This window comes from Streptomyces sp. NPDC091371 (assembly GCF_040684275.1).
Taxonomy (GTDB): Bacteria; Actinomycetota; Actinomycetes; order Streptomycetales; family Streptomycetaceae; genus Streptomyces.
In genome coordinates this window covers 1-92,058 of sequence record NZ_JBFBFP010000031.1, presented here as the reverse complement: position 1 = coordinate 92,058, position 92,058 = coordinate 1, and the positions used below count along the sequence as shown (strand labels likewise).

Below are 92,058 nucleotides of genomic sequence, written 5' to 3'. Positions count from 1 at the left end.
TCCAGACCGACGACCAGGAACCCGCCACGCACGCCGACGGCATGATGGCGGGCGAGCAGCGGATCTGGGGGCCCCAGCACAGCAGAGGACCGACTGCACGAAGGGGAAGCCATGACAGCGACGACCGACGGCAGCGCGGAGAGCGCTGGCGCTGGCAGCGACACCACTCCGGGCGCCCCGGAACACGGCCCGGCGGGCCCCCCGGGCGGCCCGGCCGGGCCCGGCGGGAGCGGCCCACGGGCCGAGTACGGCTTGCCTGGCGGGGCCGGTCCGGGGCGGCCCACCGCGCAGTCCCGCCCGGCCACCGGGGAGGGGGCCGAGGCGTTGGACGGGAGCATGCGCGCAGCGCGCACGGCCGTCGCGCGGGCGACGCGGCAGCTGCTGGAGCGGCAGGACCCCGCCGGATGGTGGAAGGGCGACCTGGAGACCAACGTCACCATGGACGCAGAGGACCTCCTGCTGCGGGAGTTCCTCGGGATCCGCGGCGCGGCCACCACGCACGCCGCCGCCCTCTTCATCCGCGGCGAGCAGCGCGCGGACGGCACCTGGGCAACCTTCCACGACGGGCCGTCCGAACTCTCCGCCACCATCGAGGCGTACGTCGCCCTCCGCCTCGCGGGCGACGCCCCCGACGCCCCGCACATGGCCCGGGCCTCGGCCTGGATCCGGGCCCACGGCGGGATCGCCGCCGCCCGCGTCTTCACCCGCATCTGGCTCGCCCTGTTCGGCTGGTGGAGCTGGGACCACCTGCCCGAACTCCCGCCCGAGCTGGTGTTCCTGCCGTCCTGGGTGCCCCTGAACATCTACGACTTCGGCTGCTGGGCCCGCCAGACCATCGTGCCGCTCACCGTGGTCTCCGCGATGCGCCCCGTCCGCCCGGCCCCCTTCGCGCTGGACGAGCTGCACACCGACGCCCGCGACCCGTACCCGGCGAAACCGCTCGCCCCGGCCAGGAGCTGGGACGGCGCCTTCCAGCGGATGGACAAGGCCCTGCACGTCTACCGGCGGTTCGCCCCCCGCCGGCTGCGCAAGGCGGCCATGTCCACCGCCGCCCGCTGGATCATCGAGCGCCAGGAGAACGACGGCTGCTGGGGCGGCATCCAGCCCCCGGCCGTGTACTCGGTCATCGCCCTGCACCTGCTCGGCTACGACCTCGGCCACCCGGTGATGCGCGCCGGACTGGATTCCCTGGACCGCTTCGCGGTGTGGCGCGAGGACGGCGCCCGGATGATCGAGGCCTGCCAGTCCCCGGTCTGGGACACCTGCCTCGCCGCGATCGCGCTGGCCGACGCCGGCCTGCGCCCCGACCACCCGGCGCTGGTGAAGGCCGCGGACTGGATGCTCGGCGAGGAGATCGTCCGCAGCGGAGACTGGGCCGTGCGCAGGCCCGGACTGGCCCCCGGGGGCTGGGCGTTCGAGTTCCACAACGACACCTACCCCGACATCGACGACACCGCCGAGGTCGTCCTCGCGCTGCGCCGGATCAAGCACCCGGACCCGGCCCGGGTCGAGGCCGCCATCGCCCGCGGCGTCTCCTGGAACCTCGGCATGCAGTCCAAGAACGGCGCCTGGGCCGCCTTCGACGCCGACAACACCAGCCCCTTCCCGAACCGGCTGCCCTTCTGCGACTTCGGCGAGGTCATCGACCCGCCGTCGGCCGACGTGACCGCGCACGTCGTGGAGATGCTGGCCTTCGAGGGCAAGGCGGGCGATGCCCGCACCCGGCGCGGCATCGCCTGGCTGCTCGCCGAACAGGAGCCGGAAGGCAGCTGGTTCGGCCGCTGGGGCACCAACCACGTGTACGGCACCGGCTCGGTGGTCCCCGCCCTCACCGCGGCCGGCATCGCTCCTTCGCATCCCGCCGTCCGGCGGGCAGTGGGCTGGCTGGAATCCGTACAGAACGAGGACGGCGGTTGGGGTGAGGACCAGCGCTCCTACAAGGACCGCTCCTGGGTCGGGAAGGGCGCCTCCACCGCCTCGCAGACCGCGTGGGCGCTGATGGCCCTGCTGTCGGCCGGCGAACGCGACGGCAAGGCCGTGGAGCGGGGCGTCGACTACCTCGTACGGACGCAGCGGGAGGACGGTTCCTGGGACGAGCCGCATTTCACGGGCACTGGTTTCCCGTGGGACTTCTCCATCAACTACCACCTGTACCGGCAGGTCTTCCCGCTCACCGCACTGGGCCGCTACCTGCACGGAGAACCGTTCACCGCCGTCGGAGAACCCTGATGTCCGCCGCCGGAGCGGACCGGGCCGAGAACCCGGACCCGCTGCTGGTCGCCTGCGCCCTGCGCATCGAGCAGGCCGCACTGCGCAGCGCGGGCCGCGGCGCTCCGCAGGCGTACGAACTCCTGCGCACCGGCATGGGCCCGCGCGCCGCCGAGCGGGCCGTCGGCCGGACCCTCGAGAGACCGGGGATGGAGCGGGCGGCCGTCCTCGCGACCGGGTTCTGCGCCGGGCTGGTCCCCGGCATGCACCCCGGCGACCTGGTCGTCGCCGAGGAGACCCGGGACTCGCAGGGGGTCGTCGCCTGCACGGGTACCGCCCTGCTCGCCGAGGCACTGGCCCGGGCCGCCCCAGGCCGGACCGTGCACACCGGCGCACTGACCGGATCAGACCACGTCGTCCGCGGCCAGGAGCGCGCGCAGCTGCGCGCCACCGGCGCCATCGCGGTCGACATGGAGTCGGCGTCCACCCTGTGGACCGCGACCCGCGGCGACCGCTCCCCGCCAGGAGGAGGGCGTCCGGTTGCGGCCGTCAGGGTGATCGTGGACGCTCCGGAGCATGAGCTCGTCCGTATCGGCACGGTTCGCGGTGGAATATCGGCCTTCCGCGTTCTCCGTGCCGTGCTGCCCGCGTTCTATGACTGGCACCGTTCTTTGCTGCTCCCCAGGAGGTGAGCCAGATGGCCATGCCACTGCGACAGTCCATCAGGGTCGGGACCTATCTTCTCGAACAGAAGCTCCGCAAGCGTGAGAAGTTCCCGCTGATCGTCGAGCTGGAACCGCTCTACGCCTGCAACCTGGCCTGCGAGGGGTGCGGGAAGATCCAGCACCCGGCCGGGGTGCTCAAGCAGCGCATGCCGGTCGCCCAGGCGGTCGGGGCCGTGCTGGAGTCCGGGGCGCCCATGGTGTCCATCGCGGGCGGCGAGCCCTTGATGCACCCGCAGATCCACGAGATCGTCCGACAGTTGGTAGCGAAGCGGAAGTACGTCTTCCTCTGCACGAACGCGATGCTGCTGCGCAAGAAGATCGAGAAGTTCACTCCGTCGCCCTATTTCGCCTTCGCCGTGCACATCGACGGCCTGCGCGAACGCCACGACGAATCGGTGGCCAAGGAAGGGGTCTTCGACGAGGCGGTCGCCGCCATCAAGGAGGCGAAGAGGCGTGGTTTCCGGGTCACCACCAACTCCACCTTCTTCAACACCGACACCCCGCAGACGATCATCGAGGTGCTCAACTACCTCAATGACGACCTGAAGGTGGACGAGATGATGATCTCGCCCGCCTACGCCTACGAAAAGGCCCCCGACCAGGAGCACTTCCTGGGCGTGGAACAGACCCGCGAACTCTTCAAGAAGGCCTTCGCGGGCGGCAACCGCAGGCGCTGGCGGCTCAACCACTCCCCGCTCTTCCTGGACTTCCTGGAAGGAAAGGCCGATTTCCCCTGCACGGCCTGGGCCATTCCGAATTACTCCCTCTTCGGCTGGCAGCGCCCCTGCTATCTGATGAGCGACGGCTACGTGCCCACCTACCGCGAACTGATCGAGGACACCGACTGGAGCAAGTACGGCCGCGGCAAGGACCCGCGCTGCGCCAACTGCATGGCGCACTGCGGCTACGAGCCCACCGCCGTCCTCGCCACCATGGGATCGCTCAAGGAATCCCTCCGGGCGGCCCGCGAGACGGTGAGCGGCAACCGGGACAAGTCGGCATGACGGCGCGGTCGCGAGGGGGGAAGGGCTTCGACCTAGGAGCCCTGCTGGCGGCGCGGGGTTCGGAGCGCTACGAGCTGCACGCCAAGCACCTCAACCACCAGCTGCCCCGCATGCTGCACACCATCGGCTTCGACAAGGTCTACGAGAGGGCCGAGGGCGCCCACTTCTGGGACGCCGAGGGCAACGACTACCTCGACATGCTGGCCGGCTTCGGGGTGATGGGCCTGGGCCGCCACCACCCCGTCGTCCGCCGCGCCCTGCACGACGTCCTCGACGCCCAGCTCGCCGACCTGACCCGCTTCGACTGCCAGCCGCTGCCCGGGCTGCTGGCCGAGAAGCTGCTCTCGTACAGCCCCCACCTGGACCGGGTCTTCTTCGGCAACAGCGGCACCGAGGCGGTGGAGACGGCCCTGAAGTTCGCCCGGTACGCCACCGGGCGCCCCAGGATCCTGTACTGCGACCACGCCTTCCACGGGCTGACCACGGGCTCGCTCTCGGTCAACGGGGAGAGCGGCTTCCGGGACGGCTTCGCGCCGCTGCTCCCCGACACGGGCATCGCGCTAGGGGACCTGGCCGCCCTGGAGCGGGAGCTGCGCAAGGGGGACGTGGCCGCCTTCGTCGTCGAACCGATCCAGGGCAAGGGGGTCCACGCCGCCCCGCCCGGCTTCCTGCTCGCCGCTCAGGAGCTGCTCCACCGGCACAAGGCGCTGCTGATCGCGGACGAGGTGCAGACCGGGCTGGGGCGTACCGGTGACTTCTACGCGTACCAGCATGAGCCGGGCGTGGAGCCGGACCTGGTGTGCGTGGCCAAGGCGCTGTCGGGCGGCTACGTGCCGGTCGGCGCGACCCTCGGCAAGGACTGGATCTTCAAGAAGGTCTACTCCTCGATGGACCGGGTGCTCGTGCACTCCGCGAGCTTCGGCTCCAACGCGCAGGCGATGGCCGCCGGGCTGGCGGTGCTCTCGGTGATGGAGGACGAGGAGGTCGTCGCCCATGCCCGGGCCATGGGCGACCTGCTGCGCGGGCGGCTGGCCGCGCTCGTGGACGAGTACGAACTGCTCCACGAGGTCCGGGGGCGCGGGCTGATGATCGGCATCGAGTTCGGCCGGCCGTCCTCGCTCGGGCTGCGCAGCCGCTGGACGATGCTCCAGGCGGCCCGCAAGGGGCTCTTCGCGCAGATGGTCGTGGTGCCGCTGCTGCAGAAGCACCGGATCCTCACCCAGGTCTCCGGGGACCACCTCGAAGTGATCAAGCTGATCCCGCCGCTGATCGTGGACGAGCGGGACGTCGACCGGTTCGTCGGTGCCTTCCGCGAGGTCATGGACGAGGCGCACGGCGGGTCGGGGCTGATGTGGGAGTTCGGCCGGACCCTGGTGAAGCAGGCGGTCGGCAACCGCTGACCGGCGGGGGAGGGGAGCGCGTCGGGCGCGCCCCCCTCCGGCCGCCGGACGTCAGTCGAGCAGGCGCTCGCGGAGGCGGTCCTGGGTCTCGGGCGCGAGTCCGAGGCCCTGCGAGAGGTACGCGTCCACGCCGCCCCAGATCTCGTCGATGGTGTCGAAGGCCGCGAGCAGGTACTCGGCGCGGGCGTCGAAGAGCGGGGCGAGCAGCTCCATCACTTCGGGGGAGCGGGCCTCGGCGGACTCGTCGCTGCGGCGGACGCGGTAGCGGCGGTGCGGGGCGTTCGACTCCAGGTAGTCCGCGACGATCGCCTCGCGCTCGACGCGCAGCGCGAGCAGCGTGACGGCGATCGACAGGCCGGCCCGGTCCTTCCCGGCCGCGCAGTGCATCAGGGCCGGGACGCTGTCCTCGGCGAGGGCGTGCAGGACGCGGCTGTGCTCGGCGGTGCGGTTCTTGATCATTCCGCGGTAGGAGTTCGCCATCCGGGCCGCGGCCTTCCCGTCGCCCAGGACCGAGCGGAGCTGGTCGAGGTCGCCGTCGCGGACCATCTTCCAGAACTCGCGGCCGTCGGCCGGATCCGAGAGCGGGATGTTGACGTTGCGCACGCCGGGCAGTTCCACGTCCGGGCCCTCCAGCGCGTGGTCGGCGCCGTTGCGGAAGTCGAAGACGGTGTGGAGGCCGAGCGAACCGAGGAACTCTGTATCGGTTTCAGTGGCATGCGCCAGATGTCCGCTTCGGAACAGTCGTCCCGTCCTGACCCTTCGTCCGTCAGAAGTCGGCATTCCGCCCACATCGCGGAAATTGCGCACTCCGGACAACTCCGGCTCCTGTATCTGCTGGGTCAAGGGAACTCCTCCGCTTCACGATGCTGGTTGTGGGTGCTCTGTCCGAATTGCACTACTTGGCGACAACTTGCCATAAGCGGAGGCGAGATCGGGCGCGTCCCCGTGAGCCAGATCATACGGTGACCGTGAGTGCCTGATCGCGAAAGCCGAATGCCCGCGTCGGAGCGGTTGTTGGCGGGCGGGAATGGACGGAGGGTGACCGGAATTCCCCCGGTTTCCCGGTCCTGTGATTCCGTCAGGAAATTCGCGGCTTGTTCGGCGCGGCCCTTTGGGATTACGTTCGCGATCGATCCGGGTGGATCGCCGAATCCTGCCGCTACCCGGAAACCGCACCCGACCAATGACGCGCGGCAGGAGCGGGGGAACCAGGTAAGCCGCCGTCCCGGATCTTTGACCGAGACGGCTTGGGGTGAAGCCGTACATGTTCCGTTCATGTGCGGCCGGACATCTCCAGTCCGAACCCGACAGCTCACCTCGCAGGCGCCGGAGAGGAATTCGCCATGCCTGCAAAGGGTAAGCACCGCCGCCCCAAGTCCCTTTCGATATCGCGCGGTTTCGCCGTCGCCGGCACCGGTGGTGCGGCCCTCGCGCTGCCGCTGCTGGGCGCCGCGGGTGCCCACGCGGCCGGCGCTCCGGCCGCTGCGGCCGCGACGACGACCGCCGCGAACGCCGCGACCACCGTGGCCCCCGCGGCGGCCCCGCAGGCTCCGGTCGCGCTCCAGGGCACGGCGGCCGCCGCGCCGACCGTCTACACGGTCGTGCCGGGCGACTACCTCTCGAAGATCGCCGCCGAGCGCCACCTGGCCGGCGGCTGGGAGCAGCTCTACGCCGACAACCGCGAGGCCGTCGGCAGCAACCCGTCGCTGATCCACCCGGGCCTGAAGCTCACCCTCGGCGGTGCGGGCGAGGCGGCCCCGGCCGAATCCGCCCCGGCCCCCGAGAAGGCCCCGAAGGCCGCTGCGAAGTCCGCTCCGAAGGCCGCTCCCAAGACGGCTCCGAAGGCCGCCGAGCAGGCCCCGCCGGCCCGGCAGGAGTCCGCGGCCGAGGCCCCGGCCGCCAAGCAGGCGGCCTCCGGCTTCGTGGCCCCGCTCGCCGGCAGCGGCGTCTCCACCGCCTACAAGGTCGCGGGCAGCATGTGGTCCTCCGGCTACCACACCGGTGTCGACTTCATCGCGAGCTCCGGCACCACCGTCAGGTCGGTCGGCGCGGGCACCGTCGTCTCCGCGGGCTGGGCCGGCTCGTACGGCAACGAGGTCGTCATCCGGCACGCGGACGGCACCTACTCGCAGTACGCCCACCTCTCCTCGCTGTCCGTCTCCTCCGGCCAGAGCGTCACCGGCGGCCAGACCATCGGCCTCTCCGGTTCCACCGGCAACTCGACCGGCCCGCACCTCCACTTCGAGATCCGCACGGGCCCGTCCTACGGCTCCGACATCGACCCGCTGAGCTACCTCCGCTCGAAGGGCGTCAGCATCTGACGGCAGCCGCCGCCGGAGCACCGACACGCGCGAGGCCGGGACCCGAGGGGGGTCCCGGCCTCACGTGTACGTATTCCTTATCCCCCGGGTGGTAAAGATCACGGCCCGTCAACCCCTCATTACGTTGGCGTAGGTTGGTTACGGGAGTGAAGGATGTTGTCCCGTGGCAGCGACGACGACGAAACCCAAGACCATCGGCTCGTACGCGGCGATCGGGGACAGCTTCACCGAGGGCGTGGGGGACCCGGGACCCGGGGACACTTATCTCGGCTGGGCGGACCGGCTCGCCGTGCTCCTGGCCGACGAGCACCCGGAAGGCGAATTCCGGTACGCGAACCTGGCCGTGCGCGGCAAACTCCTCGACCAGATCGTGGCCGAGCAGGTCCCGCGGGCCAAGGCGCTCGCTCCGGACCTCGTGACCTTCTGCGCGGGCGGCAACGACATCATCCGCCCCGGCACCGACCCGGACGACGTGGCGCAGCGGTTCGAGGCGGCCGTCGCCGACCTCACGCAGGCCGTCGGCCGGGTGGTGATCACCACCGGCTTCGACACCCGGGGCGTACCCGTCCTCAAGCACCTGCGGGGCAAGGTGGCGACGTACAGCGTGCACGTCCGCGCCATCGCCGACCGCTACGACTGCCCGGTGCTGGACCTCTGGTCCCTCAAGTCCGTACAGGACCGCAGGGCGTGGGACACCGACCGGCTGCACCTCTCGCCCGAGGGGCACACCCGGGTCGCGCTGCGCGCCGCGCAGGTGCTCGGGCTGGACGTGCCGGCCGACCCCGACCAGCCATGGCCGCCGGAGCGACCGCGCGGCTCGGTCGACGTGACCCGGGACAACATCCAGTGGGCGCGCGAGCACCTGGCGCCCTGGATCGGCCGCCGGCTGCGCGGGGAGTCCTCCGGGGACCACGTCGAGGCGAAGCGGCCGGACCTGCTGCCGCTGTAGGCGGCACGGGACGACACGCACGGGGGACGCGGAATCCTTCGGGGCCGGTGTGCGTTGGGAAGGTCGTAGACCGACGAACATCCTGACCGCACCGTCCCTGGAGGCGCCTTGACCGGCTCCCGTCCCTTGCGTCCGCGGCTGCGCGCCCTGCGGCCCGAAGCCTTCGGCGCGGACCCCTCCGGCGCCCGGCTGGAGCGCATCCGCCGCTCGCCGAACTTCGCCGACGGCGTCTTCCAGAACCCGGTCGGGGCCCGGAACAGGCCCTCCGGCTCGATGGCGGAGTTCGCCAAGATCTACTTCCACCGGGAACAGCGGATCCGGCGCGCTCCCGCCTCGCCGATCCCGGTCTACCCGACCACGCTCGCGGAGCTGGCGAAGCCGCCGGCGAGCGGGCTGCGCCTGACCTGGATGGGCCACTCCAGCGTGCTCGCGGAGATCGACGGGCGCCGGGTGCTGTTCGACCCGGTCTGGGGAGAGCGCTGCTCGCCCTTCCCGTTCGCCGGGCCCAAGCGGCTGCACCCGGTGCCCGTCCCGCTGGCCTCCCTGGGCGAGGTGGACGTGGTGGTCATCTCGCACGACCACTACGACCACCTCGACCTGCCGACGATCAAGGCTCTGGCCGGCACGGACACGGTCTTCGCGGTCCCGCTGGGCGTCGGCGCGCACCTGGAGCACTGGGGCGTCCCGGCCGACCGGCTGCGCGAGCTGGACTGGAACGAGACCACCAAGATCGCGGGCCTGTCCCTGACCGCGACCCCCGCCCGCCACTTCTGCGGCCGCGGCCTGCGCAACCAGCAGCACACCCTGTGGGCGTCCTGGGTCGTCACGGGCGACGAGCACCGGATCTACCACAGCGGGGACACGGGCTACTTCCCCGGCTTCAAGGAGATCGGCGCCGAGCACGGCCCCTTCGACGCCACGATGATCCAGATCGGCGCGTACTCGGAGTACTGGCCCGACATCCACATGACTCCGGAGGAGGGCCTGCGCGCCCACCTCGACCTCCAGGGCGGCGTCCCGCACGGCGTGATGCTCCCGATCCACTGGGGCACCTTCAACCTCTCGCTCCATCCTTGGGCGGAGCCGGGCGAGTGGACGGTCGACGCCGCGGAGGATGCCGACCAGCCGATCGCGCTCCCGCACCCCGGCGAACCCTTCGAGCCTGCCGGAACGCTGCCCGCGGAACCCTGGTGGCGCCCGATCGCGCGCCCGATCGCTCACCCGTGGCGTCGCCCCAAGCCGGTGGAACTCGCACCGGACGAGCCCCGGGCCGGGGACCTGGACCTCGCCGGCGAGCGGTGACGGCGGCCTCCGCGAACGGATCGTCCCCGGTTGTCGTGCGCACGCGGATCGCGCGCACGACGACCGGCACGGCCGGAGATCATGCGGAGCGCGACGGCGCGTCCAATCGGTGATCGTGGCGTCCGGGACACCCGGGTGCGTGGCGGGTACGGACCCGCTGCGGGTGCGGGAAGAATTTCGCGAGCCTGCGGTGACGGCGCCGATCACCTGGTGGTCGCCCGCCGTGTCTCCGCGTCACGCTGGGTGGGGCGACGGAGTCGGGCGGGGAATCGTGTGCTCGTAGCATCGCGGCAGGGGGCCGGATGTCCGTGCGCGGGCCGTCCCGCACCGCTCGAGGGGAACCGTGCCTCTCGCGAAGGCTCTGCACATCGCCGCCGCTGGGGACGTCTTCGTCCACCGTGACGACCCGGCCCTCTACGTACTGCGTGCCGGCGCGCCGAACGTGATGGCGTCGACCCGGCGACCGAACGGCCGACGCCCACCACCCGAGTCGACCACCTCGTGGCTTTTACGGCCTGCACTCGATCAGCAGGACGACGCGGCCACTGGGACTGAGCGACGCCACGCTTCTGGCCTCCTTCGAACGGCACCTCTACCGGCTCATGGAGGCCGGGCTGAAGCAGGAGCTGGGCAGTCGCCGCCTGGAGGGGCTCCCGCTGTGCCTGGCCGGCGGATGCGCGCTGACCATCAAGTGGAATGCGTGGCTGCGGAGTTCGGGCCTCTTCCCGGACGTGTGGGTGCCGCCGTTCCCCAACGACGCCGGATCGGCCATCGGTGCCGCCGCCGCGTCGATCGTCCGCCATGGGGGACCGGCCGCCCTGGACTGGTCGGTGTTCAGCGGCCCCGCCCTGGAACCAGGCGACACCGCCCCCGCGCACTGGGAGTCCCGGCCCTGCACCGTCGAGGAACTCGCCCGTCTGCTCCACACCACCCGCGAGCCCGTGGTCGTCCTGTCCGGCCGGGCCGAACTAGGGCCGCGCGCCCTCGGACACCGCAGCATCATCGCCCCCGCCGACGGACGGGACATGCGGGAGAGGCTCAACGAGATCATGGGCCGGGAGTGGTACCGGCCCGTGGCCCCCATCTGCCTGGAGGACCGGGCCGCCGACGTGTTCACGCCCGGAACGCGGGACCCGTACATGATCTTCGAGCACCGGGTACGGCCCGAATGGCGCGACCGCGTTCCCGCCGTCGTACACGCCGACGACAGCGCCCGGCTGCAGACGGTCGGCCCCGAACATCCCCTGATGTACCAGCTCTTGACCGAGTACGAGGCTCTGTCCGGACTGCCCGTGCTGTGCAACACCAGCGCCAACCTCTCCGGCAGCGGCTTCTTCCCCGACGCGGCGTCCGCGATGAAATGGGAAGGCACGAACTACGTGTGGAGCGAAGGCACACTGCACTGGAACAGCAGCGCCGTACCGGCCACGCCATGAGTCGTCCGGACACCGACGGGCCCGCCGGCCACGTGGCGGAGTCCTGGCCCGAGCTGCTCAACAGGCTGCGGGGCGACACCGACCCCGTGCTGTAGAGGGCCGCGGCGACCCGGCTGCGCGCCCAACCGGACACCGCGGCCGGGCTGGGAGCCCGTCCCGTCAGCCTGGCCCTTCTTTCGACGGCCACGACCGACTTCTACGCCGAACTGCTCCCGGTGGCCGCGCTCGCCGTCGGCATCGACCTCACCGTGCACCGTGTTCCGTACGGATCGGTCGAGCAAGAGCTGCTCGCGCCCGCCTCGGCCCTGCGCGCCGCCCGCCCCGACTACGTCTCACTCGCCGGCACACCGGCCGACCTGGCCCCGGCCGAGCCCGGTGGTGACCCGGAGGAGGCCGTCCACACCCTGGTGCGGCGGTGGACGGCCTGCTGGGACCACATCAGGGGCAATCTCGGCAGCAGGGTCCTCCAGCACACCTTCACCGCCCCCGACGACGACCCGTACGCCAACGCCGGCTGCCGCGTACCGGGCGCCCCGGAGTGGCTGACCGCCGAGGTCAACCGCGAACTCGTGCGCCGTGCCGGGGACGACGTCCTCATCCTGGACTCCGCACGCCTGGCCGCCAGGACCGGGCGGGACTCCTGGTTCGACCCCCGCGCCTGGGCCATGGTGCGGATGCCCGTCTCCGCCGGGGCACTGCCCGTTCTGGCCGCCGCCACCGCGGGGGTGCTCGCCGCGGACCTGGGGGCTGACCCGGCGCTGCATCGTCGTCGACCTCGACAACACCCTGTGGGGCGGTGTCCTGGGCGAACTCGGGCACACCGGGGTCGTGCTCGGCGAGGCCGGGACGGGGGAGTACTTCCGGCGCTTCCAGGATTACCTCCTCGCCCTGCGCCGCCTCGCGGTGGCCGGCAAGAACGACTCCCAACTCGTCGACGAGGCGTTCTCCCGGGTGCCCGGCATGTGCCTGCGACGCGAGGATTTCGCGGCCGTGGTCGCCGACTGGCGGCCCAAGTCGCAGCAGATCCGGCAGATCGCCGCGCACCTGCGCCTCGGGCTGTCCTCCGTGGCGTTCGTGGACGACAACCCCGCCGAATGCGCAGAGGTGCTCGCCGCCCTGCCCGAGGTCGACGTCATCGCCCTGCCGCCCCATCCGGCCCAGTACGTCCGAGCCCTCACCGACCGGCCCACTCTCACGGCGGCACCGCCGAACGCGGCGGACCGCCGGCGCGCGGCCTCGTACGAGGCACTCGCCCGCGCCGAGGCCATGCGGGACCCGGCCGCCACGCTGGAGGAGTTCCTGGACTCCCTCGACATGTCCGCGACCGTGGCCCCGGCGACCCCCGACGACCTGCCCCGCCTGTCACAACTCGTGCAGAAGACGAACCAGTTCACCCTCACCACCCGCCGGTACACGCCCGGCCAGCCGGCCGATCTCTCCCGCGACCCGGGATACCGGCTGCTCACCCTGCGCCTGCGCGACCGGTTCGCCGATCACGGCCTCGTGGGCCTGCTCGTCCTGCGGCTCGACGACGAGACGGCCGAGATCGACTCGCTGCTGCTCTCCTGCCGGGTCATCCGACGGACCGCCGACTGCCGGCCATCGCCTCCCGCATGGCACGCGAAGCCGGCTGCACCCGGCTCATCGGCAGCCACCGGCCCACCCCGCGCAACGCCATGACCGCCGACCTGTACCCGCAGCTGGGCTTCCGGCCCGCCCAGGCCGGCGCGCCGGAAGCCCGGCAGAACGGGGACGGCCACTGCATCCGCTACGTCCTCGACCTCACCACCGGCCCCGTGCCCGACACCCCGCACATCCGCGAAACCCTCCTCGTAAGGCCATGATGAACACCACCGATCCGGACGACACGCCCGACCGCGCCATCCTCCAGGCGTTCGCCGAAACCGTGGGCACACAGGCCCCGCGGGGTCTGCAGACCACCCCGGCCGACATCGCCGCCTGGGACTCGCTCGCACAGGTCCACCTGGTCACGGCCATCGAGGCACGCCTGTCGGTCACCCTGCCCGACGAAGCCCTCACCACCCGCACGACCCTCGGGGACCTGGCCGCGCAGGCGCACCGGGCCCTGGGCGGCAGCCTGGCGCGCTGACCGAACCACCGGCCCTACGGAGATGAAGCTGGCCTCTGCCGACGCGGCGGCCTTCGCCGGGGCGAGCGGCGACCACAACCCGCTGCACCTGGACGCCTCAGCCGGCAGGATGCTCGGCCGCCCTTGACCGGCTGACCGCCACCTTTCACCGACCCGTGCCCCTCGACACCACGGCCGACCTCGGCGCCGAGCTCGGCACCGACCTCACTGACAACGCCTCCACCGTACGGTTCAGCGTCCGGTGCGAGGGAGCCCTCGCACTGACCGCCGAGGCCCGGTACCTGCCCGACGCCATACCGCCCTCCCGGGGCGACGGACAGCCGCCTTGCCTGCCCACCGGCCCGCCGCTCCGCCACACCCTCTCCGCTCTCCCGGGCCTTGCGTGGCAGGAGCCGTATCACCCCGGTCTCCCGGCTCTGCGCCGGCTGTCCCACCGACTGGGCACCGCCGCCCTCACCCGCCGGTCCGGTCAGCCGCCTCCGGGTCGCTTCGACCGACCCCCGAACCGGGGCGGTCCGCGTACACGGCAGCCACGGCCCCGACGGGGCACCCGGCGTGGGCGCGGTCCTCGACGCCTTCCTGCTCCCGCCGGTATCGCCGCCCACCCGCACCTCCGTCGCCCGCCACATGGCGCCCGGCCGCACGCTCGCCACCCAGGGCGCCACCGCCTGGATCGCGTACCATCGCAGCGAGAGCCATGTCACCGGCCTGGTAAGCGAGTTCGGACCGGACCGGATCAGGCCCCTGCGGTGCGACGCCGCCGACCCGCACGCCCTCGGACGGGCCGTCGAGCCACTGCGCGCCCGCGGCGGAATCGACGGGTTGGCACTCCTGGCGACGCCGCCGCTGCGGAGCCTGCCCCTCCACCCCGACGCGACCTCGGCGCACCTCGACTTCATCCGCGACAGCCTGGCCTTGGTCCTGGCCCCGCTGAGCGTTGCGGGTCCGCTCCTGGCCGAACGCCGCGGCCGGCTCGTCGCGGCCTCCTCCACCGCCGTCGCGGAACCGGTTCCGCACTGGCCCCACTATCTCGCCGCCAAGGCGGCCCTGGAGGCCCTCACCACCGACTTCGCCCGCGTACACGGACTCCCGGCACTCGTGCTCCGGGCGCCGAAGATGCGTACCGACCTGGTCAACGGCCCCACCGCCGGCATCGGGGCCACCCCGACCGAACACGTGGCCGCCGCCGTCGTCCGATGGGCCGTCAACGCTCCCAGACCCGGTGCCACCGTCGTCGCCCCACCCCAGGCCCGGTGAGGGCACCGTCGCCGCCGCGGAGGCCGTGGGTTCGTAGGCGCGCACGTCAGGCGACCGGGGCCTTCTCCCCGGCCCGGGCAGGTGTCCGCTGGGCGCTCTGGAGGCGCTGCGCCCAGCGGACGGCCGCGGGTGCGGCCAGTCCGGCCAGGGCGAACAGGGCGCCCACGACGTACCACCCGGGGCGGCCCCAGGTGATGCACAGCGAGATGAGGAGGGCCGGTCCGACCGCCTCGGCCAGCCCGGCGCCGAGCCCGAAGACGCCGAGGTACTGGCCGGTCGCGTGCTCCGGGGCGAGGGCGAAGGACACCTCGAAGCCCGCGGCGGAGTGCCACAGCTCGCCCACCGTGTGGATGACCACCGCCGCGACCAGCAGTGTCGCCGCGGCCCAGGCCGGGATCCCCGCGGACAGCGAGATCAGCGAGCAGGAGACGAGGAAGGCCACGCCCGACCGGCGGTAGGCGCGGGCGCCGGCCGCGGGGGAATCGACGTCGCGGCCCGCCCGGACCTGGAGCGCGATGACGATGAGGGTGTTCGCGAGCATGGTGCCCGAGATGAGCCAGGGCGGGGCGGTGGTGGCCGCGACGATCCACAGCGGAATGGCCACGGTGAGCACCTTGAACTGGACGGCCATGATCCCGTCGAGGGCGGTGATCAGCAGGTAGGGGCGGTCCCGCAGGGCGATCCAGCGGGGGCCGTGGACGGCGGGTGCGGGACTGACCGGGGGCAGGAAGCCGATGACGGCCGCGGAGGCCGCGAACAGGACCGCGTTGCCGGCGACCATGGTCTCGTAGGCGGACCGGCTGCCCACCTGGACGGCCCAGCCCGCCAGTAGGGCCCCGAGGGAGATGCCGATGTTGGAGACCGCCCGGAGGTAGCCCCGGAACTCCTGCGGCCGGTCACCGCCGTAGTGCCTGATGAGCGGGCTGCGAGCGGCCAGTCCGGCCGCTTTCGCGCCGGTGGCCGCGGACACCGCGAAGACGAACGGCCAGAAGGCGTCCGCCAGGAGGAAGGCCGCCGTCGCCAGCGCCTGGACGACGAGGGTGGCCACGTAGACACCGCGGGCCCCGAACCGGTCCGCGAGATGGCCGACGCCTATGCCCACGGCCAGCGAAACCAATCCGGCGATCGCGAGCCCGGCCCCTACCTGAGCCACCGGCAGGCGGACCGACTGCGTGAAGTACAGCACCCCGGCGGTCAGGAAGAGGCCGCTGCCGACGGTGTAGACGAAGTTCGAGGCGGCGAGGATGCGTTGGGGTCCGGTGTCCGGAATCAGCTGGGGCATGGTGGGGCTCCGCGTCCTGGGCAGTCGGTAACGGTCGATGGAGCCTACTGCACCTTACTTGCAATAGCACTTGTTTGGCGATAGCTGGTGAATCTCCCTACGGGGCTGCCGAGTTGGATGGCATCGGTGTCCGGATGTCGCGACGACTCGGGTCCCCGAAGCCCGACCGGATCGGCGCCGCGTGCGGCTTCCTCGGTGGGGCGGCGGCCCGTCGGACGCTCGCGGCGTCCGCCGCGGGCGCACTCCCCCCGGCCTGCGGGCGTACGCGCTCCCGGCGCATTCGGGCTGCCGTACGAGCGCTCCACCGGGAGCGGGAAGCACCCCCGCGAAGTTCCCCAACTGGCCGTCCGGGGCGGGACGGTGCGGTCTAGCGTGGGTATCCGGTGATCAACACCGGGCCCCGGGAACGCCGGCGGCCGGGCCCCACGTACCGAGGACGCAGATGTCCGGACCCCGCGCAGCCCGCCACGCCCCGTCGAGACACGCCGCCATCGGTCCCGGCCGGCAGATACGGCCCCAGCTGATCCGCGCCGCCGTGCTGCCCACGCTCGCCGCCGGGCTCAGCGGGACCGCCGCGGTGATCTTCACCCTGCAGCTCGGCGGGGGAGCGGGGGAGCGGGACGCCCGGCTGTGGCCGGTGCTCACCGGCTGCGCCCTGCTGGTGTTCGGCGCCCTCGCGGCGGCGCTGCTCGGGGCCCAGCGGGCCGCCAAGGCCGTCCGGGACCGGTGCGAGGCGCTGCGCCGCTCCAGCGTGCGCGGCCGCCAGGAGCTGCGCACCGCCGCCGAGCGGCTGGAGCGGGGCGAGACCCCACCGCGTCCGGTCCGCGGTGCCGGCCCGACGGGGCCTGGGCTCGGTGTGGACGCCGCGGGGATCGACGAGTTCTGGCTGCTCTCGCAGGAGCTGCGGGGGGCCCGCGAGCAGGCGCACGCGGCGCTCGTACGGCTGGCCGGACCGGCGGCGCCGTCGGACAGCGAGCGCAAGGTGGAGGTCTTCGTCAACCTCGCGCGCCGGCTTCAGTCCCTCGTGCACCGCGAGATCTCGCTGCTGGACGACCTGGAGGACACGGTCGAGGACCCGGAGCTCCTCAGGGAGCTCTTCCATGTCGACCACCTCGCCACCCGCATCCGCCGCCACGCCGAGAACCTCGCCGTGCTCGGGGGTGCCGCGTCGCGCCGCCAGTGGACGCGGCCGATCGACCTGAGCGAGGTGCTGCGGTCCTCCGTCGCGGAGGTCGAGCAGTACACCCGGGTCAAGGTGGTGCCCCCGGCGGGCGGCAGCGTGCGCGGCCACGCCGTCGCGGACGTGGTGCACCTGCTGGCCGAACTGGTCGAGAACGCCACGGTGTTCTCCGCCCCCGACACCGATGTGGTGGTGCGTGCCGAACGGGTCACCGCCGGGATCGCGGTCGAGGTGGAGGACCGGGGGCTGGGCATGCCGGCCGAGGAACAGCACCGGATGAACGCGCTGCTCGGCGATCCCGACCAGATCAGCGTCCGGCACCTCCTCGCCGACGGGCGGATCGGCCTGTACGTGGTGTCGGCGCTGGCCCGCCGGCACGGGATCGCCGTCGAGCTGAAGTCGAACATCTACGGCGGCGTGCTCGCGGTGCTGGTGCTGCCGCAGGAACTGCTGGGCGCGGCCGCCGCGGCCCCGGAGACGGCCCCGCCGCCCCGCCTGGAACCAGCCCGCCTGCCGACCCCGTCCTGGCCTTCCCCGCACCCGGACCCCACCGCACCCCCTGCGGGGAGGCCCGCCCCGAGCCGCGTAACGGCGGGCGGCCGTGCCGCTGCCGCTGCCGCTGCCCCGGGGCAGGGGCTCGGCCCGGTCTCGAGGCTCGGCTACGGCTCCGCCCCGACCCCATCGCCCGGCCCCGGCCCCGGCCCCGACCCCGTGCCTGGCGTCGGCCTGGTGCCCGGCCTCGGCTCCGGCCCGGTGCCTGGCGTCGGCCCGGTGCCCGGCTCCGGCCCGGTGCCCGGTGCGGGCCTGGTACCCGGGCAGGCGCCCTCGCCCGGACCTGCCCCCGAGGCAGGCTCGCCGTCGGGATCCGCGGCCGTGTCCATGCCCGGCCGTGGCCCCGTGCCGGGGGCTGGGCCCGTGGCGGGCTCGCCGTCCGGATCCGCGCCGGTGTTCGGCGGTGGCCCCGTGTCCGAGCCCGGCCCGCTGGTGGGTCCCGCGTCCGAGTGCGAGCCCGAGCCGGGCTCGTCGTCCGGCTCCGCGTCCGCGTGCGGCGGTGGCCCCGTGTCCGAGCGCGGCCCGGTGGCGGCGCCCGCGTCCGAGTTCGAGCCCGAGCCGGGCTCCAGGGCCGTGCCGGGCCCCGGGTCCGTACTGGGCGCCGAGCCCACGCCGGGTCCCGGGTCCGTGCCGGGTCCCGGGTCTACGCGGGGTCCCGGGTCTGTGCCGGGCTCCGGGTCCACGCCGAGGCCAGGGGCTGTGCCGGGTCCCGGGTCCGTACTGGGCGCCGAGCCCACGCCGGATCCTCGGTCTGTGCCGGGCCTCGGGGCCGTGTCGGGCTCCGGGCCTGTGCCGGGTTCCGGGATCGGGGCGGGTTCCGCGGCAGGGGGTGGGGTGCGGGAGGGGGGTGCGTCGCTGCCCTCGCCCCGGAGCGAGGCTTCGGCCGACCCTGCCGGGAGCCGGGCCCTCGGTGCGGCGGCGGCGCCGCGCCCGACACGGTCCGGGGCTGCTGGAGCCGAGGCTTCGGCAGCGCTCCCGCCACTGCCCGTCCGGCGTGTGGGCGGAACCACGCCCGTACCAGGGGCCGCGGGCGCGGACCTGGCCGAACCCGTGCTCGGAAGCCGGTCCGGCGCCGCCCTTCCACCCGCCCCCGCCCCCGGGACGCTGATCCGCACCGGGCCCGAGGCCGCGGCCGGTCCCGGCGGCGGGAGCCGGCCCGTGCTGTCCGCCGGGCGTGCCGCAGGCGAGCGGCCCGAGTTGCCCCGGCGGCGGGCGCAGCAGCACCTGGCACCCCAGCTGCGCGAGGCCCCCGCGCCCCGACGCCCGGCCGACGACGCCGAGCAGCCCGTGCACGACCCCGGCCTGATGGCCGCCTTCCAGCGCGGCTTCGGCCTCGCGCAGTCCACCCCCACCCCTACCCCCACCCCTCACCTCGGCAAGGAGCGCACCCCATGAGCGGCGAAGTGGCGACCAAGACCGGCAGCCGGCTCTCGGACCTCGACTGGCTGCTCAGCGGCCTGGTGCAGCGCGTGCCGTACACGCGCAGTGCCGTACTGCTCACCGCCGACGGGCTCGTGACCTGCGTACACGGCCTGGACGCGGACAGTGCCGACCACCTGGCGGCCCTCGCGTCCGGGCTGTACTCCCTCGGCCGCAGCGCCGGCTCCCGTTTCGGGGACGGCGCGGAGGTGCGGCAGGTCGTGGTCGAGCTCGACACCGCGCTCGTCTTCGTCTCTGCCGCCGGCTCCGGCACCTGCCTGGCCGTGCTCGCCGACCGGGAGGCCGACGCCGGCGTACTCGGCTACGAGATGGCGATGCTGGTCAAGAGCGTACGACCGTACCTGGCGGCCCCGCCGCGGCGGCCCGCCGCCGACCCGGAGCGATGAGGGCCCGTACGAGGGGGGAGCACGGACACGGAACCTCGTACCGGGACACACCCTGGCTCGACGACACGGCGGGCCGGGTGATGCGCCCGTACACCGCCAGCGGCGGCCGCACCCGGCCGGGCGTCGCGCTCGACCTGCTGTCCCTGGTGACCGCGACCGGCGTCCGGCCGCGCGTCCCCCTCGGGGCCGAGCACACCCTCGCGCTCCGGTGCTGCGCCGGCGCCGCGGCGGTCACGGTCGCCGAGGTGGCCGGGCAGCTGCGGCTGCCGGCGGCGGTGGTGAAGGTACTGCTGGCCGACCTGGTGGAGCACGGGGCCGTCACGGCGCAGGCCCCCCGCTTCCCCGCCACTGCCCCCGCCCCTGCCCCTACGACCCCCGTCCCCTTCCCGGGCGGCGACGCGTTCGCCGCCGCCGACCAGAAACTGCTCCGGGCGGTGCTCGATGGACTGCGCAAACGACTGTGACGCCCCCGCGGCGGTGCCCGCGACCCTGAAGATCCTGGTCGCGGGCGGGTTCGGCGCGGGCAAGACCACCTTCGTGAGCGCGGTCAGCGAGATCGAGCCGCTGAGCACGGAGGAGCTGCTCAGCGACCTGGGCGCGGCCGACGACCCGCTCTACGGCGTCGAGGCCAAGTCCACCACCACCGTCGCCCTCGACTTCGGCCGGATCACCCTCGACGACCAGCACGTCCTCTACCTCTTCGGCACGCCCGGCCAGCACCGCTTCTGGTTCCTGTGGGAGGAGATGTGCGCGGGCGCACTCGGGGCGGTGGTGCTCGCCGACACCCGCCGGCTCGCCGACTGCTTCCCCGCCGTGGACTTCTTCGAGCGGCGCGGGATCGCCTTCGTCCTCGCCGTGAACGAGTTCGACGAGGGCCACCGCTACGCGCCCGACGAGGTCCGCGAGGCGGTGGGGCTCGGGCCCGAGGTGCCCGTCGTACGGTGCGACGCGCGCCTGACCAGCTCCGGGACGGGAACGCTCGCCGCCCTCGTCCGCCACCTGCTGTGCCTGTCCAACGAATCGGGGGAACCGCCATGACCTACTACGAATCGACCGGACACCTGCTGCTCACGCCCGTGGACCGGGAGGCGCCCGCGCGCGTCGTCCGGCTGCGCGAGCTGGGCCTGGGGGAGCGGACGGACCCCGAACTGGACGCCTTCGCGCGCCGCGTGGCCGACGCCCTCGACGCCCCGTACGCGGGGGTCAACTTCATCGGCGAGGAACGGCAGTTCTTCGCCGGCCTGCACCATGCCGCAGACGCCCCGGCGAGCGGCTACCCGGCGCGGGTCCTGCCCCGCGACCACGGCTACTGCCCGCACGTGGTGGTCCGCAGGCGGGCGCTGGTGCTGGAGGACGTACGCGACTTCGCGCGCTTCGCGGGCAACGCCGTCGTGGACGAGAGCGGGGTCCGCTCGTACGCGGGAGCGCCCCTGATCGACCGGCGGGGGATCGTCCTGGGCACCGTCTGCGCGGTGGACGTGGTCCCCCGGCGCTGGGGCACGGAGGGCCTGGCCACGGCGAAGGCCCTCGCCGCGGATCTGGTGGGGCTGCTGCACGAGCGGGAGGACCGCAGGGCGTGAGCCCGCTCCGGCACGCGACTGTCGGCGGCGGGGTCTACCGTCGGGGGGACGAGGCCCGCCGCCGGAGAGGAGACCCGGGATGGCCACGACCGCCCAGGACGTCCGTACGATCGCGCTGTCGCTCCCGGACAGCAGCGAAAAGCTCGCCTGGGGCATGCCGACCTTCCGGGTGAGCGGCAAGATCTTCGTGTCGCTGGCCGACGACGACACGTCGATCGGGGTGAAGTGCCCGAAGGAGGACCGGGCGGAGCTGATCGCGGCGGAGCCGGAGAAGTTCTTCCTCCGCGAAGGCCACGACGACAACTACGCCTGGCTCCGAGTCCGCCTGGCGGCCGTGCGGGACGCGGCCGAGCTGCGGGCCATCCTGACCGACTCCTGGCTCCAGACAGCCCCCAAACGCCTGGCCGCCGCCCACCCGGAACTCCTCCCCGACGGCAGCGGCTGACCGCGCGGACGAAACCTGCGCGCGACCACCCCACGAAGTGCGGTATTGTTCTCCTGCGCCTGCAACCGGGGGAAACCCCAGGTCAGCGGGCATCGGGACGTGGCGCAGCTTGGTAGCGCACTTGACTGGGGGTCAAGGGGTCGCAGGTTCAAATCCTGTCGTCCCGACCATGCTTTTAGCAGGTCGGAGGCCGTTCTCTCATCCGTGAGAGGACGGCCTTTCGTGCGTCCGGAGCCGTGGTGGTCGCAATGTGGTCGCACGTCCGGTCTGCGGCCGGGAGGCCGCAGCGCTGAAGGCAGGCGGTACGGGGTAGCGGAGCCGGCGGACAACCTCACCGAGCCGGTGGATGTGGTCGCGTGGTGGTCGCAGCCACGCCTTATGGCCTGTTTCATGACTGGCCTTCTCGGCTTCGGTGAGGGTGTGGTCGATGGTGTCGACGGCTTCGCGGGCTGCCTGGCGGGTGAGGTGGCTGTAGATGTTCGCGGTCGTCGACAGGGTGGAGTGCCGCAGCGTTTTGGAGACGACGGTCAGGGGCACGCCGGCGGTGATGGTGATCGTGGCGGCCAGGTGCCGCAGGTCGTGGACCGTGATCCGAGGAACGCCTGCTTCTTTGGACAGTTGATGGAGCCGGTCGAGGACGTGGTGCGGTCCGAGGGGCCGGCCGTCGGGTCGGCAGAAGACGAGTCCGGTGAACGGGTCGTCAGGATCACCCCTGGTACGGGGCGTCGTTCGAGCGTGGTGCCGGAGGGCGGTGGCGACGCGGGGTGAGATGGCGACCCAGCCGCGGCTCGAGCGGGTCTTCGGGGTGGTGATGACGAGGCGGTTGTTGTTGATGGCGGAGAGGGTGCAGCGCACGTAGAGGACACCTTCTGTCAGGTGGACGTCGTTCCAGTGGAGGCCGAGGGCTTCCCCTTTGCGCATGCCGGTGCCGATGAGGAACTCGAACAGGTCGGCCATCTCGGGATCGGCCTGGTGGCAGTGGGCGAGGAAGCGGGCGGCCTCCTCGGCTGTCCAGATGCGTCGCTCCGGTGCCGGTGGGCGGCGCAGGACCGGGGGACTGGCGGGGTTGTGGGGGAGGCGGTGTTGGCGGACGGCGTCGCCGAGGGCGCTGGAGAGGGTGGCCAGGGAGCGATAGAGGGTGGTGCGGCCTCGGCCGGCGGTGACCTGGCGGGTGACGTAGGCGGAGATGTGGCGGTGGGCGAGCTGGTCGAGCTTGAGGGTGCCGAAGGCGGGGATGAGGTCGTTGCGGACGTAGTCGCGGTAGCGGGCCATGGTGGTGGGCTTCAGCACGAGTGCCTTCGCCTCCAGCCATTGGCTGAGGTAGGCGGCGACGGTCTGGTTGGGGTCGGCGTTGTATCCGCCGGCCTCTCCCTCGAGGAAGCGGCCCAGGGCCTGCTCGGCGGTGTCCTGGGTGGCGAATCCGCCCCGGCGCACCGTGGTGCGGCGGCGGTCAGGGGTGGGGACGTCAATGGCGAAGCTCCAGGTGCCGTGCTCGCTGTCGGTGACCAGGTGGGGGCAGTGGGCACCGAGCTGGTGGTGCTGGGCGTTCCTGCAGCCGCAGCGGCGGTAGACACGGCCGCGGCCGACGCTGGTACGCATGGGGATCGCCTCCGGGAGGCGGAGGGAAGGGGGGTACCTCCAGCCTGCGACCACAGGCGACCACCACGCCTCTCACGAGCCCGTGACCAGTAGGTTTCCCTTGTTACCGTGCCAAGGACCCGGGCTCCGGAAACCTCAGTGGATTCTTCGTCTCCTGAGGACAAGGAGATCTACACCGGTCTGCCCTCGGTCGTTTCGATCAGAGCGTAGTAGTACGTCTTCGCTACCCATCGACCCTCCAGGCCGTTGACCCTGTGGCCGCAACGAAGCCGAAGGCCCCGTCCGTTCATGGGTAGCGCACCCGTTCCGGCTCTCCGGCCCACGGCACGGTCCAAGGAGACGCGGTGCACCCGAACGAGCGCGTCACGCACCACACGTGCCGCACCGCCGGTTGGCCCATCCTCTGATCGTTTCTAATTCGTTCTTAGCAGCCCGGTCAGCTCAATCGGCTGGAGTGCTGCTCCAGCGTCTGGGTGAGGATGCTCCGGCGTGTGGCGTGGTGACGGCCGGGCAGATTTGGGCGGAGATCTACATCGTTTCGGGCCCTTGAGGCCTTACCGCAGACCGGGTCGCGTTGATCTGGCCGGTCGTCATCACTCAGCCATTGTTCACTCGTTGGTGTTTGTGGTGCGAGCCCGTCGCACGGTGACCTCTCGATCTGTCCGAGCCCGTCGAGCTCCCGCAGTGGACCGAGGCCCGCGCGGTGCGCTGGTGTCACGAACAGCTAGTGAGGTGGCGGTCCGGTCCTCGTGGCCGAGGCCTGGAATTAGAACGCTGCGTGGCCCGCATGCGCTCGTGACCAGCGCAAACATCGAGCCTTCCGGGGAGGGACCCTTTGATCTACTGCGGAATCGACTGGGCCGAGAACCATCACGACGTGGTGCTGATCGACGAGTCCGGCCAGCTGCTGGCCAAGCGACGCGTCACCGACGACCCGGCTGGCTACCAGGTGCTGCTGGACCTGCTCGCCGAGCATGAAGACACCCGGGACGCCCTCATCCCGGTTGCGATCGAGACCAACCGCGGGTTACTCGTGGCCGTCCTCCGGGCAGGCGACCGGCAGGTTTACGCGATCAACCCGCTGGCCGCCGCCCGGTATCGCGACCGCCACTCCGTCTCCAGGAAGAAGTCCGATCTCGGCGACGCCCTCGTCCTGGCGAACATCCTCCGTACCGACATCCATGCCCACCGGCCCCTGCCGGACGACTCCGACCAGGCCCGCGCCGTCGCCGTCCTCGCCCGCGCCCAGCAGGACGCCACGTGGAATCGCCAGCAGGTCGGCAACCAGCTCCGCTCCCTGCTCCGCGAGTACTACCCTGCCGCTCTGGCCGCTGTCGTGCACTGGAAGAACGGCCTGTGCCGGCCGGAGGCCCTCGCCCTGCTCAAGGCGGCGCCGACTCCTGCCGACGCTGCCCGCCTGACCCGCCCCCAGATCGCCGCCGCCCTCCGGCGTGCTGGCCGCCAGCGGGGAATCGAGGCCGAGACCGAGCGGCTCCGGGAGATCTTCCGAGCCGAGTGGGCTCACCATCCGCCGCTCGTGGAGAAGGCCCTGGGCAGGCAGATGCTTGCACTCCTCGCACAGCTGGAAGCCGCCTGCACCGCCGTAGACGACCTCGCCCAGGCCGTGGAGGAGGCCTTCCTCCAACACAAGGACGCGGAGATCATCCTGAGCTTCCCGGGACTCGGGACCCAGCTCGGAGCCCGCGTGCTCGCCGAGATCGGCGACGACCGGAACCGGTTCGCCGATGCCCGCGGGCTGAAAGCCTACGCTGGGTCGTCGCCCATCACCCGGGCCTCCGGCAAGAAGTGCAACATCACCCGCCGCCGCATCAAGAACGACCGGCTCAACCACGCCGGCTATCTCTGGGCCTTCTCGGCCCTTCGCGCCTCACCCGGAGCCATGGCCCGCTACCGCCACCGCCGCGACGAACGCGGCGACTGGCACGCCTCCGCCCTGCGCAACGTCTTCAACAGCCTGATCGGCCAACTCCACCATTGCCTCCAGCAGCGCGAACTGTTCGATGAACAAGCGGCCTTCTCATCCACCGTGGTGCAGGCCCCGCTGGCGGCGTGAGGCGCTGATCAGCTGACACGAGGTGCCCCTTTGGCGAGGGCGAGGTGGGTACGCCGTGCGGGTGGTCGCCAAATGAACGCGTCTGCGATCTCGGCGCTAAATGGGTGCGCCTGCCAGTGGCTGGTGATGTCATGCCACTGCGCGATGACGGCGTTGAGTTCGGAACCCACCCCCATCCGGTTGTAGTCGATGACGAACTCGTAGACGTGACCCCCGTCTGACAGAACGACACCGGCCTCCGTGTGGGCCCCGTCAGGAAAGAGGTAGACGAGGACGGTGGTGGAGACGATCAGCCCGCGTTCGGCAAGCAGACTTCGTAGGCGTACCCAGAGGTTGTACGGGCTCGTCCGCATCAGCTGAGTGCAGTTCACGTAGCTCGCTGGTTGGCAGAGGCCCGCCGCGTGTTCGGGGAGCAAGGAGGCCAGCGGTCTCCAGACCTCATACGACTCTGCCGGGATCAGTGCGTTACGGCGTACCTGTCCGATTGCGGTCCCAGGACAGAACGCCGCGGTGTCCTGGAAGGACGCTGCCGCCGCCCGTGGCCGGGACTGCCTGCTGTGATGAGACGACTCGTGTCGGAGCCGGCCAGGGGGCCTACGAGGCATGGGCCTTTCGAATGGTCATGTCTCGCATTTTGCCATGTCCACAACCTCTTTCGCGAAGCCCACGCCCGCTGTGCAGCGTCAACTTGACGCCTGGCTTCGTGAGGTGTCTGCGGTGAAAGCCGAGCCTCAGCCGGGTGAGTTGCGCTCCCGGGGCCTGTCCGCGGGGCTCTCGGCACCGCTACAACCCACGCGTGGCGCGGTGAGCGCCGGTCGCATCACCGTCAGTTTCGCGCGCCACCGTGTCCGGCGGCGCGCCCGTTCGTGTTCGGAGGCACACCATGAGCAATCCCGCTCGTATGGCATCGAGTACCAGGACGTCCTCGCTCCGCCGCCGCTACCTCGCCTGGGCGGCGGGCGCTGTCCTTGCATCTGCGCTCCTCGGCCTGGCGCCGATGGCGCCGCCCGCGTACGCCTTCACCGGTGGGAACCACGAGCGGATCACGCGCGAGGCGCTCGACGGCTTCGACCTGGTGTCGCTGGACTTGCTCGCCAACGCCAAGAGCGGTGCGATCGTCGCCGATGACCAGGGCGCCTACTTCGACCTGGGGCCCATGCACTGCGACAACGCCGACTTCCTCCAGAGCCCCCCGGGCGCCGCGCCCTACCCGCGTACCCGCGAGCAAGCCACCGACGAGCTCCTGGCGTGCGTCGGGAGCTCCGTCGCCCGGTTCAAAAGGGCCCTGTCCCTCGCCGACGGTCTCGTTGACCCGGACGGCCGCGTCAGGCCCAACCAGGTCGACCTGTTCGCGCCGTGTGACTTCGACGACAGCGACGAGGGCACGGCCAAGTGCAACGTGCTCGAACACCTCGGCCGGGGATGGCATCCCATCGAGGACTTCTACTCGCACAGCAACTACGCCGACGAACACGACCAGACCCGGCCCGTCGGCGTGACCAACCCCGTTGGGTTGCGCCGCACCGTCGTGGCCCCCTTCTTCGACATCCGCCGCTACAGCACCCTGGGGACGAACGCCTGGCGGGCCCAGGTGGCCCGCTTGATCCCGAGGGATCTGACCACTGGCTGCTACAAGGACTTCCAGTCCGACTACACCCTGGCCGACTGCACTGGGCGTGTCATGCACGACGGAACCCTGGCCAAGGACGCCGCGGGCTCACCGCGGTCCCTCATCGGTGACAACTTCAACAAGGCGCGCACGCTGGCCACACGTGACATCGCACGCCAGTGGGAGTCGTTCCGGGCCGCACTTCTCGAACGGTACGCGGACAACAACCGGGGCTCCGTCATGGTGTGCGCGATCATGAACGACAACCCTGTCGCGGCCTGCTGAGCTTGTCGACCCCTCTCAGCCCCCACCTCCGTCGGTGGGGTGGGGGTTGACGGCTCACCGTCGGCCCGTTGCTGAAAGGTTCCAGCAATTCGCCCTTGAATAAGCCATGTTGGTGGACGCCTGTGGCACGCCGGGCAGACTACTGGGCCGTGCGGGTGGTCATGTCCATTGCAGGAACGATCAAGCTCCGGGTGATCCTTCTTCGCGCCGGACGGGTGTGGAACGTTGACAGCGGCAAGCCCCCAGCGCGACCACGACACTCAGGAGGTGTTCGGCAGATGGTGACCGCACCAGTGCTCTGGAACAACAACAAGGCGTACCTGTTCGACGGCGGGAACTACTACCGCTACGACGTCACCAAGGACAAGGTCGACCCCGGCTACCCGGCGCGAATCGCCGGCAACTGGACGGGCCTGTTCCCCTCCCGCGTCGACGCCGGCGTGGTGTGGAACAACGGCAAGGCGTACTTCTTCCGCGGCACCGAGTACGTCCGCTTCGACATGGCGGCCGACAAGGTCGACGAGGGCTACCCGAAGAAGATTGCCACCCACTGGAAGGGCCTGTTCCCCTCCCACATCGACGCCGCCGTGATGTGGAACAACGGCAAGGCTTACTTCTTCCGCGGTTCCGAGTACGTCCGTTACGACATCGCGGCGGACAAGGTCGACGAGGGCTACCCGAAGCCGATCGCCGGCAACTGGCCCGGCCTGTGGGACTCGGACCTCGACGGCGGCGTGGTGTGGAACAACGGCAAGGCGTACTTCTTCCGCGGTTCCGAGTACGTCCGTTACGACATCGCGGCGGACAAGGTCGACGAGGGCTACCCGAAGCCGATCGCCGCCAACTGGCCCGGCCTTCCCTAAGCGAGGCTCCAGCGCGGGCACGGGCCGCCCAGTCCCCTTCTTTTTCGTGCTGAAGGAAGCCGCACAGGGGAATCGTCGACGCTGCCATCAAGACCGCCGGGAAGAACCCGCGACACCGCATACGCGGTGTGCATCCGCGACGACGGCTGACGAGCCCCCGCACCCGGCAACGCTGCGGGGGCCGGGTATCGGCAACGCCAGCCGGTGGCCGTGGCCGACGGAAACCCGTCGGCCACGGCCACCGGCTGCAGATGGCCTCGTGTTCGGCCAGGCGGGTGGTCCTCCCCGCCGCAGAAACGATCACGTCCCCGAGGGATCGGGAATCCAGTGGTCGGCTGGGGTGCGCAGCGGCCGATGGGGCCACTCGCGGCTGTTGTCGCCGCCCGGGGCCTGCCGGTGCCCGAGCTCACCTCGAAGGGGTTCGCCTGTGGAGACCAGCCGACGAGAAGTACTGCGGACCGGGGCGGCCGTCGTGGCCGCCGGAAGCCTGATCGGGCTCGGCGGTGGGGGCGCGGCCGCCGCCCGTCCTCTCTTCGCGGGCGACGGTGTCGAGCCGGCCGCGTGGCGTGAACTGAGGCGGAGCCTCAGTGCGGGCGCCGGTCTCTACCGCCCGGGGGGTGCGGAGTACGCAGCACGGGCGACTCCCGACAATCAACGTTACGCATCCGTCCGCCCGGCCGGTGTCCTCGCCTGCGCGACCGAGGGCGACGTGGCAACCGCGATCCGGTGGTGCGCCAAGCACGGCGTGCCCTTCGCGCCTCGCTCCGGGGGGCACAACTACGCGGGCTACTCCACCACTCCCGGACTGGTGATCAGTCTGCGCGCGCTGAAGGAGGTGGTTCCACAAGGGCAGCGGCTGCGTCTGGGGGGCGGCGGCACGAACTCGGACGTGTACGCGGCCCGTGCGGCCAACCTGTACTTCCCCGGTGGGCGTTGCCCGGAAGTGGGCGTCGCCGGGCTGACCCTCGGCGGCGGGCTCGGGTTCAACGACCGTAAATGGGGTCTGACCTGCGACCGGCTCACCGAGACCCGGGTCGTGCTTGCCGACGGGACGCTGGTACGCGCGGCCGACGACGAGAACGCCGACCTGTTCTGGGCCTGCCGGGGCGGAGCCGGCGGCAACTTCGGCATCAACACCGGCTTCGTCTTCGACGCCGTGTCCGTCGCCCGGCTGCGCGCCACCGTCTTCGACCTGACGTTCGCACTGGACGCGGGCGTCCAGGTGATGGAAGAACTGCGGCACATCCTCGACGCGGACCGCGACAACGACTTCGACGTCCGGGTCGGCTTCAAGCACGCCGGCGACGGCACCACCACGCTCTGGCTCCTCGGGCAGCGGCTCGGCGATGAGAACGCCCTGCGACGCCTGTTCACCCCCCTTCTGCAGCTGCGGCCGACGCGGACCTTCATCGAGGAACGCGGATTCTGGCACGCGCAGGACTACCTCATGGAACCCCTCGGAGCGAAGGAGGCCTACGCCTCCAAGTCCCTCGTCCCCGACGAGTGGCCCACCCCCGACTCGGTGGCCGCCATCGCCGACTGGACACGCGGCTGGCAGCCCGGACCCGGACGGGCCACCGGCTACGTGACCCTGTTCGCCATGGGCGGCGACAGCGCCGCGCCCCGTCCGGACGAGACGGCCTACCCGCACCGCGGCGCGACCTTCGTGATCGACATCGGCACCCACTGGAAGCCCGGCACTCCGCCCGGCGAGGTACGCGCCCTCCTGGAACAGACGCGCACCGCCCATCACATGCTCCGCCGCCGCCTGTCCACCAGCGCGGCCTACGTCAACTTCCCCGACCCGGACCTGCACGACTGGCAGCACGCCTATTACGGCCGCAACTACGACCGCCTGGTCGCCGTCAAGCGACGCTACGACCCCGCCGGTCTGTTCCGCTACCAGCAAGCCGTCGGCCGTCCCCGCGTCTGAGGCTGCCGGCCCCGCCGAATGGAGGGTGCCGTCCGGGAAGCCCCTCAGCCGTATGCGGTTCACCCGCACACGGCCGGGGGCTTCCCGGGGCTCACCTTGTTTGCGAGGCCGCCACCGCCCGGACGGCGGGCATTCGGGCGACGGCGAAACGATCAGGCGGGTGATTCCTCCGACTCCCTCCTTGATGTCACCTCGCGTGCTGCGATCATTCCCCACCGTGGTGACGTGGGCTGTCTGGGGCTGCCCACGCTGACAGGAGGGCCTGGCTTCCATGCATGGTGACTTCCCACGGCTCAGGCGGACGTTTTCCCTGTGGTGCGGCATCGGTGCCGTGCTCGGAGGTTCGCTCGGCCCGGCCGCTCAGAGCGCGCACGCGCTCAACGCGGAACTCCGAGAACGCGCCGCGGCATGTGCGGCCCCGGGGCCGATCGCCCATGCCTCCGCCGGCCTCGACTTCGGTGGCAAGGAGCTCAGTACGGCGAGTGCCGGCCGCACGGCGGTCGCCATCACGGCCGCGCTGACCGCCGGGCCTCTCCCCGCCGGGGCCCGGGTGGCGGGGAACCGGGTACTGCTCCCCGACGGCCAGGGGTCTTTCACGGTCGGCGTGGAGCCCGCACGGATGCCGGGCACGCTTGCCTACGCGCCGGTGGCGACCGCGCACTTTCTCGGGCCGAGCGCGGCCGTGGTGCGGGTCTCCGACCGGGCGACGGTCGATCTGATCCGGCTGGCGGTCGCCGCCCGGCTCACGGAGGTGGCGGCGATCGTCTCCGACAGGTCGCAGAACCGGCGGCTCGACGTCACGAGCGGACTGAACGAGGGTGTGCTCACCACCGCCGACAGCACCGGCCGCATCCCGCTCAGTCCCAGGGACCTCGGCCGGATCACAGTCCTGAAGATCCTCGGCGACCAACTCCCCACCGCCACGGCCCGGGTGAAGTCGGCCGCGCTCGGTTCCGCCGTCGCGATGGGCCTGCTCGACGAGGAACCGGCCCGCCCCGTGCATCGTATGGAAGGCAACGCGCCGCCGGCCGGCGTGGCGGCCGCGACGGCGCGGGCCGCCTCCGTCCGCGCGCTGTCGCCCGGTTCCGCCGCCGCTCTCGACAAGGTGCTCGAGCTGGCCCGACAGGCCGGCTCACAGGCGGCCCTGAAGGACATTCGCGCCGAACGGGACTGCGAGCGCCGTGTCCTGCGCGAACAAGCCGACGGCGTGATCGCCCAGCGGACGGCCGCGGACGCCGAGCTGACGAAATCCCTGAACGCGCGTGATGCGCAGCTGCCGGTCATCCCTCACGTGATTGTCGGCGGCGGATGGGCGGCCACGATCGACTACCTCACGCTGCCCCCGGTCACCAGCGCCGGCGCCGATGTGCCGCCCGTCCTGACGGTGGCCGCGGGCTACGGAGTGGTCAACGGTCTCGGGGACTTCCGCCTCACCCAGCCCGCGATGGACAACGAGCTGCCGGGTGCCCCCTTCCAGCCCGGTGACTTCGCCGAGGACCGCAACGACTTCGTGATGTCCACCGCCTTCGGGCGGGCGGTCGGTGTGGCCCGGGCCCTGGCCGGGATGCCCACGTACCAGGCGAACGTCACCGGCATCGAAGCTCGGCCGGACGGGACGGCCGCGGCCAACTGGCCTGCCGAAGCCAAGTACCGCCTGACGACCGGCGGCCGGCGGACGCTGTACGCGCGCTCGCTGGACCTGGCCACCGGTCTCGGCCCGCCCAGGATCCCGCAGGCGGCCGGCGAGCAGCTGGCCGGTCGGACCTTCATCGATCCGGGTACGGGCTACCAAGTGGCATTCGGCCCGGCCGGTGACACGCGGGTCCTCGATCCCCAGGGCGAGCCGTACACCGGGCAGTTGCCCGTGAACGCAAGCTGGCTGCTCGGCGTGCAGAACGTCGAGGGCACGCCGAAGAGGCTGTACGAGCCCTTCCTGCTCGACCCCCAGGGCCGGCCCACCGAACGCCGCGTGATCGATACGGAGTCCCGCTACTCGGTTGATCCGCAAACCCGTACGGTCTATGCCCCGGACGGGGCGGCCGTCGACCCGGAGACTCTGGATCCGGACCTGCGAGCCCGGCTCGGCTTCCGGCCCGAGGGCTACCGTGACCCCAGGTTCGTCACCGACCCGGACTCCTCGTACTCGGTCCACCCGATGACCGGCGGCGTCATCCTGACCGCGAGCGGTGAGCCCGTCGACCGCACCACCCTCCCGCCGCAGACGCTGAGCCGCCTCGACGGCCTCGCCCGGGCACACCGGGTCCAGTACGGCGGCCAGAACACCAGCGCCGACTACCGTCCGGACGACGACCTGCTCGTGGTCGGCGGCGGCGCGGGGGGCGCCTCCGAAGTCGAACAGGCCCACTACGTCACCCGTCAGGTCACCTGGGGCGCCCGCCCGGCGAAACTCGCCGCCGACTACCCGAAGGGCCCGGAAGGCGCCCTGGACCCCAAGGGGCTGCGCGCCGAATGGGATTCGGCCACCCCGGCCCGCAAGGCGGAGATCCAGAGGGACCTCACCTTCGTCAGCGGCGGCTTCAACCGGCGCAACACCCTGCCGTCGATCGGGGCCTTCTCCCTGCCGGTCTGGGAGCCGACCCTTCGTACGACCGACCTGCCCGTCACCATCCGGTACACCACCACCGGCCGCTTCGGCACGACCGATCTCCAGGGCCGCCCCTCCACCTTCAGCCGTATCGTCTACACCATCGGCCAGGAGGCCGACTACCCCGGCGGCGCAGCCGCACTGCTGGGCTCCGGCACCCGGCTGGTCGCCGTGCTCGGACCGGACGGCACGGAGGTCAACGGCCTCAGCGACGCGCCGGGCACGCTGCGGGTCCTGGGCGCGGCCAGTGTCACTCGCGGCGTTCTGCGGCTCACCGGTGCGGACCAGCCCGTACTGACCGACAAGATCAAGGCACAGGCGGACGTCCTGCCGCCGGACGCCCGAACGATCGACCCCAGCATCCGCTACCACGCCGGGCGGATCGCGGAGATGAACCGCGCCTTCCGGCAATGAGCGATATGGAACGGTGGTGGAGCCAGGATGTTCCGCCACCGTTCCGGTCGGCGCCGACACGACTGCGCGGGCCGCTGCCTGGACGCCGCCTGCGGCGCCGGCCGAACGCGTCGCTGACGGACGGTGTGGACCGCGTGGTCGTGGTTCTCCAGCTGGCGCCAGGACCAGTTGGGCACCAGGGCCTCTCAGGCGTTCCGACAACGCGGCGCGGTGCCGTAGCCGGCGTCGTGCGCCCGCCGGGGATTACGGACAGCCCTTGGCCGTCTTCAGTGGTCGGCCGCGACGCACACGGCGTAGACGGTGAATTCGGGGTAGTTCTCCACGCTGGGTCCCCGGAAGTCGACGTTGAATGAGACGGTCCAACCGGTTCCGCCATCGCTGGGACGGCTGGTGTTGACTCGGTCGGCCGGCCCGGGGGCGGTCGCGTCGGCGCGGTTGTAGTCCGGCAGCTCGAAGCCGCCTCCGGTGACGATGTACCCGGAGGGAGCTTTGGCCTCCAGGATCAGCGGGGCGTGGGTGTTGGTCAGGTCACCATACTGATCGCCTGCGGGTCGCCCTTTCACCGTGACGACTTGGTGCTTGAGGCCGGAGGCGTTCTTGCCGCCGAGGGCGGCGTGGCCGGCGTCACGGACCTGGCCTGCCGTCTTCGCGGCGCCGTCGAGGATTCCCATGATGTGCTCCTTGGATGCGGTTCCACAGGATTGCGGATCGACCGTAGAGGCCGCTGTACGCCCCACTGCCTCATCTGGATCGGCACGCCTGGGGGATCACTCAGCCGGGTGTGTCCAAGCGAGGTGGCGCATGATGGCTCCAGCACGCGACGAGCCAAGCCAGGCAAGGCACGCCGTGTCGCCGCCAGGCTTCACCACGTCGGGCGCAGGACCTGTGGGGGATCCCCACCCGGCGGTGTCGTCATTTGTGATGCTCCCGGCAAGGGCCGAGGTGTGTTCGCACAGGGGAGTTCGGTGTCGGCGAACCGGTCCTCCGTGGCCTGCCCGAGCGCGCGCTGATCCCCGGTGATCAACGTCCCGAAAGCTCCATATCCCATGGTCCTGGGCTCATGAAGAACGCCGGAATGTCCCCGAAGACGGCCGCCAAGCTAGGGGTGTGCTCCGGCGAGCACTTCACCCTCAGGCACTCCAACTGACATGGATGCCGATGTCGGCCCTGACCGGCAATGCCCGGCTCTGGGAGCCCCGCCCCTTGCCGTTCCGCCTGTTCGACGACAACACCACCGGACCCGGAGCAGTGGAACCCGGAGCCCACCCGATGCGATAACGGTCATAACGCTGACTGCGGACCGGGACTGGGAAGCGCAAAAACGTTGAGTCTGAACCGGGCTCACCGACACGTTCGGGTGTGCTTGCCTCGTTGGTTCAATTCATGCTGATACTGGCCGACGTGACCGAGAACAGCGCTGCGGCGCCCGCCGATCCGTTCGAGAGTAAGTTCGTCACCGGAACCTCCGGGGATATTATCGTGGCATCCAGAGGAAAAGGCGGCAAATATACCGAGCACCTTCGAGTGAAGGTTTCGAAGAATGCCAGGAAGCCCAAGCACACATGCACTGACGTGCGCTTCCACAACAACACGCAGGCGGTGGTGATGTGCGGCGACAGCAAGGCTGTCGTCGATCTCGGAACGCCGGGGTCCGCCGACACCCTCGGTTCCTCGCGGCTGCGCTGGCACATGGGGGAACACGGCAACAACGAGCATGCGGTCGAGCTGATTCCCGGCCCGTACATGGTGTCCGCCTCCAGCGGCGGCAGGGGCTACGGGCTCGAAGTCCGCAAACTCCACGCTGACGGGAGCGCCACGCTCGTACAGACATGCTCCCTCGCCTCCGGTCACGCGCTGAAGTGGGACAGGAAGCGAAACCTGCTGTGGGCGTTGGGATCGAGCGTGTTCCCGCAGACTTGGGAGTACCGGGACCCGAAGGAAAAGCTGGACCCCTACTGGACCTGCGAGGAGTCGGAGCACGTCTACGGGGTGTTGTGTGCCTACCCCCTGCGCGAGGGGCACGAGCGACCCCTCGGCCACCCCATGGTCTTCCCGCTCCCGGACTCGCAGGAACTGCCCGAGTCCGAAAACCCGAAGCATGGCAACTACGGCTGGCGGGAGGGCCCTCACGACTTCGCCCCGCTCCCGCGTCAGGACAAGTTCCTGGTGTCCACCGACATGCATTCCTTCGTCTTCGACATCGGCGAGGCGATGCGGTTGGGAGCGTCGTCCAAGGCGGAGATGAAGAAACTCTTCGTCCCGGCTGAGCAGAGCCTGCTCGAAGGATTCAAGTCACCGATGGAGTTCGACGAATTCAAGGCCGTCAGCATCCATTCCAATGGGGATGTCCTGATCTGTCAGGCGAGGATGGTGCCGCCGGGCCTCGAAACGGCGCAGGTGGAGACGGAGTACACGCCCGACTACGTCTCGTCCTGGCTCACCGTCTTCCGGCCGAGCACGAAAGAGCACTACTACCTGAAGCCGCCGGCGTACACGTATAAGGCGCGCTGGCACGAGGAGCCCGCCGGCTGGGAAGGGATCACGCTCCCGTCGTAGTGAGGGCGTGCAGCCTCCGCGGGCACCTGAGGACAACCGCGGGTGACGCACCCAGCCTCCCGGCCAGTGCCTCTTCTGCGGTCAGCCGCTTTTCTCGAGGATGAGGTACAGGCTGATGCAGACCACAGCCATCAGCAGGATCACGAAAGGGTAGCCGCCCGCCCGCTGGAGTCCGGCATGTCCTCGAAGTTCATGTCGTAGATGGTTCCCACCAGTGTCGGTGCAATCAGGATGGCGGCCCAGCCGGAGGAGGAGCACGAGCCGTGACAGGTGCGGCCGGAACACGTGACACCCAGCAGAGCCAGGATCAACCCCTCGAGGACCTGGGGTCCGGCGACGGGACCGGTCCGACGGTCAACAGCTATGACGAGTGGTCACCCCTCAAGGAGGTCGTACTCGGCTCGGGTCTGAACCACGACGCGCACGAACTCGACTTCTCCTTCCGTCTGTTCTTCCATGACGAGGCGCACGGGGCCTTCTACAGCCCCGCCTACGGAGCGCCGGGCGCGGTCAGCGTCCGCCGGGAGGTGAAGAAGAGATACGTGGAGGAGCTGAACGAGGACATCGAGGGCATGGCCGACGCCCTGCGGCAGGGCGGTGTCACGGTGCGCCGGCCCATGCCACTGACGGCGGCCGGGTCGGTGCGGACGCCCGCCTGGGAGGCCGGAGTGATGCCCGCGCTGAACGTCCGTGACCAGACGCTCGTCCTGGGCGGGGAGATCATCGAGACCCCGCCCCAGGTCCGTGCCCGCTACTTCGAATCGCACCATCTCAAGCCGCTGTTCTACGAGTACTTCCAGCGCGGCGCGAGATGGACGGTGATGCCGCGCCCGGTGATGACGGACCGCTCCTTCGACACCTCGTACGTCAGCGGCTCGACCACCGCGTCCATGCAGTACATCGCCGACCCGCATCCTTCGCAGCTGGACGTCGGCACAGAGATGATGATCGATGCCGCGCAGTGCGTGCGGTTCGGACAGGACGTCCTGGTCAACGTCTCCACGCAGAACCATCAACTGGGCTTCGACTGGCTGCAGCGGCACACCGCCGACCGCTTCCGGCTGCACCGCGTGTACCGGCTCGCCGACAACCACCTCGACAGCATCGTGCTGGCCCTGCGGCCCGGTGTCCTGCTGGTGCGCGACCCCTCGTTCGTCCCCCGGCTGCCGGAGCCGCTTCGCCGCTGGAAGATCATTTTCCCGCCGAAGCCGGACCTGAACTCCTTCCCCGACTACGAGGCCGACGACCTCGTCCTGACCAGCCCGTTCATCGACCTCAACGTGCTCTCGCTCTCCCCGGACACCGTCATGGTCAACGCGCTCTGCCCGGAACTGATCCGCACGTTGGAGAAGCACGGCTTCACCGTGGTGCCGGTCCGTCACCGCCACCGCCGACTGTTCGGCGGAGGCTTCCACTGCTTCACCCTGGACACCGTTCGCGAGGGGTCCGGTCCCGAGAACTACTTCGATTGACGGGTGGGGGTGGGCGACAACGGTGAACCCGAGCCCGAGGCTGTGCGATTGGCGCGGCCCTTCGCGGCCTGCGGGCCAACCAAGAACGCTTCATCTCGCAGGGGGTGCACAGCCGCCCCGTCAGCTCGGCGCCGCCGGACGGCCCCCCGGAGCGCGGCCTGCCGGGCGGCCCGGCCGTTCTGGAGGGGGAGTCGGAACGGCCCGGGTGGGGGAGCGGAGCGGCCCCGGCCCAACGGGCCGTGAATCCCGGGCCCCGTGAAACGGGAAGCGAAGCGCAGGGCCCCGGCGGGGGCCGGCCCTTTGCTCGGCGAAGGCGAGCACCACCAAGTGCAGTGCGCGGCGCCGCTCGTGTGTACGTCCCGAGCCGGGTGCGGGGAGGCGGGGAAGGGGCCGGCGGTGTGGGTGTTAGAAGCGGCCGAACGAGTGGGCGGCGGGGTGGCCGGGCTCGACGCCGGTGTAGAAGGCCTCGATTGACGTGATGACGGCGTTGACGGAGATGGTGCCGTCGGCGGCGGTGAGGTGGGGGCTGGTCTTCTTCACGGCGTCTTCGGTTGCTCCGAGCGCGGTCATCATGCGGTGGTATTCGTCGGCGTTGAGCTTGCCGTCGCTGTCCGTGTCGGCTGCCTCGGCGATGGCTTCGTACCAGGGCTGGGCGGTCTGCGTGAAGCCATCCGCAGTTCCGAGCATCGACTCGGTGACCGCCCGCTGGAATTCCTGGGGTGTGATCTGGGAGTCGCTGTTGACGTCCGCGGCTTCGGCCAGGTTGTTCCAGTAGCGCTCGGCGCCGTGGGAGAGCTTCTTTCCCTCGGGGGATTCGGGCGTGAGCCCGAATCGGTTCAGGACGTCTCCTGACATCTTTTCGAAGTCCGCCTTGCTGATGACGCCGTCGCGGTCGTGGTCGATGCTGTTGAAGCGCGTGGTCATCTTGCGCTGGAAGAAGTCCTTGTCCACCTTTGCGGCCTTTCCCGGTCGGATCGCGATCACGGATCGGTGATCATTCTTTCCGCTGTCACCGCGGCGCTTGGTCAGGACGGGCCGGAGTCGGGGGTGAACGCGCGAAGGACAGGTTGACGCTGTACCAGGTGTCAGGGGGCGGGCTTCGCACCTTCGGCTGTCGTTGACTGGCCGACGGCGGTGCCCGCCGCCGGTTGACCGGCGGCCTCACGCCCGGACCGGCGGGCCGGCCGACGGTCCGGGCGTGGACGTGCTGCCGGATCCCGGTCATGGGGCTGACCCTCGACCGCCCCATCGCCCTCCAGCCCGAAATCCTCACCGCCGTCTCGAGGCCACGCCGGCCCACATCGCCCACCTCAACACCTGCTGTCGGGGTACTTGCCAAAGTGCCCACAGAGGTACGGATGCCCTGTGCTCGCTGCCTGGTGGTGCGGCTGGTGGCTTGAGGGCGGTGGGTGTGGGGGAGGCTTCCGTGACACTTCGGGGTGAAGGGGCTGGTGGGGTGGGGCGGATGGTTGTGGACGTGGTGGTGGCGGGCAACGGGGTGCTCGGGTGGTCGGTTGCGGTGGAGCTGGCGCGCCGTTGCCCGGGTTTGCGGGTGGTGGTGGTCGGCCCGGTCGCCAGGCCCGGCTCGGCAACGGTCGCGGCCGGTGCGATGCTCAACTGCTTCGCGGAAGTCACGGACACGACTTCCGGTCATCCGGTGTCGCGGGCGAAGTTCGCGCTGGCCCGGGCCGCTCTGGACGCCTGGCCCGACTGGCTCGAAGCCGTACGTGACGGGGAGGGGCCGGCGCCCCGGTTGGTGTCGCCGGGCACGTTCGTCGTCCTGGGCGCGCAGGCCACCCCCACAGCCGTACGCAACTTCGACGCGGTCCAGGCGGCGCTGAAGGAGCACGGGGAGCCGCATCAGGAAGTGCAGCCCGAAGACATCCCGGGCCTGCGCCCTGTGCCCCACGAACGACCGGTCCGTGCCCTCTACCTGGAACGCGAGGGCGCCGTCGACGCCCGCGCCGTCCTCACCGCCCTGGAACGCCGCGGCCGCCGCCTGGGCGTCACCTTCGTCGACGGCCACGCATCCCGGCTACTGACGGCCAACGGCCACGTCACCGGGATGCGTCTCGCCGACGGCAGCCAGATCTCCGCAGGCGCTGTCGTGGTGGCCGCCGGAGCCGCCTCCCAGACCCTCCTGGACCAGGCCCTCCCGCACCGAACCCCGCCGCTGCTGCACGGCACGGGCTGCGCGGTGACGACCCTGCGCCATGCCGGTCCCGGTTTCGACCGGGTGATCCGCACCCCCACCCGTTCCGGGGCGTGCGGCATGCACCTGGTCCCGCTGGGCGGCGGAATCGAGTACCTCGGCGCGACGAACATCGTCTGCTTCGACCCGCCCGAGGGCCCCCGCCTGGGTGTCACCCAGTTCCTGCTGCGGTTCGCCACCGACCAGTTCGACACCCGCCTGGCGATGTCGGCCGTCCGGAACTGGCACTACGCCCACCGCCCCGTCCCCCTGGACCGCTTCCCCCTCCTGGGCCCCACCCACCTCGACAGCCTCCACGTCGCCACGGGCACCTACCGCGACGGCTTCCACAGCTCACCCGTCATCGCCCGCCACCTCACCGACCAGATCCTGGGCCCCGCCGTCCAGCCCGAACTCCTGGCCCCCTTCGCGCCGGAGCGGGCCCCGGTCGAGACGATGACGGTCGAGGAGTCGGTAGACCTGTTCGTGGCCGACGCCGTCGAGACAGCCACCGAATACGGGATGCGGCTGCCCTACTTCCTCGACACCGACCCCATCGCCGCCCAGGCACGTGCCGAAGCCCACCAGGCCCTCCAACGCCTCGACCGCCCGATCGCGCTCCAGCCCGAGATCCTCACCGCTATCCGCGAGGCCACGCCCGCCCACATCGCCCACCTCAACAGCTACCTCCGCACCACGGCCCCAGTGGTGTAGGAGCGGTGTCGCCCTGGCGTGGCTGTCGGCCATCGGCACCAGGTCCCCTGCCCGTGGGCCTCACGATCGAAGGGTTCCCTTCGACGTGCTACGACCGCACTCAGGAGACCAACATCCTCGTCAAGGCCCGGTACAGCTCGCCGCTCGGCACCGGGCTCACCCCCTTCACCGACCGCCTCGAAGGACACTTCAGCCGCAGACAGTGACGGCCTCCGGGATGCTGCTTCATCACCGGCGGCTACCAGGCCGCTGCCTGGGTGCCGGAGTGCTCATTGCGCACCGCACCGGGGCGGGCTGGAACGGCCGGAGCCGTGGAAGAGAAGGGCACAACGTGTCCCGCCGAAGGGTCTCGGCGCGGCTGGCGCCTTGGTGTGGTCCGGAACGGCCTCTCCGGCCTGTGGGCTGGAGTGTTCACTCCACTGTGACGTGGGCCAGGGCCCAGGAGGTGTGGTCGAAGGAGGTGCGGTTGTTGGCGTCCTCGACCACGAGGCGCAGGACGCGTACCCCGCGGACGTCCAGGTCGACGCGGACCGGGCCGGTGGCCGCGGTCAGTGTTGGGGTGGTGAGCAGCAGGCGGTCGTCGCCGTAGACCTTGGCGCGGGTGGCACCGGCGCTGCTCTGCTTGGCGGAGAAGTCGTCGATGCCGACCAGCGAGGTGAACCGGGTGGCGGCGGCGCCGAGGTGGTAGGCGATGTCGCTGGGCGCGTGGACGCCCAGGCCCTTGGGGTACGTCGTACCGCCGAAGGAGATCGGCGGGCCGTCGCCGACGGCGTTCTTGCCGTTGGAGGCGTCGCGCTCGACCGGCCCCCAGCCGTTGGCGGCGCTGATCCAGGTGAGGTCGGAGAGGTACGAGTCGCGGACGGGGGCGGCCGGCGGCGTCGGGACGGTGTCCGTCGCCGGATAGCGGACCGGCCCGGACGGCGTGTCGGCGGTGCCTTCCGCGGTGAGCGCCCACGCGGTCGCCGGAGCGGCGTCGGCGGGCGGGACCACCTGCCAGGAGGCGGTGAGGCGGCCGCCCGCGGCGAGCTGTTCCGCCGTGGCCGGGGAGGCGGGGGCCACGGTCCAGCCGGCGGGGGCGCGCAGGACGAGCGAGGCGTTGGTCCAGGGCCGCGCGGAGCCGTTGTCCAGCGTGGCGGTCACGGTGAACGCCTCACCGGGGACAGCCAGCCTGGGCAGGGTCAGCCGCGTGCCGAACGGTGTGCGGGGATAGGTGTCCTTCCAGGAGGAGCGCATCAGCGCGACGAGTTCGGCGGCCTTCGCCGGGTGCTTGTCGATGACGTTGCGGGTCTCGCCGGGATCGGTGGCCAAGTCGTACAGCTCCACCTGCCACTTGTCGTCGGGGAGGCTGTGGTCCCGCTCGGGGGCGAAGCGAACTGCCTTCCAGTTGTCCCGGCGGACTGCCTCGGCCAGCCACGTGGCACGTTTGTTGTCCTGTGCGTTGGCTCGGCTGGTGACGCCCCACTCGTCGCGGAACCAGTACAGGTGTCCGTGGCGGGCCGAGTCGGTGCTGCCGGCGAGGAGGGGAGCGGCGGACAGGCCGTCCACGCCGGTGGGGGAGGGGGCGCCGCCGAGCTCGGCCAGGGTGGGGAGCACGTCGGTCAGCGGGGTCGGACGGTCGCTGGTGCCCTGCCTGACCCGGCCGGGGCCCCAGGCGATGAGCGGGACCCGTACGCCGCCCTCGTAGAGGTTGCGCTTGTAACCGCGCAGCGGGCCGTTGGCGTCGAACAGGTCGGGGTTGACCCCTCCCTCCTCGTGGGGGCCGTTGTCGCTGGTGACGAGGACGACGGTGTCCTGCTCCAGCCCGCGGGCGCGGAGCCGGTCGACCACCTTGCCGACGAGCGCGTCGAAGTAGCTGACCTGGGCCGCGTGCCCCTTGTTCGCGGCCGTCCAGCCGCGATCGTCGTACGCGCTGGTGTCGGGTACGTCGCTGGGCGCGTGCGGCACGTTCGGGGTGAGCAGCAGCAGGAACGGCTCGTCGGCGTGGGCGTCGATGAACTCCAGGGCGCGCTGCTCCAGCAGGTCCGGGGCGTACACGGCCTTCGCGCCGCCGGCGTTGGCGGCGATGGGTTCTTTGGCATCGTTGTGCCACAGGTACTCGGGGTAGTACTCGTGGGCGTGGCCGTGCGTGATGTAGCCGTAGAACTCCTCGAACCCGCGGGCGGCCGGATGGCTGTCCTGGCCGGCGGCCTCCGGCCCGAACCCCCACTTGCCGATCACGGCGGTCCGGTAGCCGCGGGCCCGGAGCACCTGGGCGAAGGTGGTGTCGGCGGCGGTGAGCGAACCCTGGCCCCCGGAGGAGGGGTTGGCACGCACGGTGGAGTGGCCGGTGTGCAGTCCGGTCAGCAGGGAGCAGCGGGAGGGTGCGCAGACGGCGGCGGTGGAGTATGCGTCGGTGAAGCGCAGTCCCTCGGCGGCGAGCCGGTCCAGGCGGGGTGTGGTGATCAGCTTCTGGCCGTAGGCGCCGAGTTCGCCGTAGCCGAGGTCGTCGGCAAGGACGACGACGACGTTCGGCGGCCTGCCGACCGGGCCGTCCCCCGTCTCCGGGACCGCCACCGAGGCCGCTGCCTGCTCCGACCCGGCGACGGTGGTAGTGGCGGCGGTCAGGCCGAGCACGGCGGACGAGCCGGCCAGGAAGGTACGGCGGCTGGGCATGGGTGACTGCTCCTCGATGGCGGCTGCGGGTGTTCAGCCGATCATGGGTCGGCGAACCAAACCTGTTCCATGCACAGGGCATGAAGAACATGTGTCGGCGCCCTGCGCCGCGGAGCCGTTTCCTTCGCTCGCCCTGGCGCACTCGTCGTCGAGCCGGACGTCCGCCACCGTCCCCGTGCCCCGCTGGTGTCCCACGAGTACCGACGATGAACGCCCTATTGAGACGTCCGGGCGAGCCCCGGTTGTTGCCGCTGCATGGCGACCTCATGGCAGTCGTGCGGCCTCCCGTCCGGGCGGCCCGGAAGTGCCTAACATCCCCGGCACGGCCTGGCCCCCATGGACCCCGTAGGCCCTGCCCGTTCCGACCTAGCCAAGGACCAGTTCCGCCATGAGCGTTTCCCCCACCCTCAGCGTCGGCGAAGCGAAGGCCCGCCTGCCCCAGCTGACCGTCGTTGACGTCCGGACCCCCGGCGAATTCACCTCCGGTCATCTGCCGGACTCCGTCAACGTCCCCCTCGACCGGATCGAGCGGAGCCTGCCCGAGCTCCGGCAGGCCGCCGAGCGGGGCGCCCTGTTGCTGGTGTGCGCCTCCGGAGCCCGCTCCGGGAAGGCCGCGGCGGCCCTCGCCGCGCACGGGGTCCCCGCTGCCAGCCTCACCGGCGGCACCAGCGCCTGGACGGCCGCCGGCCATGGCCTTCATTCCCCGGACGGCCCGGCCCGGGCCGTGTGGGGGATGGAACGCCAGGTCCGCTTCACCGCGGGCGCCGTCGTGCTGCTCGGCCTGCTCCTCGGGCTGTTCGTGCACCCGGTCTTCCAGCTGCTGTCCGCGGCGATCGCCGCGGGCTTGGTGTTCTCCGCGCTCACCGACACCTGCGGTATGGCGGTGGTCCTCGGCCGGCTGCCGTTCAACCGCCGCGGCAGTGAGGCCCGCCCGTGACCGAGCCGACCGGTACCCCGAACCGCCGTGACCCCTACGAGGGGTTCGCGGGCCACGTGGGCCGCACCTTCGCCGAGTCCGAACCCGCCTGGCCGCCGCGGCGCACGCTCGGCGGCGGCGCCCCGAACATCGTCGTGGTCCTCGTCGACGACATGGGCTACAGCGACATCGGCCCCTTCGGCGCCGAGATCGCCACTCCCGTGCTCGACGGGCTGGCCGCGGACGGCCTGCGGCTGGCCAACTACCACACCATGCCGCTGTGCTCCCCCGCCCGAGCGGCCCTGCTCACGGGCCTCAACCCGCACCGCGTCGGGTACTCGACGGTCGCCAACTCCGACCCCGGATTCCCCGGTTACGGTATGGAGATCGGCCAGGACGTCCCAACCCTTGCCGAGGTGCTGCACGACGCGGGATACGCCACCTACGCGGTCGGCAAATGGCACCTGACCCGCGACTCCGCCTCCAACGCCGCCGACGACCGGCGCAACTGGCCGCTGCAGAAGGGCTTCGACCGGTACTACGGCGTGCTGGAGGGCCTGACCAGCCTGTTCCACCCCCACCAACTGGTCCGCGACAACAGCCCACTCGACATCGACGAACTGCCCGACGGCTACTACTACACCGACGACATCACTGACGAGGCCATCGCCATGGTGAAGTCGCTGCGCGCGCACGACCCCGACAAGCCGTTCTTCCTCTACCTCGCGCACAACGCCGTCCACGGTCCGCTCCAGGCCAAGCCCGAGGACATCGAGCGGCAGCGCGGACGCTACGACGGCGGCTGGGACACGCTGCGCGGCACCCGCTTCGCCCGCCAGATCGCCGACGGCCTGTTCCCCGCGGGCACCGCCCTCCCGGACCGCAACTCCGAGGCCGGCCACGACGTCCCGCCCTGGGACGGGCTCACGCCCGATCAGCAGCACCGCTACGCCCGCTACATGGAGGTGTACGCGGCGATGGTCGACAACATCGACCAGAACCTCGGGCGGCTCACCGACACCCTGCGCGCCCTCGGCGAACTCGACAACACCATCGTGCTGTTCACCTCCGACAACGGCGGCACCGGCGAGGGCGGGGCGGAGGGCACCCGCAGCTACTTCAGCCGCTTCGTCCACCAGCCCGTCCCCGACGACTGGGACCCGGACGTGGCGCGGGACACCGAGCTCATCGGCGGCCCGCGGAGCCTGGTGCACTACCCGCGCGGCTGGGGAATGGCCTCCAACACCCCGTTCCGGCTGTACAAGGGCCAGACCTACGCGGGCGGGGTGCGCGTCCCGTTCGTCATCTCCTGGCCGGACGGGCTGCGGCGCGGCGGTGACGACCCCGGCATCCGCCACCAGTACCAGTACGTCACCGACGTCACCCCCACCCTCCTGGACCTGGTGGGCGTACGGCGGCCCGAGCAGTGGCGTTCGCGCCCCGCGCAGGAACCGGACGGGGTCAGCTTCACCCCGGTGCTGCGCGACGCCCGGACCCCGGGCGCGCACACCGAGCAGTACTGCGAGATGTCCGGGAACCGCAGCTACTACCGGGACGGCTGGAAGCTGGTCACCCTGCACCGGCCGGGCGCCCCGTACGACGACGGCGAATGGGCGCTGTACGACCTGACGACCGACCCGACCGAGACCACCGACGTCGCCGCCGACCACCCGGAGGTGGTGAAGGAGCTGGCCGCGGCCTGGGAAGCGGCGGCCTGGCGCAACGGCGTCTTCCCCCTCTCCGACGGCAGCGGGGCGCTCGCCCGGCGCCATCCCGCCGAGGAGCGGTTCCACCGCCCCCTCACGCTCCTGCCGGGCACCCCGGAGCTGGAGCGCTACCGGTCCTCCCGGCTGATCTCCTTCCGCTCCTTCGACGTCACTGTCGAGCTCGACGAGCACGGCGCCGGTGACCAGGGCGTGCTGGTGTCCCACGGTGACCAGGGCGGCGGCTACAGCCTGTACGTCGAAGACGGGCGGCTGCGCTTCGCCTACAACGAGTACGGCAGGCTGCACGAGGCCGACGCCGGTCCGCTGCCCGTCGGACGACGGACCGTCACCCTGTCGGCCACCGCATTGGAGGGCCTGCGCTGGGAGTTCCGGCTGCTGGTCGACGGAGTGCAGACGGGGCGACTGGCCGGCAGCGTGCACCAGCTCATCGGGATGGCCCCGCTCCAGGGCATCAGCGTGGGAGTGGACCGCAAGTCGCCGGTCTCCTGGCCGGTGTACGAGCGCCACCGGGGCTTCCGCTACACCGGCGGCCTGCGATCCGTGACGTACACGCCCGGCGCGCAGGCGCCGTACGCCCCGGAACTGGTGGCCCGCGCGCTGCGCGAGGCGGCCGCCGCATTCGAATGAACTGCTGTGCATTGTGTCCGGCGGAGGCGTTGTGTGTCCCGCCCGTGAATTCGCCGGTACAGCCGGCCCGATACCCGTTCCCGGAATTCCGAATATGACCGAGCCTGCGGGAGTGTCCTTGACCGAATCGATTCTCCTGACCGCGCCGTCCGGCCCTTCCGGACGGTCCGGTCCGCCCGCTCCGGCAGAGCGGGTGCTGCCGCTGCGGCGGCCCGGGCGGTGGGTCGCCACCCTCGTCGTGCTGGTGCTGGCCTCCCAGGCCGCGCACGGGCTGCTGACCAACCCCTTCTACCAGTGGGACCGGTTCGCGTACTGGGTCACCCGGCCGGTGATCCTGGACGGTCTGCTCGTCACACTCCAGGTGGCCGCGTACAGCGCGGTCCTGGGGCTGCTGGGCGGCATCCTGCTGGCCCTCGGCAGGCTGTCGGCCAGCCCGGTACTGCGGACGGTGAGCTGGACGTACATCTGGCTGCTGCGCTCCGTGCCGCTGATCGTCGTCCTGCTCTTCCTCTACAACCTCAGCGCCCTGTACCCCACGCTGAGCCTCGGGGTGCCGTTCGGTCCGGCCCTCGTCACCTTCGACGAGTCGAAGCTGGCCACCGACATGGCCGTGGCGGTCGTGGGACTGAGCCTGGTCGAAGCGGCGTACGCCGCGGAGGTGGTCCGGGCCGGGCTGCTTTCCGTGGACCATGGCCAGCACGAGGCCGCCGCCGCGCTCGGACTGCCCAAGCGCTACCAGTTCGCCCGGATCGTGTTCCCGCAGGCCCTGCGCTCCATCGTGCCCAGCTACGTCAACCAGCTGATCGGGCTCGTCAAGGCCACCTCGCTGGTGTTCTACGTGTCACTGCTGGACCTGTTCGGCTCGGTGCAGAGCCTGGGCGCCACCTACCCCGGGGACGTGGTGCCGCTGCTGCTGGTCGCCACCGCCTGGTACGTGGTCCTGACCAGCGTCGTGTCCGTCGTGCAGTTCTACGTCGAGCGGTACTACGCGCGCGGGGCACTGCGGACCATGCCGCCCACCCCCCTGCAGCGGGCCCGGGCGGGCCTGCGCGAGCTGCGGGCACACTTCCGGAAGGAGACCGCGCGATGACCACCACCGCCACGACGGGTCCGCCCGCCGCCATCGAGGTGCACGACGTGCACAAGTGGTACGGCGACCGGCGGGTCCTCGACGGGGTGAGCCTGAACGTCCCGCCGGGCACGGTCACCGCGGTGATCGGCCGCTCCGGCTCCGGCAAGTCGACCCTGCTGCGGGTCGTCAACCACCTGGAGAAGCCAGAGGCCGGTCAGGTCAGCGTGGGCGGCGAGCTGGTCGGCGTACGGAGGCACGGGACACGGCTCAAGGAGCTGAGCGAACGCGCGATCCTCGCCCAGCGCGCGCGGATCGGCTTCGTCTTCCAGAACTTCAACCTCTTCCCCCACCTCACCGTGCTCGACAACGTGGCCGCGGCGCCGGTGGCGACCGGACGGCTGCCCAGGCCGGAGGCCCGTGCGCTCGCCCGTGAGCTGCTGGAACGGGTCGGTCTCGGCAGCCGGGCCGACGCCTACCCGCGGCAGCTCTCGGGCGGGCAGCAGCAGCGGGTGGCCATCGCCCGCGCGCTCGCGCTGCGGCCTGGCGTCATCCTCTTCGACGAGCCGACCTCCGCGCTCGACCCGGAACTGGTCGGCGAGGTGCTGGCCGTCATCAAGGACCTGGCCGGTGGCGGGACCACCCTTCTGATCGTCACGCACGAGATCGGCTTCGCCCGCGAAGTCGCCGACGAGATCGTCTTCCTGGACGACGGCCGGATCGTCGAGCAGGGCCCGCCCGAGCAGGTCCTGGACAACCCGGTCCACCCCCGGACCCGGGAGTACCTGAGCAAAGTGCTCTGACCGCGTACCCCGCCCCGTACCCCCTAACCCGCGAGTCGAAGGAACGTCACCCATGCACCGCCTGAAGCCATTCCGCAGAGCCCTCGCCACCGCGGCCGCCGCCGCGACTCTCGTCGCCGGGCTCACTGCCTGCGGCGGCAAGAGCGCAGCCACCGGAGCCGGCGGGAGCGGTGCCCCGGCGGGCACCGCCACGGTCACCGTCGGCGCCCTGTCCAACGGCGCCGCGCAGCAGACCGACCTCACCGTCCCGGTGGAGGAGTCCCTCCGGGCGAAACTGCCCGAGGCCGTCCGTGATCGGGGGGAACTGGTCATCGGGGTGGGCGCGCTGCCCGCCGGGTTCCCGCCGCTGGCGTACGTCGGCACCGACCAGAAGACCCTGACCGGCGCGGAGCCGGACCTCGGACGGCTGGTGGCCGCAACGCTCGGGCTGAAGCCGGTGGTGAAGAACTCCACCTGGGAGAACCTGTTCGTCGGCATCGACAGCGGCAAGGTCGAGGTGGGCTTCACCAACGTCACCGTCACCGAGGAGCGGAAGAAGAAGTACGAGTTCGCCTCGTACCGGCAGGACAACCTGGCCTTCGAGGTACTGAAGGACAACCCCTGGAACTTCGGGGGTGACTACCGCAACCTCGCGGGCAAGACGGTCGCGGTTGCCCGGGGCACCAACCAGGAGAAGATCCTCCTGGAGTGGCAGGCGAGACTGCGGTCCGAGGGCAAGGACATCGACGTCAAGTACTTCCCGGACAGCAACAGCACCTACCTGGCGCTCAGCGGCAAGAAGATCGACATCACCTTCGTGCCGAACCCGTCCAGCGCCTATCACATCACCCAGACGGCCAACAGCGGCACGCCGACCCGGAACGCGGGTCAGTTCTCCGGCGCGGGGGAGACCCTCCAGGGGCTGATCGCGGCGACAGCCAAGAAGGACAGCGGGCTGGCCGAGCCCGTCGCGGCCACGATCAACCACCTGATCCAGAACGGGCAGTACGCGAAGCTGCTGGCGGCCTGGAACCTGTCCGAGGAGGCCGTGAAGACCTCCGAGGTCAATCCGCCCGGCCTGCCCCTGACCAACTCCTGAGCCACCGATGCCACCCCATGTCCTGGACAATCCCGCCTGGGCCTCGCTCTCCGGTCCGCACGCCCCGTTCGCCGTGCCGGCTCCGGACGGCGGCCGCGCCGCCCGCTACCGCGACGACGTCTCCCCCTTCGCCGCCCTCGCCGACCCCGGAGACCCCCGCTCCTGGCATGATTTGCAGGCCCTGACCGGTCCCGGGCAGGTCGTCGGGCTCACCGGCCTGCTGGACCCGCCCGACGGCTGGGAGACCGTGGGCTCGGTCCCGGGCGTACAACTCGTCGACACCGGACTGCGCGCCGAACCGGCGCCCGAGGCGGTGCGCCTCGGCCCGGCCGACGTACCGGAGATGCTCGACCTCGTCGCCCTCGCCCAGCCGGGCCCGTTCCTGCCCCGGACCGTGGAACTGGGCAGGTACCTCGGGATCCGCCACGAGGGCCGGCTGATCGCGATGGCGGGGGAGCGGCTTCGGCCACCCGGCTGGACGGAGATCAGCGCGGTGTGCACCCACCCCGGCCACCGGGACCGGGGGCTGGCGACCCGGCTGGTGCGCGCGGTGGCCGCGGGCATACGGGAACGCGGAGAGGTGCCGTTCCTGCACACTGGGGCGTCCAACACCGCGGCGATCCGGCTGTACGAGTCGATCGGCTTCACGCTGCGCAGGCGGCCGCTGTTCCTCGCGGTCCGGACACCGGGCAACAAGGCTGCCAAATTCCCTTAATACTGCGGTCATTGTGCCGCTGTTCCGTACGCCGTAGCTTTTTTTCGAGCCGGTCCGGAAGATTTCCCGGACCCGTTTTCCCTACTACCCCTTCTTTTCCTTCCTTCACCACGGTCGATCAGAAAGGCGTTGTTCGACGTGTCCGAACTGCACCTCGCCGTCGCGCTCGACGGCGCCGGCTGGCACCCGGCTGCCTGGCGGGAGCCGGGCGCCCGGCCCGCTGAACTGTTCACGGCCCGGTACTGGGCCGACGTCGTCGCCGAGGCGGAGGCCGGGCTGCTGGACTTCGTCACCTTCGAGGACGGTCTGGCCCTCCAGTCGTCCGCGGCGGCGGAACCCGACGCGCGCACGGACCGGGTGCGCGGGCGGCTGGACGCGGTGCTGACCGCCGCCCGGATCGCGCCGCTGACCCGGCACATCGGTCTGGTCCCGAGCGTGACGGCCACGCACACCGAGCCCTTCCACATCTCGAAGGCGATCGCCACGCTCGACTACGTCAGCCGGGGCCGGGCGGGCCTGCACGTACAGACCTCCGGACTGCCGTACGAGGCACGGCACTTCGGGCGCCGCGAGTTCCCCGCGCCGGTGGGCGAGCTGGCCGAGGAGGCCGCCGACCACGTGGAGGTGGTGCGCCGGCTGTGGGACAGCTGGGAGGACGACGCGGAGATCCGGGACGTGGCCACCGGCCGGTTCGTCGACCGCGACAAGCTGCACTACATCAACTTCGAGGGACCGCACTTCAGCGTCCGGGGGCCGTCGATCACCCCGCGTCCGCCGCAGGGACAGCCCCTTGTCACGGCCTCGGCCGGCACGGTGGCCCCCCGCGCCGCCCTGGTCGACCTCGTGTACGTCACCCCGCGCGACCTGGACGAGGCACGGGCCGCGGCCGCCGTGCTGCCCCCGCCACCCGGCCTTCGGCACGTCTTCGCCGACCTCACCGTGTTCCTGGACGAGGACGGCCCGGCGGCCGCCGCCCGCCGCGACCGGCTCGACCGGGTCGCAGGCGCCCCGGCCCCCACCGACGCCGCCACGTTCAGCGGGACCCCCGCCGAGCTCGCGGACCTGCTTCAGGAGTGGCGGGAGACGGGCCTGACCGGTTTCCGGCTGCGTCCCGGCGTCATGGCCCACGACCTGCCCGCCATCACCCGCCGGCTGGTGCCCGAGCTCCAGCGGCGCGGCGTGTTCCGCAGTACGTACGAGGCGTCCTCGCTGCGCGGTCTGCTGGGTCTGGAACGCCCCGCCAACCGCTACGCCGCCGCAGCCCTCACGGCCTGACCTCGGATCCGGAACCGGAAGGACACCATGAGCACCAAGCCGCTCAAGCAGATCCATCTTGCGGCCCACTTCCCCGGGGTCAACAACACCACGGTGTGGAGCGACCCCGCGGCCGGCAGCCACATCGAGTTCGACTCCTTCGTCCGCTTCGCGCAGACCGCCGAACGCGCCAAGTTCGACTTCCTCTTCCTCGCCGAAGGGCTCCGCCTGCGCGAACAAGGCGGGAAGATATACGACTTGGATGTGGTCGGGAGGCCGGACACCTTCACCGTGCTCGCCGCGCTGGCTGCCGTCACCGAGCACCTCGGCCTGACCGGCACCATCAACTCCACCTTCAACGAGCCCTACGAAGTGGCCCGCCAGTTCGCCTCGCTGGACCACCTCTCCGAGGGCCGGGCCGCCTGGAACGTGGTCACCTCCTGGGACGCCTTCACCGGGGAGAACTTCCGGCGCGGCGGATTCCTGCCCCGCGAGGACCGCTACACCCGGGCCCGGGAGTTCCTGGCCACCGCGACCGAGCTGTTCGACTCCTGGGACGGCACCCAGGTCACCGCCGACCCCGTCTCCGGCACCTTCCTGCGCGACGCACGCGCCGGGGCCTTCGCCCACCAGGGCCGCCACTTCGACATCGAGGGCCGCTTCAACGTGCCGCGCGGCCCCCAGGGCCGCCCGGTGGTCTTCCAGGCCGGCGACTCCGACGAAGGCCGCGAGTTCGCCGCCGCATCCGCCGACGCCATCTTCGGCCGGTACGCGACCCTGGAGGAAGGCCGGGAGTTCTACGCCGACGTCAAGGGACGCCTGCCCCGGTACGGCCGCCGCCCGGAGGAGTTGCTGATCCTGCCGGCCGCCACCTTCGCCCTGGCCGACACCGACGCCCAGGCCCGCGAACTCGCCCACGAGGTAAGGCGCTCCCAGGTCAGCGGGGCCACCGCGATCAAGTACCTGGAACACGTCTGGAACCGCGACCTGTCCGGCTACGACCCGGACGGACCGCTCCCGGACGTCGACCCCGACCCCGGCGAGAACACCATCGCCCTCGGCCGCGCGAGCGTACGGCAGTTCCGCGACCCGTTGGCCACCGCGCGTCAGTGGCGCGAGCTCGCCGAGGCCAAGAACCTCTCCATCCGCGAGCTGGTGATCGCCACCACCGCCAAGCAGACCTTCGTCGGCTCTCCCGCGACCGTCGCCGAGTCCATCAACAGCCTGGTGCAGGCGGACGCCGCCGACGGCTTCATCCTGGTCCCGCACATCACCCCCGACGGACTGGAGGGCTTCGCCGACACCGTCGTCCCCCTCCTTCAGGAACGCGGCGTCTTCCGCAGCGAGTACACCGGCACCACCCTGCGCGACCACCTCGGACTCGACGTGCCGGCGGTCCGGCCGGCCGGCGAGCGGCAGGCCACGGCCTCGTGAAGTTCCTGGCCATCACGCTGATCGTGCACGCCCCGGACCCGGTTACGGGCCGGCTGACCCCCGTCCGCAAGCGGTTCCGCGAGGTCGTCGACAGCGCGCTGGCGGCGGAGGAGCTCGGCTTCGACGGTTTCGGGGTCGGGGAGCGGCACGAGCGGCCGTTCCTGTCGTCCTCGCCGCCGGTGGTGCTCTCCCACATCGCCGCGCTGACCCGCCGGATCCGGCTCTTCACCGCCGTCACCACGCTGAGCCTGCTCGACCCCGTCCGGGCGTACGAGGACTACGCGACGCTGGACCACCTGTCCGGCGGTCGGCTGGAGCTGATGATCGGCAAGGGCAACGGCACGGCCCAGCGGGAGCTGTTCCACGTCACGCCCGAGGACCAGTGGGAGCGCAACAGCGAGGGTTACGAGCTGCTGCGGCGGCTCTGGCGCGAGGACCGGGTGACGGCGGAGCCCCGGTTCCGGCCGGCGCTGAAGGACGCCGAGGTGCTGCCCCGCCCCGGTGGGCTGCCCCCGCGGGTGTGGCACGGCAGCGCGACCAGCCGGGAGTCCGTGGACCTCGCCGCCCGCTACGGAGATCCGCTGTTCTCCGCGAACGTAACCCATCCGATCGGCCCGTACGCCGAGCTGATCCGCCACTACCGGGAGCGCTGGGAGCACTACGGGCACGACCCGACGCTCGCCGTGGTGGGCGCGGGTACGGCCGGCTTCCACGCGGCCCGCACCTCGCAGCAGGCGGTGGCGGCGTACCGGCCGGCCTTCGAGCAGTACCTCGCCTTCCACAAACACGCCGGCGTGGAACCGGTGTTCCCGCACCTGGACGACTTCGTGGAGCGCAGCTCCGCGCTGATCGGCAGCCCCCAGCAGATCGTCGAGAAGGTGCACCGCTACCACGAGCAGTTCGGCCACACCGTCCTGCACCTGCAGGCCGAGCCGGGCGGTCTCCCGCCGGCCGCCCACCGCGCCTCGCTGGAGCTGTTCCAGTCCGAGATCGCGCCGGTGCTGCGCCGCGAGATCCCCGATCCCCCCTTCGCCGATCTGTAAGGAGACCTGGCCATGTCCGGCATCCCGCTCGGGGTCCTCGACCTCATCCCGATCCCCTCCGGCTCCACCGCCGCCGACGCCCTGCACAACAGCATCGATCTGGCCCGGCAGACGGAACAACTCGGCTACGCACGCTACTGGTTCGCCGAGCACCACCTCAATCCCGGTGTCGCCGGGACCTCCCCGGCAGTGGTGCTGGCCCTGACCGCCTCCGCCACCTCCACGATCCGGATCGGCTCCGGGGCCGTACAGCTCGGCCATCGCACGGCGCTGTCCACGGTCGAGGAGTTCGGCCTGATCGACGCCCTGCACCCGGGCCGCCTCGACCTGGGCCTGGGCCGCTCGGCGGGCCGGCCTCCGCAGCGGGCCGGGGAGGCGGAGCCCTTCGTCGGACACACCCCGAACGGGCTGCGCATCCCGGAGCGCTTCTCCTTCGCGCACTTGTCGGGCCATCCCCGGTTCGTGCTCCAGCAGAAGCTGCTGAACCTGCCCGGTGCCCAGCCGCAGGACTACGGCGAGCAGGTCGACGACGTCCTCGCGCTGCTGCGCGGCGAGTACCGGTCCGGCGAGGGCATCGAGGCGCACGTCGTCCCCGGCGAGGGGGCCGACGTACAGGTGTGGATCCTGGGCAGCAGCGGCGGCCAGAGTGCCGAGACGGCCGGCCGCAACGGCCTGCGGTTCGCCGCGAACTACCACGTCAGCCCGGCGAGCGTGCTGGAGGCGGCCGAGGGCTACCGGGCCGCGTTCAAACCCTCCGCCGAACTGGACCGCCCGTACGTCACCGTGTCCGCCGACGTGGTCGTGGCCGAGGACGACGCCACGGCCCGCGAACTGGCCGCCGGATACGCGCCCTGGGTACGCAGCATCCGCACGGCCGAAGGCGCCATCCCCTTCCCGTCCCCGGGAGAGGCACGGGCGCTGACAGGCACCTGGACGGACGCTGACCGGAAGGTGGTGGCCGACCGGGTGGAGACGCAGTTCGTCGGCTCGCCGCGGACCGTCGCCGATCACCTCGAACGGCTCCAGGAGGCCACTCGCGCCGACGAGCTGCTGATCACCACGATCACGCACGACCACGCCGACAGGGTCCGCTCCTACCGTCTCCTGGCCGAGGAATGGCGCCGCCGCTGACGTGCCCGCCGGGCCGTGCGGGGCGCCGGCTTGCCTGCGTCGTCACCACGATTTCAGATCGGCAGCGCGAGTGCTGGGCGTCACATGCGGGATGGGGGCAGCCCGCTTTGAGGGACCGGCCAGAGGTTTGGCAGGCATGCGCGGTGGCACTCAATCCGTGTCGACACCCCCGAGCGGCCGCCCGGGGTGACGGCTGGTTGGGGACCAGTTGGGGACCAGCGCCACTGCCCGCTGGGGGTCAAGGGGTCGCAGGTTCAAATCCTGTCGTCCCGACCATGCTTTTAGCAGGTCGGAGGCCGTTCTCTCATCCATGAGAGGACGGCCTTTCGTGCGTCCGGAGCCATGGTGGTCGCAGCCACGCCGTGCGGCCCGTTTGATGGCTGGCCTTTTCGGCTCCGGTGAGGGTGTGGTCGATGGTGTTGACGGCTTCGCGGGCTGCCTGCTGGGTGAGTGGCTGTGGAGGTTGGCGGCCGTCGACAGGGTGGAGTGCCGCAGGGTCTTGGAGACGACGGTGAGCGGCACGTCGGCGGTGATGGTGATGGTGGCGGCCAGGTGACGCAGGTCGTGCACCGTGATCCTGGGGACATCAGCTCGCCGCCGGCCGCGGCGAGTTACTTCACCACAGACCTCACCCGTACAGCTGTGCAGAACCGTTTCCGTCCCGCCTCGTTGAAACCGGCAGGGTGCGGCCGGGTGGCGAGGTGGATCCGGCATGCGGTGTGGAGGGTGTTCTCGGGGGTGCCGCTGGGACTGCTGGCGGACAGGAGGGCGTCTGATCGAGGGCGGCCCGGCTCGCCCGGCCGCGCCCGGGACGGGACGGCGGGGGATGTGGCATCAGCGGCCAGGCGTCGGGCCGTGCTTCGAGGAATGCGAGGGCCCTGGCCGCGAACGCTTCGTGGAACTGGAAGATTCCGCCGTGTCCGGCGTCCGGGTAGAGGGGGACGAGTTTGCCCCGGGGCAGCCGCGCGGCGAGGTCGAGTGTGTTCTCGCTCGGCACCATCCGGTCGCTCTCGCCGTTGGCCACCAGGACTGGCTGGCGGATGCGGGACAGGTCGGCCGACGGCTGGAGGCCCCACCGGTGGATGGCCTTCAGCTGGGCGCGGAACGACCTCAGCGAGATGGCTTTGTCGCGGTGGTCCGTGCGCTCCTTCAGCCGTTCCAGGAAGGCGCGCGCTTCCCTTCGGCCGTGTTCAGTGTCGGTGAAGAAGAGGAACTGCTTGGCGTCCTTGCGGGTCAGGAAGCCCTTCAGGATGTCCCGGAGGGTGAGTGCGGTGACCTTGTCGATGCCCGGGCCTCCGGCGGGGCCTGTGCCCGCGAGGATGACCCTGCGCACCAGCTGCGGTTCCTCGGCTGCGATGACCTGGGCGATGAAGCCGCCCAGCGACAGGCCGAGCAGGTCGACCTGCTCGAAGCCCAAGGCTCGGATGAACAGCACCGCATCGCGGGCCATCGCTTCAATGGTGTCGGGGGTGGAACCGCCCGACGCGCCGACTCCGCGGTTGTCGAAGGTGATCACCCGACGCCGGGCGGCGAGTCCGTCGATGACGCGGGGGTCCCAGTCGTCCAGGACCGCGGTGAGGTGGTGGAGCATGATCAGCGGTACGCCGTCTCCTTCCGGGCCGAGCTGCCGGTAGACGAAGTCGACGCCGCGCACGGACACCGAAAGGGTCGGCACGTCCTTGTACGACGACGGGGCGGGCGTGGGGGAACTGCGCGGTGCGCTCATGATCGGTTCCTGGGGGTGCGGAAGGCAGGGGTGGCGGGAGGCGGGATCCTCTCGCTACACGGGGCCTGTCGGTGGTGTGGCGAGTGCCGGCCCTCACGCCATCGCGATGACGACCTTGCCGGCCTTGGCGCGGCCCTTCTCGGCGTACTCCATGGCTTCGCGGGTCTGGTCGAAGGGGAAGACGCGGTCGACGACGGGGCGGATTGCTCCGGCGTCGACGAGCCGGGTGAGTTCGCGCAGCTGCTCGCCGCCGGCCTTCATGAACAGGAAGGAGTAGGTCACGCCCTGGCGCTTCGCGTGGCGCCGGGTCTTCCAGCTCAGCGCGTTCATCGCCTGCCGCAGGACCAGGCTCGCGCCCAGTTCGCGGGCGAAGTCCGCGTCGGGAGGCCCAGCGATGCTGATGACCTTCCCGCCTGGCTTGAGGACCCGCAGGGACTTCTCCAGGGTCTCGCCGCCGAGGGTGTCCAGGACGACGTCATAGCCGTCCAGGACCTCCTCGAAGTCCTGTGTCCGGTAGTCGATGACGACGTCCGCGCCGAGTTCCTTGACCAGGGCGGCGTTGGCCGCGCCGGCGGTGGTGGCCACGTGCGCGCCCAGATGCCTGGCCAGCTGGATGGCGATGGTGCCCACTCCGCCGGAACCCGCGTGGATCAGGACCTTCTGGCCCGGCTGGATCTGCGCCCTCTCGACCAGCGCCTGCCATGAGGTGAGGGCTACCAGGGGAAGGGAGGCGGCCTCCGCCATGGTGAGGGTGGCCGGCTTGTGGGCCAGGTCGTTCTGGTGGACGGCGATGAGTTCGGCAAAGGTGCCGATGCGGTCCTTGTCGGGCCGGGCGTAGACCTCGTCACCCACCGCGAACCGGGTGACGGCCGAGCCGACCTGGACCACCACTCCGGCGAGGTCGTTGCCCAGCACGAGAGGGAGGCGGTACGGGAGGATCATCCTGAAGGCACCGTCGCGGATCTTGAAGTCCAGCGGGTTGACGCTCGCCGCATGGATCTTGACCAGCACGTCGTCGGCGCCCGGCTCCGGATCGGGCATCTCGGCGGCGCGCACCGCGGACTGGTCACCGTACTTCTCGATCAAGTAGGTCTTCATCGCCGTCTCCCTGTCTCGTCCGCACAGGGACGGGATCTCCGCTCGCTTCGGCTGCCCCGGTACGAGATGCTTTCTGGCATTCACTGCTGGTTCATGACGCCCCACGCCGATGCGGCGGGCGCGCCTCACGCTGCGTTCGGCGATGCGGCCAGGCTCCGCTTCACGTGCCGGGTGGTCTCGTCGGCGAGGATCTCGTGCAGTCCTCGCTCGATGCCGGACAGGGCCTGGGCGGCGACCTCGGCGGGGTCGGTCTTCTGGTCGGCGGGAACGCCGACGGCCATGTCGGTGTCCATGTATCCGACGTGCAGTGCCGTGATGGTGATGCGGCGGGGCGCCAGTTCCTCTCGGGTCGCGCCGGTCAGCGCCCATGCCGCGGCCTTCGCCGCGGCGTAGGCGCCGAGGTCGGCCGGGTGCAGCCAGGACAGGACCGACAGCACGTTGAGCACGCCGCCGCCGCCGTTGGACTCGATGACCGGGGCGAAAGCCCGCGTCACGGCGAGCGGGCCGAAGAAGTTCACCTCCATCTCCAGGCGCACCACGTCCGGGCTGCCGGCGATCAACGGCGTTCCGGTGGAGATGCCGGCATTGTTGACCAGCAGCGTCGCGTCGGAGGCGGTGTGAGCCGCGGCCCGGATCGACTCCGCGTCCGTCACGTCGAGCCGCAGCGGGATGACGCCCGGAAGGTCCACCGTTTCGGGGCGACGGGCCGCCGCGTACACCTTGGCCCCGCGTTCCACGAGCTGGGCGGCCAGATGCCGCCCGAGCCCCCGGTTGGCGCCGGTGACCACTGCTACCGCGTCCTTCAGTTCCATGCCCACTCCCAGCGCCACGGCCGCCGTCAAGCGGCCCACACAAATTAGATTACTACTGCAATCTAAACACTGATCTAAGATAGATGCCAGTCGACATCCAATCGGGAGGTGGCCGATGGGCCGCGTATCGCAGGCACAGGCGGAGGAGAACCGTCGGCGGGTCGTTGAAACCGCGTCCCGACTGTTCCGGGAACAGGGGACCCACGTAAGCGTCGCCGACCTCATGAAGGCGGCCGGTATGACCCACGGCGGCTTCTACAAGCAGTTCGCCTCCAAGGAGGCACTCATCGACGAAGCCACCGCCCACGCGTTCGGCGAACTCGCCCAGCACCACAGGGACGGGCTCGATCAGTACGCTGGGCAGCGCGACGCCGCCCAGCGGGCGCTGATCGACACCTACCTCTCCGCCGAGCACCGCGACAGCGCGGCAGACGGGTGCCCCGCCGCCGCACTCGCCACCGACATGGCCCGCGACGGCGGAGAAAGCGAGGCCCGCCGCGTCTACACCCAGGGAGTGGGCGACTTCGCCGACTGGCTCGACACCAAGGACCAGGACGGCATAACCCGGTTGTGCACCATGCTCGGCGCACTCGTCCTGTCCCGGGCCACCAAAGGCTCCCCGCTCTCCGAGGAGATCCTCACCACCGCACGCGAGGCACTGACGGCCACCAACTGACCGGAACCACCGTGCAGGGCGGCACGCCGTAGGCAGGGTGCGCTTCTTCGCACCCTGCCGTCATCCACTGCGCCACGAGCAAGGACGTGATCGGCGGACGGCGGACGGCGGACGGCGGTGGGCTGGTCGTCGTGTTGCGGATCCGATGCGGGCCCGCAGGATTGGTCTTGGGAATCAGGTTGGCGGCTCGTCGAGTCCCCAGCCCCTGGGTTCCAAGGCCATCGCGATCGACCAAACCGAGTGGGTCGGCCTGGCTCTCAACGAGAGTGGAAGGGAGCCACGACATGCCGGAAGCCACATCGGCGCTGCAGTACGAGACGTTGTGCATGCGTCGGTCGGGTCTGACCCGCGACCTGCCGCTGGGCACCCCGGAAGAGCTCCAGTGGGTGGTCAACACCGCGACGCTGATCTTCGGTGAGCGTGACGCTGCGCTGGTCGACACGTTCCTCACCGTCGAACAGAACCAGCAGCTCGTCGACTGGGTGAAGGCGCACGACCGCAACCTGGCCTACGTCTACATCACGCACGGCCACGGCGACCACGGCTTCGGCGTGAAGCAGCTCCTTGAGGCCTTTCCCGAGGCCAAGGCGGTCTCGACCGCCGCAGCCGTGGCCAAGGCGAGGTTCGAGGGCACGCCGCCCTACGTCGATACCTTCTGGACCTCGCGCTTTCCCGGACAGGTCCCGCTGCCGCAGGTCTTCCCGGAAGTCCTGGACGGCGACACCTTCACCCTCGAAGGCCACGAGCTGCGGGCAGTCGAGACCGGCTTCACCGACTGCGAGGGCAGCACCGCACTGTGGGTGCCGGATCTCCGGCTCGTCGTGGCCGGCGACGTCGCCTACAACGGCATCCACCAGTACATGGGCGAGACCACCACCACGTCACGCGAGGAGTGGATGCGCGCCACCGACACCCTTGCCGCACTCGACCCCGCCTACGTCGTCGCCGGCCACAAGAACCCCGACCTGCCCGACGACCCGAAGATCCTGGCCGAGACCAAGAAGTACCTGGCGGACTTCAACCGGCTCGACGCCGAGACGAAGACCGCGGCCGAACTGTACGAGGCGATGCGCGCCCTGTACCCGACCCGAGCCAACCCGGGCTCGCTCTGGGGCGGGGCAAAGCGGGCCAAGGCGCCATCGCAGTAGCGTCACGCCCGGCCAACCGCAGCGACCGCTCGAACAGCGCTCAGACTCGCCAACCAGGACGTAAGCAAGTTCAGCCTGCGTTACGAGGGCAACGTCCCCCAGCTCGTCATCAGCGGTGGACCCATCTTCCCGTCCCTTCTCGCTGCCGTGGATGAGACGGGCAAGATCGTCGCGTCGCACAGGGCAGGGCAGGCTGGCCTCGCACCCCGTTTACGGAGTGTGGAAGGCGAGGACGACGTTGTGGCCGCCGAACCCGAAGGAGTTGCTGAGCGCTGCGGTCACGCGCTGCTCTGCTGCGGTGCGGATGACGAGGTTGAGGTCGACGCCCGGGTCCGGGTTCTCGAGGTTGGCGGTGGGCGGGATCAGTGAGTGCTGGATGCTCAGCACAGTCAGGGCCGCTTCGACGGCGCCGCTGGCGCCGAGGGAGTGGCCCAGGACGCCCTTGGTCGAGGACACCGCAGGACTGTGGGGCAGGACCGCGCGCAGGCTGTGGGCTTCGACGGCGTCGTTGAGGCGGGTCGACGTGCCGTGAGCGTTGACGTAGCCGATGTCGCTGCTATTCAGTCCCGCGTCGGTGAGGGCGGAGTGCATGGCCGCTTTGATGCCGCGGCCCTCTGGGTGGGGTGTGGTGGGGTGGTAGGCGTCGGTCGTGGATCCGCAGCCGGCCAGCAGGGCCCGGGGCCGGTGCCCGCGGGCCGCCGTGTCTTCGGCGCGTTCGAGGACGAGGATGGCCGCGGCCTCGCCGAGGACGAATCCGTCGCGGGCCGCATCGAAAGGACGGGACGCGGCTGCGGGATCGTCACAGCGACCGGAGAGCGCCCCGAGCTGGGCGAGACCGGTCATGACCAGCGGCGTGTTGCAGGCTTCGGTGCCGCCGGTGATGACGACATCGCACTGGCGTGAGGTGAGCAGGTCGCGTGCGATGACGATGGCGGTGGCGCCGGAGGCGCAGGCGGTCCCGGTGGCCAGGCTCGGCCCCCGGGCGCAGGTGGCAAGGGCGACCTCCCCGGCGGGGGTGCTGGGACCGATCATCGGCAGCAGCAAGGGTGAGACCCGACGGGGCCCGAATTCGTGCAGACGCCTGCCCTGGGTTTCCCACGTGTGTGACGCGCCTACGCCGCAGCCGATGACGACTCCCACACGAGCACCGTCCCACACGGTGGGGTCAAGGCCGGCGTCATGCAGGGCTTCCTTGGCGGCGATGACGGCCAGCTGGCTGGAGCGGTCCAGGCGGTGCGCAGTACGGCGGCCCAGGACGTCGGCGGCGTCGAAGTGGGGCAGGGAGCAGCAGAAGTCGACGGGCAGACCGGCCAGCTGGTCGCTGGTGGCGGCCGTCGACTTACCGTCCAGGACTCCTTCCCAGGTGGCCTCCACGCCGATCCCGGCAGGAGTGAGCATGCCGAGCCCGGTGACGGCGATGGCGGGGCCGCTCACCACACACCTCCGTCGTGTGCGGCCAGACAGGGTAGGGCGATGGGGGCGGCGGTTCCGGGGGTTTGGCGTGTCACGGTCTATGCCTGCTGCGGCTGGGCGGCGTGCGTGAGTTGTGCTGCGGCCTGGGCCAGGGTGGTGTCCAGGGTCATGCCGTCGGCGCGGGCGTCGGCTTCTTCCGCTGCCATGACGGCCAGCTCGGTCAGGGACAGCGAGTCCATGTCCAGCTGGCGGAAGGTGGTCTGCGCCGTGACGTGCGAGGTGTCGATGCCGATCTCGAACAGCATCGCAACGAGCCTGTCGAACATACGGGTTGTCTCCATTGGCGGAAGGAAAGGTGGTACCGAGGGGTCAGCAGTGGTGGCCTTCGTGAGGATCGCCAGGTGCTCTGCTGGATCAGGGGCCCGCGGGGTTCAGCGAGGCAGGGTGTCCGATGAGATGCCATCAGTTCCGGACTCGTGGGCGGGTGTGCCATCGGCCTGGGGGACCGGGGCCGGTGTCGGCGGGGCTTGGCCGGCGCCGTGTGCGGCGGTATGGCCGGTGATGTGGGTGGAAAGCGCCTCGATAGTGGGGTGACGTCTCATGTCGGCGAGGGGCAGGGCCACTCCGTACCTTGCTTCCAGGTCGGCTGTGATGATCACCTCTTCCATCGAGGTGACGCCGAGTGCGTCCAGCGGCGTGTCCGGGTCGATGTCCTGCGGCGCCACTTCCAGGAGGGCGGCGATGTGCCCTGTCAGCCATTGACGGATCTCCACGGGTGAGGGGGACTGGCTCATGTGACCTCATTCCCGATCTCGTTCCCGCGCGGCGGGGTGTCTGTGGTGCTCACGGTGGCGAGGTAGTGGCGACGGCAGTCACCGCGCCGGAGTTTGCCGCTGGTGGTACGCGGCAGGGTGCCCCGTCTGGCGGCGACCACGTCGTGGGGGCGTACGCCGTGGCGTTCGGCGACCGCCGTCTGGACCCGGCGGCGCAGGCCGATGTCCTCGGCGGCGTCCGCGCCGGCGGCGAGTTCGACCACGACGATCAGACGGTCGCCTTCGGCATCGGTGCCCGGCACGGCGAAAGCGGCCACGCCGCCGGGTACGGCTTCGCCGATGGCCCGACGGACGGTGTCCTCGATATCGCTCGGGGCGTGGTTGGCGCCGTGGATGATGACGACGTCCTTCAGCCTGCCGAGTACGAACACCTCGCCCCCGTGCAGGAACCCGAGGTCGCCGGTGCGCAGCCAGCCGGGCCGGCTGCCGTGCGCGGTCTTGAGGGTGCGGTCGAACAACTCGGCGGAGCGCGCAGGCTGGCGCCAGTAGCCTGCCGCGATGTTGGGGCCGCGTAGCCAGAGTTCTCCGACCTGTCCCGGTTCACGCTCGACTCCGGTCTCCGGGTCGGCTACCCGTACCTCCTGCGCAACGGGCCGGCCGCAGCCCACCACCGTCGTCACGCGCTTCGAAGGTTGCCCCTCCACGCGGTCGTCCACGACGCGGACGCGGCCGGCTGAGAGCGCCTCGCTGTCCAGAGCCAGTTCAGTCCATCGCTGCCCCAGGCGGTTGCAGGCCACCAGCACGGTCGCCTCCGCCAGGCCGTAGCTGGGCTTGACCGCGTCACCGGCCAGACCGCAGGCCGCGAAGGCCTCGCTGAAGCGCCGCAGCGTGCCGGCACGCACGGGCTCGGCCCCGTTCGTCAGCACTCGGACACAGCTCAGGTCCAAGTCCAGCCCGGCGGGATCGGGAACCTTCCGTACGCACAGGTCGTAGGCGAAGTTCGGACCGCCACTGAAGTGAGCGCGGTGCGCATCCAGGAGCCGCAGCCACCGAACGGGCCGCTGGATGAACGCGAGCGGCGACATCAGCGCGAGATGTGCCCCGGCGAGCATCGGGGCGAGGACCCCGATCGACAGGCCCATGTCGTGAAAGAGCGGCAGCCAGCTCGCGATGGGGGTCTCGGCGGCCAAGCCGCACCCGTCGATGACCTGCCGGGTACTGGCGACCAGGTTGGCGTGTGTGATGACCGCCCCGGCGGGCCGCCCGGTGGAACCAGAGGTGTACTGCAGATACGCCGGCTCTTCCGGCCCAGCCCGGTACCCCGACCACCCGGCCGCCCACCCCGGGTCGGTCTCTTCCACCAGCCACACGGGAACCCGGCCGCCGGCCAGCTCCCGGCACGCGGCCGCGGCCGGTCCGACGGTGAGCAGGCACACCGGGTCCGCGTCGGCGAGCACGGCCGCCAGCTGGTTCTGGCGCCGGGGGTCCTCCGGCGGGAACAGCGGCACCGCCGTCATCCCGGCGTACAGACACGCAAGGAGTCCGAGGCCGTACTCGTTGCCCTGCGGGCACAGGACGGCGACTCGCGAGCCCCGGGGAAAGCCGGCTTCGAGGGCGGCCGCCAGCGCACGGGCCCGCACATCCACCTGGCCGAACGTCAGGTTCTGCCACAGGCCGCCCTCGTCGCGTCCGTAGCTGCCGAAGCTGAGCGCCGCACGGTCCCTCAGGCGAGCCGCGTGACCGTTCAGCACCGCGGGAAGCGGAGTCCAGCCGCCCTCCGGAACCGGGCGCGTGGAGCCGGCCCCACGGGCCACCGTCGAGGCGGGTCCCGTACGGGAGAGGTCAGGCATACCAACACGCCCCTTTGCACCGTGTCGCCGAGTTGTCCGTGGAAGAGTCGGCTGCCCTTCTCCCGGTGGAGCGGAGCTCGGCTCGTACCTCCCGCCTCTGCCACAAGAGCCGAGATGCCGGGCTGCGACCCGGCGGTGGGAGGGGAAAGGTTCGGCAAGCTGACCGCACAGCCGGGATTCCGCCGAAGCCGAGCAGTGGCGCGCTGCTGCAATCGGGTGAGGCTTTCCCCTGATCGGGTGGCCCCCCGAAAGGGTGGGCAGCCGTTCACCCGAGTACGCGCAGGTGCGCTGCCCCTCTCGGTGGCACCGACCGGCCGATGTCCACCCAGAAGCGCATCCATAGCGCGCCAGGGATCGTTCCATCGAAGGCACGCCCGACCCTCTGAGCACACGTCCACGAGCGGAGCACGAGTGAAAGCGCCCACCCGCACCGGCCCCAGCGCCGACGCGCAACACCACGACCGCACGCTCAGCACCGTCGCAGCCCCCGGGCCGACCGACTTGGCAGCGAATGCCTCACCCCCTGGGAAAGTCGGCCCCGCGGGCGCAGAGTGCAGCCCTCACCAGGACCGCGCCATGCTCGAGTGGTCACGCCGGCGTCCCGATGACGGCCTCGTCCTTGGCGTCATACTGAGGCTGCGAGGCCCCAAGCCCACCGCCGAGCAGGTCGCCGCGCTCGTCACAGCCCGTCTGCCACACCTGCCCGTGCTCGCGGAGTGCCTGGACGGCCCGGTCGGCGCAGAGGTCTGGCGTCCGGACCGTGCCTTCGACGCCCGCCGGCACGTCCACGTCCTCGGCCAGGCGGCCGACCTGACCCGCTCGGCGCAGATGCTGGCCAATCAGCCGTTGCGGGAGGACCGGCCGCGCTGGGGGCTGTGGATCGGGGACAGCGAACGCGAGGGCGAGTACCTGCTGGGCTACCGCGTCCACCATGCCGCCCAGGACGGAGTCGCGGCCGCGCACACCATCAGGCGCCTGTTCGACGCCCGCGCCCAGGCCGTCCCGCCCAGTGGAGCACCCGAGAACGCCGGTCAGGCGGCCACTGCGCTCTCCGGCACTCAGAGCCGCCTGCTGGCCACGGCAGATGTGCCCATGGAGGCGATGCGTGCCATCAGCCGCGGCACGGGCGCCTCCATCAACGACATCTACCTCGCCGCCCTGGCCGGAGCCCTGCGTGCCTGGCTGCCACCCGCCGACCGTGACCAGCCGGCCCCCGTACGGGTCCCCTTCAGCGTGCGCCTGCGTGATGAGCGCCAGGACCGGGGCAATCGGCTGGGATACACGCGCTTGCTCCTGCCGGTCGACGAGCCGATGCCTGCACACAGGCTGACGCGAGTGGTCCAGCGAACGGCCGACTGGCCACGGGAACGAACCCGAAGGCTCCTGGACCGCATGCCGCACCACCTGCTGTGGAAGCACATCGCAGCCTCCCTCACCCCCGGCGACTCCCTCGCCAGCGCCACCCTCCTCAGCATCCCCACGCCACTCGCCTTCAGCGGTTCACCCGTCATCGGCGGCATCGCCACGCCCCCGCTGGCCGCCGGGCACCTCTTCTCCAGCGTCCTGTTCCTGCACCGGACCGCGGCCACCATCTCCTTCACCGCACAACAGCAGCACCAGCACGTACGCGACCTGCCACGCCTGTGGCGAAGCGCGGTCGCCGAACTGGCCGCAGCCACCTGCCCCTGACACCCCCCACTCCGGCAGCGCAGATTCGCCGGGTACTCAGCCACGACCCGAGGAGCCTCGTGCACCCCTCACGCTCCACCGTCCTGCTCACCGGATCCACGGGAGTGATCGGCACGAGCCTCCTCCCCGCCCTCGCCGCACGACACGACGTCACCGCACTCGTTCGCAATCGAAAGCCTGACGGTCCCGCCGCATGTGTGGAAGGCGACCTCACCGCCGAAGGCCTGGGCATGAGCACCAGCGAACGCCGGGAACTGGCAGCGGAGATCGACATCATCGTGCACTGCGCCGGCCTCACGGGCATGGCCCCGCCCGACCCCACCGCGTTCGACACCGTCAACGTCGAAGGCACGCGCAGCATCCTGCACCTCGCCGAAGAGGCACGCGTACCCGTCCTGCTGCTCTCCTCCGCCGCAGCCGCCTTCCAGGTCCCCGGCGAGGACCTGACCGCCCGCTGCATGCGGGCCTACAGCAGCTCGAAGCGCCGAGCGGAAGAACTGGCCGCCCACTGCAGCCAGCCCGTCGCCGTCGTCCGCCCGGCCCTCCTGTTCGCCGCACGCAACGCCACCACCGCACCACTCCACCAGTTCCCCCACGCACTGATCGCCGCCCTCCTGCAGGGCCGCGCGGGCGGCCTGCCCGTCAACCCCGACCACTGGTGCGACGTCCTGCCCATCGAACTCCTCGTCGACTACCTCACGGCCCTGACGGATGCCCTGCTCCGCGGTGACAGCAGCGCAGCCACCCTTCACTGGGTCACCGCCGGCCAGGCTCGCCTGACGGCCGCCGATATGGAACGCGCCTGCCTGGACTACCTCACCGAAACGGGACGGCCCCCCACCGGACCGCTCCTCGCCCCGCCCGTGGCTTCGCGGCCGCGCAGCCACGGGATGGCCCGCATCGCACAACTCGGCTTCCAGCCCCCTGAACATCCCGCACTTCCCTGTCATCTGGACCGCCTGCTGCCTGGGCAGCTGACGCGTCAAAATGCCCTCGAAGCTCTGGCCCGCAGTGTGCGCCTATGCGCTGCATAGATGCATGGGGGAGGCCCGGCAGACGGGAAGTGGGACCACCCGTGCCGATGCCACCGGCCCCCCGGCCCGGCGACGCACGCGTACGAGTGATCACGAGCGATCCCGCGGTTCCAACTCGGGAACCACTCGTTACCGGGGGCGTGAAGATCTTCAATTCCAAGAAGCGCGTGATCGTCCTCGCTCTCGCCGCCACGTCGCTGCTCGGCATCGCCGCCGTCCAGGCCGGCGCCATCGGCGCTGACCTCCCCCTGCGCGGCAGCGGCACCTTCTGTCTCTCGCCGAACGCGGAGCACACCCTGGCAGTCCAGAATGTGACACTTGAAGCGATCGCCCCCGCCACGAGCACCGGCAGGTGCGTCACGCTGCCCGGTGCCGGCAACCTCTCTCCCGACCTCTCCGGCGGCGAGATGCCCCTCCAGGGAGGCATGCGCTTCACCGGATCCGAACACCGACTCGATGTGACCAACCTCCACATCCACATCAAGATCGGCGAAGGGTCCACCAGCGCGGACGTCGCCCAGGACGGCGCACCGGCGACGCACGTCGACTTCTTCCACTACCCGGTCTCGCTCGACCGGGTTTCCTTCACGCCGACCACCGTGGACACCACGAACATCCCGCTCAAGCTCTCCGCCCCTGGCGCAGCAGCCTTCACCAGCGCCTTCGGTACGGGCACGACCGCATCCCACGACCCGCTCTTCCTCTTCGACGGACACGCCCAGGTCACCAATCCTCTAGGAGGCTTCCCCAAGCCGTAGCGACGCTCCGGCTCGAGGGTCCCCTGGCACCCGTCTGTGACGGCGGCGGGTGGGCTTGAGGCTCAGGGGGCGCCGCTTGGGGACCAGTTGGGGACCAGCGCCCATGTCGATGGGCGCACAGCACGTACGGATGTGCGCGCTGCTGGGGGTCAAGGGGTCGCAGGTTCAAATCCTGTCGTCCCGACCAGCGTTTACGCAGGTCGGAGACCGTTTTCTCATCCATGAGAGAACGGTCTTTCGTGCGTCCGGAGCCATGGTGGTCGCAATGTGGTCGCACGTCCATTCTGTGGCCGGTCGACCGATGCGCTGAACCCGGCAACGGCGGGGGAGCGGAGTCGGCGGAGGGCTTCGCGGAGCCGGTGGATGTGGTCGCGTGGTGGTCGCAGCCACTCCGTGCGGCCCGAGTTGTTGCTGGCCTTCTCCGCTCCGGTGAGGGTGTGGTCGACGGCTTCGCGGGCTGCCTGCTGGGTGAGGTGGGCGTAGAGGTTGGCGGTCGTCGACAGGGTGGAGTGCCGCAGGGTCTTGGAGACGACGGTGAGCGGCACGCCGGCGGTCATGGTGATCGTGGCGGCCAGGTGACGCAGGTCGTGCACCGTGATTCGGGGTACGCCGGCTTCGGCGGAGAGCCGGCGGAGCCGGTCGAGGGCCTGGTGGGGGCCGAGCGGTCGGCCGTCGGGTCGGCAGAAGACGAGTCCGGCGAACGGATCGTCAGGATCGCTGCGTGTTTGAAGCATTTCCTGGAACGTGCCCGGACGAGGGAGGGAAACTGACTCCGCGCGGGCGGTGAACGTCGCCGGGCCCGGAGGCCGAGCAGGAGAAGCAGCGGGTGGTGCGGAGCAGAGCCAATTCTGCGAAACGAGATGCGACATCCGCAGTGGCACTTGTCCGCGCGAGCGGCCCATTGGGGAACCCGCCTTCGGTGCCCCTCCGCGTGCGTACGGCGTCCGACCTGCGCCGGTGCCGGCCGCCGGTCGGCCGGCCTTCGGTCGTCAGGCGTCGTTGCGTTTGAGTGCGAAGTAGCCGCCGGCCAGGGAGGCCGCGGCCCACAGCGCCATGATGCCGAGCCCCGTCCACGGGCCGTACGGCGGGCCCTCGGCCTGCTGCACCACCTGCATGACGGTCGTGCCGGCCTGGTCGGGGAAGAAGTAGCCGACCTTCTTGGTCGCGGGCACGAAGTTGAAGATCGGCGCGATCATGAAGAAGTAGGCCATGAGGACGCTGAGGGAGAGCACCGCCTTGCGCAGCATCGTGGCGACGCCGACTGCGAACAGCAGCATGAGCGCCAGGTAGACCCCGGCGCCGGTGACCGCCCGCAGCACGCCGGGGTCGCCGAGGGAGGCGCCGTGGTCACCGAGGAGCGCCTGGCCGACGAAGAACGTCGCGAGGCTGGTGGCCATGCCCACGGCCAGGCCTGGTACGGCGGCGGCCGCGGCCTTGGCGCAGTACAGCAGGCCGCGCTGCGGCACGGCGGCGAGCGTGGTGCGGATCATCCCCGTGCCGTACTCGCTGGTGACCACCAGGACGCCGAAGGTGATCATCGCGAGCTGACCGAGGCCCATGCCGATGAAGCTGGTCATCACCGGGTCGAAGGCGGCCTGCTCTGCGGCGCCGAGGGTGTCGAACTCGCCGCCCAGGATGACGCTCAGCATCGCACCGAGGCCGATGGTCGAGAAGAACGCCGCCGTCAGCGTCCACTTCGACGAGCTGATGGTGCGGATCTTCGTCCACTCCGCCCAGAGGACGGCGGTCGTTGCGGTCATGGTCATGACTCCCTCCCGGCTCGGGAGCGGACCAGGGCCGGAACCTCCACCGTGCCGCCGGCCTGGTATTCGAGCGATCCCGCGGTGAGCCGCATGAACGCCTCCTCCAGCGAGGCGCGTTGCGAGCCGATCTCGAGCAGCGCGATCCGGTGGGCGGCGGCGAGTTCGGCGAGCGCCTCGGCGTTGCCGTCCTGGATCTCGAAGGCCCCGTCCCCGGTGAGGACCGGCGTGATCCCCTCGTCGGCGAGGACGTCGAGCAGCCGCTCCGGCTGGGTGGTGCGCAGCCGTACGACGGAACGTGAGTTGTCCTCGATGAAGTCCGCCGTGGACGTGTCGGCCAGCAGCCGACCGCGGCCGATGACGATCAGGTGGTCGGCCGTCAACGCCATCTCGCTCATGAGGTGGCTGGAGACGAAGACCGTACGGCCCTGGGCCGCCAGTTGCTTCATCAGATTCCGGATCCAGAGAATGCCCTCGGGGTCGAGTCCGTTGACGGGCTCGTCGAGCACGAGCGTCTCGGGGTCACCGAGCAGCGCGGCGGCGATGCCGAGCCGCTGACCCATACCGAGCGAGAAGGCACCCGCGCGCTGGTGCGCCACGTCGGCGAGTCCGACTGTCTCCAAGATCTCTCCGACCCTGCGGTCCGGGATCCTGTTGGACCGCGCCAGCCACAGCAGGTGGTGGTAGGCGGTGCGGGCGGGGTGCAGGGCCTTCGCGTCCAGCAGCGCGCCGATCTGCTTCATCGGCTCGCGCAGATCGCCGTATCGCTTCCCGCCGATGCTGACGCTGCCACCGGTCGGCCGGTCCAGGTCCAGCATCATGCGCATGGTCGTCGTCTTGCCCGCACCGTTCGGGCCGAGGAAGCCGGTCACCGCGCCGGGGCGCACGGTGAACGTCAGGTGGTCGACTGCGGTTTTGTCCCCGTACCGCTTGGTAAGCCCACGTAACTGGATCACACGACGCACGATAGGTCGCACGCATGCTGCGAATGAGAGGTATGTGACGTTTAGTCAGCGATCCTTCCTGGATGACAGGGGGTCAGATGAGGGGGTCCCTCGCGGACTCCCCTTCTCAGCAGGGGGCTCACAAGGGTTTGTGACGCTACTTCAGCAGCATGTGGTGTGTGTGATGCCCGCACTCTTGGGCCTGAGGTCGGTCCCCAAGTACCTTGCGAAGGGACGGTGTCTCCGCCCAGGATCTCGACGTTTGCCTTGAATGCCTTCAGTGGGTGGCTGATGCGGAGGCGGTCGAGAAGTTGTGCCCGATGCGGGCCTGAGGCGGCGCACGATGCGTTCGGCGTTCGTATCGGTGCTTTGTCGGTGGCTACTTGCTCCCGCAGAGCCAGGCAATTTGGTTGTGGCGCACGATGCGTACGCCTATGGTGAAAAGTAGGCAAGGGGCTCGGGATGGAACCTGGGCTACCGCCGATCTCTTCGAGGCATGGAGCGTCGGAACGCGCCCTCGCCACCGCCTCTCCTCACATTCTTCCGTGACCATCGAGCCACCATCGGCTCGCTGGTCGAAAGGCGCTCTCGTGACAATCTATTCCCAGCATGCAAACCGTGGGAAGACGCAAATCCTGGCCACCTACCGGGGATCAGGTGGGGTGGTGTCGTCGACTGTGACGAGCCTTGGTGACCCCGCTCTCGCAGTACCGATCGTCGATGCGCTCAATCGGATCTCCGCCCTCGCCACCGTGCCCGTGAGCGTCCACGATCTTCGCGGCCGTCGTGTGGATTCGTATCCCGGGGAGCATCTTGCGGCGCTGACGGACCGGGCTTCGCGCGCCAATCTTCTGAGTGGTGCGCACAGTTTGTGGTACGAGTACGCCTGTCTGCAGCTCCACGAGGCGCTGGCCGACTTGGACGAGGCCTTGGTGGCGGTGCCCGAGCCGATCCGGATCGCGATCAACGCGGAACTGGAGACGGAAGCGGGAGAGTTGCGCGCGGCACTCGCCGAGTACTCAGAGGGAGACCCGGTACCTGAGTCGGAGAACCGGCGTCACTGGGACTTCGGCCAGCCATTCGTGACGTATGACGGTGGAATGGACGTGCTGAGCCGTGAAGTGCGTGAGCAGCTGGATCGGCTCGAAGAGGGGATTGCCCCCGGGGAACGCGAGAAGGCCGTGACGGACCTACGTGTGCTGGTCACCGCCTATTCAAGGTGCTCTGGCACGCAGGTTGGGCTGGAACACGCATACCTCGAGATCTTCGCCGAGCCGTACAGTTCGGACGGCTACTACATGTCGGTGCATGCGCCGAAGCCTGGCGACGACGGCGCCGATTCCTGGGACATTGAGATCGGCCGCTGGGAGGCCGATGATCCCAACGAGGAATACAGCAGCGCGACGGGCAGCACGGTACTTCGCTGCGTGCTTCCCGAGTCGCCGACGGCTGATGAGATCGCCGATCTGCTGGATCAGGTCGAGGAACAGCCGGAACTACTCGCCAAGTGGGCCGAAACGCGTGTCGGAGCGGCGCTCGAGGGGACGAAATTCGTGGTCACCGAGGGGTATGACGACTGAGCTTCGCCCCCTTCACTCCACCCCGCCAATCTCCGGCGCCTTCACGTGAGTGGGCCGGCGCCGGAGATTGGGTCGGGTAGTTCTCGGGCTTGGCGTCTGTCGAAGACGCGGAGGCGGTGGTGCTCGACCTCGTCTTTGATCTGCTTCATGTCCCAGCCGAGTGGGTCCGTGATCAGTGGGATGACGGTGACAGCGACGTCGGCGCCGCCGTCCCGAAGGCGGGCCGCCCGGCGGCCGCGGTCAGCGCAGGGATTTCCAGAAGCCGTACTCGTGGTCCTTGGCGAAGTCCGCGGGTTGGATGCCGCCGGGTCCTGAGGCGAGAGACTGAGCGTTCGGTGCCGTCGCGGTGGTGGGCTTCCAGTCCGCCTTGCCCGTACGGGCGAAGCGGGTCCAGATGTGGATCATCCCGTTGGACAGGCCCTGTTGTGCCGGGGTGAGCGGCTCGTAGGTGTCGAGTTCGAAGAGGTAGGGAAGTTCAAACGTGTGCGCGGCGCCCACGTCGAAGCCCGGCTTCTGGTACTGCGCATCCGAATACCAGGGAACCTCGCTGTCCGCGAACTCGTAGGTGTACGTGGGCACGTGGCGGGACAGCGCCCGGCCGGTGTCGACGGAGTGCCGGGCCCAGTTGCCGTCTGTCAGGGCCGCTCCGAGGGCGAGGGCCGGTGAGTTGCCGTACGCGCTGATGGGGTAGTGGGCGGCGACGACGGGCGCTTGCCTCTTGAAGATGTCCTCCATGTGGAAGTCGTAGTCGACCTGGTCGATCTGCGCGGCCGGGTCCTGGGTCATGGCCTTCTTCTGCAGCTCGAAGCCGTAGACCCGGCCCCGCTCCTCGTGGCGGTTGACGCCCTGCAACACCGGGACCTTGTTGAACTGTCCGGTGGCAAAGGCCTCCTGGGGGGTGCGAGGTAGCAACGCGCCGCCGTAGACGGGCCCGTACTCGGGGCCGGTGCCGAAGCCGTTCACCAGACGGTCAAGGGGGGTGGTACTCCAGTCCTCCCGAGGGGGCTCCTTCTTGAGGTTGTTGACAGTGGTCTCGCCCTCCTTCAGGGCGTCCGCGCGGTCTCGCCGGCCCATGTCGGCCGTGCACGGGGCGCTCTGCAGGATGACCCGGTCGAAGAGGCCGGCCGACGACGGGGCGACCATGTGGGCGCAGGTGCTGTAGCCGCCGGCTGACTGGCCGAAGAGCGTGACGTTGTCCGGGTCACCGCCAAAGGCGGCGGCGTTGCGCTGCACCCAGCGCAGGGCCGCCTGCTGATCGAGGAAGCCGTAGTTGCCCGACTCGCCTCGCTTCTCCAGGTCCGGGTGGGCCAGGTAGCCCAAGGCGGCGAGCCGGTAGTTGACGGTTACCACGACGACATCGCCCTGGGCGGCGAGCCGCTGGGCATTGTGCATGGCGCCGGAGCCGGCCGTGTGGTCGCCGCCGTGCAGGTACACCATCACGGGCCGCGGCTTGCCGGCGGCCTTGCGCGGAGTGGTGACGTTGACGAAGAGGCAGTCCTCGTCGTCGGACCGGGACCCGACCGGCGGGACGGAACCGGTCTGGGGGCAGGCGGCGCCCGGCTCGGTGGCATTCCGCACGCCGCGCCACCTCTTGGCGGGCGCGGTGGGCGCCCAGCGGAGCTCGCCGGTGGGCGGAGCGGCGTAGGGGATGCCCTGGAAGCTGCGCACGGTGTCGGTCACCGTGCCTCGTACGACGCCCTTGTCGGTCCGTACCAACGAGGGGTTGCCGTGGTCCGCCGCACCGGCTGGAGTGGCGATGGTCAGGGCGCCGACGGCGAGGGAGCCGGCGATGGCTGCGTGTGCTGTCCGCTTCAACATGTAGACAACCGTATGAACTTGGCAATCTCCCGCGCAGCCGGGCAGCCACCGGCTGGGGGTGGGGCTATCCCCACCTCCAGCCTCCGAACCGAAATGCGCCGTCCCCCAACGCCGGTTCGGCAAGCGGTTCATCCCGAAGGGCCCGGCGATTGACCCCCATCCGCGCCGCGGGAGCAGGAGCCTGGTGTGCTGTTCGCCGAGGGTTGGCTGGCCTGGGTGGGCCTACGTCGGGCGCTCGCCGGGGGCCCTGCGGCGGAGGCGGCATTCGCCGGAGAAGACGGTCGCGAGGTGGTCGCCGAGGGCGGCGAGGGCTGCGGCGGGCGGCACCCCAGCGGGGTCGGCGTAGAGATGGGCGGTGAGGCCCTCGGTGTACGCGGCGATACGTACTGCCTCCCGCGCCGAGTCGGTCTCCGGGGCGACCTCGCCGCACTCCTTGGCATTGGTGAGCGCTTGTGCGAGAAGGGCCCGCGTGCGGTTCAGGGCCGCAATCTTGACCTCGCTGAGCCGGGGGTCGTCGGCCGCGCGGCCGGTGAAGGCGAGCGTGACCCGCCATTCCTGTCGGCGCTCGTCGTCCAGCGGCATGCTCTCCGACAGTGCGTCGAGGACGATGTGCTCGATGCGTGTGCCGATGGATTCGGAGCGCGCGACCAGGGCGGCCACCCGGTGCTCGATCCGCTCCAGGACGTGGCTGTAGGTGAACAGCAGCATCTCGTCCTTGTTGCGGAAGTAGTGCTGGACGAGCCCGACCGAAATCCCCGCCTCCGCAGCGGTCTTGGCGACGGTCACACCGTTCAGGCCCTCGGCGGCGATGAGCCGCCGCACCGCGGCGGCGACTTGGTGGCGGCGTTCGTCATGGTCGGCAACACGAGGCATGGCTTAACCATACAGCTGTACGGTAATGTCATAACCGTACGTGCGTATGGTTATGGAGGTGGGGGCGTGCGACGTCTGAGCGTGGTGGGTCTGGTGACCCTGTTATTCCTGGCAGTTGCACGACCCGCCAGTGCGGCCGACCGGGCCCAGGGCGACTTCGCCCGGGTCGATGCGTACGTACAGGAGCAGAGGGAGCGCACGCGCGCGCCAGGTCTGGCGTACGCCGTCATCAGTGGCGAACAGGTGGTGCATCAGCGCACGTGGGGACAGGACGGGAACGGGACACCTGTCACGCCACGGACCCCGTTTCTCATCGGCTCGGTGTCCAAGCCGGTCACCGCCATGGCTGTCATGCGGCTGGCCGAGGAAGGCAGGATCGCCCTGGACGGGACGGTGCGTGAGCGCCTGCCCTGGTTCACGCCCTCGGGTGACGGCGGCGAGCGCATCACCGTGCGCCAACTGCTCACCCACACCAGCGGGATCTCCGAGCGAGAGGGCTACCTCCGATCCGACCGCTACGACAATGAGCCCGGCGGCATCATGCGGCTGGCGCGCAGTCTGGCCGATGTCCGGCTGAACGCGCACCCGGGCGAGCGGCACGAGTACAGCGACGCCAACTACATGCTGCTCGCCGCCGTGGTCGAGCAGGTCACCGGGCGGCCCTTCGGCGACCACCTGCGCGATTCCGTCCTCCAACCGCTGGGCATGAGCGGAGCGATCACCGACGCCCGGACCGCAGAGAACGCGGGCCTCGCCCCCGGCCACCGCTACTTCTTCGGCCGACCGCAGGCATACGCCCCGCCCTTCGACACCTCCGGCGTGCCGTACGGATACCTCGGCGTGAACCTGGAGGACCTGAGCCGCTTCGCCATCGCCCAACTCGGCGGCCCGCAGACCGTGCTGTCCCAGGACGGGATCCGTCAGATGCATACGGGGACCGTGCCCGTGCGCGACGCCCACCGGTACGGGCTCGGCTGGCGCGACGACGCCTTCGACGACCTGGGCGTGCGCACCGTCTGGCACGCCGGAGCGACCCCCGGGTACCACAGCATTCTGATCCTCGCGCCTGAGAAGAAGCTCGCGGTGGTCGTGGAGCAGAACATCTACGGCACCCAGAACGACGAGCTGCTGGGCGCCACAGCCTTCGGGGCACTGCGCCTCCTGCTCGGCGCCGAGGCGCAACCAGCTGATGAGGACCCGCTGTTCGCCCGCATACTGACCGTGCTGGCCGCCGTCACCGCACTGCTGGGGGCAGGGGTCGTCTGGTCCTTGTTCCGCCTGGCCCGGCCGCCAAGCGTACAGAGGAAGGCGAGCAGGCGCCGAGCTCTGGCGGGAGGCGTATCCGCGGTGGTGGCCTGTCTGCTGCTGGCCGCCACGGCCTATGCGGTGTTTCCGGGCCAGGTCGCGACGGACCTGCGCCAGGTCCTCCTCTTCGCGCCCGACGCGGGGCGGCTGATCATCGCGGTATCGGCACTCGCACTCGCCCTCGCGGTGCTTCGTGCCGCGGTCACCGTCCGTTCGATGAGTCACCGCACGAGGTAGGCGCTCAGGGAGCCGGCGCCGCTTGTGTACCTGTCGGCAGTAGGCGATGATCTGGGCTTTCCGTCGGGTGGGGGGGCGATGTCGGTGACCTTGTTGATCACCATGTGTGTGCTGGTCGGGCTGTTGGTTTTCGGGATGTCGTTGGGTGTCTACGTTCACTCCAGCCCGCTGTTGAAGCGGGGCGTGCGAACCTCGGCCGTCTGCGTGAACGTGGGCCAGGTCGCGGCGGGTTCGATGCTGCTGCTGGAGTACACGCCCCCGGGCGGTCCCGCGAGGCAGTACACCGTGGGCCCCTTCGTGTTCCCGCCCGTGAGGGTCGGGGGCCGTCTCGAGGTGATCTACGATCCGAAGCGGCCTCAGGAGGTGAGCCTCCCGGATCGTCTTCCCAAGAGCACGCGCGGGCTGGTCATCAGCATGGCCGTCTCCGGCGCGGTGCTCGCGGCGTGCGCGGTGCGGATCGTGGTCGCTGTGCGAGGCTGAGCCCGAAGGCGAGACAGGCCGATGGCCGGCACCCCTGCGGGTGCCGGCCATCGCGCTGCTCGGTCCGGGTCAGGCGTCCGGGTCGTGGGCGGCGCCGACGAGTTCTTCGAGTACGTCTTCCATGCTGACGAAGCCGATGACGGTGCCCTTGTTGCCGGTGACTGCGGCCAGGTGGGTTCCGGCCGTGCGCATGGCGGTCATGGTGTCGTCGAGCGGTGTGTCGAGTGCGACCTTGGTGATCGGGTGCAGAGCGCTGCGCGGGAACGGAGCCGTGCGGTCGGCGGCGCTGAGGGCGTCCTTGATGTGGAGGTAACCCAGGATCTCGTCGCCGGGGCCGGTGACCGGGAGGCGGGAGAAGCGGTGGGTGGCGGCCGCGCGTTCCAGGCCCTGGGGGGTGATGTCGTGCGGGACGGTGACGACCCGGTCGAGAGGGGTCATGACGTCGCCGACCGGGCGAGTGCCGAGTTCGAGGGCGTCCTGGAGGCGTTCGCCGTCCTCGGGGGCGAGGAGTCCGGCGGCGCTGGAGTCCTTGATCAGGCGGGCGAGTTCATCGTCGGTGAAGACGGATCCGACCTCGTCCTTCGGTTCCACCTTCAGCAGTCGCAGCAGGGCGTTGGCGAAGGCGTTGATGCCGAAGACGAAGGGGCGCAGGCCGCGCGTGAGGGCCACCAGGGGCGGTCCGAGGAGCAGTGCGGTCTTCGCGGGTGCGGCGAGTGCGATGTTCTTCGGGACCATCTCACCGACGAGCATGTGCAGGTACGTGGCCAGGGTGAGCGCGATGACGAACGCGATCGGGTGGATCAGTGCCTCGGGCACACCGAGGGCCTGGAACGGGGGTTCCAGCAGGTGGGCGATGGCGGGTTCGGCGACCGCGCCCAGAACGAGGGAGGAGACGGTGATGCCGAGCTGGGCGGTGGCCATCATCGCCGAGATGTGCTGAAGGCCCCACAGGGTGGTCTTCGCCCGCCTGTCTCCCTTCAGCGCGGCCGGTTCGATCTGGCTGCGCCGTACGGAGATCAGGGCGAACTCGGCGCCGACGAAGAAGGCGTTGGTGATCAGGGTGAGGGCGCCGATCAGCAGCTGGATCGCGGTCATCGGCCCTGCTCCTCATCGGTGGTGGCGGAACCGGCCGGGGCGGTGATCGAGACCCGGTCGGCGCGGTGGTGCTCTATGTCGAGCACGGACAGCTCCCAGCCATGGATGGTGAGCGTGTCGCCCTCGACGGGGATGCGTTCGAGGCGGGTGGCGATCAGGCCGGCGAGGGTCTCGTACGGGCCCTCGGGGGCGGACAGGCCGATCTCCTCCAGCTCGTCGAGGCGGACGCTTCCGTCGGCCTCCCACACGTGGCGGCCGTCCTGGTCGGGCGCCTGGATGAGGTCGGGGACCTCCATCGGGTCGTGCTCGTCGCGGACCTCACCGACGACCTCTTCGACGATGTCCTCGACGGTCGCGACGCCCGCGGTGCCGCCGTACTCGTCGATGACCACGGCCATGGTGCGGGCCTTGCGCAGCCGTCCGAGGAGGGTGTCCACGGGCAGCGAGTGCGGCACGAGCAGGGGCTCCGTGATCAGGCTGGTCACCGGAGTGCCGTCGCGCTTGTCCTCCTCCAGAGCGAGCACGTCGCGGATGTGGAGGGTGCCGATCACGTTGTCCAGGGTGTCCCGGTAGACCGGGAAGCGGGAGATTCCGGTTGCCAGGGTCAGGTTCGCGGCATCGGCGGCGGTGGCGTGGGCTTCCAGGGCCCGGACGTCCACGCGCGGGGTCATGACGTTCTCCGCGGACAGCTCGGCCAGGTGCAGGGTCTTGACGAACAGCTCGGCCGAGTCGGCCTCGATAGCGCCTTCACGGGCGGAGTGCTGAACGAGCGCGACCAGCTCCTCCGGGGTCCGGGCGGAGGCCAGCTCCTCTGCGGGCTCCAGGCCGAAGCGGCGCACGAGACGGTTCGCCGTATTGTTCAGGTGCCGGATCAGCGGCGCGAACGCGGCCGTGAAGGCGCGCTGCGGGCCTGCGACGACCTTCGCGACGGACAGGGGGTGGGAGATCGCCCAGTTCTTCGGAACCAGTTCGCCGACCACCATCAGCACGACCGTCGACAGGGCCACGCCCAGCACGGTCGCCGTGGTGGAAACGGCCCCGGCGGGCAGGCCGACGGCCTCCAGCGGGCCGCGTAGCAGCGCGGAGACGGACGGCTCGGCGAGCATGCCGATCACCAGCGAGGTCACCGTGATGCCCAGCTGGGCACCGGACAGCTGGAAGGTCAGCCGCTTGGCGGCCTTCAGGGCGCCCTCGGCGCCCCGCTCACCGGCCTTGGCGGCGCGTTCGAGCTCGCTGCGCTCGACTGTGGTGAGAGAGAACTCGGCGGCGACGAACACTGCACACGCCAGCGTCAGAGCCAGCGCGAGAAGCAGCAGCAGGACTTCGGTCACCGTGCCACCCCCACTCCCGGCTCAAGAATCTGCGGGCAAGGCGTGGCACGGCTCGTACTGGGAGGTTCACCCATTGCGGGTCTGCTGCTCCTTCTTCAATCGGTGGACCGTGGGGGTCCGGCGGTGGGATGCCTGGTGGGGACGTGTTCCCCGGAGCCATGGTAAAGGACACGCAAAGGCTTCAGCCAGGGCGATTTTGGGGCCCGGCCGTCTCCTTGCCCGGTCGGGCCGGCCTCTGGCCGGCCCGCTGACACGTCCGGCACATGACTGATCCCGCCCGGGGAGATCCCCCTCGCGGGCCGGACGTCGTCAGACGGGCACGTTGACCAGGATGCAGAGGGCGCAGGCCGCGACGGGGATCAGCGCCACAGCCGCGACCAGCAGCGTACGGAAGGCAAAGCCGACGGTGAGCGGCCGGCTGGCGCGCTCGGGGCGCTCGGGGTCGTAGCTGAGCTCGACCTGGCTGCCGACCGCCTGGCAGGAGAAGAACCAGATGGAGACGACCGACTGGACGTCCCGCATCTTCTGTCCGTCGACCGTGGTGAACGCCAGCTTGGAGATGATCCAGAGGGGGCCGCCCTTGTCCAAGTGCTGCACGCCCCCGGTCACCGTGCCGACAACACCGATCCCACGTTTGCGCAGCAGCCACAACGAGCGGACGCGCCGACCCATCCGCCACAGCATGAATCCGCCGACCAGACCGAGGACGCCTCCCACACCCAAGGAGAAGGCGGCCGTGCCGCCCTTGCGCGGGCTGAGCTGACCGAGCGCCACCAGTGGCACCGCATACAACACGAGCAGCAAGGCGATCGCCACCGCTTGTCGCCCGCGCGCACCCAGCTGAGACGACTGCCGGGTCTCCATCTCCACCTGTACCAGCGCATGCCCGTCCGCCGCGGGTTCGATCGCGGCGAGGACGGCTGTCAGCTGCCCGAGGAACGCCTTTGCGGCATGGGCATTGGGCGTCTGCAACTCCAAGGCCGAGCCCAGGCCGTGCCGGGCCGAGCCCGGCACGCCGCTGATCTCGATCCGCACCGCCCCACTGGCCGTCAGCGCCGCGGACCCGATCGCCCGCACGGGCAGGGTCCACGCCGTCCGGCCTCGGACGATGCGCAGACGTGCCCCGTCGAAGCGGGCCGTGGTCCCGCCGCCCGCCACCACGGTCTCCGGCGCTGCGGATATCGCTCGTCCATTCGGCATGCGGCGGATGATACGCAGGGGTGAGCCGGAGGCCTTGCACGAGTTGATGCGGCCCTCGCCAGTTGGCCTCAAATCCGCCTGGTCAATGGCTGTTGGACGAGGAGGTCCCCGTGGCGTGCGGTTCTTTCCCCGAGCCGGACGGACCGACGATCGCGATTCCCCTGTGACTGAGCTCTGCGGGCAGCGGACACGGTCCCGCTGTCCGCGATGTCGGCACCCCGACCGCCTTTCCGCCAGATGCTCGCGTCCGTGTCGCCGAAGCCGTTCTGGTGCTGATCGCCATCGAGCACCAGAGCTCGCGCGACGCCCGTCATGTGGCCTGGGCCGCTAGTGCTCCCGCTTGCGTGAATTCGTAGTGCCGAGGCGGTCGTTGACGCTGAGGACGTAGTCCTCCCAGCGTGGCATGCCGTGGTGGGCGGCGCGGGTGTGGATGTGGTCGGTGACCTGGCGGACGTACGGCGGGGGCATGGCCCGGTGGTGGGTGTACGAGGCCGCCAGGCGTTGGTGGAGGTGGGGTGGGAGATGGGCGGCGGACTGCGCGAGGAACCAGTCGCGGGCGCCGGGGCTGATGCGCATGACGTCGGGGTAGACGGTGACGGCTCCGGCATCGGCGCAGGCGTCGACGAGAGCGTCGAGCGCGGCGGGGTGATCGGCGGCGTGCGGGATGACGGGGGCTATGAGGACGCCTGCGGGAACCCCGGCGGCGCGGAGGGCGGCGATCGTGGCCAGCCGGGCGCGCGGGGGTGCCGTGCCGGGTTCGAAGGCGCGCCAGACGCGGTCGTCCAGGGATCCGAGTGAGGTCATGACCAGGACGTTCGCTGCGCGGGCGGCTTCCGCGTAGAGGGGGATGTCGCGGCGGAGCAAGGCGCTCTTGGTGGTCGTGGTGAAGTTGACCCGGTGATCGGCGAGGACGCGCAGGATGCCGGGCATGAGGCGGTAGTGGCCTTCGCCGCGCTGGTAGCAGTCGGTGGAGGTGCCGACCATGACCCAGTCGTGGCCGGTCTTGCCGCCGCGCAGTTCACGCCGCAGGACGCCGGTGGCGTTGGTCTTGACGATGATCTGGGTGTTGAAGCCGGTGCCGGGGTCGAGGCCGAGGCGGGTGTGGCCGTCGCGGGCGAAGCAGTAGGTGCAGGCGTGCGTGCAGCCGCGGTAGGGGTTGAGGGTCCAGGCCATGCCGCCGGGGCGGGCGCCGGGGAGCTTGTTGAGGAGGGTGCGGGCCCGCTGTTCGTGGAAGGTGACCCCCTGGAATCCGGGCGCGGGGAGGGTCGGTGGGGCGATTTCGGCCGTGTCGAAGAGGGCCGGGGTGTCCCAGTGCCCGTTCACCGGTCGGATTCCGGCCGCTCGGCGGTGGCGGCGGCGCGCAGCACGCGTTCGCCGAGTGTGCGCAGGTACGGGCCGAGATCGGGCGGGTCGAGTACGTCGAAGTCGTGGCCCAGAACGGCGACACGGTAGGCCAGGTATTCGAGGGAGTCCGCGCCGGTGAGCAGCCGGCAGGTGTGGTCGTCGACCGGTTCGACGATGCCGAGGCCGGCCGGGACTCGGTCGGCGATCTGGTCGGCGGGGGCGTGGATGAGGAGCAGGGCGCGTCGGCCTTCGGTGCCGGTGAGGGTTTGGGCGACCCAGGTCGCTGCGTCGACGCCGCCCGGCAGTTCGCGGTGCGGGACGCGGGAGCCCGTACGGAAGGGGTCGGCGAGGCGGTCGAGGCGGAAGGTGCGCCAGTCGGCGCGGTCGGTGTCGTAGGCGACGAGGTACCAGCGGCGTCCGGCGGCAACGAGCTGGTGCGGCTCGACCAGGCGGCGGGTCTCGGCTCCGCTTCCCGCTCGGTAGGTGAAACGGAGCTTCTCGTGGGCGACGCAGGCCGCGGCGATGAGTGCGAGGTGTTCGGCGTCGGCTGTGGGACCGCTCTGGGGGACGGCGACGGCGGCCTCCTGGAGGACCGTGATCCGGCGGCGCAGCCTGGAGGGCAGCACCTGTTCCAGCTTGGCCAGGGCGCGTACGGAGGTCTCCTCGATACCGGTGACCGAGCCCGCGGCAGCGGTGCGCAGGCCGATGGCGATGGCGACGGCTTCGTCGTCGTCCAGGAGGAGGGGCGGCATGGCGGTGCCGGCGGTGAGGCGGTAGCCGCCGGTGTTGCCCTGGGTGGCGTGGACGGGGTAGCCGAGCTCGCGCAGCCGGTCGATGTCGCGGCGGATGGTGCGCGGGCTGACGCCGAGGCGGTCGGCGAGTTCGTGGCCCGGCCACTCGCGGGGGGACTGGAGCAGGGAGAGGAGCTGGAGGAGACGGGCGGGGGTGTCGCTCATGGGCGGGAGCATCCCAGGCCAATAGGACACGTCCCGTCCTATTGGCCGACCTGGGCGCGGCTCGAAGGCAGCACGCAGGCATCCGTCCCAATAGGTCATGGTTTGACCTATTGGGTTCCTATGGTCGTTTTCGGCGGCAGGGAAAGCCCCTGCCCCATCCCCACCAAGGAGCCCTTCATGTCCGAGCAGATCCAGCTCTTCACCCCGATGATCTACTGCGACGGCGCCCTGGAGGCGATCGCCTTCTACGAGGACGTCTTCGGCGCCAAGGAGATCACCGACCGGCGCATGCTCGCCTCCCATGTCGTGCCCGGTGCCGAGAACGACCCGGAGCTGAGCCGCACCGTCGTCTACGCCAAGTTGCAGTTCTCCGACGGGAGCGCGCTCAACGTCGCCGACCACTGGGGCGATCCGAGTGCCCGTAGCGGCTCGGTGACCGGCAACAACATCCACATCGGCACCCAGCACGCCAGCCCCGCCACCCAGCGCAAGGCATTCGAGAAGCTCGCCACCGAGGGCACCGTTCACGAGGCACTCGAGCCCAAGCCCTGGGGCGCGGTCTACGGAATCGTCCAGGACAAGTACGGCGTGATCTGGGAGATGAACTGCTACGCGGGCTGACCCGACCCGACGTTCCGGCCCCCGCCACGGCACACGCGCCCTGGCCCATGGGCGCCATCCGGCAGGACGACCGCGGCGGGGAGGTCGTCAACCTCTCGGTCACGGCCCGGACGGCAACCCGGACGGGCTGGTATTCGCCCGGCTCATGGACCCCAGGGGCAATCGCTTCGGTCTCTTCTCCATGCCTGCCCAGCCACCCGTATCCGCGTAAAGCAAAGTGAAGAGGGGGTGCCCGGCCGTAGAGGCCGGGCACCCCCTCTTCGTGGGCTGCGTCGTCTCACATACCCAAATCCTCTCGTAGGGCCTGGGCCGTGTGGGACGCCTGTTCCTTCACCAGCTGCTCCGGCGTACCGGTGAACAGGACCTGGCCGCCGTGCCGGCCGCCCTCCGGGCCCATGTCGACGACCCAGTCGGCTCGCTTGACGATGTCGAGGTTGTGCTCGATGACGATGACGGTGTTGCCGTCGTCGACGAGCCGGTCCAGCAGGCGCTGGAGGGTGGCGATGTCGGCCATGTGGAGGCCGGTGGTGGGTTCGTCCATCACGTAGATGCTGCTGCGGCTGCCCAGGTGCCCGGCGAGCTTGAGCCGCTGGCGCTCGCCGCCGGACAGCGTCGACAGGGGCTGTCCGAGCGTGAGGTATCCGAGGCCGACCTCCACCAGTGTGGCCAGCGGCTTCCGCACCGCCGCCTCTCCCTTGGCGGTGAAGAAGGCACAGGCTTCTTCGGCGGTGAGAGCGAGGACCTCGGTGACGGTCTTCCCGCGCAGGGTGTGAGAGAGGGCTTCGGCGCTGTACCGGGAGCCCCGGCAGGTCTCGCAGGTGGTGGTCGCGGGGTCCGCGAAGGCCATGTCCGTGGTGATGGTGCCCTTCCCCGTGCAGGCGGGGCAGGCCCCTGTGGAGTTGAAGCTGAACAGGCCGGCGCTCACGCCATTGGCCTGGGCGAAGAGCTTGCGGACGGTGTCCATGATCCCGACCCAGGTGGCGGGGGTGGAACGGGAGTTCGCGCCGATGGCGCTCTGGTCGATGAAGACGGCCTCGGGGTGCTGGGCTGCGAACACCTCGGAGATCAGGCTGGACTTGCCTGAGCCGGCGACACCGGTCACGGCGGTGAGTACGCCTGCGGGCACATCCACGGAGACGTTCCTGAGGTTGTGCAGGCTCGCGCCGCGTACCTTCAGCTGCCCGGCAGGGGTGCGGACGTCGGTCTTCAGCTCGACTGCGGAGGTGAGGTGGCGGCCGGTGAGGGTGCCGCTCTTGCGGAGCCGGTCGACGGTGCCCTGGAACACCACCTGCCCGCCGTGGGTACCGGCGCCCGGGCCCATGTCGATGACGTGGTCGGCGTCGTTGATGACGTCCCGGTCGTGTTCCACGATGAGGAGGGTGTTGCCCTGGTCGCGCAGCTGGGTCAGCAGTCGGCCCACGCGCCCGACATCGCGCGGGTGCAGGCCGGTGGAGGGCTCGTCGAAGATGTACGTCATCCCGGTCAGGCTGGAGCCGAGGTTCCGTACGATCTTCAGCCGCTGGCCCTCGCCACCGGACAGGGAGCCGGTCTCGCGGCCGAGGTGCAGGTAGCCCAGCCCGATGTCCTCGATCCGCCGCAGGCCCTGGACGGCGGCCTGCGCGATCGGTGTGCCGAGGGGGTGTGCCACCTTCTCCAGGACTTCGATCAGGTCGGTGATCTCCATGGCCATGTGGTCGGCGATGGAGAGTCCGTCGATCCTCGTCTTCAGCGCCGCCTCGCTCAGGCGGGCTCCGCGGCACGCCGGGCACTCGCCCTCGATGGTGAAGCGGTTCACGGCCTCCCGCGTCCGCTTCGAGAGCGTGGACAGATCTCGGTTCAGGTACAGGCGGTTGAACCGGTCGACCAGGCCCTCGTAGGTGACGTTCTGCGTGCCCATCCGGGTCGCGAGCTCGATCTTCACGCCCTCGCCGCCGCTGCCGCCGTGCAGCAGGGTCTCCCACTCGGCCTTCGTGTACCGCTTCAGGGGCTTGTCGTTGTCGAACAGGCCCGAGCGCGTGTAGAGGGTCCACTGCACGCCGCCCACGTTGAACAGCGGGAACAGCAGCGCCCCGGAGTTCAGGGACCGGTCCTTGTCGAAGAAGCGGTCCAGGTCGAGCTGGACCGTGCGGCCCAGGCCCTGGCAGGTGGGGCAGGCACCGGCCGGATCGTTGAACGAGTAGGCCGTCGACATGCCGGCCGAAGGCTCCCCGGCGCGGGAGAACAGCAGCCGGATCAGGGAAGCGATGTCTGTCACCGTGCCGACGGTGGAGCGGGAGCCGCCGCCGAGCGGTCGCTGGTCGACCACGATGGCCGGCGACAGGTCCTCGATCGCGTCCGCCTCCGGCTTCTCGTACTTCGGCAGCCGGTTGCGTACGAAGGTGGGGAAGGTCTCGTTCAGCTGCCGCTGGGACTCCACCGCGATGGTGTCGAACACCACCGACGACTTCCCCGAGCCGGACACACCCGTGAACACGGTGATCACGCCCTTGGGGATGCGCAGCGAGATGTCCTTGAGGTTGTGCACCCGGGCCCCGGTGATCACGATCTCGTCGTGCGGGTTCTTCTTGCCGGTCATGGCCGTACTCCTGGTCCTCTGGTCCTCAGCGAGCGGTCAGCCGCTGGTGGATGTCCAGGGCCAGGCGCAGCGTGTCCGTGGCAGCCCTCGGCGTGAGCAGGGCGTCCTTCGTGCCGGTGGTCAGGCAGTCCAGGACGTGACCGATCGCGGCGGCGTAGTTGTCGGCCGGGGCCAGGGCTATGTCCCGCTGCCCGGCGGGGGTGTACTCGCTCAGACGCACGGCCGGGCCGGCCGGGTCGTACGGGGTCTCGTGGAGCTGCAGTACCCCGCCGGTGAAGGCCGCCTCGAAGCCGTGGGTGACGCCGTAGGAGGCGGGCACCATCGAGGACGCGGTGAACTCCACCAGAGTGTCGTCGTAACCGAGGATGGCCTCGGCGGCGGCACGATCCGGCCCGGCGCTGACGCCTCGGGTCTCGATGGTGCCGGGCAGGCCGAGGGCGGCGACGATGTAGTCGAGGTCTGAGAGCATGACCTCCAGTGCCAGCTGCTCCAGCCCCAGGTTCACCGGGCCCCAGATCGGACCGGCCTTGCGGTACGTGCGCAGGGTCTTCAGCTCGCCGAGCGAGCCGTCGGCGATGACCGAGTGCAGGTGCCGGACGGCGGGGTGGACCCGCATGAACATGTCGATGAACACCTGCTTCGCGCTCGCCTCCGCCGCGCGGCAGATCTCCTCCGCCTCCGCGACGCTCGGAGCGATCGGCAGCTCGCACAGCACGTGCTTGTCGGCCGCCAGCGCCCGCAGGACGTGCTCCTTGTGCAGGGCGGTCGGCAGGCACACGTCCACCAGGTCCACCTCGGGGTCGGAGTAGATGTCCCCGAGGTCCGTGGTCGTGGCGAAGCCGAACTTCTCTGCGAACACCGCGAGCTTCTCGGGGGTGCGGCCGAACACGACGACCTCGGTGTCGGGGCGCGCGGCATAGACGCCGGCGTGGGCGATGGCGAATCCGGTACCGAGCAGTCCGATTTTCATGACAGCTCATCTCCTGAGGGGTCCGTGCGGGAGTCTTGCGGTTCATCCCGTCGATGACTTCCACGCTAGAAGCGGTTTAGGACACGACTCGTCCTTAATTGCGCGCATAGTGGAAACATGACGAGCGACATGCCCGCCCGGATGCTCCGCCTGCTGTCCCTGATGCAGACCCGCCGCGAATGGCCAGGTCAGGAGCTCGCAGACCGCCTCAAGGTCACCCTTCGCACGGTGCGCCGCGACATCGACCGGCTGCGCGAGCTCGGCTACCCCGTCGAAGGCACCACAGGGCCCACCGGCGGCTACCGCCTCACCTCCGGCACCGATATGCCCCCACTCCTCCTCGACGACGAGGAGGCCATCGCCATCGCGGTAGCCCTGCGCACCGCGGCCTCCGGCGTCACCGGCATCGGCGAAACCGCGCTACGCGCCCTGGCCAAACTCGAACAGGTCCTCCCCGCCCGCCTGCGCACCCAGGTCAGCGCCCTCCAGCAGGCGACCGCGGCGCCCGTCACCTACGGCGGTGAGGAGGGCGGACCCCAGGCCGACCCCGCGGTGCTCACCATCCTGGCCACCGCTTGCCGCGACCACGAGATCGTCACCTTCGACTACACCACGCGCCACGGAACCCCCAGCTCTCGCCGTGTGGAACCCCACAGCCTCGTCCCCGCCGCGGGCCGCTGGTACCTCGTCGCCCACGACACCCGCGCGGACGACTGGCGGATCTACCGCCTCGACCGCATGACCGGTCCCGCCCCCACGGGCCACCGGGTCCCCGCGCGCACCTTGCCGGCCCCCGACCCGGCCGCGTTCGTCGCTGCCAAGATCGCCACCGCACCGGCCCGCTACCGGGCCGCCGCCACCGTGCACGCGCCCGCCGTCGCGATCCTCGCCCGAACCCAGGGACTGCCCGAACGTGTCGTCCCGATCGACGACGCCACGTGCACCGTCGACCTCTCCGGCGGCTCCCTCCCCCGCATCGCCCAGCTCATCGCAGCATTGGACGCCGACTACACCCTTGACGCCGACCCCGAGGTCGTCAGATACCTGCGCACCGCAGCCGAACGGACCTTGCGCCGCACCCAGCCAGTCGGCGATTCCCGGGCAGTGCCCGGCCGTGCCGATGCCAGCGGATAACTCCAGTACAGGTATGAGTACGTGGCCAACAGGCCCGAAACTGGCCGCCGGCCTGTTGCAGACGACGGAGCACGCAGCTGCCGTGGTGCGCCTCGTCGTGGACCTCTACGGGACTCCCCACGTCAAGGCAGGAGAGTGGGGTGCGTCACATCTGAGGTGCGTCCAGCCAGCTTTGAGGAGCTGGCCCGGAGCTTCGGCAGGCATGTGCGATGCACGCCAAATCCGTGGCGGCGACCCCGACCGGGTGCCCGGCGACGCCTCGAGGTGACGGCTGGTTGGGGACCAGTTGGGGACCAGTGCCACTGCCCGCAGGTGCACGAGGCGCGCATTCACTCACATTACTCGCCCTCAAATCGCCCTGTATGTCAGGATTTTGACCCCGGCCCATCGATCTGGGGGTCAAGGGGTCGCAGGTTCAAATCCTGTCGTCCCGACTTTGCTTTATGCAGGTCGGAGGCCGTTCTCTCGCTCATGGGGGGACGGCCTTCCGTGCGTCAGGGGCCATGGTGGTCGCAATGTGGTCGCACGTTCGGTTTGCGGCCGGGAGGCCGAGGCGCTGAAGGCCGGCGGCGCGGGGGAGTGCTCCGCGGCCGTCGGGGTCGGCCCCCAATGGCGTGACCAGCCCCGGGCAGCCCCGACGGCGCGGGATCACGTCGGCGTCCATGCCGAGTTCCGGGTCGTGGCTGTGTGGCGGCTGCTGCCAGGCCTGTGCGCCAGGAGGGTCAGCGTCGCGGCCACGATGACGACGTTCTTGACGATGTACTGGCCTTCCATGGGTTTGACTGCGGTGGCCTTCCGGGCGAGTTGAGGGACGAGGGCCAGCGGTGCGGCGGCGCCCGCCATGTGGGCGAGCAGCACCGCGACCGGGACTGAGCCCGGCGAAGAGCTTGGGCCATCCGAAGCAGAGGAACACCGCGCACAACTCGGCGTCGGCGGCCGCGTTCAGGCCGCGCTCCTCGCGCAGCGCGCGGGTCTCCTGGACACCGGACCGGAGAACGGCAAGTGACCTCGCGGTCCGTTCTCGCCCCGGTCATCGACGCGGCACTCGTCGCCTTGGCCGTGCTCGACGCCTGGCACAACCTCGACACCACCTCCCCGGCCGTCATCGCGCTCGCCGTCCTCGCCTGCGCCGCCCTGCTGCTGCGTTGCAGCCATCCGCCGGCGGCGTTTCTGCTGACCCTCCTGGGGAGCTTCCTCCTCGACATCTCGGTGGCCCCGCTCGTCACGCTGTACGCCGTGGCCGAACGGTCCCGCAAGCGCCTGCTGCTTGCTGGGTGCGCCCTCGCGTTCGCTGTCGCCGCGGCCAGCCCCTGGCCGCGCGACCGGTCCGGGTGGCTCGACCCCACATGGGCCTGGCGCTGCGACTGGCCGAGATCGACGAGGTCCGCGAGCACGAGCGGCAGCTCCACGCGCATGCCGTGCTCGCCCGCGAACGCGCGCAGCTCGCCCGGGAGATGCACGACGTCGTCTCGCACCAGGTCAGTCTTATCGCGGTACGTGCCGGGGCCTCAACTTCCGCCGGGCATCAGCACTCCCGCTCAGCGCACCGTCTACCGCACCGTGCAGGAGGCGCTGACCAACGCGCGAAAGCACGTGCCCGGCTCCACCGCGACCGTACGGCTGTGGCAGGACGGCGAAGCGTATGGCGTCACCGTCACCAACTCCCCGCCCACATGTACGGCCCTGCCCCTGCCGGGTTCCGGGCGCGGACTGATCGGGCTGCGTGAACGCGCCGAACTCCTGCACGGGACCTTCGAATCCGGCCCCGTGCAGGGCGGCGGCTACCACGTCACGCTCCGCGTCCCGCACCTTGCCCCGGAGCGGAGGCCCCGGCCGCCGGGCTGATGCCACCGCCCGGGAACCGGTGGCGCACGGATCGCGGGCCGCCCGGCGGGCGTTCGTCGGTCAGTGAGATGTCCAGGCCTCGGTTGCGGAAGGCCAGTTCCCTGAGGTGCTCCTCCAGCACGGCGAACGAGCATTCCGCCGTCCCGAAGATGTCGACGTCGGGCCGGAACGTGAAGGTGGTTCCGCTTCCGGTCGCCGGGCCCTCGGCGACGGGTGGGGTGATCGCGACGCCGCGGGCGTACTCCTGGACCCAGCGGACGCCCTCGCGTCGCACCTCGGCCGTCAGGCGGCTCGACAGGGCGTTGGTGACGCAGGGGCCGACGCCGCAGAGGCTCAGCGACACGGTGTGGGGGCCGTTGCGCGCCGCGCCGGCGTGTATCTGGGTCAGCAGGGCCTCGAGGGTGGGGTCGTCTGCGGCTGCGGCGTTCTCGACGGGGATGCCCGGCCCGTCGTCGGCGACGCGCACGCCGCCGTCGGGGGTGAGCGTGATGCCGAGGGAGGTGGCCCGGCCGGCCAGGATCTCGTTCACCGCCCGTTCCGCGACCTCGAACACCATCTGGTGCAGGCCGCGTTCATCCGTCGAGCCGATGTACATTCCGGGCCGCCTGCGGATGGCTTCCCACCCTTCCAGTACCTCGATCTGGCTGGCGTCGTACGCGTAGGCCTCGTCAGTCACGAAGTCCCCCTCCGATGGTGTCCAGCAGAGCCCCCTCAGCCTAGGCGAATTGCCTGAAAGCGCCAGGTCAGGGCTGGTTCGTCGAGGGTGGGAGCGGGCGGGTGGGCGCCTGCCCGGAGGGGGCGGCCCAGGGAGTCGAGGGGTGGGCCCGGCGGGGCGTCGGGGGGCCGCCGGGGTCGTGTGCGGGGCCGTTCCGGGCTCCGCCGAGGTCCCCGATTGCGGTGCGTCGGACGCCTGCCGCGGCTGCGCGGCTCGCGTTCGGCGAGGGGCGGGCTTGTGCGTGTGGCATCTGCTAGGGGAATTTGGAAGCAGGACTGTAAATGCTGGTATAAATGACTGCTAAAGTCCGTATCTGCGGCCGCATGGGTGACCCCCGGTGCGGGAACGCGTGGGCTTTGCCGTCCCCGGTCAGCCGGGTTGAGCGCCCACTGCCGAGAGGGTCGGGGAGCCACTTCCACGCCTCCGCCCGGACACCGGGCCCAGTCGCACCGACGGCGATCGGCCCCCTCCCGTGTCGACCATCAGAAGGATGGAATCCGATGACAAGAACACCGCTGCGGCTGCCCGCCCTGGGAAGGGCGCTGGTCCTGGGTGCGGCGCCGGCCGTGGCGACGCCCGGGACGGCGTACGCCAACACCGTGGGCGTCACCGTCAAGACCCCCGGGCGAAGGTAACGGCGGGCGGCCCGGCGTCAGGCTCTCAGCGGAGGTCGGGCGCCGTGATCGACGCCAGGTGGTCCACCACCGTGTGGAGACTGCCCGTGCGCTCGTGGACCGCGCGCTGGCGGTCCGCGCCGGTGCCGTGCCTGCGCACGCCGTCGAGGAGCCGCTCGACTTCGGCGAGGTCGCCCGTCGCCTCCAGGCCCGGCGCGGCCCGCCCCAGCAGGCGGGAGGTCAGGCGGTGGGCGGGGACGGTGTCCCCGGTGAACGGGTCGAGGCCCTCGCCGTGCCGGCCGTAGCGGGCGGCGAACAGGTGCGCCGCCCGGAGCCGGCCGGTCGGGACGTTCGGCGGCGGCCGGTCCTCGGTCGCGGACTCGGCCATCAGCGCCGTGCACAGCCCCCGCGTCAGCAGGGCGAGAAGGACGGTCGTGTCCAGATCGGCGTTGGAGTCCGCGATCCGGATCTCCAGGGTCGGCACGTGCTCGGACGGGCGGGCGAACCAGTAGATCATCGCCCGGTCCAGCAGGATCCCCGAGCTCACCAGGCCGTCCGCGGTCCGCTCGTAACCGAGGGGATCGAGGACCGGCGCGGGCCCTGCCGTCGGCCAGCGTCCGAACTCCACCGAGCGCCAGCCGGCGAACCCGCTCTCCAGCCCGCCGGCGAAGGGCGAGTTCACGGCGAGGGCCTGGAGCGCGGGGAGGTAGGGGCGCAGCCGGTTGGCGAGGTCCAGGACCTGGGGGCGGTCCAGCGTGCCGATGTGCACGTGGCAGCCGCACACCGGGCCGAGCCGGCCGTCCACCACCGCGCGGTAGTACCTGGCCATGCGCCGGTAGCGCGGGTCGTCGCTGACGGGGATGGGGTCGGCCGGCGGGATCACGGCCGTGCCCGAGCCCACCAGCAGGCACCCCGCGTCCCGCGCCGCCAGGCCGGCCGTCTGCCGCAGGGCGGCCAGCTGATCGCGCAGGTCGGCACGGGACGCGGTGGGCTGCGTACAGACCTCGAGCTGGCAGCTGTAGAACTCCGACTGCGCCTGCGGCCCGATCAGGGCGGCGGCCGCCTCGATCACCCGCGGCGCGCGCGGCACCGGGGCCCCGGTGCGCGGGTCCACGAGGAAGAACTCCTCCTCGACCCCCATGGTCAGTGCGCCGGGGGTGTTCCCAACGTACGACGGGGGACCGGTCGGAGCGGGCTCACCCGATCCCCGGTTCCCGTGCCGTCGCCGTCCGGACCCCGTCATGCCGGGCGTCTGCCCCCACCGGCCGCCGCCATGCCCGACCCCGGCCGCGGCGGCGGCGGGGCGCCCGGGGGGGGGCGCGCCGGGGGCGGCGGGGACCCCA

Annotated in this window: 80 protein-coding genes, 1 tRNA gene, 3 pseudogenes and 1 riboswitch; of the genes and pseudogenes, 54 read left to right on the top strand and 30 right to left on the bottom strand. The window is 70.8% G+C overall.

The annotated features are described in order from the left end of the window. Window positions 1-252: 252 nt before the first annotated feature. From shc to AB0O21_RS27875, 4 genes are read left to right on the top strand one after another with little or no spacing between them, the layout of a single operon-like run. The gene (gene shc, locus AB0O21_RS27890; protein ID WP_365175394.1) at window positions 253-2,229 is read left to right on the top strand and encodes a squalene--hopene cyclase; all 1,977 of its coding nucleotides are present in this window, start codon (window positions 253-255) and stop codon (window positions 2,227-2,229) included. Beyond that, entirely contained in the window at window positions 2,229-2,900 is a 672-nt protein-coding gene (locus tag AB0O21_RS27885; protein ID WP_365175384.1) for a 1-hydroxy-2-methyl-2-butenyl 4-diphosphate reductase, read from the top strand. Before shc ends, AB0O21_RS27885 begins: the two co-directional genes overlap by 1 nt. Window positions 2,901-2,905: 5 nt before the next feature. Beyond that, entirely contained in the window at window positions 2,906-3,937 is a 1,032-nt protein-coding gene (gene hpnH, locus AB0O21_RS27880) for an adenosyl-hopene transferase HpnH (RefSeq protein ID WP_365175382.1), read from the top strand. Continuing rightward, on the top strand, window positions 3,934-5,337 hold the full coding sequence (locus AB0O21_RS27875; RefSeq protein ID WP_365175380.1) for an aspartate aminotransferase family protein: 1,404 nt from the start codon (window positions 3,934-3,936) through the stop codon (window positions 5,335-5,337). Before hpnH ends, AB0O21_RS27875 begins: the two co-directional genes overlap by 4 nt. Before the next feature lie 51 nt (window positions 5,338-5,388). Here the strand turns inward: AB0O21_RS27875 and AB0O21_RS27870 are convergent, their stop codons facing one another. Continuing rightward, entirely contained in the window at window positions 5,389-6,180 is a 792-nt protein-coding gene (locus tag AB0O21_RS27870) for a tyrosine-protein phosphatase (protein ID WP_365175378.1), read from the bottom strand. Between the two features lie 291 nt (window positions 6,181-6,471). Then, a riboswitch (cyclic di-AMP (ydaO/yuaA leader) is annotated at window positions 6,472-6,676 on the top strand. A 4-nt stretch (window positions 6,677-6,680) separates the two neighbouring features. On the opposite strand from AB0O21_RS27870, the gene AB0O21_RS27865 reads away from it, so the two are divergent. The 10 genes and pseudogenes from AB0O21_RS27865 (at window position 6,681) to AB0O21_RS27820 (ending at window position 14,712) form a co-directional block, all read left to right on the top strand. Continuing rightward, window positions 6,681-7,658: a LysM peptidoglycan-binding domain-containing M23 family metallopeptidase gene (locus AB0O21_RS27865; protein WP_365175376.1), complete on the top strand. Its 978-nt coding sequence runs from the start codon at window positions 6,681-6,683 to the stop codon at window positions 7,656-7,658. Window positions 7,659-7,821: 163 nt separating this feature from the next. Continuing rightward, window positions 7,822-8,607 carry an SGNH/GDSL hydrolase family protein gene (locus tag AB0O21_RS27860; RefSeq protein WP_365175374.1) on the top strand — a complete coding sequence of 262 codons (786 nt, stop codon included), beginning with the start codon at window positions 7,822-7,824 and terminating at the stop codon, window positions 8,605-8,607. A gap of 108 nt (window positions 8,608-8,715) precedes the next feature. Beyond that, window positions 8,716-9,909: an MBL fold metallo-hydrolase gene (locus AB0O21_RS27855; RefSeq protein WP_365175372.1), complete on the top strand. Its 1,194-nt coding sequence runs from the start codon at window positions 8,716-8,718 to the stop codon at window positions 9,907-9,909. Between the two features lie 515 nt (window positions 9,910-10,424). After that, complete coding sequence (locus AB0O21_RS27850; RefSeq protein WP_365175392.1) at window positions 10,425-11,345, top strand: carbamoyltransferase C-terminal domain-containing protein; 921 nt, start codon at window positions 10,425-10,427, stop codon at window positions 11,343-11,345. A 113-nt stretch (window positions 11,346-11,458) separates the two neighbouring features. Beyond that, window positions 11,459-12,064, top strand: a pseudogene (locus tag AB0O21_RS27845) (hypothetical protein); the annotation flags it as partial. Window positions 12,065-12,092: 28 nt separating this feature from the next. Continuing rightward, window positions 12,093-13,025 (top strand): HAD-IIIC family phosphatase, encoded by a 933-nt coding sequence (locus AB0O21_RS27840; RefSeq protein ID WP_365175390.1) that lies wholly within the window; start codon window positions 12,093-12,095, stop codon window positions 13,023-13,025. Further along, on the top strand, window positions 13,022-13,189 hold the full coding sequence (locus AB0O21_RS27835; RefSeq protein WP_365175370.1) for a hypothetical protein: 168 nt from the start codon (window positions 13,022-13,024) through the stop codon (window positions 13,187-13,189). Before AB0O21_RS27840 ends, AB0O21_RS27835 begins: the two co-directional genes overlap by 4 nt. After that, window positions 13,186-13,455 (top strand): acyl carrier protein, encoded by a 270-nt coding sequence (locus AB0O21_RS27830; protein WP_365175368.1) that lies wholly within the window; start codon window positions 13,186-13,188, stop codon window positions 13,453-13,455. Before AB0O21_RS27835 ends, AB0O21_RS27830 begins: the two co-directional genes overlap by 4 nt. A gap of 22 nt (window positions 13,456-13,477) precedes the next feature. Then, complete coding sequence (locus AB0O21_RS27825; protein WP_365175366.1) at window positions 13,478-13,582, top strand: MaoC/PaaZ C-terminal domain-containing protein; 105 nt, start codon at window positions 13,478-13,480, stop codon at window positions 13,580-13,582. A 428-nt stretch (window positions 13,583-14,010) separates the two neighbouring features. Further along, complete coding sequence (locus tag AB0O21_RS27820; RefSeq protein ID WP_365175365.1) at window positions 14,011-14,712, top strand: SDR family oxidoreductase; 702 nt, start codon at window positions 14,011-14,013, stop codon at window positions 14,710-14,712. 46 nt (window positions 14,713-14,758) lie between these two features. Here the strand turns inward: AB0O21_RS27820 and AB0O21_RS27815 are convergent, their stop codons facing one another. Next, on the bottom strand, window positions 14,759-15,994 hold the full coding sequence (locus tag AB0O21_RS27815) for an MFS transporter (protein WP_365175364.1): 1,236 nt from the start codon (window positions 15,992-15,994) through the stop codon (window positions 14,759-14,761). Between the two features lie 442 nt (window positions 15,995-16,436). Between AB0O21_RS27815 and AB0O21_RS27810 the strand changes: the two genes are divergently transcribed. The 7 genes from AB0O21_RS27810 (at window position 16,437) to AB0O21_RS27780 (ending at window position 21,747) form a co-directional block, all read left to right on the top strand. Next, window positions 16,437-19,121 carry an ATP-binding protein gene (locus AB0O21_RS27810; protein WP_365175363.1) on the top strand — a complete coding sequence of 895 codons (2,685 nt, stop codon included), beginning with the start codon at window positions 16,437-16,439 and terminating at the stop codon, window positions 19,119-19,121. After that, the gene (locus AB0O21_RS27805) at window positions 19,118-19,552 is read left to right on the top strand and encodes a roadblock/LC7 domain-containing protein (protein WP_365175361.1); all 435 of its coding nucleotides are present in this window, start codon (window positions 19,118-19,120) and stop codon (window positions 19,550-19,552) included. The genes AB0O21_RS27810 and AB0O21_RS27805 overlap by 4 nt, the downstream gene beginning before the upstream one ends. After that, window positions 19,549-20,016 (top strand): DUF742 domain-containing protein, encoded by a 468-nt coding sequence (locus AB0O21_RS27800; RefSeq protein WP_365175359.1) that lies wholly within the window; start codon window positions 19,549-19,551, stop codon window positions 20,014-20,016. Before AB0O21_RS27805 ends, AB0O21_RS27800 begins: the two co-directional genes overlap by 4 nt. Next, window positions 19,994-20,590, top strand: a complete 597-nt coding sequence (locus AB0O21_RS27795) for an ATP/GTP-binding protein (RefSeq protein ID WP_365175357.1) — start codon at window positions 19,994-19,996, stop codon at window positions 20,588-20,590. Before AB0O21_RS27800 ends, AB0O21_RS27795 begins: the two co-directional genes overlap by 23 nt. After that, window positions 20,587-21,132, top strand: a complete 546-nt coding sequence (locus tag AB0O21_RS27790) for a GAF domain-containing protein (RefSeq protein WP_365175355.1) — start codon at window positions 20,587-20,589, stop codon at window positions 21,130-21,132. The genes AB0O21_RS27795 and AB0O21_RS27790 overlap by 4 nt, the downstream gene beginning before the upstream one ends. Window positions 21,133-21,211: 79 nt before the next feature. After that, complete coding sequence (locus AB0O21_RS27785) at window positions 21,212-21,577, top strand: MmcQ/YjbR family DNA-binding protein (RefSeq protein ID WP_365175353.1); 366 nt, start codon at window positions 21,212-21,214, stop codon at window positions 21,575-21,577. 93 nt (window positions 21,578-21,670) lie between these two features. Then, a tRNA-Pro gene (locus AB0O21_RS27780) sits at window positions 21,671-21,747 on the top strand. 28 nt (window positions 21,748-21,775) lie between these two features. Here AB0O21_RS27780 and AB0O21_RS27775 read toward each other — a convergent pair. Continuing rightward, complete coding sequence (locus AB0O21_RS27775) at window positions 21,776-23,176, bottom strand: site-specific integrase (protein ID WP_365175351.1); 1,401 nt, start codon at window positions 23,174-23,176, stop codon at window positions 21,776-21,778. Window positions 23,177-24,011: 835 nt separating this feature from the next. Between AB0O21_RS27775 and AB0O21_RS27770 the strand changes: the two genes are divergently transcribed. Further along, window positions 24,012-25,250, top strand: coding sequence for an IS110 family transposase (locus AB0O21_RS27770; protein ID WP_365175349.1), 1,239 nt, complete (start codon window positions 24,012-24,014; stop codon window positions 25,248-25,250). Window positions 25,251-25,258: 8 nt separating this feature from the next. Here the strand turns inward: AB0O21_RS27770 and AB0O21_RS27765 are convergent, their stop codons facing one another. Next, a complete protein-coding gene (locus AB0O21_RS27765) occupies window positions 25,259-25,621 on the bottom strand; it encodes a hypothetical protein (RefSeq protein WP_365175347.1) in 363 nt (120 codons plus the stop codon). Between the two features lie 530 nt (window positions 25,622-26,151). Between AB0O21_RS27765 and AB0O21_RS27760 the strand changes: the two genes are divergently transcribed. The 4 genes from AB0O21_RS27760 (at window position 26,152) to AB0O21_RS27745 (ending at window position 32,959) form a co-directional block, all read left to right on the top strand. Then, window positions 26,152-27,144, top strand: coding sequence for a hypothetical protein (locus AB0O21_RS27760; protein ID WP_365175345.1), 993 nt, complete (start codon window positions 26,152-26,154; stop codon window positions 27,142-27,144). Window positions 27,145-27,422: 278 nt separating this feature from the next. Further along, window positions 27,423-28,007 carry a hemopexin repeat-containing protein gene (locus AB0O21_RS27755; RefSeq protein ID WP_365175343.1) on the top strand — a complete coding sequence of 195 codons (585 nt, stop codon included), beginning with the start codon at window positions 27,423-27,425 and terminating at the stop codon, window positions 28,005-28,007. Window positions 28,008-28,434: 427 nt separating this feature from the next. After that, a complete protein-coding gene (locus AB0O21_RS27750) occupies window positions 28,435-29,940 on the top strand; it encodes an FAD-binding oxidoreductase (protein WP_365175341.1) in 1,506 nt (501 codons plus the stop codon). A gap of 331 nt (window positions 29,941-30,271) precedes the next feature. Next, window positions 30,272-32,959, top strand: a complete 2,688-nt coding sequence (locus AB0O21_RS27745; RefSeq protein WP_365175339.1) for a hypothetical protein — start codon at window positions 30,272-30,274, stop codon at window positions 32,957-32,959. Window positions 32,960-33,225: 266 nt separating this feature from the next. Here the strand turns inward: AB0O21_RS27745 and AB0O21_RS27740 are convergent, their stop codons facing one another. Then, a complete protein-coding gene (locus tag AB0O21_RS27740; RefSeq protein WP_365175337.1) occupies window positions 33,226-33,630 on the bottom strand; it encodes a hypothetical protein in 405 nt (134 codons plus the stop codon). A 712-nt stretch (window positions 33,631-34,342) separates the two neighbouring features. Between AB0O21_RS27740 and AB0O21_RS27735 the strand changes: the two genes are divergently transcribed. Further along, window positions 34,343-35,515 (top strand): hypothetical protein, encoded by a 1,173-nt coding sequence (locus tag AB0O21_RS27735; RefSeq protein ID WP_365175335.1) that lies wholly within the window; start codon window positions 34,343-34,345, stop codon window positions 35,513-35,515. 81 nt (window positions 35,516-35,596) lie between these two features. On the opposite strand, the pseudogene AB0O21_RS27730 reads toward AB0O21_RS27735, so the two are convergent. Next, a pseudogene (locus tag AB0O21_RS27730) lies at window positions 35,597-35,763 on the bottom strand (CorA family divalent cation transporter); the annotation flags it as partial. A 15-nt stretch (window positions 35,764-35,778) separates the two neighbouring features. Here AB0O21_RS27730 and AB0O21_RS27725 point away from each other — a divergent pair. Then, window positions 35,779-36,987 (top strand): glycine amidinotransferase, encoded by a 1,209-nt coding sequence (locus AB0O21_RS27725; protein ID WP_365175333.1) that lies wholly within the window; start codon window positions 35,779-35,781, stop codon window positions 36,985-36,987. 405 nt (window positions 36,988-37,392) lie between these two features. Here the strand turns inward: AB0O21_RS27725 and AB0O21_RS27720 are convergent, their stop codons facing one another. Continuing rightward, window positions 37,393-37,971, bottom strand: coding sequence for an EF-hand domain-containing protein (locus AB0O21_RS27720; RefSeq protein WP_365175331.1), 579 nt, complete (start codon window positions 37,969-37,971; stop codon window positions 37,393-37,395). A 481-nt stretch (window positions 37,972-38,452) separates the two neighbouring features. Between AB0O21_RS27720 and AB0O21_RS27715 the strand changes: the two genes are divergently transcribed. Together AB0O21_RS27715 and AB0O21_RS27710 are read left to right on the top strand one after the other, a co-directional pair. Further along, complete coding sequence (locus tag AB0O21_RS27715; RefSeq protein ID WP_365175329.1) at window positions 38,453-39,892, top strand: FAD-dependent oxidoreductase; 1,440 nt, start codon at window positions 38,453-38,455, stop codon at window positions 39,890-39,892. Window positions 39,893-39,945: 53 nt separating this feature from the next. After that, window positions 39,946-40,098, top strand: coding sequence for a hypothetical protein (locus AB0O21_RS27710; protein ID WP_365175327.1), 153 nt, complete (start codon window positions 39,946-39,948; stop codon window positions 40,096-40,098). A 205-nt stretch (window positions 40,099-40,303) separates the two neighbouring features. Here AB0O21_RS27710 and AB0O21_RS27705 read toward each other — a convergent pair whose 3' ends face one another. Next, complete coding sequence (locus tag AB0O21_RS27705; protein WP_365175325.1) at window positions 40,304-42,544, bottom strand: sulfatase-like hydrolase/transferase; 2,241 nt, start codon at window positions 42,542-42,544, stop codon at window positions 40,304-40,306. Window positions 42,545-42,932: 388 nt separating this feature from the next. On the opposite strand from AB0O21_RS27705, the gene AB0O21_RS27700 reads away from it, so the two are divergent. The 11 genes from AB0O21_RS27700 (at window position 42,933) to AB0O21_RS27650 (ending at window position 54,897) form a co-directional block, all read left to right on the top strand. After that, window positions 42,933-43,481: a rhodanese-like domain-containing protein gene (locus tag AB0O21_RS27700; RefSeq protein ID WP_365175323.1), complete on the top strand. Its 549-nt coding sequence runs from the start codon at window positions 42,933-42,935 to the stop codon at window positions 43,479-43,481. Further along, window positions 43,478-45,814: an arylsulfatase gene (locus AB0O21_RS27695; RefSeq protein WP_365175321.1), complete on the top strand. Its 2,337-nt coding sequence runs from the start codon at window positions 43,478-43,480 to the stop codon at window positions 45,812-45,814. The genes AB0O21_RS27700 and AB0O21_RS27695 overlap by 4 nt, the downstream gene beginning before the upstream one ends. A gap of 94 nt (window positions 45,815-45,908) precedes the next feature. After that, a complete protein-coding gene (locus AB0O21_RS27690) occupies window positions 45,909-46,904 on the top strand; it encodes an amino acid ABC transporter permease (protein ID WP_365175319.1) in 996 nt (331 codons plus the stop codon). Further along, a complete protein-coding gene (locus AB0O21_RS27685) occupies window positions 46,901-47,686 on the top strand; it encodes an amino acid ABC transporter ATP-binding protein (protein WP_365175317.1) in 786 nt (261 codons plus the stop codon). Before AB0O21_RS27690 ends, AB0O21_RS27685 begins: the two co-directional genes overlap by 4 nt. A gap of 52 nt (window positions 47,687-47,738) precedes the next feature. Continuing rightward, window positions 47,739-48,764, top strand: coding sequence for an ABC transporter substrate-binding protein (locus AB0O21_RS27680; RefSeq protein ID WP_365175315.1), 1,026 nt, complete (start codon window positions 47,739-47,741; stop codon window positions 48,762-48,764). Window positions 48,765-48,771: 7 nt separating this feature from the next. Then, complete coding sequence (locus AB0O21_RS27675; protein ID WP_365175313.1) at window positions 48,772-49,479, top strand: GNAT family N-acetyltransferase; 708 nt, start codon at window positions 48,772-48,774, stop codon at window positions 49,477-49,479. A 129-nt stretch (window positions 49,480-49,608) separates the two neighbouring features. Next, window positions 49,609-50,754 (top strand): LLM class flavin-dependent oxidoreductase, encoded by a 1,146-nt coding sequence (locus AB0O21_RS27670; RefSeq protein WP_365175311.1) that lies wholly within the window; start codon window positions 49,609-49,611, stop codon window positions 50,752-50,754. Window positions 50,755-50,781: 27 nt separating this feature from the next. Then, on the top strand, window positions 50,782-52,167 hold the full coding sequence (locus AB0O21_RS27665; RefSeq protein ID WP_365175309.1) for an NtaA/DmoA family FMN-dependent monooxygenase: 1,386 nt from the start codon (window positions 50,782-50,784) through the stop codon (window positions 52,165-52,167). After that, window positions 52,164-53,210 (top strand): LLM class flavin-dependent oxidoreductase, encoded by a 1,047-nt coding sequence (locus AB0O21_RS27660; protein ID WP_365175307.1) that lies wholly within the window; start codon window positions 52,164-52,166, stop codon window positions 53,208-53,210. The genes AB0O21_RS27665 and AB0O21_RS27660 overlap by 4 nt, the downstream gene beginning before the upstream one ends. 12 nt (window positions 53,211-53,222) lie before the next feature. Next, window positions 53,223-54,341: an LLM class flavin-dependent oxidoreductase gene (locus AB0O21_RS27655; RefSeq protein ID WP_365175305.1), complete on the top strand. Its 1,119-nt coding sequence runs from the start codon at window positions 53,223-53,225 to the stop codon at window positions 54,339-54,341. A 406-nt stretch (window positions 54,342-54,747) separates the two neighbouring features. Beyond that, window positions 54,748-54,897 carry a hypothetical protein gene (locus AB0O21_RS27650; protein WP_365175304.1) on the top strand — a complete coding sequence of 50 codons (150 nt, stop codon included), beginning with the start codon at window positions 54,748-54,750 and terminating at the stop codon, window positions 54,895-54,897. 72 nt (window positions 54,898-54,969) lie between these two features. Here AB0O21_RS27650 and AB0O21_RS27645 read toward each other — a convergent pair whose 3' ends face one another. From AB0O21_RS27645 to AB0O21_RS27635, 3 genes are all read right to left on the bottom strand, one after another. After that, entirely contained in the window at window positions 54,970-56,067 is a 1,098-nt protein-coding gene (locus AB0O21_RS27645) for an alpha/beta hydrolase (RefSeq protein WP_365175302.1), read from the bottom strand. 93 nt (window positions 56,068-56,160) lie between these two features. After that, complete coding sequence (locus tag AB0O21_RS27640; RefSeq protein ID WP_365175300.1) at window positions 56,161-57,165, bottom strand: NADP-dependent oxidoreductase; 1,005 nt, start codon at window positions 57,163-57,165, stop codon at window positions 56,161-56,163. Between the two features lie 125 nt (window positions 57,166-57,290). Then, window positions 57,291-57,977 carry an SDR family oxidoreductase gene (locus AB0O21_RS27635; protein ID WP_365175388.1) on the bottom strand — a complete coding sequence of 229 codons (687 nt, stop codon included), beginning with the start codon at window positions 57,975-57,977 and terminating at the stop codon, window positions 57,291-57,293. A 115-nt stretch (window positions 57,978-58,092) separates the two neighbouring features. On the opposite strand from AB0O21_RS27635, the gene AB0O21_RS27630 reads away from it, so the two are divergent. Then, entirely contained in the window at window positions 58,093-58,653 is a 561-nt protein-coding gene (locus AB0O21_RS27630; RefSeq protein WP_365175298.1) for a TetR/AcrR family transcriptional regulator, read from the top strand. Between the two features lie 284 nt (window positions 58,654-58,937). Continuing rightward, window positions 58,938-59,801, top strand: coding sequence for an MBL fold metallo-hydrolase (locus tag AB0O21_RS27625; RefSeq protein WP_365175296.1), 864 nt, complete (start codon window positions 58,938-58,940; stop codon window positions 59,799-59,801). 210 nt (window positions 59,802-60,011) lie between these two features. Here the strand turns inward: AB0O21_RS27625 and AB0O21_RS27620 are convergent, their stop codons facing one another. The 4 genes from AB0O21_RS27620 to AB0O21_RS27605 all read right to left on the bottom strand — a co-directional run bounded on the left by AB0O21_RS27620 (window position 60,012) and on the right by AB0O21_RS27605 (window position 63,837). Continuing rightward, window positions 60,012-61,235, bottom strand: coding sequence for a beta-ketoacyl-[acyl-carrier-protein] synthase family protein (locus AB0O21_RS27620; RefSeq protein WP_365175294.1), 1,224 nt, complete (start codon window positions 61,233-61,235; stop codon window positions 60,012-60,014). A 77-nt stretch (window positions 61,236-61,312) separates the two neighbouring features. Further along, entirely contained in the window at window positions 61,313-61,540 is a 228-nt protein-coding gene (locus AB0O21_RS27615) for a phosphopantetheine-binding protein (RefSeq protein WP_365175292.1), read from the bottom strand. A gap of 105 nt (window positions 61,541-61,645) precedes the next feature. Beyond that, complete coding sequence (locus AB0O21_RS27610; RefSeq protein ID WP_365175290.1) at window positions 61,646-62,008, bottom strand: acyl carrier protein; 363 nt, start codon at window positions 62,006-62,008, stop codon at window positions 61,646-61,648. Next, complete coding sequence (locus tag AB0O21_RS27605; RefSeq protein WP_365175288.1) at window positions 62,005-63,837, bottom strand: fatty acyl-AMP ligase; 1,833 nt, start codon at window positions 63,835-63,837, stop codon at window positions 62,005-62,007. The genes AB0O21_RS27610 and AB0O21_RS27605 overlap by 4 nt, the downstream gene beginning before the upstream one ends. A gap of 576 nt (window positions 63,838-64,413) precedes the next feature. Between AB0O21_RS27605 and AB0O21_RS27600 the strand changes: the two genes are divergently transcribed. The 3 genes from AB0O21_RS27600 (at window position 64,414) to AB0O21_RS27590 (ending at window position 67,318) form a co-directional block, all read left to right on the top strand. Further along, the gene (locus AB0O21_RS27600; RefSeq protein WP_365175286.1) at window positions 64,414-65,526 is read left to right on the top strand and encodes a wax ester/triacylglycerol synthase domain-containing protein; all 1,113 of its coding nucleotides are present in this window, start codon (window positions 64,414-64,416) and stop codon (window positions 65,524-65,526) included. Window positions 65,527-65,585: 59 nt separating this feature from the next. Further along, a complete protein-coding gene (locus tag AB0O21_RS27595; RefSeq protein ID WP_365175284.1) occupies window positions 65,586-66,560 on the top strand; it encodes an SDR family oxidoreductase in 975 nt (324 codons plus the stop codon). Window positions 66,561-66,700: 140 nt separating this feature from the next. Beyond that, the gene (locus tag AB0O21_RS27590; RefSeq protein WP_365175282.1) at window positions 66,701-67,318 is read left to right on the top strand and encodes an HtaA domain-containing protein; all 618 of its coding nucleotides are present in this window, start codon (window positions 66,701-66,703) and stop codon (window positions 67,316-67,318) included. 215 nt (window positions 67,319-67,533) lie between these two features. On the opposite strand, the gene AB0O21_RS27585 is transcribed toward AB0O21_RS27590, so the two are convergent. The 3 genes from AB0O21_RS27585 to AB0O21_RS27575 all read right to left on the bottom strand — a co-directional run bounded on the left by AB0O21_RS27585 (window position 67,534) and on the right by AB0O21_RS27575 (window position 70,034). Further along, window positions 67,534-68,052, bottom strand: coding sequence for a tyrosine-type recombinase/integrase (locus AB0O21_RS27585; protein WP_365175280.1), 519 nt, complete (start codon window positions 68,050-68,052; stop codon window positions 67,534-67,536). Between the two features lie 255 nt (window positions 68,053-68,307). Then, window positions 68,308-69,078, bottom strand: a complete 771-nt coding sequence (locus tag AB0O21_RS27580; RefSeq protein ID WP_365175278.1) for an ABC transporter permease subunit — start codon at window positions 69,076-69,078, stop codon at window positions 68,308-68,310. A 2-nt stretch (window positions 69,079-69,080) separates the two neighbouring features. Further along, entirely contained in the window at window positions 69,081-70,034 is a 954-nt protein-coding gene (locus AB0O21_RS27575) for an ABC transporter ATP-binding protein (protein WP_365175276.1), read from the bottom strand. Between the two features lie 533 nt (window positions 70,035-70,567). Between AB0O21_RS27575 and AB0O21_RS27570 the strand changes: the two genes are divergently transcribed. Beyond that, the gene (locus AB0O21_RS27570; RefSeq protein WP_365175274.1) at window positions 70,568-71,602 is read left to right on the top strand and encodes a hypothetical protein; all 1,035 of its coding nucleotides are present in this window, start codon (window positions 70,568-70,570) and stop codon (window positions 71,600-71,602) included. Between the two features lie 240 nt (window positions 71,603-71,842). On the opposite strand, the gene AB0O21_RS27565 is transcribed toward AB0O21_RS27570, so the two are convergent. After that, window positions 71,843-73,420 carry a carboxylesterase family protein gene (locus AB0O21_RS27565; protein WP_365175272.1) on the bottom strand — a complete coding sequence of 526 codons (1,578 nt, stop codon included), beginning with the start codon at window positions 73,418-73,420 and terminating at the stop codon, window positions 71,843-71,845. A 222-nt stretch (window positions 73,421-73,642) separates the two neighbouring features. Further along, a complete protein-coding gene (locus AB0O21_RS27560; RefSeq protein WP_365175270.1) occupies window positions 73,643-74,293 on the bottom strand; it encodes a TetR/AcrR family transcriptional regulator in 651 nt (216 codons plus the stop codon). On the opposite strand from AB0O21_RS27560, the gene AB0O21_RS27555 reads away from it, so the two are divergent. Both AB0O21_RS27555 and AB0O21_RS27550 read left to right on the top strand, forming a co-directional pair. After that, window positions 74,273-75,835 carry a serine hydrolase domain-containing protein gene (locus AB0O21_RS27555; protein ID WP_365175268.1) on the top strand — a complete coding sequence of 521 codons (1,563 nt, stop codon included), beginning with the start codon at window positions 74,273-74,275 and terminating at the stop codon, window positions 75,833-75,835. The genes AB0O21_RS27560 and AB0O21_RS27555 overlap by 21 nt on opposite strands. Before the next feature lie 78 nt (window positions 75,836-75,913). Further along, window positions 75,914-76,315 (top strand): DUF3592 domain-containing protein, encoded by a 402-nt coding sequence (locus AB0O21_RS27550; RefSeq protein ID WP_365175266.1) that lies wholly within the window; start codon window positions 75,914-75,916, stop codon window positions 76,313-76,315. A 69-nt stretch (window positions 76,316-76,384) separates the two neighbouring features. On the opposite strand, the gene AB0O21_RS27545 is transcribed toward AB0O21_RS27550, so the two are convergent. The 5 genes from AB0O21_RS27545 to AB0O21_RS27525 all read right to left on the bottom strand — a co-directional run bounded on the left by AB0O21_RS27545 (window position 76,385) and on the right by AB0O21_RS27525 (window position 82,241). Then, window positions 76,385-77,410, bottom strand: coding sequence for a hemolysin family protein (locus AB0O21_RS27545; protein ID WP_365175264.1), 1,026 nt, complete (start codon window positions 77,408-77,410; stop codon window positions 76,385-76,387). Further along, entirely contained in the window at window positions 77,407-78,741 is a 1,335-nt protein-coding gene (locus AB0O21_RS27540) for a hemolysin family protein (RefSeq protein WP_365175262.1), read from the bottom strand. The genes AB0O21_RS27545 and AB0O21_RS27540 overlap by 4 nt, the downstream gene beginning before the upstream one ends. A 309-nt stretch (window positions 78,742-79,050) precedes the next feature. Next, window positions 79,051-79,941, bottom strand: a complete 891-nt coding sequence (locus AB0O21_RS27535; RefSeq protein WP_365175260.1) for a hypothetical protein — start codon at window positions 79,939-79,941, stop codon at window positions 79,051-79,053. Between the two features lie 327 nt (window positions 79,942-80,268). Further along, the gene (locus AB0O21_RS27530) at window positions 80,269-81,264 is read right to left on the bottom strand and encodes a radical SAM protein (protein ID WP_365175258.1); all 996 of its coding nucleotides are present in this window, start codon (window positions 81,262-81,264) and stop codon (window positions 80,269-80,271) included. Further along, window positions 81,261-82,241: a YafY family protein gene (locus AB0O21_RS27525; RefSeq protein ID WP_365175256.1), complete on the bottom strand. Its 981-nt coding sequence runs from the start codon at window positions 82,239-82,241 to the stop codon at window positions 81,261-81,263. The genes AB0O21_RS27530 and AB0O21_RS27525 overlap by 4 nt, the downstream gene beginning before the upstream one ends. Window positions 82,242-82,418: 177 nt before the next feature. Here AB0O21_RS27525 and AB0O21_RS27520 point away from each other — a divergent pair, with 177 nt between their 5' ends. Beyond that, complete coding sequence (locus tag AB0O21_RS27520; RefSeq protein ID WP_365175254.1) at window positions 82,419-82,862, top strand: VOC family protein; 444 nt, start codon at window positions 82,419-82,421, stop codon at window positions 82,860-82,862. Between the two features lie 277 nt (window positions 82,863-83,139). Here AB0O21_RS27520 and AB0O21_RS27515 read toward each other — a convergent pair whose 3' ends face one another. Continuing rightward, a complete protein-coding gene (locus AB0O21_RS27515) occupies window positions 83,140-85,437 on the bottom strand; it encodes an excinuclease ABC subunit UvrA (protein ID WP_365175252.1) in 2,298 nt (765 codons plus the stop codon). Window positions 85,438-85,462: 25 nt separating this feature from the next. Next, window positions 85,463-86,407, bottom strand: coding sequence for a Gfo/Idh/MocA family oxidoreductase (locus AB0O21_RS27510; protein WP_365175250.1), 945 nt, complete (start codon window positions 86,405-86,407; stop codon window positions 85,463-85,465). Window positions 86,408-86,524: 117 nt separating this feature from the next. Here AB0O21_RS27510 and AB0O21_RS27505 point away from each other — a divergent pair, with 117 nt between their 5' ends. Next, window positions 86,525-87,541, top strand: coding sequence for a YafY family protein (locus AB0O21_RS27505; protein ID WP_365175248.1), 1,017 nt, complete (start codon window positions 86,525-86,527; stop codon window positions 87,539-87,541). Window positions 87,542-88,189: 648 nt separating this feature from the next. On the opposite strand, the gene AB0O21_RS27500 is transcribed toward AB0O21_RS27505, so the two are convergent. Then, window positions 88,190-88,399, bottom strand: coding sequence for a hypothetical protein (locus AB0O21_RS27500; RefSeq protein ID WP_365175246.1), 210 nt, complete (start codon window positions 88,397-88,399; stop codon window positions 88,190-88,192). Window positions 88,400-88,887: 488 nt separating this feature from the next. On the opposite strand from AB0O21_RS27500, the pseudogene AB0O21_RS27495 reads away from it, so the two are divergent. Together AB0O21_RS27495 and AB0O21_RS27490 are read left to right on the top strand one after the other, a co-directional pair. Next, a pseudogene (locus AB0O21_RS27495) lies at window positions 88,888-89,025 on the top strand (two-component sensor histidine kinase); the annotation flags it as partial. A 13-nt stretch (window positions 89,026-89,038) separates the two neighbouring features. Continuing rightward, window positions 89,039-89,386, top strand: coding sequence for an ATP-binding protein (locus tag AB0O21_RS27490; protein ID WP_365175386.1), 348 nt, complete (start codon window positions 89,039-89,041; stop codon window positions 89,384-89,386). Here the strand turns inward: AB0O21_RS27490 and AB0O21_RS27485 are convergent. Continuing rightward, window positions 89,331-90,062, bottom strand: a complete 732-nt coding sequence (locus tag AB0O21_RS27485; RefSeq protein WP_365175244.1) for an ATP-binding protein — start codon at window positions 90,060-90,062, stop codon at window positions 89,331-89,333. The genes AB0O21_RS27490 and AB0O21_RS27485 overlap by 56 nt on opposite strands. A 539-nt stretch (window positions 90,063-90,601) precedes the next feature. On the opposite strand from AB0O21_RS27485, the gene AB0O21_RS27480 reads away from it, so the two are divergent. Next, entirely contained in the window at window positions 90,602-90,736 is a 135-nt protein-coding gene (locus tag AB0O21_RS27480) for a hypothetical protein (RefSeq protein WP_365175242.1), read from the top strand. Window positions 90,737-90,761: 25 nt separating this feature from the next. Here AB0O21_RS27480 and AB0O21_RS27475 read toward each other — a convergent pair whose 3' ends face one another. Next, complete coding sequence (locus tag AB0O21_RS27475) at window positions 90,762-91,856, bottom strand: YbdK family carboxylate-amine ligase (RefSeq protein WP_365175240.1); 1,095 nt, start codon at window positions 91,854-91,856, stop codon at window positions 90,762-90,764. Window positions 91,857-92,058: the final 202 nt, after the last annotated feature.

Excerpts from the sequence above, each read along its gene's own strand:
- AB0O21_RS27885 (WP_365175384.1), top strand. The coding sequence starts at position 2,229 with ATGTCCGCCGCCGGAGCGGACCGGGCCGAGAACCCGGACCCGCTGCTG.
- hpnH (WP_365175382.1), top strand. The coding sequence starts at position 2,906 with ATGGCCATGCCACTGCGACAGTCCATCAGGGTCGGGACCTATCTTCTC.
- AB0O21_RS27875 (WP_365175380.1), top strand. The coding sequence starts at position 3,934 with ATGACGGCGCGGTCGCGAGGGGGGAAGGGCTTCGACCTAGGAGCCCTG.
- AB0O21_RS27865 (WP_365175376.1), top strand. The coding sequence starts at position 6,681 with ATGCCTGCAAAGGGTAAGCACCGCCGCCCCAAGTCCCTTTCGATATCG.
- AB0O21_RS27835 (WP_365175370.1), top strand. The coding sequence starts at position 13,022 with ATGACCGCCGACCTGTACCCGCAGCTGGGCTTCCGGCCCGCCCAGGCC.
- AB0O21_RS27830 (WP_365175368.1), top strand. The coding sequence starts at position 13,186 with ATGATGAACACCACCGATCCGGACGACACGCCCGACCGCGCCATCCTC.
- AB0O21_RS27825 (WP_365175366.1), top strand. The coding sequence starts at position 13,478 with ATGAAGCTGGCCTCTGCCGACGCGGCGGCCTTCGCCGGGGCGAGCGGC.
- AB0O21_RS27815 (WP_365175364.1), bottom strand. The coding sequence starts at position 15,994 with ATGCCCCAGCTGATTCCGGACACCGGACCCCAACGCATCCTCGCCGCC.
- AB0O21_RS27810 (WP_365175363.1), top strand. The coding sequence starts at position 16,437 with ATGTCCGGACCCCGCGCAGCCCGCCACGCCCCGTCGAGACACGCCGCC.
- AB0O21_RS27805 (WP_365175361.1), top strand. The coding sequence starts at position 19,118 with ATGAGCGGCGAAGTGGCGACCAAGACCGGCAGCCGGCTCTCGGACCTC.
- AB0O21_RS27800 (WP_365175359.1), top strand. The coding sequence starts at position 19,549 with ATGAGGGCCCGTACGAGGGGGGAGCACGGACACGGAACCTCGTACCGG.
- AB0O21_RS27795 (WP_365175357.1), top strand. The coding sequence starts at position 19,994 with ATGGACTGCGCAAACGACTGTGACGCCCCCGCGGCGGTGCCCGCGACC.
- AB0O21_RS27790 (WP_365175355.1), top strand. The coding sequence starts at position 20,587 with ATGACCTACTACGAATCGACCGGACACCTGCTGCTCACGCCCGTGGAC.
- AB0O21_RS27785 (WP_365175353.1), top strand. The coding sequence starts at position 21,212 with ATGGCCACGACCGCCCAGGACGTCCGTACGATCGCGCTGTCGCTCCCG.
- AB0O21_RS27775 (WP_365175351.1), bottom strand. The coding sequence starts at position 23,176 with ATGCGTACCAGCGTCGGCCGCGGCCGTGTCTACCGCCGCTGCGGCTGC.
- AB0O21_RS27760 (WP_365175345.1), top strand. The coding sequence starts at position 26,152 with ATGGCATCGAGTACCAGGACGTCCTCGCTCCGCCGCCGCTACCTCGCC.
- AB0O21_RS27755 (WP_365175343.1), top strand. The coding sequence starts at position 27,423 with ATGGTGACCGCACCAGTGCTCTGGAACAACAACAAGGCGTACCTGTTC.
- AB0O21_RS27740 (WP_365175337.1), bottom strand. The coding sequence starts at position 33,630 with ATGGGAATCCTCGACGGCGCCGCGAAGACGGCAGGCCAGGTCCGTGAC.
- AB0O21_RS27735 (WP_365175335.1), top strand. The coding sequence starts at position 34,343 with ATGCTGATACTGGCCGACGTGACCGAGAACAGCGCTGCGGCGCCCGCC.
- AB0O21_RS27715 (WP_365175329.1), top strand. The coding sequence starts at position 38,453 with ATGGTTGTGGACGTGGTGGTGGCGGGCAACGGGGTGCTCGGGTGGTCG.
- AB0O21_RS27705 (WP_365175325.1), bottom strand. The coding sequence starts at position 42,544 with ATGCCCAGCCGCCGTACCTTCCTGGCCGGCTCGTCCGCCGTGCTCGGC.
- AB0O21_RS27700 (WP_365175323.1), top strand. The coding sequence starts at position 42,933 with ATGAGCGTTTCCCCCACCCTCAGCGTCGGCGAAGCGAAGGCCCGCCTG.
- AB0O21_RS27690 (WP_365175319.1), top strand. The coding sequence starts at position 45,909 with ATGACCGAGCCTGCGGGAGTGTCCTTGACCGAATCGATTCTCCTGACC.
- AB0O21_RS27685 (WP_365175317.1), top strand. The coding sequence starts at position 46,901 with ATGACCACCACCGCCACGACGGGTCCGCCCGCCGCCATCGAGGTGCAC.
- AB0O21_RS27680 (WP_365175315.1), top strand. The coding sequence starts at position 47,739 with ATGCACCGCCTGAAGCCATTCCGCAGAGCCCTCGCCACCGCGGCCGCC.
- AB0O21_RS27675 (WP_365175313.1), top strand. The coding sequence starts at position 48,772 with ATGCCACCCCATGTCCTGGACAATCCCGCCTGGGCCTCGCTCTCCGGT.
- AB0O21_RS27665 (WP_365175309.1), top strand. The coding sequence starts at position 50,782 with ATGAGCACCAAGCCGCTCAAGCAGATCCATCTTGCGGCCCACTTCCCC.
- AB0O21_RS27655 (WP_365175305.1), top strand. The coding sequence starts at position 53,223 with ATGTCCGGCATCCCGCTCGGGGTCCTCGACCTCATCCCGATCCCCTCC.
- AB0O21_RS27645 (WP_365175302.1), bottom strand. The coding sequence starts at position 56,067 with ATGAGCGCACCGCGCAGTTCCCCCACGCCCGCCCCGTCGTCGTACAAG.
- AB0O21_RS27640 (WP_365175300.1), bottom strand. The coding sequence starts at position 57,165 with ATGAAGACCTACTTGATCGAGAAGTACGGTGACCAGTCCGCGGTGCGC.
- AB0O21_RS27635 (WP_365175388.1), bottom strand. The coding sequence starts at position 57,977 with ATGGAACTGAAGGACGCGGTAGCAGTGGTCACCGGCGCCAACCGGGGG.
- AB0O21_RS27630 (WP_365175298.1), top strand. The coding sequence starts at position 58,093 with ATGGGCCGCGTATCGCAGGCACAGGCGGAGGAGAACCGTCGGCGGGTC.
- AB0O21_RS27625 (WP_365175296.1), top strand. The coding sequence starts at position 58,938 with ATGCCGGAAGCCACATCGGCGCTGCAGTACGAGACGTTGTGCATGCGT.
- AB0O21_RS27615 (WP_365175292.1), bottom strand. The coding sequence starts at position 61,540 with ATGTTCGACAGGCTCGTTGCGATGCTGTTCGAGATCGGCATCGACACC.
- AB0O21_RS27610 (WP_365175290.1), bottom strand. The coding sequence starts at position 62,008 with ATGAGCCAGTCCCCCTCACCCGTGGAGATCCGTCAATGGCTGACAGGG.
- AB0O21_RS27605 (WP_365175288.1), bottom strand. The coding sequence starts at position 63,837 with ATGCCTGACCTCTCCCGTACGGGACCCGCCTCGACGGTGGCCCGTGGG.
- AB0O21_RS27600 (WP_365175286.1), top strand. The coding sequence starts at position 64,414 with ATGCTCGAGTGGTCACGCCGGCGTCCCGATGACGGCCTCGTCCTTGGC.
- AB0O21_RS27585 (WP_365175280.1), bottom strand. The coding sequence starts at position 68,052 with ATGCTTCAAACACGCAGCGATCCTGACGATCCGTTCGCCGGACTCGTC.
- AB0O21_RS27580 (WP_365175278.1), bottom strand. The coding sequence starts at position 69,078 with ATGACCGCAACGACCGCCGTCCTCTGGGCGGAGTGGACGAAGATCCGC.
- AB0O21_RS27565 (WP_365175272.1), bottom strand. The coding sequence starts at position 73,420 with ATGTTGAAGCGGACAGCACACGCAGCCATCGCCGGCTCCCTCGCCGTC.
- AB0O21_RS27555 (WP_365175268.1), top strand. The coding sequence starts at position 74,273 with ATGGTCGGCAACACGAGGCATGGCTTAACCATACAGCTGTACGGTAAT.
- AB0O21_RS27560 (WP_365175270.1), bottom strand. The coding sequence starts at position 74,293 with ATGCCTCGTGTTGCCGACCATGACGAACGCCGCCACCAAGTCGCCGCC.
- AB0O21_RS27550 (WP_365175266.1), top strand. The coding sequence starts at position 75,914 with ATGTCGGTGACCTTGTTGATCACCATGTGTGTGCTGGTCGGGCTGTTG.
- AB0O21_RS27545 (WP_365175264.1), bottom strand. The coding sequence starts at position 77,410 with ATGACCGCGATCCAGCTGCTGATCGGCGCCCTCACCCTGATCACCAAC.
- AB0O21_RS27535 (WP_365175260.1), bottom strand. The coding sequence starts at position 79,941 with ATGCCGAATGGACGAGCGATATCCGCAGCGCCGGAGACCGTGGTGGCG.
- AB0O21_RS27525 (WP_365175256.1), bottom strand. The coding sequence starts at position 82,241 with ATGAGCGACACCCCCGCCCGTCTCCTCCAGCTCCTCTCCCTGCTCCAG.
- AB0O21_RS27520 (WP_365175254.1), top strand. The coding sequence starts at position 82,419 with ATGTCCGAGCAGATCCAGCTCTTCACCCCGATGATCTACTGCGACGGC.
- AB0O21_RS27515 (WP_365175252.1), bottom strand. The coding sequence starts at position 85,437 with ATGACCGGCAAGAAGAACCCGCACGACGAGATCGTGATCACCGGGGCC.
- AB0O21_RS27510 (WP_365175250.1), bottom strand. The coding sequence starts at position 86,407 with ATGAAAATCGGACTGCTCGGTACCGGATTCGCCATCGCCCACGCCGGC.
- AB0O21_RS27505 (WP_365175248.1), top strand. The coding sequence starts at position 86,525 with ATGACGAGCGACATGCCCGCCCGGATGCTCCGCCTGCTGTCCCTGATG.
- AB0O21_RS27480 (WP_365175242.1), top strand. The coding sequence starts at position 90,602 with ATGACAAGAACACCGCTGCGGCTGCCCGCCCTGGGAAGGGCGCTGGTC.
- AB0O21_RS27475 (WP_365175240.1), bottom strand. The coding sequence starts at position 91,856 with ATGGGGGTCGAGGAGGAGTTCTTCCTCGTGGACCCGCGCACCGGGGCC.